The sequence below is a fragment of the Streptomyces sp. NPDC001401 genome, from assembly GCF_042895385.1.
Taxonomy (GTDB): domain Bacteria; phylum Actinomycetota; class Actinomycetes; order Streptomycetales; family Streptomycetaceae; genus Streptomyces.
Genome location: NZ_JBIAWI010000022.1, coordinates 45,023 through 160,365 on the forward strand (window position 1 = coordinate 45,023; position 115,343 = coordinate 160,365).

90 protein-coding genes and 7 pseudogenes (1 of these 97 cut by a window edge) are annotated in these 115,343 nt (G+C 70.1%); 44 read left to right on the forward strand and 53 right to left on the reverse strand.

Translation table 11 applies throughout. From position 1 onward, the window contains the following. Positions 1-167: 167 nt before the first annotated feature. Positions 168-458 (reverse strand): hypothetical protein, encoded by a 291-nt coding sequence (locus ACFY10_RS46250; protein WP_390671397.1) that lies wholly within the window; start codon positions 456-458, stop codon positions 168-170. Positions 459-616: 158 nt separating this feature from the next. Here ACFY10_RS46250 and ACFY10_RS46255 point away from each other — a divergent pair, with 158 nt between their 5' ends. Further along, a complete protein-coding gene (locus ACFY10_RS46255; RefSeq protein WP_390671398.1) occupies positions 617-907 on the forward strand; it encodes a transposase in 291 nt (96 codons plus the stop codon). Here ACFY10_RS46255 and ACFY10_RS46260 read toward each other — a convergent pair. The 6 genes from ACFY10_RS46260 to ACFY10_RS46285 all read right to left on the reverse strand — a co-directional run bounded on the left by ACFY10_RS46260 (position 805) and on the right by ACFY10_RS46285 (position 6,324). Continuing rightward, positions 805-1,578 (reverse strand): ATP-binding cassette domain-containing protein, encoded by a 774-nt coding sequence (locus ACFY10_RS46260; protein WP_388842477.1) that lies wholly within the window; start codon positions 1,576-1,578, stop codon positions 805-807. The genes ACFY10_RS46255 and ACFY10_RS46260 overlap by 103 nt on opposite strands. Further along, a complete protein-coding gene (locus ACFY10_RS46265; RefSeq protein WP_390671399.1) occupies positions 1,575-2,627 on the reverse strand; it encodes an ABC transporter permease in 1,053 nt (350 codons plus the stop codon). The genes ACFY10_RS46260 and ACFY10_RS46265 overlap by 4 nt, the downstream gene beginning before the upstream one ends. Beyond that, positions 2,624-3,763 carry a sugar ABC transporter substrate-binding protein gene (locus tag ACFY10_RS46270; protein ID WP_390671400.1) on the reverse strand — a complete coding sequence of 380 codons (1,140 nt, stop codon included), beginning with the start codon at positions 3,761-3,763 and terminating at the stop codon, positions 2,624-2,626. Before ACFY10_RS46270 ends, ACFY10_RS46265 begins: the two co-directional genes overlap by 4 nt. Positions 3,764-3,980: 217 nt before the next feature. Continuing rightward, positions 3,981-4,217: a nuclear transport factor 2 family protein gene (locus ACFY10_RS46275; protein ID WP_390671507.1), complete on the reverse strand. Its 237-nt coding sequence runs from the start codon at positions 4,215-4,217 to the stop codon at positions 3,981-3,983. Positions 4,218-4,459: 242 nt separating this feature from the next. After that, positions 4,460-5,122: a response regulator gene (locus ACFY10_RS46280; RefSeq protein WP_390671401.1), complete on the reverse strand. Its 663-nt coding sequence runs from the start codon at positions 5,120-5,122 to the stop codon at positions 4,460-4,462. Then, on the reverse strand, positions 5,119-6,324 hold the full coding sequence (locus tag ACFY10_RS46285; protein ID WP_390671402.1) for a sensor histidine kinase: 1,206 nt from the start codon (positions 6,322-6,324) through the stop codon (positions 5,119-5,121). The genes ACFY10_RS46280 and ACFY10_RS46285 overlap by 4 nt, the downstream gene beginning before the upstream one ends. A 194-nt stretch (positions 6,325-6,518) precedes the next feature. Between ACFY10_RS46285 and ACFY10_RS46290 the strand changes: the two genes are divergently transcribed. Together ACFY10_RS46290 and ACFY10_RS46295 are read left to right on the forward strand one after the other, a co-directional pair. Next, entirely contained in the window at positions 6,519-7,115 is a 597-nt protein-coding gene (locus ACFY10_RS46290) for a DUF308 domain-containing protein (protein ID WP_390671403.1), read from the forward strand. Between the two features lie 1,044 nt (positions 7,116-8,159). Beyond that, positions 8,160-8,538, forward strand: a pseudogene (locus tag ACFY10_RS46295) (transposase); the annotation flags it as partial. 139 nt (positions 8,539-8,677) lie between these two features. Here the strand turns inward: ACFY10_RS46295 and ACFY10_RS46300 are convergent. Further along, the gene (locus ACFY10_RS46300; RefSeq protein WP_390671404.1) at positions 8,678-10,039 is read right to left on the reverse strand and encodes a DUF6236 family protein; all 1,362 of its coding nucleotides are present in this window, start codon (positions 10,037-10,039) and stop codon (positions 8,678-8,680) included. 758 nt (positions 10,040-10,797) lie between these two features. Between ACFY10_RS46300 and ACFY10_RS46305 the strand changes: the two are divergent. The 3 genes and pseudogenes from ACFY10_RS46305 to ACFY10_RS46315 all read left to right on the forward strand — a co-directional run bounded on the left by ACFY10_RS46305 (position 10,798) and on the right by ACFY10_RS46315 (position 14,548). Beyond that, positions 10,798-12,041 (forward strand): annotated as a pseudogene (locus ACFY10_RS46305) (IS256 family transposase). Between the two features lie 742 nt (positions 12,042-12,783). Beyond that, the gene (locus ACFY10_RS46310; RefSeq protein WP_390671405.1) at positions 12,784-13,809 is read left to right on the forward strand and encodes an ArsR/SmtB family transcription factor; all 1,026 of its coding nucleotides are present in this window, start codon (positions 12,784-12,786) and stop codon (positions 13,807-13,809) included. 277 nt (positions 13,810-14,086) lie between these two features. Continuing rightward, positions 14,087-14,548, forward strand: coding sequence for a hypothetical protein (locus ACFY10_RS46315; protein ID WP_390671406.1), 462 nt, complete (start codon positions 14,087-14,089; stop codon positions 14,546-14,548). Between the two features lie 386 nt (positions 14,549-14,934). Here ACFY10_RS46315 and ACFY10_RS46320 read toward each other — a convergent pair whose 3' ends face one another. Next, entirely contained in the window at positions 14,935-19,107 is a 4,173-nt protein-coding gene (locus ACFY10_RS46320; RefSeq protein WP_390671407.1) for a beta-galactosidase, read from the reverse strand. 201 nt (positions 19,108-19,308) lie between these two features. Continuing rightward, positions 19,309-22,575, reverse strand: a complete 3,267-nt coding sequence (locus ACFY10_RS46325; RefSeq protein WP_390671408.1) for a GH92 family glycosyl hydrolase — start codon at positions 22,573-22,575, stop codon at positions 19,309-19,311. Between the two features lie 780 nt (positions 22,576-23,355). On the opposite strand from ACFY10_RS46325, the gene ACFY10_RS46330 reads away from it, so the two are divergent. Next, positions 23,356-23,817 (forward strand): hypothetical protein, encoded by a 462-nt coding sequence (locus ACFY10_RS46330; RefSeq protein WP_390671514.1) that lies wholly within the window; start codon positions 23,356-23,358, stop codon positions 23,815-23,817. Positions 23,818-23,972: 155 nt separating this feature from the next. Continuing rightward, positions 23,973-24,848 carry a hypothetical protein gene (locus ACFY10_RS46335; RefSeq protein ID WP_390671409.1) on the forward strand — a complete coding sequence of 292 codons (876 nt, stop codon included), beginning with the start codon at positions 23,973-23,975 and terminating at the stop codon, positions 24,846-24,848. A 221-nt stretch (positions 24,849-25,069) separates the two neighbouring features. On the opposite strand, the gene ACFY10_RS46340 is transcribed toward ACFY10_RS46335, so the two are convergent. Beyond that, positions 25,070-25,717 carry a dihydrofolate reductase family protein gene (locus ACFY10_RS46340; RefSeq protein WP_390671410.1) on the reverse strand — a complete coding sequence of 216 codons (648 nt, stop codon included), beginning with the start codon at positions 25,715-25,717 and terminating at the stop codon, positions 25,070-25,072. 277 nt (positions 25,718-25,994) lie between these two features. Continuing rightward, entirely contained in the window at positions 25,995-26,846 is an 852-nt protein-coding gene (locus tag ACFY10_RS46345) for a helix-turn-helix transcriptional regulator (RefSeq protein WP_390671411.1), read from the reverse strand. Between the two features lie 85 nt (positions 26,847-26,931). Between ACFY10_RS46345 and ACFY10_RS46350 the strand changes: the two genes are divergently transcribed. Both ACFY10_RS46350 and ACFY10_RS46355 read left to right on the forward strand, forming a co-directional pair. Beyond that, the gene (locus ACFY10_RS46350; protein ID WP_390671412.1) at positions 26,932-27,720 is read left to right on the forward strand and encodes an SDR family NAD(P)-dependent oxidoreductase; all 789 of its coding nucleotides are present in this window, start codon (positions 26,932-26,934) and stop codon (positions 27,718-27,720) included. Between the two features lie 324 nt (positions 27,721-28,044). Continuing rightward, entirely contained in the window at positions 28,045-28,476 is a 432-nt protein-coding gene (locus ACFY10_RS46355; RefSeq protein ID WP_390671413.1) for a signal peptidase I, read from the forward strand. Positions 28,477-28,601: 125 nt separating this feature from the next. On the opposite strand, the gene ACFY10_RS46360 is transcribed toward ACFY10_RS46355, so the two are convergent. The 4 genes from ACFY10_RS46360 to ACFY10_RS46375 form a co-directional block, all read right to left on the reverse strand. Next, on the reverse strand, positions 28,602-29,591 hold the full coding sequence (locus ACFY10_RS46360; protein WP_390671414.1) for an aldo/keto reductase: 990 nt from the start codon (positions 29,589-29,591) through the stop codon (positions 28,602-28,604). Positions 29,592-29,768: 177 nt separating this feature from the next. Beyond that, complete coding sequence (locus tag ACFY10_RS46365) at positions 29,769-30,290, reverse strand: SigE family RNA polymerase sigma factor (protein ID WP_390671415.1); 522 nt, start codon at positions 30,288-30,290, stop codon at positions 29,769-29,771. A gap of 96 nt (positions 30,291-30,386) precedes the next feature. Beyond that, entirely contained in the window at positions 30,387-30,869 is a 483-nt protein-coding gene (locus tag ACFY10_RS46370) for a hypothetical protein (protein WP_390671416.1), read from the reverse strand. A 216-nt stretch (positions 30,870-31,085) separates the two neighbouring features. Continuing rightward, the gene (locus ACFY10_RS46375; protein WP_390671417.1) at positions 31,086-31,256 is read right to left on the reverse strand and encodes a hypothetical protein; all 171 of its coding nucleotides are present in this window, start codon (positions 31,254-31,256) and stop codon (positions 31,086-31,088) included. Between the two features lie 1,000 nt (positions 31,257-32,256). Between ACFY10_RS46375 and ACFY10_RS46380 the strand changes: the two genes are divergently transcribed. Both ACFY10_RS46380 and ACFY10_RS46385 read left to right on the forward strand, forming a co-directional pair. Continuing rightward, positions 32,257-32,943 (forward strand): response regulator transcription factor, encoded by a 687-nt coding sequence (locus tag ACFY10_RS46380; RefSeq protein WP_390671418.1) that lies wholly within the window; start codon positions 32,257-32,259, stop codon positions 32,941-32,943. Further along, positions 32,937-34,628 (forward strand): sensor histidine kinase, encoded by a 1,692-nt coding sequence (locus ACFY10_RS46385; protein WP_390671419.1) that lies wholly within the window; start codon positions 32,937-32,939, stop codon positions 34,626-34,628. Before ACFY10_RS46380 ends, ACFY10_RS46385 begins: the two co-directional genes overlap by 7 nt. A 60-nt stretch (positions 34,629-34,688) precedes the next feature. Here ACFY10_RS46385 and ACFY10_RS46390 read toward each other — a convergent pair whose 3' ends face one another. Beyond that, positions 34,689-35,009, reverse strand: a complete 321-nt coding sequence (locus ACFY10_RS46390) for a hypothetical protein (protein ID WP_390671508.1) — start codon at positions 35,007-35,009, stop codon at positions 34,689-34,691. 349 nt (positions 35,010-35,358) lie between these two features. Here ACFY10_RS46390 and ACFY10_RS46395 point away from each other — a divergent pair, with 349 nt between their 5' ends. Further along, the gene (locus ACFY10_RS46395; RefSeq protein WP_390671420.1) at positions 35,359-35,868 is read left to right on the forward strand and encodes a hypothetical protein; all 510 of its coding nucleotides are present in this window, start codon (positions 35,359-35,361) and stop codon (positions 35,866-35,868) included. An 88-nt stretch (positions 35,869-35,956) separates the two neighbouring features. On the opposite strand, the gene ACFY10_RS46400 is transcribed toward ACFY10_RS46395, so the two are convergent. The 4 genes from ACFY10_RS46400 to ACFY10_RS46415 all read right to left on the reverse strand — a co-directional run bounded on the left by ACFY10_RS46400 (position 35,957) and on the right by ACFY10_RS46415 (position 40,794). Then, the gene (locus ACFY10_RS46400) at positions 35,957-38,104 is read right to left on the reverse strand and encodes an MMPL family transporter (protein ID WP_390671421.1); all 2,148 of its coding nucleotides are present in this window, start codon (positions 38,102-38,104) and stop codon (positions 35,957-35,959) included. 169 nt (positions 38,105-38,273) lie between these two features. After that, positions 38,274-38,609 (reverse strand): hypothetical protein, encoded by a 336-nt coding sequence (locus tag ACFY10_RS46405; RefSeq protein ID WP_390671422.1) that lies wholly within the window; start codon positions 38,607-38,609, stop codon positions 38,274-38,276. Next, positions 38,606-39,235 (reverse strand): sigma-70 family RNA polymerase sigma factor, encoded by a 630-nt coding sequence (locus ACFY10_RS46410; RefSeq protein ID WP_390671423.1) that lies wholly within the window; start codon positions 39,233-39,235, stop codon positions 38,606-38,608. The genes ACFY10_RS46405 and ACFY10_RS46410 overlap by 4 nt, the downstream gene beginning before the upstream one ends. Further along, a complete protein-coding gene (locus ACFY10_RS46415; RefSeq protein WP_390671424.1) occupies positions 39,232-40,794 on the reverse strand; it encodes a sodium:solute symporter in 1,563 nt (520 codons plus the stop codon). The genes ACFY10_RS46410 and ACFY10_RS46415 overlap by 4 nt, the downstream gene beginning before the upstream one ends. A gap of 164 nt (positions 40,795-40,958) precedes the next feature. Here ACFY10_RS46415 and ACFY10_RS46420 point away from each other — a divergent pair, with 164 nt between their 5' ends. The 4 genes from ACFY10_RS46420 to ACFY10_RS46435 all read left to right on the forward strand — a co-directional run bounded on the left by ACFY10_RS46420 (position 40,959) and on the right by ACFY10_RS46435 (position 44,086). After that, positions 40,959-41,180, forward strand: coding sequence for a DUF3311 domain-containing protein (locus ACFY10_RS46420; RefSeq protein ID WP_390671425.1), 222 nt, complete (start codon positions 40,959-40,961; stop codon positions 41,178-41,180). Positions 41,181-41,241: 61 nt separating this feature from the next. Continuing rightward, a complete protein-coding gene (locus tag ACFY10_RS46425) occupies positions 41,242-43,404 on the forward strand; it encodes a carbon starvation CstA family protein (RefSeq protein ID WP_390671426.1) in 2,163 nt (720 codons plus the stop codon). Continuing rightward, positions 43,401-43,589: a YbdD/YjiX family protein gene (locus tag ACFY10_RS46430; protein WP_390671427.1), complete on the forward strand. Its 189-nt coding sequence runs from the start codon at positions 43,401-43,403 to the stop codon at positions 43,587-43,589. Before ACFY10_RS46425 ends, ACFY10_RS46430 begins: the two co-directional genes overlap by 4 nt. Before the next feature lie 281 nt (positions 43,590-43,870). Continuing rightward, a complete protein-coding gene (locus ACFY10_RS46435) occupies positions 43,871-44,086 on the forward strand; it encodes a DUF4177 domain-containing protein (RefSeq protein WP_232654759.1) in 216 nt (71 codons plus the stop codon). Between the two features lie 73 nt (positions 44,087-44,159). Here ACFY10_RS46435 and ACFY10_RS46440 read toward each other — a convergent pair whose 3' ends face one another. Continuing rightward, positions 44,160-45,098 (reverse strand): LysR substrate-binding domain-containing protein, encoded by a 939-nt coding sequence (locus tag ACFY10_RS46440; RefSeq protein WP_390671428.1) that lies wholly within the window; start codon positions 45,096-45,098, stop codon positions 44,160-44,162. A gap of 71 nt (positions 45,099-45,169) precedes the next feature. Here ACFY10_RS46440 and ACFY10_RS46445 point away from each other — a divergent pair, with 71 nt between their 5' ends. Further along, positions 45,170-46,057 (forward strand): SDR family NAD(P)-dependent oxidoreductase, encoded by an 888-nt coding sequence (locus tag ACFY10_RS46445; RefSeq protein WP_390671429.1) that lies wholly within the window; start codon positions 45,170-45,172, stop codon positions 46,055-46,057. A gap of 51 nt (positions 46,058-46,108) precedes the next feature. Then, on the forward strand, positions 46,109-47,533 hold the full coding sequence (locus ACFY10_RS46450; RefSeq protein WP_390671430.1) for an FAD-dependent oxidoreductase: 1,425 nt from the start codon (positions 46,109-46,111) through the stop codon (positions 47,531-47,533). Here ACFY10_RS46450 and ACFY10_RS46455 read toward each other — a convergent pair. The 3 genes from ACFY10_RS46455 to ACFY10_RS46465 all read right to left on the reverse strand — a co-directional run bounded on the left by ACFY10_RS46455 (position 47,514) and on the right by ACFY10_RS46465 (position 50,381). Then, positions 47,514-48,737: an amidohydrolase gene (locus ACFY10_RS46455; protein WP_390671431.1), complete on the reverse strand. Its 1,224-nt coding sequence runs from the start codon at positions 48,735-48,737 to the stop codon at positions 47,514-47,516. The genes ACFY10_RS46450 and ACFY10_RS46455 overlap by 20 nt on opposite strands. A 199-nt stretch (positions 48,738-48,936) precedes the next feature. Then, positions 48,937-49,362, reverse strand: a complete 426-nt coding sequence (locus tag ACFY10_RS46460; protein ID WP_390671432.1) for a MerR family transcriptional regulator — start codon at positions 49,360-49,362, stop codon at positions 48,937-48,939. 17 nt (positions 49,363-49,379) lie between these two features. After that, on the reverse strand, positions 49,380-50,381 hold the full coding sequence (locus ACFY10_RS46465) for an MDR family NADP-dependent oxidoreductase (protein WP_390671433.1): 1,002 nt from the start codon (positions 50,379-50,381) through the stop codon (positions 49,380-49,382). Positions 50,382-50,821: 440 nt separating this feature from the next. On the opposite strand from ACFY10_RS46465, the gene ACFY10_RS46470 reads away from it, so the two are divergent. From ACFY10_RS46470 to ACFY10_RS46485, 4 genes and pseudogenes are all read left to right on the forward strand, one after another. Then, on the forward strand, positions 50,822-51,412 hold the full coding sequence (locus tag ACFY10_RS46470) for an SMI1/KNR4 family protein (RefSeq protein WP_390671434.1): 591 nt from the start codon (positions 50,822-50,824) through the stop codon (positions 51,410-51,412). Between the two features lie 149 nt (positions 51,413-51,561). Continuing rightward, positions 51,562-52,999: pseudogene (locus ACFY10_RS46475) on the forward strand (NF041680 family putative transposase). Positions 53,000-53,207: 208 nt separating this feature from the next. Continuing rightward, complete coding sequence (locus ACFY10_RS46480) at positions 53,208-54,263, forward strand: hypothetical protein (protein WP_390671435.1); 1,056 nt, start codon at positions 53,208-53,210, stop codon at positions 54,261-54,263. A 439-nt stretch (positions 54,264-54,702) separates the two neighbouring features. Next, positions 54,703-55,143: a hypothetical protein gene (locus ACFY10_RS46485; RefSeq protein ID WP_390671436.1), complete on the forward strand. Its 441-nt coding sequence runs from the start codon at positions 54,703-54,705 to the stop codon at positions 55,141-55,143. An 8-nt stretch (positions 55,144-55,151) separates the two neighbouring features. Here the strand turns inward: ACFY10_RS46485 and ACFY10_RS46490 are convergent, their stop codons facing one another. The 6 genes and pseudogenes from ACFY10_RS46490 to ACFY10_RS46515 form a co-directional block, all read right to left on the reverse strand. Next, positions 55,152-55,736, reverse strand: a complete 585-nt coding sequence (locus ACFY10_RS46490) for a transposase (protein ID WP_390671437.1) — start codon at positions 55,734-55,736, stop codon at positions 55,152-55,154. Then, on the reverse strand, positions 55,691-55,927 hold the full coding sequence (locus ACFY10_RS46495) for a winged helix-turn-helix domain-containing protein (protein ID WP_390671438.1): 237 nt from the start codon (positions 55,925-55,927) through the stop codon (positions 55,691-55,693). Before ACFY10_RS46495 ends, ACFY10_RS46490 begins: the two co-directional genes overlap by 46 nt. 170 nt (positions 55,928-56,097) lie before the next feature. Next, positions 56,098-56,226: pseudogene (locus tag ACFY10_RS46500) on the reverse strand (transposase); the annotation flags it as partial. Positions 56,227-56,383: 157 nt separating this feature from the next. After that, positions 56,384-57,337 (reverse strand): IS5 family transposase, encoded by a 954-nt coding sequence (locus ACFY10_RS46505; RefSeq protein WP_390671439.1) that lies wholly within the window; start codon positions 57,335-57,337, stop codon positions 56,384-56,386. Beyond that, positions 57,337-57,567, reverse strand: coding sequence for a hypothetical protein (locus ACFY10_RS46510; protein ID WP_390671440.1), 231 nt, complete (start codon positions 57,565-57,567; stop codon positions 57,337-57,339). Before ACFY10_RS46510 ends, ACFY10_RS46505 begins: the two co-directional genes overlap by 1 nt. A 179-nt stretch (positions 57,568-57,746) precedes the next feature. Next, positions 57,747-58,232, reverse strand: a pseudogene (locus ACFY10_RS46515) (DUF6192 family protein); the annotation flags it as partial. Positions 58,233-58,339: 107 nt separating this feature from the next. Here ACFY10_RS46515 and ACFY10_RS46520 point away from each other — a divergent pair. Together ACFY10_RS46520 and ACFY10_RS46525 are read left to right on the forward strand one after the other, a co-directional pair. Then, the gene (locus ACFY10_RS46520) at positions 58,340-59,779 is read left to right on the forward strand and encodes an NF041680 family putative transposase (protein WP_390671441.1); all 1,440 of its coding nucleotides are present in this window, start codon (positions 58,340-58,342) and stop codon (positions 59,777-59,779) included. 22 nt (positions 59,780-59,801) lie between these two features. Further along, a complete protein-coding gene (locus ACFY10_RS46525; protein ID WP_390671442.1) occupies positions 59,802-60,017 on the forward strand; it encodes a hypothetical protein in 216 nt (71 codons plus the stop codon). 5 nt (positions 60,018-60,022) lie between these two features. Here ACFY10_RS46525 and ACFY10_RS46530 read toward each other — a convergent pair whose 3' ends face one another. From ACFY10_RS46530 to ACFY10_RS46565, 8 genes are all read right to left on the reverse strand, one after another. Then, a complete protein-coding gene (locus ACFY10_RS46530) occupies positions 60,023-60,805 on the reverse strand; it encodes an alpha/beta fold hydrolase (RefSeq protein WP_390671443.1) in 783 nt (260 codons plus the stop codon). A 61-nt stretch (positions 60,806-60,866) separates the two neighbouring features. After that, on the reverse strand, positions 60,867-62,006 hold the full coding sequence (locus ACFY10_RS46535; protein ID WP_390671444.1) for an alpha/beta hydrolase: 1,140 nt from the start codon (positions 62,004-62,006) through the stop codon (positions 60,867-60,869). After that, on the reverse strand, positions 62,003-64,411 hold the full coding sequence (locus ACFY10_RS46540) for a thioester reductase domain-containing protein (protein ID WP_390671445.1): 2,409 nt from the start codon (positions 64,409-64,411) through the stop codon (positions 62,003-62,005). Before ACFY10_RS46540 ends, ACFY10_RS46535 begins: the two co-directional genes overlap by 4 nt. A 77-nt stretch (positions 64,412-64,488) precedes the next feature. Next, positions 64,489-78,684 carry an SDR family NAD(P)-dependent oxidoreductase gene (locus ACFY10_RS46545; protein WP_390671446.1) on the reverse strand — a complete coding sequence of 4,732 codons (14,196 nt, stop codon included), beginning with the start codon at positions 78,682-78,684 and terminating at the stop codon, positions 64,489-64,491. Positions 78,685-78,841: 157 nt separating this feature from the next. Further along, positions 78,842-80,572 (reverse strand): fatty acyl-AMP ligase, encoded by a 1,731-nt coding sequence (locus ACFY10_RS46550; protein WP_390671447.1) that lies wholly within the window; start codon positions 80,570-80,572, stop codon positions 78,842-78,844. Between the two features lie 294 nt (positions 80,573-80,866). Beyond that, positions 80,867-81,307 carry an Lrp/AsnC family transcriptional regulator gene (locus ACFY10_RS46555; protein WP_390671448.1) on the reverse strand — a complete coding sequence of 147 codons (441 nt, stop codon included), beginning with the start codon at positions 81,305-81,307 and terminating at the stop codon, positions 80,867-80,869. A gap of 50 nt (positions 81,308-81,357) precedes the next feature. Further along, complete coding sequence (locus ACFY10_RS46560; protein ID WP_390671449.1) at positions 81,358-82,707, reverse strand: transaminase; 1,350 nt, start codon at positions 82,705-82,707, stop codon at positions 81,358-81,360. 129 nt (positions 82,708-82,836) lie between these two features. Next, positions 82,837-83,055: a hypothetical protein gene (locus ACFY10_RS46565; RefSeq protein ID WP_390671450.1), complete on the reverse strand. Its 219-nt coding sequence runs from the start codon at positions 83,053-83,055 to the stop codon at positions 82,837-82,839. A 339-nt stretch (positions 83,056-83,394) separates the two neighbouring features. Here ACFY10_RS46565 and ACFY10_RS46570 point away from each other — a divergent pair, with 339 nt between their 5' ends. Continuing rightward, positions 83,395-84,636 (forward strand): cytochrome P450, encoded by a 1,242-nt coding sequence (locus ACFY10_RS46570; protein ID WP_390671451.1) that lies wholly within the window; start codon positions 83,395-83,397, stop codon positions 84,634-84,636. 119 nt (positions 84,637-84,755) lie between these two features. On the opposite strand, the gene ACFY10_RS46575 is transcribed toward ACFY10_RS46570, so the two are convergent. The 3 genes from ACFY10_RS46575 to ACFY10_RS46585 form a co-directional block, all read right to left on the reverse strand. Continuing rightward, on the reverse strand, positions 84,756-86,291 hold the full coding sequence (locus ACFY10_RS46575) for a helix-turn-helix domain-containing protein (protein ID WP_390671452.1): 1,536 nt from the start codon (positions 86,289-86,291) through the stop codon (positions 84,756-84,758). 114 nt (positions 86,292-86,405) lie between these two features. Next, positions 86,406-87,590: a GDSL-type esterase/lipase family protein gene (locus ACFY10_RS46580; RefSeq protein WP_390671453.1), complete on the reverse strand. Its 1,185-nt coding sequence runs from the start codon at positions 87,588-87,590 to the stop codon at positions 86,406-86,408. 16 nt (positions 87,591-87,606) lie between these two features. Then, a complete protein-coding gene (locus tag ACFY10_RS46585; protein ID WP_390671454.1) occupies positions 87,607-88,185 on the reverse strand; it encodes a TetR/AcrR family transcriptional regulator in 579 nt (192 codons plus the stop codon). 69 nt (positions 88,186-88,254) lie between these two features. On the opposite strand from ACFY10_RS46585, the gene ACFY10_RS46590 reads away from it, so the two are divergent. The 4 genes from ACFY10_RS46590 (at position 88,255) to ACFY10_RS46605 (ending at position 91,667) form a co-directional block, all read left to right on the forward strand. After that, on the forward strand, positions 88,255-88,752 hold the full coding sequence (locus ACFY10_RS46590; RefSeq protein WP_390671455.1) for an FBP domain-containing protein: 498 nt from the start codon (positions 88,255-88,257) through the stop codon (positions 88,750-88,752). Between the two features lie 9 nt (positions 88,753-88,761). Continuing rightward, positions 88,762-89,382, forward strand: a complete 621-nt coding sequence (locus ACFY10_RS46595) for an L-threonylcarbamoyladenylate synthase (protein ID WP_390671456.1) — start codon at positions 88,762-88,764, stop codon at positions 89,380-89,382. 126 nt (positions 89,383-89,508) lie between these two features. Beyond that, complete coding sequence (locus tag ACFY10_RS46600; RefSeq protein ID WP_390671457.1) at positions 89,509-90,264, forward strand: dienelactone hydrolase family protein; 756 nt, start codon at positions 89,509-89,511, stop codon at positions 90,262-90,264. Between the two features lie 203 nt (positions 90,265-90,467). Further along, positions 90,468-91,667, forward strand: a complete 1,200-nt coding sequence (locus ACFY10_RS46605) for a glycoside hydrolase family 64 protein (RefSeq protein ID WP_390671458.1) — start codon at positions 90,468-90,470, stop codon at positions 91,665-91,667. Between the two features lie 55 nt (positions 91,668-91,722). Here ACFY10_RS46605 and ACFY10_RS46610 read toward each other — a convergent pair whose 3' ends face one another. Both ACFY10_RS46610 and ACFY10_RS46615 read right to left on the reverse strand, forming a co-directional pair. Then, positions 91,723-94,116: a M4 family metallopeptidase gene (locus ACFY10_RS46610; RefSeq protein WP_390671459.1), complete on the reverse strand. Its 2,394-nt coding sequence runs from the start codon at positions 94,114-94,116 to the stop codon at positions 91,723-91,725. 266 nt (positions 94,117-94,382) lie between these two features. Then, positions 94,383-94,907, reverse strand: a complete 525-nt coding sequence (locus ACFY10_RS46615; RefSeq protein ID WP_390671460.1) for a hypothetical protein — start codon at positions 94,905-94,907, stop codon at positions 94,383-94,385. Between the two features lie 413 nt (positions 94,908-95,320). Here ACFY10_RS46615 and ACFY10_RS46620 point away from each other — a divergent pair, with 413 nt between their 5' ends. Continuing rightward, entirely contained in the window at positions 95,321-96,235 is a 915-nt protein-coding gene (locus ACFY10_RS46620; protein ID WP_390671461.1) for an MHYT domain-containing protein, read from the forward strand. Positions 96,236-96,247: 12 nt separating this feature from the next. On the opposite strand, the gene ACFY10_RS46625 is transcribed toward ACFY10_RS46620, so the two are convergent. The 5 genes from ACFY10_RS46625 to ACFY10_RS46645 form a co-directional block, all read right to left on the reverse strand. Continuing rightward, positions 96,248-96,772 carry a hypothetical protein gene (locus ACFY10_RS46625; RefSeq protein WP_390671462.1) on the reverse strand — a complete coding sequence of 175 codons (525 nt, stop codon included), beginning with the start codon at positions 96,770-96,772 and terminating at the stop codon, positions 96,248-96,250. Between the two features lie 112 nt (positions 96,773-96,884). Then, positions 96,885-99,101 carry an RICIN domain-containing protein gene (locus ACFY10_RS46630; RefSeq protein WP_390671463.1) on the reverse strand — a complete coding sequence of 739 codons (2,217 nt, stop codon included), beginning with the start codon at positions 99,099-99,101 and terminating at the stop codon, positions 96,885-96,887. Positions 99,102-99,383: 282 nt separating this feature from the next. Then, positions 99,384-99,584 carry a hypothetical protein gene (locus ACFY10_RS46635; protein WP_390671464.1) on the reverse strand — a complete coding sequence of 67 codons (201 nt, stop codon included), beginning with the start codon at positions 99,582-99,584 and terminating at the stop codon, positions 99,384-99,386. Between the two features lie 46 nt (positions 99,585-99,630). Next, positions 99,631-100,020, reverse strand: a complete 390-nt coding sequence (locus tag ACFY10_RS46640; protein ID WP_390671465.1) for a hypothetical protein — start codon at positions 100,018-100,020, stop codon at positions 99,631-99,633. A gap of 228 nt (positions 100,021-100,248) precedes the next feature. Then, the gene (locus ACFY10_RS46645) at positions 100,249-100,665 is read right to left on the reverse strand and encodes a MarR family winged helix-turn-helix transcriptional regulator (protein WP_390671466.1); all 417 of its coding nucleotides are present in this window, start codon (positions 100,663-100,665) and stop codon (positions 100,249-100,251) included. 115 nt (positions 100,666-100,780) lie between these two features. On the opposite strand from ACFY10_RS46645, the gene ACFY10_RS46650 reads away from it, so the two are divergent. The 6 genes and pseudogenes from ACFY10_RS46650 to ACFY10_RS46675 all read left to right on the forward strand — a co-directional run bounded on the left by ACFY10_RS46650 (position 100,781) and on the right by ACFY10_RS46675 (position 105,384). Beyond that, on the forward strand, positions 100,781-102,331 hold the full coding sequence (locus ACFY10_RS46650; RefSeq protein WP_390671467.1) for an MFS transporter: 1,551 nt from the start codon (positions 100,781-100,783) through the stop codon (positions 102,329-102,331). Positions 102,332-102,433: 102 nt separating this feature from the next. Beyond that, complete coding sequence (locus ACFY10_RS46655; protein ID WP_390671509.1) at positions 102,434-102,817, forward strand: PPOX class F420-dependent oxidoreductase; 384 nt, start codon at positions 102,434-102,436, stop codon at positions 102,815-102,817. Between the two features lie 4 nt (positions 102,818-102,821). Then, positions 102,822-103,376: a DUF4832 domain-containing protein gene (locus ACFY10_RS46660; protein WP_390671468.1), complete on the forward strand. Its 555-nt coding sequence runs from the start codon at positions 102,822-102,824 to the stop codon at positions 103,374-103,376. 376 nt (positions 103,377-103,752) lie between these two features. Further along, on the forward strand, positions 103,753-104,457 hold the full coding sequence (locus ACFY10_RS46665; RefSeq protein WP_390671469.1) for a hypothetical protein: 705 nt from the start codon (positions 103,753-103,755) through the stop codon (positions 104,455-104,457). A gap of 60 nt (positions 104,458-104,517) precedes the next feature. Then, positions 104,518-104,619, forward strand: a pseudogene (locus ACFY10_RS46670) (transcriptional regulator); the annotation flags it as partial. A 159-nt stretch (positions 104,620-104,778) separates the two neighbouring features. Then, positions 104,779-105,384 (forward strand): DUF4328 domain-containing protein, encoded by a 606-nt coding sequence (locus ACFY10_RS46675; RefSeq protein WP_390671470.1) that lies wholly within the window; start codon positions 104,779-104,781, stop codon positions 105,382-105,384. Positions 105,385-105,619: 235 nt separating this feature from the next. Here ACFY10_RS46675 and ACFY10_RS46680 read toward each other — a convergent pair whose 3' ends face one another. Next, positions 105,620-105,757 carry a hypothetical protein gene (locus ACFY10_RS46680; protein WP_390671471.1) on the reverse strand — a complete coding sequence of 46 codons (138 nt, stop codon included), beginning with the start codon at positions 105,755-105,757 and terminating at the stop codon, positions 105,620-105,622. Positions 105,758-105,901: 144 nt separating this feature from the next. Then, complete coding sequence (locus ACFY10_RS46685) at positions 105,902-106,036, reverse strand: hypothetical protein (RefSeq protein ID WP_390671472.1); 135 nt, start codon at positions 106,034-106,036, stop codon at positions 105,902-105,904. A gap of 183 nt (positions 106,037-106,219) precedes the next feature. Between ACFY10_RS46685 and ACFY10_RS46690 the strand changes: the two genes are divergently transcribed. The 4 genes from ACFY10_RS46690 to ACFY10_RS46705 all read left to right on the forward strand — a co-directional run bounded on the left by ACFY10_RS46690 (position 106,220) and on the right by ACFY10_RS46705 (position 110,156). Further along, complete coding sequence (locus ACFY10_RS46690; RefSeq protein WP_390671473.1) at positions 106,220-106,654, forward strand: VOC family protein; 435 nt, start codon at positions 106,220-106,222, stop codon at positions 106,652-106,654. Between the two features lie 107 nt (positions 106,655-106,761). Further along, positions 106,762-107,466 carry a Clp protease N-terminal domain-containing protein gene (locus ACFY10_RS46695; protein WP_390671474.1) on the forward strand — a complete coding sequence of 235 codons (705 nt, stop codon included), beginning with the start codon at positions 106,762-106,764 and terminating at the stop codon, positions 107,464-107,466. Between the two features lie 69 nt (positions 107,467-107,535). After that, positions 107,536-109,032, forward strand: coding sequence for a metallophosphoesterase family protein (locus tag ACFY10_RS46700; protein ID WP_390671475.1), 1,497 nt, complete (start codon positions 107,536-107,538; stop codon positions 109,030-109,032). Between the two features lie 80 nt (positions 109,033-109,112). Then, on the forward strand, positions 109,113-110,156 hold the full coding sequence (locus tag ACFY10_RS46705; RefSeq protein ID WP_390671476.1) for an LLM class flavin-dependent oxidoreductase: 1,044 nt from the start codon (positions 109,113-109,115) through the stop codon (positions 110,154-110,156). A 9-nt stretch (positions 110,157-110,165) separates the two neighbouring features. Here ACFY10_RS46705 and ACFY10_RS46710 read toward each other — a convergent pair whose 3' ends face one another. Beyond that, positions 110,166-111,140: a TauD/TfdA dioxygenase family protein gene (locus tag ACFY10_RS46710; RefSeq protein WP_390671477.1), complete on the reverse strand. Its 975-nt coding sequence runs from the start codon at positions 111,138-111,140 to the stop codon at positions 110,166-110,168. Positions 111,141-111,348: 208 nt separating this feature from the next. On the opposite strand from ACFY10_RS46710, the gene ACFY10_RS46715 reads away from it, so the two are divergent. From ACFY10_RS46715 to ACFY10_RS46725, 3 genes and pseudogenes are all read left to right on the forward strand, one after another. Further along, the gene (locus ACFY10_RS46715; RefSeq protein WP_390671478.1) at positions 111,349-112,179 is read left to right on the forward strand and encodes an aldo/keto reductase; all 831 of its coding nucleotides are present in this window, start codon (positions 111,349-111,351) and stop codon (positions 112,177-112,179) included. A 33-nt stretch (positions 112,180-112,212) separates the two neighbouring features. Then, positions 112,213-112,514, forward strand: a pseudogene (locus ACFY10_RS46720) (DNA polymerase ligase N-terminal domain-containing protein); the annotation flags it as partial. Positions 112,515-112,681: 167 nt separating this feature from the next. Beyond that, entirely contained in the window at positions 112,682-113,116 is a 435-nt protein-coding gene (locus ACFY10_RS46725) for a cupin domain-containing protein (RefSeq protein ID WP_390671479.1), read from the forward strand. On the opposite strand, the gene ACFY10_RS46730 is transcribed toward ACFY10_RS46725, so the two are convergent. Then, a protein-coding gene (locus tag ACFY10_RS46730; RefSeq protein WP_390671510.1) for a SpoIIE family protein phosphatase crosses the window boundary here: on the reverse strand, positions 113,117-115,343 show its 3' portion. Its footprint extends 119 nt past the window's final position; only the last 2,227 of its 2,346 coding nucleotides appear in the window; its start codon lies beyond the right edge, outside the window; it ends in the stop codon at positions 113,117-113,119.

Consider the following 115,343-nt stretch of genomic DNA (forward strand, 5'->3'; position numbering starts at 1 on the left):
TCGATAAACGTGCCCATGACCTCAGCGTGTCTCATACGTGCCTCAGCGTGTTCGCCAGCTCTCCGTGAGCGCCGGGCCCGCCCACGTCTCAACAGGACGTCATACTCGCCGTCCGGGCTGATCAGGAACGTCTGGCCCTCCGGTACGCCCAGTCTTCCAACCGCTGATCAAGTCCGGCGAACGCCGCGCAGAACTCCCGCGGAGTCTGCCGTTTCGGTGATCAGGGATCCGCGGATTTCCCGGCGTGAGCGAGGTACCTGTCCGTACGATCCGGGCGGGAGGTGCGTCAGGTGGCCAGGGATGCGGAACCGGACCTTCATGGGCTGGTCACGGCCCGCAGGGCCGAACTGGAACTGCAGGCAGAGAAGTTGAGCCAGCAGCTTCAAGAGGTGCGCGACGAGCTCGAGGAACTCACCGTCGCCGAGCGGGTCGCGCGTCGGCTGGCCGAGCAGCTGCACGCCGAAACGAGGACGACGCCTGGGGGCGCCGACCAGGTCGTGGGCCGCGCGGTGCTGCTGGTGCCGCAGCGCGAGCGCACGGTCTCCGACGCTGCCTCGTGCCCGCTCAACTGGCGGCTGTTCCTGCCCCCGGAGTGGGCGCAGGACACCGGACCGGCGTGCCCAGGGACGTCGGGCACCGGGAGAAGTGGCGGCTGGCCCTGGACGCCCTGGATGAACTGGCCGGGTGGCAACTGCTGCCGCCGGTCGTGGTGGCGGATGCCGGCTACGGCCAGAACGCCGACTTCCGCGCCGCCCTGGCCGAGCTCCGGCGCACTCGCCGCGGCGTGGCTCCGCCCGAAGATACCTATTTGGTACGCGACTTCCGGTACTCCTCGACCACCAGGTCGGTCAGCTCCGCCACCGACGTCTCCGACGTGCGCTTGTCGAAGGTGATCTCGCCGTGCTGAAGCAAGTTGACCCGGTCGCAGACCTCGAAGACCTGGGCGTAGTTGTGGGCGATGATGATCACGGAGACCTCGCCGCGGGCCTTGAGGTCGTTGACCAGGTCGAGAATAAGTGCGCCCTCCTTGGCGCCCATCGCGGCCAGCGGCTCGTCGAGAAGGAGGACCCTGGCCTCGGAATAGACCGAGCGGGCCACGGCGATGGCCTGGCGCTGGCCCCCGGAGAGCTTGGCGACCTCGACATCGACCGACGGGATGTTCACCCCCATCTCGTCCAGGTGCTCCTGGGCAATCTTGCGCATCGCGCGGTTGTGCAGCAGCCGGGTGGGGCGGATCATCTCCCGGTTCAGGAACATGTTGTGGTAGACCGTCAGCTCGTTCACCAGCGCCAGGTCCTGGTACACCGCGTCAATGCCGAGCGAGCGGGCATGGTCGACCGACTTGAGCGTCACCTCTTCGCCGTTCAGGAGGATGCGGCCGGCGTCGGGCCGGTGGAAGCCGCAGAGGATCTTCAACAGGGTTGACTTTCCAGCGCCGTTGTCACCGACCAGGGCGAGCACTTCACCTTTGTTCAGGCGCAGGTTCACGTCCCGTAGTGCCGTGACCGCGCCGAAGCCCTTGGCCATGTGCTCCACGGAGAGCGCCGGTGTCGGTGTCGGCCCGGTCGTCCCGCTCATCGACGGCCTGCCCTTCGCAGTCTGGTCAGGTACACGTTGAGCACCATGGAGAGGATGATCGCCGCACCGAGGATGATGTTGAACGGGTTGGCGTTGATGCCGATGAGGTTGAACCCGTTGCGCAGCTCCGCGAGGACGAGCGCGCCGAGCAGCGCGCCGACGACCGTTCCTGAGCCGCCTGCCAGCGCCGTACCGCCGATGACCGCGGCGGAGACGGCGGTGAACATCGGGGACGCGCCATCCGCACCCGCAGAGGTCGGGTCGATCGAGTCGACGCGGAAGGCCTCGAGGATGCCGGCGAAGGCCCCGAGGGCGCTGGTGGCCATGAAGTTGCCGAACTTGATGCGGCCGGTCCTGATGCCGGCCTCGCTCGCGCCGAGCGGGTTGCCGCCGGTGGCGATCGTGTACAGGCCCCAGCGCGAGCGGGTGAGTACCACGTGGAAGTACGCGACGATGATCAGGCACCAGATCAGTTCCGACCAGTCCGACTGCCCGAACCAGCCGCGCACCCCGTGTGCCGCTTCGGGGATCTGTGCCGGGTACGCGTGCGACGTGGTCAGCATGATGCCGAGGATGAGGAAGAGCATGCCGAGCGTGGCGACGAAGGACGGTACCTTGAGCACGACCACCACGAAGCCGTTGACGAGACCGATGGCGGCGCCGGCCAGTATCGAGCCGATGATCGCGACGATCGGGTAGGTGCCGTAGTAGTCGATCATGTAGTGCATCAGGAACGGCGACAGCGCGAAGACGGCGCCCACCGACAGATCGATCTCCCCGCTGACCAGCAGCAGCACCATGCCCGCCGCGATGATCGCGTACGGTGCCGTCTGCTGGGAGAGGTTGACCAGGTTGTTGCGGGCCAGGAAGTCCGAGTTGTTGGACCAGAAGTACAGCAGCAGGCCCACCGCGACGATGAAGATGGTGGCCTCGCGGCGTATGACGAACGCCTCGAAGGCAAGGCGCAGCGGGCCGTGCCGCCTCACCGGCGGGGTGCCGGCCGTGGTGGTCTTCCCGCCGATCGCGTCCTGCACGGCCCGCTCGCTCATGCGTGTGCGATGGGGCCGGAGCGCTTGACCAACTGCTGCTTCGTGCTGGAGCCCTCGAACCGGGTCTTGGTCTGCAGATAGGGATCGACGTTGTCCTTGGTCACGAAGAGCAGGCCGGTGTCGGTGACACTCGGGATCACCAGTCCGCCGGACAGCTTGTACAGCCACAGGTAGAGCACGCTCAGGAAGCCCTGCAGATAGGGTTGTTGGTCGATGGTGAAGTCGAGGTCACCCGCTTTGATCGCCGTGAGGGTGTTCGGGTTCAGGTCGAAGCCGCCCGCGACCACGCCCTTCTTCTTGAGGCCGTACTTCTTCACGACCTTGCCGACGTTCTCCGTCGAGCCTGCGTCGACCGCGAACAGGCCCTTGAGGTCCTTGTGTCCGCTGACATACGCGTCGATGGTCGACAGCTCCTGAGGAAGCTCTGCGCCGCTCGCGACCGACTTGAAGTCGATCGACTTGCCGGATGCCTTGATCGCGTCGGTGGCCCCGTCGATGCGCGGCTGGATGTTGAGCGCGCCCGGGGTGGCGATGAACCCCACCGCTTGCCCGCCGGAAGGCATCAGCGAGGCGATTCGGCGGCCCAGCTCGACCCCGGACTGGTAGAGGTCCTGCCCGACGTAACAGAGCCGGCTCGTCCCCGGATCCCCTTTCGCCCCGTCCGCGTTGTACGAGAGGGTCGGGATTCCGGCGTCGAGGGCTTTGTCGACGGGCGCCGTGAAGGCGTTCTTGTCGACGACCGCTATGGCGATGCCGTCGGCCTTCGCGGAGACGGCCGAGCTCATGGCGCTGACCATTTCCGGGACGCTCGAGTCCTTTGAGCCGGTCCACTGGAACGAGGCGCCCAGGAGTGCACAGGCGTCCGCTGCGCCGTATTGCGTGGGAGTGAAGAACGGGTTGGTCGTGACGTGGTTGACGAACACGAACCTCCACTTCGGCGTCTTCGGGAAGTCGCCGACACCGTCGCCCGATTTGCTGTCGTCACTCTTGTTGTCGGCTGAGCAGGCGGACAGCAAGGCCGCCGCGGCGGCCGAGGCGCTCACCATTCCGACGCCGCTCAGCAGTCGCCGCCTGGCCAGCCCGTTCAGGCTGAGCGTGTCGACGGCTTTTTCCACCTGCGGATCGATCTTCTTCATGATCACTCCGGCGCGCTCGGCCCATGCCGCCCGGTATTTCGAACGACGTTCGGCACATTTGGTGGGGCTGAACGTAGAACTGGCCTGATAGGCCGTCAAGGCCCCGAGCGGGCTACGGTTTCGTCAACATTTGTACGTGGATCGTCTGCCCCGCCATGCCTACGCCGTCGCCTACCTCGTCATCACCGGCAGCCGCCTGATCATCCGTCGGAAGCGATCAGCTGCTCAGATGCTCATGGAGCATCATCCACACGCTGTCCCGCCGCACGATGACGTTGGTGCCCCGCCCCTGACCGGAACGTGGCTCGCCGTCGACTACGCCGGTCCAGGCGAACCGATAGCGGCACACCGCCACACCGGTGGTGAGCACCGGCCACTCCAGGTCCCGGACCTCATACACCTCGTCGAGGATGGTCGAGAATGTCTTCTCGATCGCGGACCGGATCTCCTCGATGCCCCGAGATCAACGACGGGATCGGAGGGACCCGACGGGTGGGACGGCAGCCGCTGCTGACCGACTCCGAGCTCGTCTGCCGGGCCGTGGCGCAAGCCCTGCTTTTGCAGGTACAGGTCCGGGCACGCCGCTCGCGCAGCGCGACGGTGAGGTCTTCCAGGTACGTGCCCACGCCGCCGCGTCCGCCGCACTGCTCGGCATCACCACGACGGCCACCTGTTTCAAGGTGCTGCCCGGCAGGCTCAGGGGTAGAGGCCGGCCCGAAAGGCGAACGAGACGAGTTGCGCTCGATCACGTGCGCCGACCTTCGTCATGGCCCGCACCGCATGGGTCTTCACGGTGAACGGCGACACGGACATCTGGGCCGCGATCTCGTCGTTGCCGAGACCGCTCGCGACGAGAACGACCACGTCCCGCTCCCTCGGTGTCAGAGCGGCGAAGCGTCGCAGCAGTTCCTGGTCGATCACCGGGGGCGGACTGTCGGTCATGTGACCGATGAGCGCGGCCGTCGCAGCGGCCGACAGCGCACCGCCACCGCCGACGACCTCGGTGATTCCGGCAACGAGTTCAGCGGGGCTCACGGTCTTGCTCAGGAAACCGTTGGCGCCCGCGCGGAGGGCGGCGAGAACGATGTCGTCCTGGTCAAAGGTGGTCAGCACGATCACCCGCATCTTTTCGGATGGGTGCTCTATGCGGATCCGGCGGGTGGCTTCGACACCGTCGATGCCTGGCATCCGGATGTCCATCAGGACCAGGTCGACGGGGTGGTCCCGGAGGTAGGGGACGACCTGGAGTCCATCGGAGAGATCACCCACGACTTCGAGACTTGGGTCGAGCCGAAGCATCGCCCGGATCCCGGCCCTGATCTCGTCCTGGTCGTCGACGATCAGAATCCGCGTCGTCATACGACGGCTCCCAGAGGGCTGAACTCAGCATGGACCCGGAATCGCCCGTCGTCACTGTCGATCGTCAGCCGCCCGTTGGAGGACTCGACGCGTTCGCGCATCCCCACGAGTCCGAGTCCGCTGCCCGCGCCGGAGCCGGAGCCACGCAGTGAGTGACCGACGCGGTTCTCGACGGTGACGCAGATCCTGCCGTCGCACTCGCGCACATCCACCGTTGCCGCCCCCTCTCCATGCCGGTAGGCATTCGTGAGTGCTTCCTGAACGACCCGGTAGACCGTCACGCCGACGCTGGGCTCCACGAAACCGGCGGGGATGTCGATGGAGGGCCGGACGTCAAGGCCGATGCTCTGGAAAGAGGCGACAAGGCCTTCCAGGCCACTGAGCGCCGGGGTCGGCCGGAGCGCCTCGTCGTCGGAGATGTCGTCTTGGAGACGCAGGAGCGCGAGGATGCGTTGCGTTTCGACGACGACGGTGCGGGCGCTGGACCTGGCGGAGACGAGGGCCTGCCGGGCGGACTCGGCGTCTTCGGGCAGCCCGATCTCCGCGGCACCGAGATGCATGCTCAGCATCGCGACCTGGTGGCCGATGACGTCGTGGAGGTCCCGGGCGATGCGGAGTCGTTCCTCGGTCACCCGTCGGGTGGCTTCGATCTCGCGGGTGGCGATGGCGCTTTCGGTCCGTTCCTCCAGAGTGCGCCAGTGCTCTCGATGGATGCGCAGCGCGGCCCCTGTCGCACCTCCTGCCACGGCTGAGAAGAGTGCAGCGGCTCCCACGATCGCACCGCCACGGAATCCTCCCAGCGTCATGAACGCCCCGAGGAAGAACGCCGCCACGATGCCGGTTGCGGCCAGCGGCTGCTTTCCCCTGAAGGTGACCGAGAACAGCACGAGCACCGCCATCATCCACACCGACAGGGGATCGTGGCCCACCGCTGTGACGGCGAAGGACGCCGCGCTCGCCACGACCAGTCCTGCCCACGGCCTCCACCCCGAGAGGGTGACGCCGCCACCGGCGAGGAGCACGGAGAGGGCCGTCGGCCCATCCGATCCTCTGAGGATCACTGCCACGATCTGGCCGGTGAACACCAGCGCGGCCACCGCATAGGCGACCAGGTGCAGCGCCTCGGGGCGGCGGACCCACACGGGTGCGACGGGCCCGTCCTGATGGTTCTGCGCCTTGACCATGGCCTGATTCTCGTCCACGTGTCCCGCGGCCGTGTACTTCGAACGATGTACACGGCGAGCTTCGTCCGAGCGATGGGGACGGCAGAACTCATTCGATTCGAAGCGGATGGCAGAACTACTTCGTTCGAAGTACACGGCCTCTCCCGAAGCCGCCAAGACTCCTCATCGAGGCGACCGTCTCACACCATCACGATCACCAAACGGGACACCCGATGACTCAGACCGCCATGACACCGAACACGACCACAACCGCGACGACGGCCTCCGTGCTCCGATCGCTCTACCTGATCCGCGTCGCCTTCTCTCTGATCTGGGTGGCACTCGTCCACACCACCTCCGCCTCCCTCGTGTCGACGGACAGGCCCACAGTGATCGCGGCCGTGCTGCTCGTCATCTACCCCCTTTGGGACGTCACCGCCACGCTCCTCGAGCGTCGCAAGGCCGGCACCGGCCCCACGGACCGCGTCACCACCACCAACATCGCTCTCGGCCTCACCACCACCGCCGGGATGATCATCGCCGTCTTCTCCACCATCGGGACGGCCCTGCTCGTGTTCGGCATCTGGGCCCTGCTTTCCGGAGCGATCCAGCTCGTCATGGCGATCCGGCGCCGACGCACCGTCGGCGCCCAGTGGCCCATGATCATCAGCGGCGGACTGTCCGTCCTCGCCGGTGCCTCCTTCGCCGCCATGTCCGCCTCCGCGACCAGCAGCCTGTCCACCCTCGCCGGATACTCAGCCTTCGGCGCCTTCTGGTACCTCGCCTCCGCCACCACCCTGACCATCCGCAACCGACACGGACAGCGCTGACCACCACCGCAGCCACCCCCCTCCGGTGCTCGCGGGCGAAGCGCAGCCAGCACGCCTCGCAGCGGCCGCGAGCAGGGCTTGTGCCACGGCACCGCAGACCAGCCCGCAGTCGGTCGCCAGGCGGCGGCCGTCCCACCCGCCGCCTCCCTCCGATCTCGTCATCGAACTTCACCTACAGCGCCGTCACGAGGGTGCTCAGGACGTGCGTCACAACACGATCCCGAGCACCCTCTCGTCAAGCACGCACACCCGCCACGACACCGGACCCCTCCGCCCAGGAGCACAGGGCCAGGCCGCGCAACAGCCCAGGGCCAGACGCGCCCTGCGGACACCACGCCCATCGAGCGACACCCAGAACCCCGCGGCCATGCGGCATCGGATGCCGTGGCCCCTTCCGGACCCGGCCCGACCGCACGGCCAGCGAACCGCGGCTGAGCAGGCCGACTCACCGGTACACGAGTAGGCCGCGAGCGCTACCAACTCGCCGTCGACCCCGTCGAACACACCGCCCTTACCGGCATGTTGAACCAGTGCCCGAACACCCCCGTCACCGTCACCCTCTCCCCCTGACCCGCCGACCCGCTGAGCACAGGGCCGACCCACCGCTACGGGGGAAAGCAACGGGCCGACCAACCCCACCGCGCCACAACCCCCGACACGGCGCAGCCCACCCGGGACACCACGCGCCCTGCCGGGCCTGCCGGGTCCCGGGCCTGCGTCGGCCCGCGAGCTCACGGACAGCGCCGACGCATGGGGCCGCGTGGCGTTGGGGGTGCCGGCCGTGCACCGCGTCAGCTCAGCAAGAGGTCTACGGTGACAGAACGCCCCCACAGGGAGTTGAACCACAGCTGCGACTGCTCGACGAAGGCGGTCTCGCGGCCGCTGCCGCCCGTGCAACACAGCCGGACCCAGCCGAGTCCAGTCAAGTCCCGTCTGCTCGGGCTTGAGCAGGGTCGGGAGCGTCTTCAGACGCGCTCACGCTCGGCCCGCTGCCGCACCAGCTCCTCGACCGCGCTCGGCAGGGTCCGCCGATCCGGGCGGGCCATGGCAATTCATCAGCGGACGATCCCCCAGCCCCATGACCGAGCTGGGGTGGAAGTCGGTGGGCGTGCTGGAACTCACCGCGCTGCCCAGCATCGACGAAGCTTCGCCGAGGCCGACTGCAGGCCTTGCCCAGATCGCGCACGGTGCACCTCCTCGGCCACTCGCTCCCGCTCACTCGCGGTGCTGCCACGGCTGCTGCACGAGATCCAGATGCGCAATCGGCTCGACCAGCAGACCGAGCAGTGGCAACGCCGGTACGCGATCCGCGCCGGCATCGAGGCCACCCTCTCGCAGAACGTCCGAGCGCACGGCCTACGCAGAGCCCGCTATCGAGGCCTGGCCCGCACCCACGTGCAGCACGTTCTGACGGCCATGGCCTGCAGCCTCAGCCGCCTCGCAGACTGGAACGACACCGCCCCATCGGCCCGCCGGGCACCCCGCTTCCGAACTCTCTGCAACACAGCCGGACTCGCGATCACCTGACGCCCGAGATCACCAACAGAGTCACGGCATTGGGCCTAGATGTGAATCCCGAGACCCCGGGCGCCTGCGATCGTCCATCGGTTGATGAAGGACGGCGGGTCGTCCACCTTCTCGGCCTGCAGCAGGTAGGTGACGGGCGAATCGGACCGGATGCGATCGCGTTCCTTAGCCGTGACATGGTGCAGTCCGACCAGGCCGAAGCCGATCGATGCGGCGGTGACGGCCGGCCAATGCGCTGCCGCGCCGCCGATGGCTCCCAGGGCGGGCAGTTGCGTCTGCAGGTTCACCAACCCGAGTCCCGTGCCGAGCTTGAGCCCTTTGATCGCGGCCTTGAGGTCGTTGAGGGGCTGCTCGAAGTGCGTCCGGCGGATGTGCGCCACGTGGAGGGCGACGATCTGCCGATCCTGTTCTTCCAGGAGGGAGCTCGTCAGCTCGGCGGCGGCAGCGTCGAGGGCGTCGACGAAGCGGTCGAACTCGGGTCGGTAGTCGGTGCGCAGCTTGATGATGTCGTCGACGGCTACGTCCGCGATGTTCTGGGGCAGCGGGAGCTGCGTGGTCAGCATGCCGACCACGGATGCCGGGCGCCAGTCGTGGGGGTGGTAGTCGAAGAGTTCAGCGGAGATCCGCGCCTCATCCCAGTCGTGCACACTATGTTGGGAGACAGGGTTGTCGGTGATCGGCGTCAACCCGTGCTGTCGGGCCAGCTCTTCCGTCAGCGCCAACTTGTAGACCCAGGCGAGCTTCGGATCCATCGACATCCAGTCGTACTCCTCATCACCGGACATCAGGGTGGGGCGGCGGGTGTTCAGGCCCAGCTGGGAATCGAGCAGCACCTGGCGCAGGGCAGGCGCGAACTCATCCCAGTGCACCTCGACCAGGGACGTCCGCTCGTCGCGCGGCCGCCAGGTCTCCCCCGGGAGAACGTAGCGGTTCACCGATCGCCACTCCGGATCGCTCGGATCGCCCTCGTCGATGTCCTCAGGGGACACGCCGAAGTAACGGTGCAGATCGGCGTGGCGCCCGCGAATGACGTTGATGAAGTGCGGGGCGACCGCTTCGGCTGCCGGCCCCGGAGACAGCTGCTGAATGAAGTTGAGTCCGTCCGCGAGAGCGCGAACGGTGTCGGAGTCGTGGACCGGATACTCGGCCGCGGCGACACGCGCCAACGCCGGCCAGTACAACGCCGTGGCCTTGAGCCACGCGGCATCTCGGATATGAACGTACGGAAAATACAGGCCGATACGCGGTGCCACCGCTCCCCCTTGGTGTCTTCTGCCGGATCTCCGGCACCGACCGTACTCAGGAACTCTGCCCCAGACACAGCGATGCCACAGCGCGGGCGCGGGAACCCATGCCCTGGGCCGGTCGGCTTTCCTTGAATGGCCGGACCTGGCCACAGCTCCCCCGGCCCGATCTGCCTGCCGGGGAAGCCGCGGCCGTTCAGGACAGGACGCCCTGCTCGCAGACCATGCGAGCAACCTCGCGCAGCGGTGGCGAGTTCAGCAGGCTGATCACTTCCAGATTCCGCTGAAGATCACTTTTGAGGCGTCGTCGACACACGGGCACGAAACGGCCTCGCTTCGGCGGTGTTGGGGACCATCCCCGCGCCCGCGGGGATGGTCCGTGTGTGAGCGGGTCTCATCCGCCAATCCTGCAGTCCTCCCTGCACCCGCGGGGATGTCGGCGACGCGTGAATCCACCCCCGCTCCCCCGCCCTCGCGGCTGCAGGGCGCAAACGGATGGCGTCCCATGAAGTGGTGTAGCCGGGCGGGGGCCCGGAACGCGCGGGTGTCTGCTCAGAGCGTGCATCTGTTGACTGTGCATACTCCCTGAGCAACGGCAGGCCATCGAACAAGTCTCCCTGGTGAACGGGCAGTTCAACCGGAGGAGCACGCGATGGCCCTGTCCCAGTCTGAGCTCATGCGGCTGCTGGAGTCACGACGTCGGCCGACGGAGTTGAGGCAATCAGGGTGGTGTGCGAGCGCATCCTGCAGGAGCTCATCGAAGCTGAGGCCACCGACGTGATCGATGCAGCCCCGGGCGAACCACACCGACAAGCGAACGACCTGGCGCAACGGCCACCGGGACAGGCTGCTCACCACCCAGGCCGGTGACCTGGACCGGGACTGTAAGCCGTTCGGTGTAACTCCCGATCATGGAAGATGCATCGATCACCGGTGAGAACGTGTCCGAGACCGTCGAGCCCACGAAAGCTGCATCGGCGAAGGCCGTGGACGACGAGCTGGTCGGCCGCGCCCAAGCCGAGGGCCTGCAACTGACCGGCGAGGGCGGGCTGCTGCAGCAACTGACCAAACGGCTGCTCGAGTCCGCCCCGGAAGGCGAGATCACCGACCACCTCGGCTATGACAAGCACGATGCGGCCGGGAAGAACGGCGGCAACTCCCCCAACGGCAAACGCTCCAAGACCGTCCTGACCGACGTCGGCCCGGTGGAGATAACCGTGCCCCGCGACCGCGACGGCTCCTTCGAACCGAAGATCGTCAAGAAGCGGCAGAAGCGCCTGACCGGCGTCGACGAGATGGTCATCTCGCTGGCCGCGAAGGGCCTGACCACCGGCGAGGTCCAGGCCCACCTGGCCGAGGTCTACGGCGCCGTAGTCTCCCGCCAGACCATCTCCACCATCACCGACAAGGTCCTCGAGGGCATGGCGGAATGGCAGAGCCGACCACTCGACGCCGTCTATCCGGTCGTCTTCATCGACGCCATCCACGTCAACACCCGCGCCCGCGCGGTCGCCAACCGGCCTATCTATGTGGCTCTGGCCGTCACCACCGAGGGCCGGCGGGAGATCTTGGGGCTGTGGGCCGGCGATGGCGGCGAGGGCGCCAAGCACTGGCTGCACATCCTCACCGAGATCAAGAACCGCGGCGTCAGCGACGTCCTCATGCTGGTTTGCGACGGGCTCAAGGGCCTGCCCGAAGCGGTCGAGACCGTCTGGCCCAGGACGCTCGTGCAGACCTGCGTAGTGCATCTGCTGCGGAACCCCTTCCGCTATGCCGCCCGCCAGGACTGGGACAAGATCGCCAAGCTTCTCAAGCCGGTCTACACCGCCCCGACCGAGGAGGCGGCCCTGGAGCGGTTCGCCGAGTTCGCCGATGCCTGGGGCCGGAAGTATCCGGCGATCGGTTCGACACCGAAATCCGCCGCATCGTCTGCACGACGAATGCGATCGAGTCGGTGAGCGCGCGGATCCGCCGGGCGGTGAAAGCACGCGGACACTTCCCCAACGAGCAAGCCGCGTTGAAATGCGTCTACATGGCGATCATGTCACTCGACGCCACGGGCAAAGGCCAGGCCCGCTGGACCATGCGCTGGAAGACCGCGCTGAACGCCTTCGACATCACCTTCGACGGCCGCCTGTCGGCGGCCCGTCAGTAACCCCAACTACCCAGTTACACCACTCGTTTGACAGTCCCTGGTCTGGCGGATCTTACGGGGTAGAGCAGCTCGCCAAAGACACGCTCGTGATCCATCCCGTCATGGCAACAAAGCGCCCACCCGGTGCCGTGAACCAGTGTTCTCGATCAGCGCGCCCGGGTTCCAGACTCGAAGGGCGAACCGGTCACACGTGAACGGTGCGTGAGCTGTTCGCCCGCTCGGCACACCGACATGATGGTGCGGGAAGCAGCAGGGCGTGCGGTTCAAGTCAAGACCGGCCCGGGTTTCACCAGCGACGACGGTGCCTGCCGAGCCCCTCCTGGGCCGAACGGGACGACGCCCGACCCGTAAGGAAATGAGGCAGCCCAACGTGCGCAAACTCAGCCGCATCACCAGCACCCAGTGCGTGAATGGCCATACGGGTCTGTGCCCGCACGACAGCCCCGAGGATCACCGGCGCGCTCAGTCGTCCAACGGCTCGTCCCACCAGGCGTGGTGACCGAACGCGGCTGACCGCAGGCAAGCCCGCTTCTCCGCCCGAAGCCTCCGGCAGCTCCTGGTGCTCGCCTGCCCCGCAGCCGCCGTCTGCGAAGAGCAGCCGAATACGGCGGCATCCAGCCGATCTCCCCGGGTGTCGGTCTCAACACGCAACCAATCACCGGTACTTGTCGACCATTACCCATGATGACAGTCACCGCTCTTCACCCTCGGTCAACCCCCCACTGTCCGCGAATGAGGCCGCATGCTCCGTATCCACTTCACCACCCACGACTTACAGAACATCCGAATCTCACGTCGGCCCGATCCGCTGTGGGAACTCGTCTGCGCAGCCTGCCGGTTGGTCACGCACCAGGGCCCGCTCGAGTTCGGAGCATGGCGTCGCTCCGTCCGTGAACGGCTCGCGACGGACCCGGTGGCCGGCCGTGCCCTGCACACGCTGCAGACGCTCGTCCCGCCCTTCGGGTACATCCCCGACTTCCTCACCCCGTCCGTCCTGGAAGGAGGGCTGCCCGCGGCCCTGGAGGAGATACAGGCCACTCCTCCCGGCCGACTGCGGCACGAGGTGGGCAGGCTCGCCACCGCGCGCCCCCTCCCCGCGTGGACCACGACGCTCGGCCGACCAGGAGACCGCGGCATGCGATCTCTGGTGAAGGCCCTGGAAATCTCCGCCAGGACGTTGCTCGAACCGCGCTGGACCCACGCCCGCAGAGCCATCCGTGACGAGGTCGACGTGCGTTCTCGCATCCTCCTCGACGGCGGCGTCCTGGCCCTGTTGGAGAGCCTGCGTCCGCTCGCCCGGTGGAGAGCACCCGTCCTGGAAGTGGAGTATCCCACCCACCGCGATCTCCATCTGGAGGGACGCGGGCTGCTTCTCGTCCCCTCCTACTTCTGCTGGCGCAGGCCCACCGCCCTTGCCGATCCCGCCCTCGGCCCGGTCCTGGTCTACCCGGTCACCGCACGGCCGCTCGACTCGATCACCCTCAACGACAACGGACTCGAGCGTCTACTGGGCCGCACCAGGGCCTCGGTCCTCGCCGAGGTGGCCCGCGGCGGTCCCCGGACCACCTCCGAAGTGGCAACTGCTGTCGGCATCGCCCTGCCCAGCGCCAGTTACCAGCTCGCCGTCCTCCGGGACGGGGGGCTGTTGGCAAGTCGGCGCGATGGCCAGTACGTGAGGCACTCGGTGACGCTCATGGGCTACCGACTCCTGGATGGAGACGGAGGAGAGTTGCCGCAGATGGGGCAGACCGTCGGCCGCACTCCGTAGCGGGAGTCGCGAATGTGGCGGCGGCTCCCGCCGAGCCGTCGTGCGCTGTCGTGCCCTCCACCGATGCAACCCTGCACAAATTGCCCGCAATTCGAGCACATTCGAAATGCTTCTCCCCCACCCGGCGCATCGGCGAACATCGACGGCGGGGCATGGCATGACACGAGCCGTGCCGCTGTCCGACGCCCCGGCGTCGTATTGACAGAGGCCTCATTCATGGCCGCGAAGCACTGCGGCGACCGCACAAACCGCACCACTCGACCCAACGGGGGGAAACATGAACCTGGTCCGCAATCACCGCATCCGTCGCGCCGCAACCGCGGGCGTCACCCTTCTAGCGGCGGCCGTCCTCGGAACCGCCGGAGCCACCGCCTCCAATGCCGAGACCGCGGCACCGCAGACACAGCAGACGCAGCAGATCGCCTCGTCCGTCCTCGGCAGCGACTACAAGATCACGCTCACCGCGCTGCGGTCGCCGGAGGACGAGTACGCCGCCTCGGTGCAGCTGAAGGTCTACACGCACGACAGCGGAACCTGGAAGGAGTCCGACCGGGTCACGGTGGGCGATGTCGACGGATGGTTCTGGTACCCGCTGACCGGCAGCCACGCCGTCTGCGATTTCTCGACCGCGAGCACGGAGCCCGCACCCCTCGACGTCAGCTTGATGATCACCCCGTCCATCGGCTGCTCCGAGCCGGCGCACTACGTCGTGAAGCAGGGAAGGGTGTACGCCGGCTGAACCGTGCTATGACCATCGCCATCCGCCAGATCGTCGATCAAGGAGCCGGCAGGTCTCTGCGTAAGCGTGCTGTGACCGCCGTGTTCTCCATGACACCGCCTTCACAGCTCTCGCTCCGCAGGCCATGGTGCCCCCATGCCGTGGGACAGCCGCCAAACACCGTCGAACGCTGGCCGTAGACGCCAAGGGGTGGTCGGCCGGAACGGTCCCCGGCCGAAGACTCGTGATCGATTCGAGGGAGGCCGCCCAGCTTCTACCTGGTAGGAGGCGAGTTGGGTATCCGCGGCAGTCAGGCGCTCGACGACCTCGGGACCGCCGCCCCGTATGAGGCGGCGGTCCGTCCGGCCCCGTTGCTGCTCTGCGCGAGATCCGGTTGAAGACGGGTCCTAGCCGCAGGTCAGTGTCGGCATCGCCCAGTCGCCGTGGTCGTTGCCGTTGCCGTCGCCGGCGTCGCCGACCTTCAGGTCGACCACCTGGGCGCCACTGATGTCGACGTCGATCGGCACCGCGGCCTGCTTGCCGCGGATCGTCGGCGTGGTCACCAAGGTTTTGCCGTCGGCGATCACGGAGAACGTCACCGTTCCCGCACCGCCTGTCTCGTCGTCGACGCCGACGTTGGCCGTCAACCGCGAGCAGTTTCCTGCGAGGTAGAGCTCGACGTCGCTGACCGCGTTGGTGCCCAGACCCTTGGCGTAAGCCGTGCCGGCGATACTGATCGGACGACCGTCCCCGGCCGCCTGTTCGCCGACGCTGCTGTCGCGCTCGACCGGGCCCCATCCGTTGGTGGACGACAGGAACGGCAGGTCGCTCACGGCGCTCTTCCCGGCCGGTGGAGCCGGCGGGATCCCGCCGACGATGCGCTCGTCACGGCCGGCTGCCTGCCGTCCGTTCTGCAGGTAGTGCACTGTGGCGGTGAGCGGCGAGGCGGTTGGCAGTGTCCCGGCCGGTGGCTGGACTTTCCAGGTGAAGGTGGCCGATTGGCCGGGTTCCAGGCGCCCCACCGAGGTGGGGCTCGTGGCGTTCACGCTCCAGCCGTCGGGCGCGGAGAGCGAGGCCGTCAGCTTGGACGCGGACGGCCTGTTCTTGGACACGTGGACCGTTGCCTGGGCCGTGAAGGCCTGTTCCGGCTGTGCGGTGTCCGGGACGTCCAGGGTGACATCCGCTCCCGGACGCTTCGGCATCGCGTACGTCCGGGGGTCGTAGCGGGGGCTGTCGTTCTGCACCACGCGCAGAGACGAGGCATAGCTGCCGTAGTTGGTGAGCGAGACCTTGCCGAGGCCGCCGGTGGTGCCGTCCAGGTTCCACACGGCGATGGCGATGCTGTTGCGGCCGTTCGGGTTCAGGATTCCGTTGGGAACCGGGAAGGTGTGCTGTGGGCCGAGGTAGTTGACGTAGTTGCCGACCTGCCAGCCGTTCACGAAGATCGTCGCGCGGTACTTGCGTGACGGGTCGTCGGTGAGCGTCAGCCCGAGCGAGGTGTCCTGGCCGCGGGGCAGGTCCAGGTTGGCGTCGGTGCGGTACCAGGAGACCCCGGGTCGGGTGTCCGTCGTGGGCAGGGACACCCGGTTCCAGTTGGCGTCCGGGTAGCCCGCCAGGGACCAGCCGGCCCGCTCGCCGTACAGGCCGCCCGTCGAGAGCGGGCCGCGCACCGTGTCCTGCAGGTCCTCGCCGCCCCGTACGCCCTGCAGCCGCCACGTGACCGAAGTCAGCGGCGCCCCGACGAGAGAGGCGCTGGTCAGGCCGCGCGCGGTCTTGTTGCCGTTGGTCGAGTTGTAGTCCTCCTCGTGTCCCATGTTCACGGTGAGCACGGAAATGACGTTGTCGCCCTTCGACTTCACCGCACCGGCCGGGAAGGTGAAGTCGCCGCTGCCCGTGGTCGAACTGCCCAGGAAGGCGCCATTGAGCCAGGCGGAAAACGCCTGCGCATCTCCGCCGGAATCCGAAACCAGATGGACGCCGGTCTCCTTGCCGGTGGCGTGGAAGCGGCCGCGGTACCAGGTGTTGCCGGTGTGGAAGCCGTAGTCGTCCGCGTAGAGCACCGGCAGCGCGTTGACGCCGGAGACGCTGTTGGTGGTCGTCTTGTCGGCCACCTGCCAGCCGGAGTCGTCGAAACCGGCGGCCGCTTCGGGGGACTCCTGGGCATGCTGCCAGTTCGTCAGCGTCGGCAGGTGGATCGGGGCAGCCACCGGGATCTTCCCGGCCAGGCTTCCGGTGTCGGAGGCCTGGGTGTCCAATGCCCTGCCGTTCCAAGTGACTTGGCTGCCGGAGGTGAACACCTCGATGTTCTTGTCATCGGCGTTGTCGCCGGTGAGCGCCACGGTGTGGCCGTCGTCCAGGCTGGTCGCCGTCCGCAGCAGGTGGCTGCCGCGCACGAGCACCGGGCCGCTCGCAGTGTCCTGGCGCCAGAAGGTCTTTGCCGTGGCCTTGTCGCCGACGAGCAGCAGCAGCGGGCGCTGTCCGCCGCCGGTGATGCTGATGCGGATCAGGCCCTTGTGGGTGTAGTTCAGCCTCAGGTCGCCGGTGGCCGCGTCCCAGGTGGTCGTGGCCGTGCCTTCGCTGGTGGTCACGGTGGGCTTGGAGGAGTAGCGAAGGACGGTTTCGCCGTCGCTGCCCGGGTCGCCGTAGAGCACGCCGACATCCCGGTTGCCGATCGTCGCGTTGGTCATGATCTCCGACGTCGAGTACTGCAACTGCGCGTCACCGAGGCGGTAGTTGGCGACGATCACGTGCGAGTCGCGCCCGTCGAGCGTGATCGCCGTGTCCGGCTGCTGCGGCACGACCGGGTAGGTCGGCTCCGCGGCGGCGGCCGTCGGCACGTCGATGGCGTCGATGGACACGTAGTTGTCCGTGGACCCCGAGCTGTGGTTGCCGTCGACGACGATCTTCAGGGTGTGCGCCCCGGGCGTCAGGCCGCTCTTCTGGAAGATCACTGCCTGGTTCTCGCCGCCGGAGTCGTCGACCGTCGCCATCCTGGTGCCGTCGAGGTAGACGTCGGCGTTGCCGTGGTTGCTGGTCTTCGAGCCGATCCAGCGGATCGCTGTGCCGTCGAAGGGGACGGTGAGCGAGTCGCCGGCCTTGTTGGAGAACGATTCGGTGTGCTTGTAGTCGCCGCCGGTGTAGCTCTGGTCGGCCACGTGCGACCACGAACCTGCGTACTGCAGCGCGGAGTCGGGGTCGTCCCAGGTGTAAGTGGTGTCCGCGGACGGCTGGGCGTTGAAGTCCAGCGCGATATGGGTCTTGTCGACCGCCGTGGACGTGGAGTTCCCGTGCCGCAGGACGTGGAACTGCGTCTTGGTGTCGGGGTTCATCCGGGCGGTGTCGACGATCGCGGAGTTGTCCGGCGGTGTGGCCCTGATCGCCTCGGTCTTGGTCAGCGGGGCGACCGACTGCGTGAAGTACCCGATCAGCTTGTCCTCGTCGTACTTGGGATCGAGCTGGCGGTTCTCGCGGATCGCGGCACCGTAGTCGTAGGACGTGTAGTTCTCGGGCATGCCCAGCCAGCCCCAGTTGGTGCCGCCGTAGGTCATGTAGAAGCTCTGCGCGGTGGAGCCGACGGCTATGTTCTGCTTGTAGAACACGTTGGCGAACTGGTCGTTGATCAGCTGGGCGCACTTGTCGTAGCCCGGTCCGCCCCAGGGATCGAAGGCGCCGCCCTGGAACTCCGGCGAGTACAGCGGCTTGCCGGCCGGGTGGTCGTAGCTGATGTCGGGGACGCCGTTCCACTTCGAGGGGTTCGAGCAGTTGAAGCCCTGCGGGTAGGAGTCCGGTCCGTCGACGTCCAGGGCGCCGGTACCGGAGTTGAAGGTGCCGTTGTTGTTGCCGGTCAGCGGCACGGTGATGCCGTCGGCGCGGGCCTTGTCCTCCAGGTGCTTCATGTAGGAGCGGCCGGCGGCCGAGCCGTTGTAGTACTCGTTCTCGACCTGGTAGGCGATGACCGACCCGGTGCCGTTGGTCAGTTGGTGGCGGGCGATGATCCGGTCGATCCGGGTCAGCCACTCGTCGGCGTACTTCAAGAACTGCGGGTCGTCACTGCGGTTGTGCCCGGCCTTGGTGGTCATCCAACCGGGCAGGCCGCCGCTGTCGACCTCCGCGTTGATGTACGGCGCCGGGCGCGCGATGACGTAGAGGCCGGCCTCCTGGGCCATGTCGAGCAGCCTGTCGACATCACGTACACCGCTGAAGTCGTACACGCCCGGCTTCGGCGAGTGGTATCCCCAGTCGAAGTACAGCGAGGTGGAGTTGAACCCGGCGGCCTTCATCTTCTGGAAGATGTCGCGCCACAGGTCCGGACTCGGGAGCCGGAAGTAGTGGAACTCGCCCGACCACAAGTAGGTGCGCTTGCCGTCGACGAGGAACGAGTAGCCGTCGAGACTCACCGTGTGCGCCCCCGGACTGGCGGCAGGCGCGGCGGCGGGTGCCTGCCCGCCGACGTCCTGCGCCACTGCGGGCGTGGTCGTGCCCGTGGCCAGGGCGATGGTCGCGGCCGTCGCGAGGACCGCCCTCCACCACCGACGGCGACCGGGTCTCGTAACCTCTGAATCGAACCGATTACCCCGCACTGCGGCCTCCATACCGCCTGAGCAATCAGAGTCAAACAGACTCAGGCAAAGCCGAACAGTAAAGGGGCACAAGGCGCAACACAATGGTGCGGGAGAACACAGCCGAGATGGCTGGGGCGGGGAAAGCTGCAAGGTCTACGAGGGCCGGTTCCCGGGCGTGGCACGGGAACCGGCCCGGCATCGTCAGTTCCGCAGCGCTCTCTACTGTCCGAATCCGTACGCGAACAAGTGGTCGGCGCCCGTCGAGCCCGTCACCGGCAGCGTGATCGACGCCACCTGCTTGGACGGATCCAGCGGGACCTTCGTGGCGAAGGCGTAGGTCTTGACGTTGTTCCGGCCTCCGCTCCCGGTGTTCCGGTATGCGGTCGTGACGGCCGTCGTGTCCTCCGCGAGCGGCTTGCTGGACCCGCCGTTGAGCGTCCAGTCCGAGAAGCCGATCGTCGCCTTCGAGGAGGTGCCGTCGGTATAGGTGACGGTCACCGTGCCGGAGACCCCGCTGCCGTCGGTCGGCGCGTTGGTCGCCGCGCCCAGCAGGCCCAGCGACGCGCCCGACGTACCGGCCGGCATGCGGATGGTCTGTCCGGCCATCTCCAGGTTGTCCAGCTGCCCGGACGCCACTGTCGGCCAGGTGTACGAGATGCCGTCGGCGGTGACGGTGGAGCCGCTCGTGACGCCGACCGCCGACAGCGCGTTCTGCGAGAACGCCCAGCCGCCGTTGTCGAATCCGCCCGAGAAGCCGGCGCCGTCGGGGTAGATGCCCTCGTTGGTGTTGTACGGCCACAGTGCACCGGCCTTGGCCACGGCCACGCGGAGGCTCGCCCCGGTCAGTGCCGTGCCGGTGCTGTGGTCGGTGAGTGTGAAGGTGACCGGGAACGTCCCCTCGTCCGGGCCCGCCGTCACGTGGACCTTCGCCTCTGCACGGTCCGAGGCGGGCACCGTCAGTGAGCCGGAGGTCGTGTCCAGCGTGATGCCGGAGGGCGCAGTCGCCTTCCAGTCGACGGCGACGGCCTCACTGCCCAGGTTGGTCAGGTCGAGTGTGCCGTCGTCGGACGTGCCCGGCTGAAGTACCAGGCCGTCGCTGGAAGGACCGGTGGCGGCCAGCACCCGGCCGCCGCCCGTGGTGTCCGACGGCGGCACCGCCGACGGGTCGGACGCCCAAGAGGTGTTGGGCTGGGTGCCGAGCGTGAAGTCGATCGTGCCCGCGCCCTTGAACTGCTGGTAGGTCAGCCAGGAGGTGTTCCACTCCTTGCCCTTGACGTGGAGCGACTGCACGTACGGTGCGTCGGGCGCGGCCTGCGGTGCGTTGATCCGCACCGTCTTGCCGCCTCCGAGGGTCACCTGGGCCACCGGGAATGCCGGGCTGCCGAGCGCCAGGGTGTCCGTGCCCGGGGTTTCGGGGTACATGCCGAGTTCGGACCAGACGTACCAGGAGCTCATTGCGCCGAGATCGTCGTTGCCGAACGAGCCGACCGGAGCGTTGAAGTACAGCTTCTGCTGGGCCTCGCGGACGGCCGCCTGGGTCTTCCACGGCTGGCCCGTGTAGTCGTACTCCCAGGGGATCTCCACACTGGGCTCGTTGCTCAGGTCGGCGTCGGTGTTGCCGGGGTTGGTGATGTTGTCGAGCAGGCTGTCCAGGTAGGACGAGTACGCCTTGGCACCGCCGCGTGCCTGGATGAGCTGCTGCAGATTGAACGGGACCATCGGCGTGTACTGGGCGGAGGTGCCCTCCACGAAGCCGTTGGAGGTGCCGGGGGTGAAACCGCCCGCGAACTGGCCGTCCTTGTTCTTGGCCCGCAGGTAGCCGCTCTGCGGGTTGAAGACGTTCATCCAGTCCTGGGCGCGGGTGGCGAACTTCTTGTAGACGTCCGTCTTGCCCAGCGACTTCGCGAAGGCGGCGAGGGCGTAGTCGGCGGAGTCGTACTCCAGTTGCGTGGAGACGGGGCCGTAGAAGTTGCAGCAGCCGTAGTCGTTCTCGTCCAGCGGGAGATAGCCCTTCGCGTCCCGCACCGACTCGCCGGGGCGGTCGTTATTCGGGACGGTGGCCTCGTGCTGGAGGGCGGCGAGCGCCTTGTCCGTATCGAAGTTCGTCGCGCCGAAGGCGTACGCGTCGGCGACGATGCCGGCAGCCGGGTCACCGACCATCACGTAGCTCTCGCCGTTGTTCGAGGCCCACTTGGGCAACAGGCCTGTCTGGTCGTAACCGTTGAGCATCGAGGTGACGACGTCCCCGGCGACCTTGGGCTCGACCATCGCCATCAGCTGGGTCTGGGAACGGTAGGTGTCCCAGCCGGAGTAGTTGGCGTACTGGGCCTTCTGCCCCTTGGCCAGCTTGTGGACCTGGTTGTCCATGCCCATGTACTGGCCGTTGTCGTCCGAGAGGACGTTCGGGTGCAGCAGTGCGTGGTAGAGCGCGGTGTAGAACTGCACCTGCTGGTCCGGGGAACCGCCGCCGATCTGAAGTCTGTTCAGCACCGTGTTCCAGGCGTCGTGGTTGGCCTGCTCGACGGTGGCGATGTTCCAGGTCCTGATCTCGCCGGCAAGGTTGTCCGCCGCGCCTGTGTCGTTCGTGTACGAGATGCCGACCTTCGCGCTCACCGTGGGGTTCGAGGAGGTGTCGAAGGTCAGGTACATGCCGTTCGCGCCGGTCGTGGGGGGCTGGTCGGCCTTGGCCGCGGCGGGCGACCGGGGTGCGGCACTCGCGCTCGGTGCCGGGGATGAGGCGCCGGAGGACTTGTCACCGCTTCCGTGGATCGTCGGGGCCGGCCTCGCCGGGACGGTGAAGTGCTTCTCCTTCAGGGGCGCCGACTTGGACGGCTGCGGGGTCTGCTGGACCTTGCCCGCCTTCAGCGACGTCGCGTCGGGGTTGATGGTGCTGCCGACCCAGGTGCCGCTCGCGGTGAACGGCTGGTCGAACTTGATGTCGAAGTGCAGCGTGTAGCGGTTGCCGGCGCCGCAGAAGTGACCGCTGTCGATCGCGCCGCTGATCTCCTGGTCGTTCACCACCTCGACACGGGTTCCGTCCACCTGCGTGGCACCGCCGCTGAGCTTGAACAGCAGGTTCGCCTGCCGGCCCGTGGGGAAGGTGAAGCGGCCCAGACCGGCGCGGGTGGTGTCGGTCAACTCGGTCGTGACGCCGTTCGCGTCCGTGACCTTGTAAGACCCGATGCCCGCCTGCTCGTCGTGGTGGCTGAAGCCGACGGACGCGTCACCGAGGTTGCCCGACAGGGCGCCGGACACCGGCAGGACGGGCAGGTCACCCGCGACGGGGCAGCCGGGGCCCGAAACGTGGGTGACGCTGAAGCCGGAGATCTTGTTGTCGTTGTACTCGTAGCCGCCACCGTCGGGGCGGTGGGGCGTGGTGTCCGGGCCCCACTGGACCATGCCGGCCGGCATGTCGGGGCCGGGGAAGGTGTCCACGGCACCGGACGTGCCGATGAGGGGGTTGACGAGCGACGCAGGGTCCTTCACAACACCCGGCGTCGCGGTGCTCGCGGCATAGGCGCTCCCCACTGACGGGAGCGGGAGGACGGCCATGCCCAACACGCAGGCCACAGCCAGGCGTTGGCGGAATCTCTTTCGGTCTCGTGGCGCAGCTGAACGTCGGGGTCTCACCATCGGTTGCCTCCGCAGCAGTTCGTGCCTCGCACAACAGGTGCCGACGTGCCGAAGGTCCTGGAACGCCGGCGACAGGCAACAGTCCGGGTCGCCCCCGACGGCCTGACAACGTTGCCATCCACGAGTGTCGAGTGAAACGCCTGTGCTTGGAACATGTCAACGAGGCCAACGAGACTTTCTGAACGCGAAGTTCACAGATTGGCACGTGCGGCGCCAGGTCCCGGGGCCCGTGCGGCTCCGGAAGGGCAACGGCCCCGCACACTGAGGACCAGCCCTCACACGTGCCCGCGAAGCCCAAGGCCGCGAGCCGCTCCCCACGCAACACCAGCCAGGACCGGCTGAACCGTCAGAGAGCTTGCGGGAGTTGCCTTCGCCACGCACGGGGTCCTGCCGCACGACCACGAGTGCGCACCGCCCCCGCGATGCGCCCCCTACACGCCACAAGGATGCGTCATTCACAAGCTCCCACTGCCCTCGCCCGTTCCAGGGTGCGTACTCGTCCGCAAACGCGACGAGCCGGCGGCACCCGCCCGACCCGTAAACAGACAACGAGGAACATGCGCAGGCCCGTGGTGGTATGGGCGGCGCGGATGCGGTACTCGGCGCCGGCGCACCAGCGGTGCCATGGCTCCAATGCGGCGATCGCATCCCGTCAACATCGGTGCAGCGCAACTGAGCGCCGGGATGCAGCCGTTCCCTGCGGACGATCGGCCGCATGCCCTTCGCGAACTGCGCCGCAGTTTGCCCGAGGAGCAACACCGCCCGGAGACCGGCGCCTTGGAGCTGGCCGTGGCCACCGCCCTGTTGGGGCTGCGCCACGTCACCGAGGCCCGCACCCGGGCCGCGGCCGCCGACGACGCCGCTTGGCCGCCATTGGCCCGGTCCACCGCCGCACCGCCGAGGCCCGGGCGCCGCTCGACCGCGTCGACGGCGCTCGTCGGAGTGGAGTCCGCATGGACGAACAGCCATCGGCTGATCTTCGAGGAGTCGAAACCCGAAGGAGATCAGCACGATGACCGCACCCGAAGTCTGCCCTGCACGCCCTCACGGAAGACAACCTCGCCGCGGCGAGTCCCGATCTGCTGCGCCCGATGATCACGACGATGATCACAGGCCCGGACCGGTCGTCGCAGACGCATCAGCCGGCACGAAGCATCTCTGGCGCCGTGGCGAAGGTGTGTTTTCCGTCATGGCCGAAGGGCAACTTCCCCTGGAACCATGGGAGATCGACCAACCGGGGGGACAACGGAATGACAGCGACGCACAGACGGATCCCGTTCATCGCGGAGGGAGGCGGCAAGGCGCCCGACGCCACAGCGACGGTACGTCACCGGTGGCGCGCGGTCGCGCTTGTCGCCGCGGTGCTTTCGACCGCCGGCTGCTCAGGCGGGGGCGACGACGCCACACCCCCTCCGTCCACGACCGCGTCCGGCCCGCCCGCCACTGCCCCCGCCGCCTCGCCCACTCCCGTGGTCAAACCATCGAACGTGTATCCCACGAACGCGGACGGCTGCCACTCGAACACGAAGTGGAGCACGGCGCAGGCGGTGGACTGGGTCAAGTTCGGACAGATCGGCCAGCCCGCCATGGCCCAGGGAGAGGTCAGTTTCGGCAAGTCGACGCCCGGCTTCGACGGGCCCCTGTGTCAACGGATCACCGTCCAGGTCCAGTACTGGAGGATCAACTACCGGCCGGCCGACGCCTCTTCGGCCGCCGCCCCCGATTCGCAGGTGCAGTACAACTACGCCATGAAGTCCCTGAAGCGCAGCGAACTGCACATCGACGGCCGTTCAGCGCAGGACGTGCGCCCGCCGAAGGGCTTCGCCTCGACCGACGCCAGCCCCTGCGACGGCTTCCTGGAGGCCCTCTACGTCGGCGCACCGCTCGGGCCCGGTGAACTTCCCACCAAAATCAGCACCGGCAGTGCTCTCCTCGGCGACGACGTCACCTTCCCCACCGAACGCGTGGCCGACTACCACGTGTTCTCCCCGTCCGCGCCGGGCCTCTGCGACGCCGGCGGCAGACCCACCGCCTCCCCCGCCCCGTCGGCCGGTTACCCCTCCTCCGGCCAGATGCTGCCCACACCGTCCCTGCCCGAGGTCGTCCTCACGCCGAAGACCGGCTGATCCCGCGCGAGAGGAGCCGAGCGAGAACGGACCGGCCGCGGCCCCCGGCGGGAACGGCCAGGTCTCGCCGGTGCCGGGGCTCGACGCGGCCGTGTCACGCACCGCATATGCCGGAGTGGTGCGGTGCGTGGCGTTCAACGTGCCGCACGGTCGGCCGACGGGGCAGGGCGAAGACCTGGCCTCGAGCTCTACCCGCGCTCCGGGGCCTCGCCCCCGCCGGTTCAGAGACCCACACGGGTGAACGTCACATGCGTGACTCCGCTGGGCGAGGAGGCGGCTTCGACCTCGTAGTCCTTCTCGAGGCCCTCCACTCCGTCCCAGAGGCGTACGCCTCGGCCCAGCAGGATCGGGGCCACCACAATGTGCATGTGGTCGATGAGCCCGGCGGCAAGGAAGTCGCGGATCACGGTGGGCCCTCCGCCGATACGTACGTCCTGGTCGCCCGCGGCCTCGCGGGCCGTCTCGAGGGCCTTGGCAGGCGAAGCGTCGAGGAAGTGGAACGTCGTGCCGCCCTCCATCTCGATCGACGAGCGCGGGTGGTGGGTGAGGATGAAGGTCGGTGTGTGGAACGGCGGGTTGGGTCCCCACCACCCCTTCCACTTCGGGTCCTCGTGCCATCCGGGCGGGCCGAACTTCCCGGCGCCCATGATCTCGGCGCCGATCCCGGGCGTGAACTGCCGCGCGAAGGCGTCGTCGAGGCCACCGGTTCCGCCGGGCCGACCGGTCATGTCGTGCCAGAACCGGGTGGCAAACATCCACTCGTGCAGCCTTTCGCCGGCGTGGCCGAACGGTGCGTCATGGCTCTGGCCCTCACCGGTGCCGTAGCCGTCGAGCGAGATGGAGAAGTTGTGGACGCGGGCGAGTGACATGGCTGGGGACTCCTTTCCTTCTGCTGGTCCACTTTCGTCGAATCAGCTCGGTCGTGCAGCGATAACGGCCGGACCACGGGCAGCCGAGGCTGCGCGCGGCCGTGACGTCGGGACCTGTCTCGTCTCGGACGATCCGGCTTGCAGCGACCAGATGCCGTGCCCGGGAACGGCGTGGCTTCGGAGTTGAGCCCGCAGCGGCCCACGTACGGGTCGGTGGATGCGGGTGGCCCGTTCGGGGCCTCTGCGGCGCTGGTGTCGGCCGCGGCCCGCTGCGGCACTACCGCAGATAGTCACTCGCCTGGGCTCCAAGGACATTCAGAAGGGCCAGAGCCTCGGCCCCGGGGGATCCCGGCGGCGCGCTGTAGAGCACGAGGTACTGGTCGCGGTCGGTGAGTGTGAGCGTGTCGCAGTCGACGGTGACCTCACCGACGACCGGGTGACGGAAGGTCTTCGTGAGCATCGGCTCGGCCTGCACGTCGTGCCGGTCCCAGAGTCGGGCGAAGTCGGGACTTGCGTTGCACAGCTCGTCGACGAGGCCGGTCACCGCGGGGTCTGTGGGGTAGCGGGCGAGGGTGGCCTGGAGGCTCATGACCACGTGGTGGCGGAACTCGGTGGCGTCGGAGATCCCGTACAGCGTCGCATCGGTGTGCTCCGGCCCGGCGAATGCCCGGCGCGCGAGATTGCGGTCCTCGGGGGCGAGTTGGTCGAAGTCCTCCATGAGCGCGGCCGCGAGGTCGTTCCACGCGAGCACCTCGAACGCGGCGGACATCACGAAGGCGGCCGTCTGCGGCAGTCGCTCGAGGAGGGCGAGGATGCTCGGGCGGACGTCGCGCCGGTGCAGCCGGGTACGAGCCGGGGCGGTACCCGCGAGGACGTGGAGGTGGTCGGACTCGGCGTCGGTGAGCCGCAGCGCGCCCGCGATCCCGGCGAGAACCTCGGCCGACGGCCTCGGCGCCCGGCCCTGCTCGAGCCGGACGTAGTACTCCGTGGAGATGTGCGCGAGCACCGCGATCTCCTCGCGGCGAAGCCCCGGGGTCCGGCGCCGCGGGCCTGAGGGGAGGCCGACGTCCTGCGGCCTGAGCCGCTCGCGTCGGCTGCGGAGAAATGCCCCGAGCTCGTGCTTGTCCATACCTGAAGTGTGCTCGCTGTCCGGGGGTGGATCGTAGTACTGGCTGTGCCTGTATCCGGTCCCGGACCGAATCGACAGTGGTGGCATGACAGAGAACACCACCACCAGTGCACCCATCGGCCTGCTCACCGGCAAGGTCATCTTCATCACCGGCGCCAGCCGCGGTATCGGCGCGGCCGCAGCCCGGCTCTTCGCCTCCGAGGGCGCCGCCGTCGTGCTCGCCGCCCGCAGCAGGGACGCACTCGACCGCATCGTGACCGAGATCCGCGCCGACGGCGGCACCGCCGACGCCGTCACCCTGGACCTCGCCGACCGCGCGAGCATCCGCGACGCGGTCGACCGCGTCGAAAAGCTGCACGGACGGCTGGATGGCGCCTTCAACAACGGCGCGGTCGTCCAACAGCAGCCGGGCCCGGTCGACACCACCAGCGACGACGACATCGACGAGCAGTTCGCCGTGAACTTCCGCTCGCACTGGACCGCCATGACCGCCGAGGCCGCACTCATGCGGCAGAGCGGCGGGGGGGCGATCGTCAACACCTCCAGCATCGGCAGCCGCCGCGCGAACCCCGCTCTGCCCGCATACGGCGCCATGAAGCGCGCGCTCAACAGCCTCACCGAGACCGCCGCGGTCAACTGGGCCAGCGACAGCATCCGGGTGAACGGCATCACGCCCGGCGGCACCGCCACCAAGATGATCGACGCCTGGGAGGCGGCGACCCCCGGCATCGTCGAGCAGATGATCCAGACGATCCCGCTCGGCAAGATGGCCGAACCCGAGCAGATCGCCGAGGCGGCCGCGTGGCTGCTCAGCGACCGGGCCTCGTACGTGACCGGCGCGATCATCCCGGTCGACGGCGGCGCCGGCGCCTGAGGAGACCGCCCGTCCCTGAACACGTCAGCGCGGGCTCCGTCGCCGCTCAGGAGCGGGGCCGGCGTCTGGCGTCGGATCGTGGCGGTATGGACGTCCAGCGGGCGCCGGTCGTCGTCGGACGCGTCGGCATCAGCGACGACCTCTCACCCGCATACGCCCAACTCGCCACGAGCCAGACCCTTCGACGGCACCGGCAGGCACCCGCTCCGATGCGCATGGCTCAATGCGAAGCTCGACGCCGCCAACGTGCCCGCCGACCGGTTCTGAAACGTCCGTAGTTGCTCCTGTGAGGACCGAAGCGGTCGGTTGCTACCTTCCGGAGCTATGACTGACAGCGTGTATGTGGGCAATGCAGGCAAGGACGCGGCACTGGACCGGGGGTGGCTGCTGGGGCATTTCAAGGACGCCTCCGATCCCCGGCACAGCGAGGCCGTGGAGATCAAATGGGGCGTCCACCCGCAGGGCGATGAGCGGGCTCAGTGGGTGACCGGCGAAGAACGCACTGCCCTGCTTGTCCTCATCAGCGGGCGCTTCCGGGTGGAGCTGCCCGGGCGCAGTGTTCTCCTGGCCCGGCAGGGGGACTACGTCGTGTGGGGCCGAGGCGTCGACCACTCCTGGTTCGCGGAGGAGGAGTCCGTGGTGCTGACGGTCCGCTGGCCCTCGCTCCCCGGCTACAAAGTGACCGACGACGACGATTCCGCTGCCGGTCACAGCCGTCCGTTCAAGACCGCGACCGACCCGGTGCGTTCGCGGTAGTCGGTCACGTCGAACTTCGGCGACCGACTACCGCGAGAACCCCGGCCGTCCCAGGCCGAGCCGGGGAACCCGGATGGCCTCCAGGAACGGCTCGAACTGCCGGGATTCCCCGCGTTGTCCTCCGGTCAGCGATTGACGGCTCGCATCCCCGCCTCGTCGTAGCGCTCACCTGCCGCCTCGGGCAGCTCCGCGTCGATGCGGGCCAGGTCGTCCTTGGTCAGCGCGATGTCGACCGCGGCGGCGTTCTGCTCCAGGTAGGTGCGGCGCTTGGTGCCCGGGATCGGCACCAGGTTCTCGCCCTGGGCCAGTACCCAGGCGATGGCCAGCTGGGCCGGGGTCACGTCCTTCTCGGCGGCGATCTCCTTCACCTTTGCGGCCAGCCGCAGGTTCGCCTCAAGGTTGGAGTCCTTGAAGCGCGGGTTCTGGCGGCGCCAGTCGTTCGCGTCCAGGTCGTCCGGCGAGGTGAACCGCCCGGCGAGGAAGCCACGGCCCAGCGGCGAGTACGGCACGAAGCCGATGCCCAGCTCCCGGCAGGCGGGCAGCACCTCGGCCTCCACGTCCCGCGACCACAGCGAGTACTCGCTCTGCACGGCTGTGACCGGATGCACGGCGTGGGCGCGCCGGATGGTCTCCGCGCTCGCCTCGCTCAGCCCGATGTAGCGCACCTTGCCCTCGGCGACCAGTTCGCCCAGTGCGCCGACCGTCTCCTCGATGGGCACGTTCGGGTCGACCCGGTGCTGGTAGTACAGGTCGATGTGGTCGGTTCCCAGACGCTCCAGGGAGCCATGGACCGAGCTACGGACGTGCTCGGCCGAACCGTCCTGCGGGCCGACCGTGCTGATGTCCCCGGGTACGGCGTTGTCCATCCGGTAGTTGAACTTCGTCGCGAGCACATACTCGTCACGACGCCCCCGGATCGCCTCGCCGACGAGCGACTCGTTGGTGAGCGGCCCGTACATCTGCGCGGTGTCGAGGAAGTTCACGCCGAGGTCGAGGGCGCGCCGGATGGTCGCGATCCCCTCCTCCTGATCGGTGGATCCGTAGAAGGCGGACATGCCCATGCATCCGAGGCCGATGGCCGATACCTGGAGGTCCCGCAGGCTGCGCTTCTGCATGCCGTGTCCCAGCCTTTCCTGCACACTCGTACGTCGTTCGGGCGGCACCGAGCCCCTCATCCATCTGGTGTCGGATTCCGCCGCCCGGCATCCCATGGGGCACATCGGCCGGCGGGGTCTCACGCGCCTTGTCTGCGACGCTACGCCCTGGAGCCCACTCGAACGCAAGCCGGCCGTTCAGGCAGGCCGACAGCTCGGGTCGCGGTACTGCAGCTCCTGGCGCAGCTGGGCGAGTGCTCGGTGGAGTGTGCTCTTGACCGTGCCGGGCGCCATACCGAGGGCGGCAGCTGTCTCCAGCGTGGACATCTGCTCCCAGTGGCGCAGCACGACGACAGCGCGCTGCTGGGGCGCCAGCTTCTTGATGATGTCCATGAGCACCATGCGGTCGGCATGCTGCTCGGTGGAGTCGTCGACGCACGTGTCCGGAAGCTGTGCGGAGGGGAACTCCGGCAGTTTCCGGGCCCGCCACCACTCCGTGCGAGTGTTGATCATGACGCGGCGCAGATAGGCGTCTGCGAGTTGCCTGTCCGCTATGCCGTCCCACCGCCGGTACATGCGTAACAACGCGGTCTGCAGCAGGTCCTGGGCGTCGAGCGGGTCCCCGACCAGACGGCGGGCGCTGCGCAACAGAGCATCGTGCCGCGTCCGGACGTACTCCTCGAAGTCCATCATCTTGGCACGGTGTTCGTGAGGCTTCATGCGTGGAGCTCCATTCGTGCGTGGGCGTGAGCGGTAGGCGTGGGCTGCGGTGTCGGCTGCGGGTCACCGCTCGCAGGAGGCCCGGAGGCGTGTGGGTCAGGGGCGCGAGGCAGTGCACCTGCTCGTGCGGGCGTGATGGCCGCATGCCTGCGCCTCCAGCTGGAAACCGCGGCCGTGAACGACCTTGACGGCTCGGGTGTTCTGACTGCCTCCCGAGTGCACGGTCGCCGAGCAGGCGCCGCTGTCCCGCCAGGAGCCGTGATCGATGTCCCAGTAGAGGGTCACCTTGTCGCCCCGGCCGGCGTGGGTGATCGTGGCCCAGTAGTAGCGCGGTCCCCCGGGTCGGTTGCCGTAGCGCAGCTGTATCCGGGTGTTGCCGATCCACGCCGCGGGGCCGTTGTGCCGCCTGTTGCTTGGGATGTAGCTGTTGGGGTTGACGCTGGGGCCGCACGTGCCGGCCACCGTCTGGCTGCCGGGCGTCCTCTGAGGTGTCGCGGCTGTGACGGCAGGAGTGCCGATCAGCAGGGTGGCTGCGGCTCCCGCCGTAGCGACCAGGCCGGCCTTCAACGTGATCATCATGTTGCCTTCCGGGGTGTCTGTGTGTCGTGGTGCGAACGGTGGGGTGCGATCCTGGCGGGCGAGTCCCGCCACGGACGTGGTGTCAACGTCTGTGAGTTGATTGGCGGCCAGGCCGTCCCACCTGCGGTAGGTACGACGAGGGAGGCGGCGCCGGGCGGCGGCGTGTGGCCGCCCGGCCCGGCGCCGTGTGTTGCTCGCGAGCGCGTCGGCGCGCCCTCAGGTCGAGATGCCGTTGCTGACCGGACGCAGTGGATCTCTGCTGTGCCGGGCAGCCGTGGGCTGCGTGCCACGCGCATCGGCGTGTGCGGGACCTGGCACGGCAACGCTGCCGGCCAGGGCGAGGGCGGTCTCGGCGAGCGCGAGACTGTTGCGTACCGGAGAGGGCATTGCTGTTCTCCTTTCACTGGCGCCGAACTGCACGGCGCATTCGGGTTGTTCATGGCGGCCGAGGGGCCCGCCATTGGGGCGGTCTGTGTCGGTTGGCCTCAGCCCTGCCGTCCGGGCATGCTCATGCCAGAAACCGTCGCCGACACGAAGGCGGCTCCGGCCTGTCGGGCGAGCGGTGGGTCTGGTCCTGGCCGACGGGCCGGGCTGCCGGCCGGTCCCCTCGTGCCGGCCGGCAGCCCGCCCGCGGGATCGACGGCCCGTGATGACGGGCCGCCTGCCCGGGAGGGTGGTCAGTGCGAGCGCGTGTTGGCGGAAAATTCGCACCGGTTGGTGCCTATGGAGACCTGGTCAAGCCTCAGGACGTGGCCTCTGGGCGTTGAGGATCAGGGCCGGCGCGATGCCACAAGCCCCATGGCGCCACAGGCAGTTGGAGGAGCCTGCGACTCCGCCGCCCGAGTTGTTGCGGCCATCGGCGATGCGGAAGTTGCCTGCGTGGGCCGCGCAGCAGCGCCAGGGACCAGGGCGCTGTTCAGGGCGGGGCGGCCGCGCCCGGCGCGGTCGCCTTGCTGATGGTGGTGATCGGCACCAAGTGCTCCTTCAATCGTGGGCTGCTGCCCTCCGGGGCAGCCGCGTGTGTGATGACGACCGGCGAACATCGGTACCTGACGTACAGGTCCGTGCCGTACGACCTCGACCTTTCCCGCCGGAGAATTGAATGGGCAGCCGGTTCTGCCGCTCTGATCAATGGCCGCACTACAGGTCACGGGCATGATCGCCGAGTGGCTGTCGTTCTCCTCGCTGCGCCTTTGGCCTCGTCGGGATGGGCACGGGCTGCGCCTGGCCGTCCCCTGCACGGTCAGGTGCAGCCCGCTCACGGAGATGACTGTGGCAGCCAGGGGCTGTGGGCAAGCTGAGGATTTCTGAAGGGCCGCTGAGTCAACTCCGTGGTGCTGCACGGTTCTTCAGGTTCGCCACAGGAGGCCTGCCGCATCCTGGAGCCATGCGCGTACTCGTGGTTGAGGACGACCGGCGAATGGCGGAACTGCTGCGGCGCGGCCTGGCCGGTGAGGGATGGGCGGTGGACGTCGTGCACGACGGGCCGTCAGGAATCGAGCGGGCAGGCCAGAACCCGTATGACGCGGTCGTGCTCGATGTGATGCTGCCGGGTCTGAACGGCTACGGAGTGTGCGGCCGGCTGCGTGAGGCGGGCATCTGGGCGCCAGTGCTGATGCTGACCGCGATGGACGGGGAGTACGACGAGGCAGAAGGGCTGGACGTCGGGGCGGACGACTACGTGACCAAGCCGTTCTCGTTCGTGACGCTCCTGGCCCGGCTGCGGGCGCTGATGCGGCGCGGACAGCCGCAACGCCCCGCTGTACTGCGCGTCGGTGACCTGGAAGTGGATCCCGCGGCCCGGAACTGCCGACGCGGCACGGTACCGGTGGCCCTCACGGCGCGGGAGTTCTCGGTCCTGGAGTTCCTGGCGCGGCGCGGCGGCCAGACGGTCACCAAGACGGAAATCCTGGAGCACGTGTGGGACGACCGGTTCGACGGAGACGTCAACGTGGTGGAGGTCTACGTCAGCGCCCTGCGCCGGAAGATCGACACCCCCTTCGGGCGGCAGTCCATCCGCACTGTCCGGGGCATCGGCTACCGGCTCGAGGCTGCCCCGGACGCGGCATGCTGAGGGCTCGTCGGGCCGAGCGCACCGAGCGCGGCCTGCGCCCGGGCAGCGTGCGGCTGCGGCTGACACTGGCAGTGACCGCCGTCGCCGCCGTCCTGCTGACCCTGGTCGCCGCTGCCTCCGCCGTCGCGATGCGCGACTCGCTCCTCATCTCGGCGTTCCAGCGGGCCACCGACGGCAGTCACGTCGAGCTGGAGGGCGCGCCCTGGCGCTGCGATCCCAATGGCTGGTCATGCACCGCGACCCCGCGTCACTGGGAGACCAAGCGCGACACACTCCCCCTGATGCGCGGCGAGCACCTGTCCCTGTGGCCGTGGACCGACCCGGCCGATGCGGCATCCGCGCAGTTGATTCCGGCCGACGGCTCCGGCCCCGTCGACATCGACGACGTCAAATTCCCCGATGCCTGGACGGATCAGGAGCATCTGAACACCACTGTGCGGTGGCTGGCCGGCGGCACGCTGGCACTCACCCTGCTGACCGCCGGCGCGACATGGCTGATCGTCAGCCGGGCCCTGAAACCGGTGGACGGGATCCGGACGCAGTTCGCCGCGCTGAGCCTGAGCCGCCTCGACCAGCGCATACCGACGCCGCGCGGCGGCCGAGAGTTCACGCAACTGGTGGCGACAATGAACGACGCCCTGGACCGCCTCGATACGGCGGCCGCCCGGCAACGGCAGTTCACCTCCGATGTCGCCCACGAACTGCGCACCCCGCTCGCCTGCCTGCGCGCGGAACTCGAACTCTCGCTCACCGGCTCCGCAGCACCCCACTGGCCCGACGCTGCCCGCGATGCCCTGCACGACACCCTTCACCTCCAGGACATCACCACAGACCTGCTGCTCCTGGCCCGCCTCGACGCCCAAGCGTCACACCCGAAAACGCTCCTGACCCAGCAGGTCGGCGTGACCGATCTGATCCGCGACGCCGTCGCCCGCCGTGACGCGCCCGATCACCTGAGTCTCGTCGTCACCTCACCTGACGAACCCGCGCCCGTGACCGGCCACCAGGGCCTGCTCGCCCGCGTCCTGACCAACCTTCTCGCCAATGCCGAACGCCACGCGGCCACCACGATCACCGTCACGCTCACCCTGGATCACGAACGGCGACAAGCCGTAATCGATGTGGCCAACGACGGCCCGCCCATCCCGCCCGAACACCAGGAGACCATCTTCGAACGCTTCACTCGGCTCGACGACGCACGCACACGGGACGCCGGGGGCACCGGACTCGGCCTGGCCATCGCCCGCCGCATCACCACACTCCACCACGGCACCCTGACCCTCGCCCCCCAACAGAAAGGCCAGGCGGGAGCCCGTTTCACCGTACGGCTGCCTCTCGCCCATGAGGACGCCCAGCCGCTGGTCACCGAACTCCTGCACGCCTGGGCCCAGCCCGACGACATCCCCGCGCTGCTCACCCACCACGCCGGAGACCAGCCTCTCGAAGACATCGTGCCCGACCTGGCACGCGCACTCATCACGGCCGGTCGCGACCGCCACCTCGACGCACTGCTCCTGCACGTCGCACGGCAGGCACCCGCCTGGGAAGTCAACGGTCTCGCCGACATCCTCCGGGACGAAGGCATGCCTGCAGCCGCCGCCACACTGCTCGCCGCCCGCACCGCACAGCGCAGGCCCATGTTGGCGAAGCCGAGAAAACGTGCCTCCGGCGCGCAGACCCGGTAGCCGGCCGCGCATCTGGGGCGGCGGATCCTGCCCGCGTGATGTGGGAGGCGACGCCGTTTCCTACGCGGTGACGGCGCCGTCGAGGAAACGAAGCAGCACGGCGGCCTCCGCGCGCAGCTGCGCGGCTCGGTCAGCGTGCGCGGGCGCCGTCAGCTGCGCTGCGACTTCCAGTCGCTCGGCGGCCTCGGCGCGCACGACGTCCACCACACTGTGCTCGCTCAGCTCGCGGCGCGCCGCCTCGGTGACGCCGACACCCACCGGCGACTGCTCGAGGGCCGAGCCGCGGAGGTCGGCTTCGTCCACGGGAACCGCCTCAGTGTTGTCCAGCGCGGCAAGTGTTGCGCGCAGGGCGCTCACCGCGGCCTTGTCACGGGCGCGCATCGCTTCCGGCAGTGCTTGACGCATACGACGACGTAAAGACATGCCGGTGACCTTATGGCGCCGGTCCTGGGCCCACAACGCGATATACCTGCCGCGACAGGCTCAACACCAGCTGAGGCACTGCACCTCCGACAAGGTCGCGAAGTCGGACGGGAACACCAGGCAGATCGGCACGGTCGGCGTCCACCGCTTTTCCCGCGCCCGCGCGGCGATCACGTCACCCCTTGCCGACGCCGGACGGCGCCGGGGCGGGCATTACCCTGGCAGCACTGCTCGATCACCACCGGACGCCTGCACAGTTGCCCCGCCCGGTGGCACCGAGGAACGGACGAGAACGGAAGCGGGCGACGTGAGCGACATACAGACCGGCAACCGCATCGGGACCGCGCCACCGGCTCCGGACGCCGCCCTGCTCGAGCGGGTACGCCGGCACCGGCGGCAGACCCTGGAACTGCTGACCGTCTGCGCCGTCGGTCTCATCCCCTGGACCGTCCTGCTGGCAGTGACACTGCCCTCCCGCTACCAGGTCCACCACTGGCGCGCGACATGGGTCGGATTCGACGTCCTCCTCGTGGCCGCCATGGCATCCACCGCAATCCTCGGCTGGCTGCGCCATCGCACCGTCATCATGGCGGCCCTCGCCACGGCCGTGCTGCTGATCTGCGACGCGTGGTTCGACGTGTCCCTCGCCCTCGGCACGTCGGAGATCTGGCCGTCGGCCGCGCTCGCCGTGTTCGCCGAGCTGCCTCTGGCCTTCTACCTGATCCGCCGGGTCATGGGCATGATCTCGCTGGCGCAGTGGCCCTCCGCCAAGACCATGACCGGCCCCCAGGAGCAGCCCGCCTGCCCGGACGTCTGACGGACCGGAGACGCAGGGCACCAGGCACATGCCGGGTGCCGCTCCTCCGTCGGCCGTATCCGTCGGCGGCCGTCCGCCCCAGCACGCTTCAGCTCGTGGGCTGCTGTGGTCCGGCGCGGGCCGGTTCCGGGTGCGGATGCGACGGTGCCACCCGCAGCAGGCGGGCCGCCCAGCCGGGCAGATGCCAGTTCAAGGGGCCGAAGAGCGAGACGAGGGACGGCACCAGCAGCATCCGCACGATGGTTGCATCCAGGAGGATTCCGATGCCCAGGCCCGTCGCCAGGGTCTTGAGGTCGGTGCCGGGGCCGGAGGCGAGCGCGGCGAACGCGAGGAAGAGGATCAGCGCGGCGCTGGTGACGAGACGGCCGGTGCGGCCGATGCCCTCGATCACGGCGGCGTCGGTGGAGCGGCCGGTGTCGTACTCCTCTCTGATGCGGGAGAGGATGAACACCTCGTAGTCCATGGACAGTCCGAAGAGGAACGCGAAGACCATGAGCGGGATCCAGAAGGTGATCGCCCCGGTGGCCGCGATGCCGAAGACCGCGTCGGAGCCGTGACCGTCCTGCCAGAAGATCACCATCAGGCCGAGGGTCGCGGCGAGCGAGATCAGGTTCAGCAGTACCGCCTTGAGCGGCAGGAGCAGGGAGCGGAAGGCGCGGACGAGCAGGACGTACGTCAGCAGCGCGATGATCGTGATCATCAGCGGGAAGTTGCCGTAGACGGCGTGCATGAAGTCGATCTGCGCCGCGCCGATGCCTGCGACGCCGACGACGCCGGGCAGGTTGTCCGCGGCGTTCTTGACCCGCTTGACCACGCCCACGCTCTTGGAGTTCACGGTCTCCTGACCGGGGACGACCACGACGATGCTCTGTCCGCCACGGTTGCCGGCCGGCCCGGAAGGCACGAACACGCTGCTCACACCGTCGATCCTGGCCAGCTGGGCGGCGGCCGTGCGGGCCTGGTCGGTGCGGACCAGGACCTCCATGGGGGTCAGCGCACCGGTCGGCACACCGCCGCGCTCCAGGGTCTGCAGGCTCTCGTAGGCAGGCCCGCTCTTGGCCAGCGATTCGGAAGAGGCGAGGCCGATCTTGACGCCGAGGAAGACTCCGGTCAGGGCGTCGAGTGCGGCCAGCGCGGTGGCGGCCGCGATCCAGCGGTGCCGTACGACGGCGGTGGTCCACCGGGTCCAGAACCGGCTCGCCCGGTTCTCGTGCCGGATCTTCGGCCAGTCGACCTTCGGCCCGATGCCGCCCAGGATCGCCGGGGTGAGGGTGAGCGTCGTCAGCACGCTGGCGAGCGGGATGAGCGCTCCGCCGTAGCCCATGCTCCGCATGAACGGGACCGGCAGGACGACCAGCGCCAGCAGTCCGATCGCCACGGTGACGCCGCTGAACACCACCGCGTGCCCGGCGCGTTCCATGGCGACGACGACCGCGTCGTGGTTGTCCCGGCCGTGATCGCGCTCCTCCCGCCAGCGGGTGACGAACAGCAGTGAGTAGTCGATCGCCACGCCCAGGCCGATGAGAGCGACCAGGAACTGCACGATGAACGACACGTCGGTGGCATAGGTGAGTGGCAGCAGCATCACGAAGGTCGCGAGGATCGACACCGCGGCCACCACCAGTGGCAGCAGCGCCAGGAAGGAGGCGAACACGAAGGCGAGTACGGCCAGAGCGCCGACGGCGCCGAGGAGCGTCTCGCCGAGCACGCCCGGCCCGCCGCCGTTGTCGCCGCCGGAGGCCAGCGTGTCCTCACCCGTGACCCCGATCGCAGCGCCCGCCGGAGCGGCCTTCTCCGCTGCCGACCGGATCGGATCGGTCAGCAGCTTCTGGCTGGGTGACGGGTTGAACCGGTAGAACACCAGGGCATAGGCCGTGCGGTCGTCCTTCGTCCTGAACGCCTTGTCACCGGTGTTCGCCTCGTCGATCACCCGCACGCCCGGGACCGCCGTGCCGACTGCGGTGAACGCCCGCCCGACATCCGTCTCGTGGCCGCTTACGGTCTGCCCTGCCGGGAGGGTGACCGAGACCAGGTAGGGATTCGTGTCGCCGCCGCTGCCGAAGGTGCGCTCGATGCGGTGAGCGGTCACGGTGCCGGGCTGGCCCGGCAGGGAGAAGTCGATCGTCAGCCGGTCCGTTGTCCGGCCGGCCAGCAGGATGCCGGCCACGAGCACCAGTCCCCAGAAGCCGACAACTGCCTTGCGATGCCTCAGTACGAACTCGGCCCACCGTCGCATACCCGGACCTTCCCCACGTCGTAGGTTGCGGGAGTTTAGCGCTATGCACCCTTCCTTCACTATCAGGTGGATCAATGAAGTTTGATCGGATCCGGTGTCCGTGTCGGACCGAGCAGGCGGGCTGGTCGGATCAGTGCTGCCCGGAGATTCCGGCGGCGGCCACGTGACCTCAGCTCCGACCGGCCAGCCCCCCTGCCAGGGCACCGGGGCTGCCCGCTCCGGAGAAGATCACGCCGGGGTGGGTCGGTGTCTGGTTGAGGACCCACAGGCCGATCAGTGTGGCGAGGGTGAAGACGACCGCGATCAGGGCTGCCAGCACGAGGCGGCGGCGCCGTTCGCGGCGCAGCCAGTCGCCGCGGGCCGTGCGGTAGGCGTCGGGGGCGGCCCGCACACCGCCGGCCAGTGCCTCCAGGGCCTCGCGCAGCTCCTGTTCGGTGCCGTCGTGTTCCGTCCGGGGCTGTCCCGTCGGGTCCTGTTCCGTGCGGTCCGGTGAGGTGTCGTTCATCGTCGGGCCTCCATCACCTGGCTCAGCGCGGCGATGCCGCGCGCGGTGTGTGTCTTGACCGAACCGCAGGAGATGCCCATCGCGGCGGCTATCTCGCTCTCCTTCAGGCCGAGCCAGTGGCGCAGGACGAGTGCCTCGCGCTGCCGCGCGGGCAGTTGCTGCAGGGCGTCGATCAGGGCGCGCTGGTCGTCGTGGAGCAGGGCGGTGCTCTCCGCGGAGGCGACCGGTTCGCTCGGCGGCCCTTCGACGTGCTTGCGGGCGACCTGCAGATGACGTATTCGCATCCGGGTCAGATTGCACACCGTGGAGCGCAGATAGGCCTCCGCCGCCCCGGGTTCCCGCAGGCGGCGCCACTTGCGGTAGATCTGGTAGTAGGCCTCGGCGACCACGTTCTCCGGATCGTCGGCGCCGAGGAGCACGGCCAGGCGCAGCATCGACGCGTAGTGCAGTTCGAAGAGACGGGCGAGGGCGGCCTCGCGCTCCAGGTCGGCCGGGTCGCGCAGTGCGGGCGAGAGCGCCTCGGGGACGTCGGGGGGTGCGGCCGTGGGCTGCGGGATGCGTGGCTCGGTGACCGCGGCCGCCATGGCCTGCGGCACCGTCACGCGGGGGTGCTGTCTGCGTCTCACGGGTTGTTCGCTCCCGTCTCGGGGCGCCGCCTGACGGTCAGGCGGGACGGTAGGTGGGTGACGTCGGCGCCGCGCGGGACGCCGAGGCGTTCGAGGGCCGCGGTGCCGGCCACCGCGACGGCCAGGTTGAGCAGCAGCGCCGCGAGCCCGGCGTAGATCTGCAGCGGCCGGTCGCCGAAGCCGAACGGCACGACGGACGAGAACCCCTCCCGCACCACCAGGCAGGTGCCCGCCGCCATGCCCACGGCCCAGCCGGCCAGCAGCGCCCGCGGATGCAGGCGGCCGGTGAACAGGCCGATCGCCACCGCCGGGAAGATCTGCAGGATCCACACCCCGCCGAGCAGTTGGAGATTGATCGCGTCCTGGTCGCGCAGCCCGAACACGAAGGCGACCGCGCCCACCTTCGCGGTGAGCGACACGGCCCGGGCGATGCGTACCTGCCGCTTGGGCGTGGCCGTCGGGTTGACGTACTCGACATACACATTGCGTACGAAGCTGGTCGCGGCGGCGATCGACATCACGGCAGCCGGTACCAGTGCGCCCACGGTGATCGCGGCGAACACGAGCCCGGCCAGCGGGGCCGGCATCAAGCGGTCCACGAGCATCGGTACGGCGGCCTCGGCGCCGCCCTTCGGCGCCCGTACTCCCGCCGCGAGGGCGGCGATGCCGAGGAAGCCGAACAGGGCGAGCAGCCCGGTCCAGGCGGGCAGCGCCACGGAGACCTTGCGCAGGGTGCGCGGGCAGTCGGCGGCGAAAGCGGCGGTCAGGACGTGCGGGTACATCAGCAGGGCCAGCGCGGAGCCCAGGGCGAGCGTGGCGTACGCGGGCTGTTGCTGAGGCGACAGCAGCAGGGCGGAGTGGGCCGCGTCCGTGCCGCCGAGCCGGCGCGCGGCGCCGTCGAAGACCGCGCCGGGCCCGCCGAGCCGCCCGAGGACCAGCCAGCACACGGCGGTGACCGAGACGAAGACCGCGCCGGCCTTGAGCGCCGAGATGACCGTGGGTGCCCGCAGCCCGTGCCGGTAGGTGGCCACCGCGAGCCCCGCGAACAGCGCGACCATCACCAGGTCCCCGCCCACGCCCCGCGGATACACTCCCCCGGCCGTCAACACCGCTCGTATGCCGAGCAGTTGGAGGGCCAGATACGGCATCGTGGCGAGGATTCCGGTCAGCGCGACCACCAGTGCCAGCGGGGGTGAGCCGTAGCGGCCGCGCACGAAGTCGGCGGCGGTGACGTAGCCGTGCCGGCGGGCCACCGTCCACAGGCGGCTCAGCAGCACGAAGGCGATCGGGCAAACGATCACCGTGTACGGCACCGCGAAGAAGGCGGGCGCCCCGTTGCCGTAGGCGAGTCCCGGTACGGCGGTGAAGGTGTACGCGGTGAAGATCGTGCCGCCCAGCAGCAGCCAGGTCCACACGGGGCCCAGGCTCCGGTCGGCCAGCGCCCAGCCCTCCAGGGAGGGCAGCCGGTCGGTGGGGTTCAGGCGCCGTGCGGTGACGGCGAGCAGCGACGCTCCGCCGATCACGGCGAGGAACGTCGCGGTCATGGCGCCATCGGCCATGCGTCACCGTCCTTGGTGTGTGCCCTCGCGGGAGAGTTGCGCGGGCGGCCCGACCGGAGGACACGGAACCGGCGGGAAATTTCCTGGAAATCCTCTGTCAACCGGTCCCGGCGGGAGCGCAACTCTTGCACAGACCCACAGCGATCGGGAGAGGAGCGCAGGTCATGGCACGGACCGGTCGTCACCGGCTACGGCGCGTCGCGATCGCCGTACTGCTCCTCGCACCCGCCGCGGGCCTGCTGTGGGTCCCCTGGTACGCCGGTGCGAGCCCGCGGTGGGCCGGGATGCCGTTCTTCTACTGGTACCAGCTCGCGTGGGTGCCGGGGTGCGGCCTGTGTCTGCTCGCCGCGTATGCGCTGACCAGGCACGACCGCCACGGTCCCTGATCCGCACACCCCGTTCTGCCCCTTGATCGCCCTTTGATCACCCTTGAGGTGAGGAGCCGCCATGCGCACATCAGCCATGCCCGAATCCGGTCTCCCGGCGCCACGACGTCCGGGCCGCGCCCGCATGTCCCCGCGGTCGGTCCTGCTGTGGACCACCGTCGCCCTGCTGGGCGCGGTCGCCTGGGGTGTCCTCGCTCTCGCCCGGGGCGAGAAGATCTCCGCGGTGTGGCTGGTCGTCGCCGCGCTCGGCTCGTATGCCATCGCCTACCGCTTCTACTCCCGCTTCATCGCCCGCCGCGTCCTGCAACCGGACGACCGCCGGGCCACTCCGGCCGAGCGCCTGGAGGACGGCGTCGACTTCCACCCCACCGACCGCCGGGTGCTGCTGGGTCACCACTTCGCCGCGATCGCCGGCGCCGGACCGCTGGTGGGACCGGTCCTCGCGGCACAGATGGGATATCTGCCCGGCACACTGTGGATCGTGGCCGGGGTGATCTTCGCCGGGGCCGTGCAGGACATGGTGGTGCTGTTCCTGTCCATGCGGCGCGACGGCAGGTCGCTGGGGCAGATGGCCCGCGACGAGATCGGCCGGGCGGGCGGAGCCGCGGCCCTGATCGCCGTGCTCGCCATCATGATCATCCTGCTGGGTGTGCTGGCACTGGTGGTCGTCAACGCGCTCGCCCACTCACCTTGGGGCACCTTCTCCGTGGCGATGACCATCCCCATCGCCCTGTTCATGGGTGTCTGGATGCACCGCGTCCGGCCCGGCCGGGTCGTCGAGGCCAGCTTCATCGGGGTGGCGCTGCTGCTCCTCGCGATCGCCGGCGGCAGCTGGATCCAGAACTCCTCCCTCGCCGAAGCCTTCACCCTGAGTCCGACGACGCTCGTGTTCTGTCTCGCCGGATATGGCTTCGTCGCCTCCGTCCTGCCGGTGTGGATGCTGCTCGCGCCGCGCGACTATCTCTCCACCTTCATGAAGATCGGCACCATCGCGCTGCTCGCGGTCGGCGTCGTGGTCGCCGCACCCGTGCTGCACGCCGACGCGGTCAGCAAGTTCGCCTCGTCCGGCGCCGGGCCCGTGTTCGCCGGGGCGCTGTTCCCCTTCCTCTTCATCACCATCGCCTGCGGCGCGCTGTCCGGCTTCCACGCCCTGGTCGCCTCGGGCACGACTCCGAAGCTGATCCAGAAGGAGTCCCAGGTCCGCATGATCGGCTACGGCGCGATGCTGATGGAGTCGTTCGTGGCGATCATGGCGCTGATCGCCGCGGCGACCCTGGAGCCGGGTCTGTACTACGCGATGAACGCACCGGCCGGCCTGCTGGGCACGACGGCCGAGTCCGCCTCGCACGCGGTGGCGGGCCTCGGCTTCACCATCACCCCCGACCAGCTGACCCATGCGGCCAAGGCCGTCGAGGAACAGACCCTGATCGCCCGCTCGGGCGGTGCGCCCACCCTCGCCGTCGGCATGTCCGAGATCTTCTCCGGCGTCTTCGGCGGCACGGCACTGAAGGCCTTCTGGTACCACTTCGCGATCATGTTCGAGGCGCTGTTCATCCTCACCACCGTCGACGCGGGAACCCGGGTCGGCCGCTTCATGCTCCAGGACATGCTCGGCAACGTCTTCAAGCCACTCGGCCGGGTCAACTGGAAGCCGGGCATCTGGCTGTGCAGCGGTCTGGTCGTGACCGCCTGGGGCTACTTCCTCTACACCGGGGCCACGGACCCCCTCGGCGGAATCAACCAGCTGTTCCCGCTCTTCGGCATCGCCAACCAGCTCCTCGCCGCCATCGCCCTCACCGTGTGCACCACGGTCCTGATCAAGTCCGGGCGGCTGCGCTGGGCCTGGGTCACCGCCGCCCCCCTGGCCTGGGTGGTCGCGGTCACCTTCACCGCCGGCTGGCAGAAGATCTTCTCCGACGACCCCAAGGTCGGCTTCTTCGCCCAGCGGGGACGGTACGCCGACGCCATCGACGCCGGCCAGGTCCTGCCGCCCGCCAAGAGCCTGACCGACATGCACACCGTGGTCACCAACTCCACCGTCGACGGCGTCCTCATCACCCTGTTCCTGCTGCTGGTCGCCGTGGTGATCCTCAACGCGGCGGTGGTGTGCGTGCGGGCCGTACGGTCTCCGCATCCGCTGCCGACGACCGAGTCGCCGTACGTCGAGTCACGTATCGACCTGCCCGCACAGGCCGACGAGCCGCTGGTGCGGGCGGGCTCGTGAACACGCGGGGCTGGGCGCGGACCGTGCGCTGGTATCTGCGTGAGCTGACCGGGGAGGCGGAGTACGACCGCTACTGCGAGCGGCACCGACGCCACCACCCGCTGGCTCCGGTACCCACCCGCCGCGAGTATCAGGTGCTCCGTGCTCTTCACCGGGCGGAGCACCCGCACAGCCGCTGCTGCTGACGCCTTCGGCAACCACCGCGCACGCAGACGTGGGCGGTTCTGCACGGCCGGACACGGTATCTGCCGCCCCTTCCCGGATCCTCAACTCCTGTTCAGCGGCCGGCAGTTGTTGCACCGTCAACGCGCCCGGGTGCACTGGCCGGAAGCTCTCCGGGGACAGGTACGACAACACCGCCGGACCGAGCACCCGGGTCACGGGTCCTCCCGCCAATGTGGTCGGTCTCGCACCATGATTGGCTGACCCCGGTCAGTGCACCAACACACCGGAGGACACCGCAGCCATGAGCAACGGCTACACCTACGAGTACAAGGTCGTCACCTTCAGGGAATCGCTGATCGGTGACGCGCTGGACAGCGACAAGCTGGAGAAGGTCCTCAACAAGCATGCCGAGGACGGCTGGGGCCTCAAGGCGATCACCTCCGCCGACGTCAAGGGGCGCATCGGCCCCGGTTCGGTCGAAGGCCTGCTCCTCACCTTCGAACGGCCCCGCGCCTAGCGTTGGCCGTACCACCGCTTACCGCATCGGGTCCGCGCATTGCGCGGACCCGATGCCGTGTCGGCCGTGAGTGTCAGGTGCCTGGCGCGACGCCTGCGTCGGGAGTGTCCAGGGCTGCGGCGCGGAGGGCGGCCGCCACGCGGGTGACCTGTTGGGACGGTGGGTGCGGCAGGCGGGCGAGGAGCAGGCGCCGATGTTCCTGGGGGCCGCCGCGGACCGGGAGGATGCGTACGCCCGGTGGCGCGGCGGGGGCGAGTGTCGCGGGCACCGTGGTGAGGCCGCAGCCGGTGGCGACGAGGTGGAGTTTGGCCAGCCAGTCGCGGGCGGTGTGGGCGATCTCGGGCCGCTCGTCGAGGCCGGGCCACACCCCCATCAGCCGGTCCTCACCAGAGCTTGCGCTCCCGATCCAGCGCTGCCCGCGCAGGTCGGCGACGTCGACGAAGTCACCGCGGGCGAGGGGGTGGGTGGCGGGCACCGCGAGACACAGTGCACGTTCGGTGAGCGTCTGCACGGCCAGCGGCGGTGACTCGGTGTCCGGTGGGCGGAACGGCGGCATCGAGGCCAGAAGGGCAAGGTCCAGGGTGCCGGCCCGCAGGGCGCGCACCAGTGCGGGAGTGGTGCCTTCCCGGCTGACGACGTCGAGCCCTGGGTCCGTGCGGCGCAGCGCGGCCAGGGCCGTGGGCAGCAGGACGGCCCCGGCGCTGGGGAACCAGCCCAGACGGACCGTGCCGGACTGCTCGGGCAGGCCGGACAGTTCGCGGGCGGTCGCATCGATTTCGTCGAGCACCGTCGTTGCGCGGCGCATCACGACGCGGCCGGCCGCGGTCAGGCGTACTCCGTCGCGCCGCCGTTCCAGCAGCTCCGCGCCTGCCACCCGTTCGATCGCGGCCATCTGCCGGGACACCGCCGACTGGGTGTAGCCCAGCGATGCGGCGGCCGCGGTGAAGGTCCCCTGTTCGGCCACCGCGCGGAAGACGCGCAGCGCGGTCAGCGACACATCCGTGAAGTCCATGACGATTACGCATACCAGCTGTGCCCAACTTTCGTTGGACTCATGGGGTCCGGGTTTTTAGCGTGGCAGGCATGAATGCTTCGCGAATCGCCCTTGTCACGGGCGCCAACCAGGGACTGGGCCGCGCACTGACCGACGGGCTGGCGGCCCGCATGAGCCCGGACGACCTGGTCCTGCTCACCGGCCGCAGCCGGCAACGCGTCATGGACGCCGCTCGCACGGTGGCGCAACTGCCCGGCACCCGCAGCCGGGTGGAGGGCCAGGTCCTGGACGTCACCGACACCGACGCCGTCGCCCGGCTCGCCGATGAACTGCGCACCCGCCACGGCGGTGTCGACGTCGTGATCTCCAACGCGGTGGCCCGCGTCCTGCCCGAGGAGTCCCAGGCCGCGCGGGCCGACGAGTTCATCGACGTCTCCAACACCGCCACCCACACGATCCTGCGCTCCTTCGGCCCGATCCTGCGCCCGGGCGGCCGCCTGCTCGTCGTGGCCAGCAGCCTGGGCACACTGGGGCATCTCGATCCGCGGCTGCACCACCTCTTCGACGGCGCGAGCCTCGACCAGGTCGAGTACGCCGTCGAGTCCTGGCGCAGCCGGATCCACAACAAAACCGCCGAGGAGGCGGGCTGGCCCCGCTGGCTGAACGTGCCCTCGAAGGTGGCCCAGGTCGCCGCCGTCCGCGCGATCGCCGCCGAGCGCCGCGAGCACGACCTCGCCACCGGCACCCTGGTCGCCTCCGTGTGCCCCGGCATGGTCGACACCGCCACCTCCCGCCCCTGGTTCAGCGACTACAGCCACGCCCAGTCGCCCGCCCAGGCCGCCCGCGCCGTGCTCGACCTGGTCTTCGCCGAGCACGTCGATCCCGCCCTCTACGGCGAGTTGGTCCGCTTCGGCAAGGCCCTGCCCTGGCACGACGGGACACCTCCGGTGGAGCAGGACCGGCTGCTCACGCCTTGAGCGCCGGGCTTCGCGCATGGGGGGTGTCGCCGTGCGGGGAAGGTGTACAGCATGGCGACCATCCTCGTACTCGGTGCTGCTCTCGGCGGCCTGCAGACGGCCCTGCTGCTCGCCGAGGACGGTCACGACGTGACGGTCCTGGAGCGCGATGCGGATCCGGCGCCGGCGGACGCGGAATCGGCCTGGTCGCGATGGCGGCGTCCCGGGATCCCGCAGTTGCGGCTCACCCATCTCCCGCTGGCTCGCTGGCTTCAGCTGGCCGAGGCCCATCTGGCGGGCCTGGTGGGGCAGTTGACGGCGGCCGGGGCCGTCCGGATGAACGTCCTGGCGCCCGAACCGGGCCTACGGGGTGCGCTGCGCGCCGGCGACGAGCGGTTCGACACCCTCGCCGCCCGGCGCTCGCTCCTCGAATCGGTCGCCACCCGCGCCGCCGAGGCGGCCGGCATCCGCATCCGGCGGAGCATCGTCTGCCGAGGACTGCACAGCCCGCGCAGCGGGCAGCTGCCCGGCGGCTCCCGGTCCCGCCCGGTGCACGTCAACGGGGTGGACACGAGCGAGGGCACGCTGACGGCCGATCTGGTCGTCGACTGCACCGGGCGGCGCTCTCAACTCCCCGCCTGGCTGCGGAACATCGGCCTGCGGGAGGCAGCCGAGGAATCCGGCGGGCGCGGATTCACCTACTACAGCCGCTACTTCCGCTCGGCCGACGGCACCCTGCCGACCGACACCTTCCCCCTGGTGGTGGAGCACGGATCGCTCGGTCTGCTGCGCATTCCGGCCGACCACGGCACCTATTCGCTCTGCCTCATCAGCCGCAGCGACGACCATGAACTGCGTCGTCTGCTCCGCCACGAGCGCACCTGGTCCGCCGCCGTACGCCTGTTTCCCGGCGCGGATCCCTGGCTCGACGGGCAGCCGGTGACCGACGGCATCCAGATCATGGCCGGTCTCACCGACCGGAAGAGAAACCTCTACGACACCCCGCGCGCTCTCGTCACGGGGGTGGTGGCGATCGGTGACGCCTGGGCCGTCACGGTTCCGACGGTGGGTCGCGGGCTGGCAATGAGCCTGCAGCACGGCCTGGCGCTGCGCGACGCCCTGCGGCAGACGGGGAGCGGCGAACCCGTCGATCTGGTGACCGCGTTCGGCAAGGCGACCAACGACGGCCTCGCACGGGTCTACCGGCAGACCACCGCCTACACCCGCCACCGCCTGGCCGAGATGGACGCCCACGCGGCCGGCCTCCCCTACCGGCACCCCGACTGGAGCCGCGTCAGGGCACTGGCGCTGCTGGCCCAGCGCGACCCGGACGCCCTGCGGGCCGAGCGGGCCGCGGCCCATCTCCTTCCCGGCGCTCAGCAGGCGCTGCGTGCTCCGGGCATCGACGACGCCGTGTCCCGCCTCGTCCCCGAGGTCGAGCAGCAGATGCCGGCCGGCCCCGCACGAGAGGACCTCCTCAACACCCTGACGGGATGACGGGTTGTCGCCGGGCCGCGACGGGGACTCTGCTCCCGTGCTCGCGCCACGCCTGCTCTCGCAGCTGTGCGGACAGCAGCAGTTCCACCGCCGTGCAGGCCAGTGCCTCGGTCGCCGCCAGCATCACGTTGCGGCCGCGATGGGAGGCTGCCGCGGCCGCGAACTCGGGGGTGTGGTCGCAGCCGTCGGGTTCCATGATCGCGACGTAGGGGTGGATCGCGGGCACGCGTCCACTGACGTTGCCGATGTCGGAGGAGCCCAGGTACACGCCGGGCGCCGGCGGTGTGAGGTCGATGCCCGCGCGGGCCAGGTGGCGGGCGAAGCGTGCGGACAGGGCCCCGCTGTCGCGGAAGTGCTCGTAACGCGGCGTGGCCCGCCCGAACGTGACCGCCGTGCCCATGGCGCGGGCCACGCCGTGTGCGCAGGTCAGCACTTCCCCTGCCAGGTCCTCCAGAGCGGTGGTCGTCGCGGCGCGCAGGCCGAACAGGCCTTCCGCGTACTCGGGGACGATGTTCGTCGCCAGGCCGCCGTCGGTGACGATGCCCTGGACGTGCGAGCCCTCCGGGAGGCGCCGGCCGACGGCGGCGAGAGCGTTGAACAGCTGGATGAGGGCCGCGAGGGCGTCTACGCCCTCGGTGGGGTTCCCGGTGGGGTGCGCGGCGCGGCCGTGGAAGCCGATGCGGTACTGCGTCTGGGCGGTCAGCGGCGCCCATTGCCAGCTGTGGACCCCGGGATGGAACATCAGCGCGGCGTCGACGTCGTCGAAGACGCCCGCCTCGGTCTCGGTGACCTTGCCGCCGCCGCCCTCCTCCGCCGGTGTTCCCACGGCCCATACGGCTCCTGCGCCCTCCCCCAGTGCGGCCCGTGCCGCGAGTGCGGCGCCGAGGCCGGCCGCGGCGATCAGGTTGTGGCCGCACGCGTGCCCGAGGCCGGGCAGGGCGTCGTACTCCAGGAGGAGGGCCACCGCCGGGCGCCGGACGGTTCCCGCCCGCGCGGCGAAGGCGGTGGGCAGTCCCGCGACGTCCCGCCGCACGGTGAAGCCCTCGCGTTCGAGCTCGCCGCTCAACAGCCTTGCCGCCCGGTGTTCTTCGAATGCGTACTCGGGATCGGCGTGCAGGGCCAGGGCGACCTCCCACAGCCGCTCCGCGCGGACGGCCACCTCCTTGACCACCCGTCCGAGCGCCTCGTGCACCGCGTCTGCCACACCGGCCTCCCGAACTCTGCCAGATACGTCCGTGTCATCTGGGCGAGTTCCAACAAGGCGGCATTCCACACCGTTGAGCTTGAGTTTGACCTTCGGGGTTCCAACGCGTGGCGGCATGGCCCTTGAAGGGCGTCCGCATCCGACGTCGCGCATGCGAGGCAGACTGAAGACCACGAGCGCCAGCCCGACCGGTCGGAGATCAACACTCAAGCTCAGGCGCGGGAACGCTGCCGCTGCGGGCGGTCGGCGAGCCCGGCTCACTCTGCGGCGCGCCTGCGGCTGCGGCGAGGCCCTGCCGTATGTGTGTGAGGCGTACGATCTCCGCGTCCAGGGTGGCCAGGCGATCGGCCACGACGTCGTTGAACTCGCCGGGGCGGCTGCCACAGGATGCCGACGGGTCCTGGACGAGGAGGTCCAGGCGGTGGGCGCGACGGCGGAGGTCCTCCAGGGTGAGGCCCAGAGCCAGAAGGTTGCGGATGACGCGGACGCGCGCCACCTCGGCGGGGCCGTACTCACGTTGGCCGGACGGGGTACGTGGCGGGGGCTGGAGCAGGCCGCGGGCCTCGTACAGGCGCAGAGCGCGCGGTGTGGTGCCGGCTGCTGCCGCTGCCTCACCGATCCGCATGCCCGCTCCGCCCTGTCCTACAGCTCCACGATTGCCGCCCCGAAGGAGCGGCCGGCGATCAGTTGGGGCAACGCCCCCGGGGCGCGCTCCATTCCGCGGACCGAGGTGTATGGGAAACGGATTTCGCCCGCCCGCAGCCAGTCCCCGAACCGGGCCTCCCACTCCGCCCCGACATCCGGGTGGTCCACGCCGCTGTAGCCGGCGATCGTGATGCCCTTGGTCAGCAACCGGTACGTGTCGAGCACAGTCGGCGCGCTGCCGCCCGCTCGGTCTGGGGACAGCTGACCGTCCAGCGCGCCCACCAGGGCGAACCGGGCGCCCCGGTTCGCTGCATGGACGGCGGCCGTCAGCTGTTCGCCGCCCACGGTGTCCAGGACGACGTCGATGCCGTCCGGTGCTGCCTCGGCGAGTTGCATGTCGATCGGGGCCGCTTCGCGCAGCACGGTGGCGTCGTAGCCGAGTTCCCGCTCCAGCCGCCGAGCCTTGTCCGGTGAGCCGGTGCTGCCTACCACCCGGGCGGCACCCAACAGCCGGGCGATCTGGCCCGCCAGGGTGCCCACAGCGCCGGCGGCGCCGGTCACGAACACGGTGTCGCCCTCTTGGACCTCGGCCAGCCGGGTCAGCGCGCCGTACGCTGCGGAGCCCTGGGCGAGGTGGGCCACCGGGTCGGGCAGGGTGCCGTCCAGCGGCCTGCACTCGGCAGCGGCGGGCGTCGCGTAGTCCCGCCAGCCCTGAAGGTGCAGCACCGGCTGCCCCTTCTCCAGCGGCCCATCGATCACCTCGCCGATCGCGGGGCCGAACAGGGTGTCGCCGGGGTGCAGCGGCGGCAGCGGGACATCGCGGGTCTCGCCTCCGATGAGAGTGCGCAGGCCCGGGAAGACGAGGAAATGGGTGTTGCGGACGAGCACCTGGCCGGCCTCGGGACGGGGAATGGGGGCCTGTGCCAGGGTGAAGTCGTCCGGGGTCGGCAATCCAGCGGGGCGGCGGACCAGGCGTACAAGGCGATGAGTCGCATTCATGGCCGGACGCTAAGCCTTGACCCGTGGGTCAGAGGAAAGGCTCAGCTTGAGTATTGACTTTGATCCAGTCGGGCCGGCCGGCGTGATTTTTCAGTCTGCCGTTCGTGCGCGCCGTCGGATGGGGCCGCCCTTCGTGCGGTCGTGCCGGGTGCGGTACCGGTGCTGGCGGCAGTCCAGGAAGCTGACATCCTGATGGGCAGGCCCGCCCCACCGGGGAGGCTTCCGCACATCGGCTGGACGGCCCTCGTGTCGGCCTGTGTGCCGAAACCCCCATGCACCGGCGAAGGCAATGCGCAGCGGCCGCGCGCCCAAAGGCACACGGGTCTTCTCACCGTGCGTTCGAACCCCGAAGGTTAAATCTCAAGTTGAGCTTGTCTTTTAACCCGCTGCGTGCAGTGGTCCGAGGCCAGAGTGTCAGTGCCCGGTGATACCTGTAGGACGTGGAGGATACGATTTCGGGTGCGATAGCCGTCCTGCGTGAAGCCTTTCCGGCAGAGGTCCGTCACCGGCCTTTGGACAGGGAAGAGCTTCGGGTGTGGGAGCGCAGGCACGGGGTGGTGTTGCCGGAGCCGTATCGCACTTTCGTGACCGAGATCGCGAACGGTACCGACGATGGTCCGCCTGACGAAGGTGGTCTGCTGCCCCTGGGAGAGAAACCGGACAGCTGGGCCGTCTGGGAAGCGGACTGCTGGATGAGCCCGGAGCCGTTCGATGGCGCCGCCGTACGCGTGCCCGGCCAGCCCTTCCCTCTTGAGGAGGAGTGGCAGTGGGAGTACGACTATTACGACCACACCCGCCACTCGTCTCTGTTGCACCAGACCTACCAGCACGGCTCCGTGCTGCTGGGCAGCGACAGACCCGGTGAGTACTGGACGCTAGTGGTGACCGGGCCGCAACGCGGCCGGGTGTGGTGGCTCAGAGACGGATGCGCCGCACCCTATGTCGACCGCCCGTCCGATCAGCCGGGGGGCGATTTCCTGCACTGGGTGAGGGACTGGCATGTCGGACAGGGCTGGTGGCGGGCCGAGTAGCGCCTCCACACCCAGCTCGCGGACTCGACCGCTCGAACGCTCCCTCGAACTTGATCTCAAAACCGGATCTGCGCGACAGCGCGGCGGCCGTCGCTTGATGCTGAACTCCGGCGCAGAGACGCAGGACAGGCGAAGGCCGCGGGGTGGGTTTGCATCAAGATGTAGAGGGAGAGCCGTTCCTGGTGGCGTCACGCTACCGGGACGACCTATTCGACTGCCTGACCTCACGCGGGGACGAACTGTTCTAGCTGGTGGACGCGTTGCTGTGCGCGGACGGGCCGGTGACGGCGCCGGTGGACCCTGACGCTGGTGGCTGAACATCGGCGTGGGCACGGTGCCATGTACGACGCGCTGAACCGCGGGAACGTCGACGTGCCCCGGCTGCGCCAGGTGCTGGCCGGCCTGCCCATGCCGCAGGCCGCCGACGGCCGCCTGGTCCTCGCGGTCGACATCAGCCACTGGCTCCGCCCGGACGGACCCACCAGCGCCGACCGCCTGTTCTGCCACGTCTACGGCCGCAGCGGCCGGTCCTCGGACCAGTTCATACCCGGCTGGCCCTACTCGTTCGTCGCCGCCCTGGAATCTGGCCGGACGTCCTGGTGTCAGCTCCTGGACGCCGTCCGCCTCGGTCCGGACGACGACGTCGCCGAGGTCACTGCCGCCCAGGTCCGCCGGGTGGTCGTGGACCTGATCGAGATGGGCCGGTGGCACGTCGGCGACCGCGACATCCTGGTCGTGTTCGACGCCGGCTACGACGCCCCGCGCATGGCGCACCTCCTGGCCGGGCTGCCGGTGGAGGTCCTTGGACGAATGCGCACGGACCGGGTGATGCGCAAGCCGGTCCCGGTGCGCTGGATCTCCCCGCCGCAGGGCGGACGGCCGCCGAAACACGGCAAGGAGTTCCGCTTCGCCAAGCCGGAGACCTGGGGCGAACCCGACGCTGCAACGACACAGGTCACCGACCGGTACGGCACCGCCCGAGCAATGGCCTGGGACCGAATCCACCCCCGGCTGACCACTCGCTCCGCCTGGATCGACCACACCGGTGAACTTCCCATCATCGAGGGCACCTTGATCCGCCTCCAGGTCGATCGCCTGCCCGGTGGCGGGGACCCACTCCCTGTCTGATTGTGGTCCTCTGCCACTGGCCTGACCGGCGAGGGCATCGATGTGCGCTGGCAGGCATTCCTGAGGAGATTCGATCTGGAGCACACCTTCCGACTGATGAAGCAGACCCTCGGATGGACCCGGCCGAAGCTCCGCACCCCCGAGGCTGGCGACCGCTGGACGTGGCTCGTGATCGCCGCCTACACCCAACTCCGGCTCAGCCGCGAAGCCGCGGCGGATCTCCGCCGGCCCTGGGAGAGGCCAGCTGAGCCCGCACGACTCACCCCGGCCCGGGTCCGCCGAGGGTTTCGGAACCTCCGCCCGCACCTGGCCTGTCCGGCCCGTGCACCGAAACCATCAACACCCGGACCTGGAAGGCCGCTTGGCTCCAAGAATCGCCGCCCTGCACCCCGCTATGACGTCGGGAAGACGACCAGACGACCCGAGAGCGTCATCGAGCGCGACAGCCTCAGAGGTTAAGAGACAAGTTGAGAAGCTGTGTCAGATCCGGCGATCAGTGACGTTCCGTAACTGGTGGGCTGTAGTGCGGTGCCGCCGCACGCTAGGCGAGGGCTTGATCCCGTCGGCTCCAAACGGCTGAGCATCATCCCGGCTTGACTCTGACGCCGCTGGAGACTTGACGATCTCGCTGTAGGCAACACGCGGATTGTTATCGGAGGCGCAAGGCATGCGAAGCAAAGGCATCCACTACGACACCGGCACCTTTCCCAACGGCGACACCTCCCGCCCCGTCTTCGACGCCGACGTCGTCGCGCGGGACATACGGGTCATCGCCGACGATCTGCACTGCACCGCGATCCGCATCACGGGCGGTGACCCGGAGCGGATCGAGACCACCGCACGGCATGCGGCGGCCGCTGGGCTGGAGGTCTGGTTCTCGCCGTTCCCGTGCGAGATGACCGACGAACAGATGCTTCCGTACTTCGCCGACTGCGCCGAGCGAGCCGAACGACTGCGCCAGGACGGCACCGACGTCGTTCTGGTCACCGGCTGCGAACTGAGCCTGTTCGCCCGCGGGTACCTGCCCGGCGACACCTTCAACGAGCGCATCCCGGTGCTGGCCGGCCCCGACCGCGAGGCCGCGCTCCGGCCCCTCCCCGAGAAGGTCAACGCCTTCCTCGGCGAGGTCGTCCGAACCGTCCGCCCGCTCTTCGGCGGACCGGTCAGTTACGCGTCGTGCCCCCTGGACGGCGTGGACTGGAGCCCGTTCGACATCGTCGGCCTGGACGCCTTCCGGGGCCTGCGCAACGCCGCCACCTACCGCGACGACCTGCGCAAAGAATTCACCCACGGCAAGCCGGTCGCCATCATGGAAGTCGGCTGCTGCACCTTCCACGGGGCGGGTGACTACGGCGGCTCAGGCTGGTACGTGGCCATGGAGCCGGACGGTGTCACCCCCAAGCCAGACCTGGTGCGCGACGAGAGCGAGCAGGTCCGCTACCTCGACAACCTCATGCCCATCTTCGAAGACGAAGGCGTCGACTCCGTCTTCTGGTTCAGCTTCGCCGGCTACGGCACCCCCCACCGTCTGTCCGGCCCGGACCCCGACCTCGCCTCCTACGGCATCGTCAAGATCCTCGACGAACACAGCGACTACCCAGCGGACTCGCGTACGTACCCCGACATGCCCTGGGAACCGAAGGAAGCGTTCCACGCCCTAGCGAACCACTACCAGGCTCTCAAGCAACCTGGAACCTCCCACCAGCACCTGGATAACCGGTAGGGCCGCTCAAGATCGGAATGGGCCGCGGAAGTGAACGGGATGCTCGGCAGCTGGCGGAAGTCATTCGTATCGCACCCCTCGGAGACGACTAGAGATCTTTAACGGCTGGGGTTACCAAGGAGCACATCCCCTTGGACAGGCCGTGGGCGCCGCGCGGAGCCATCGGTCTGGCAAGGTCGACCGTCAAGATCGGCGGCAGGCTGCTGATCGCTGCGACCGTCGCCTACGACGTCTACGATGTGACGGCCGCACCAAGCGGACCCAGACAGCCTCCACGACGGTGTCAGCCCGGCGGGCGGCCTCGCGGGCGTGGGTTACGGTGGCGCGTTCGGGCGGATCTCGGGTCTGTCGGGCCCGTGGTCGACGGGGTCTTGGGATGTGGCGTGGTCGGCACCGCATCGGCGAGGGCATTGTGGACGGGATCGAGGATCTGTTGTAGATGAGGACTTGGCTGGAGGGGCTGTTCAGAAAGGGGCGGCCCCGCACCGCGGATGAGACCTTGCTGGAGAGCCGGGCGGTGACCGCACCCCAGGATGCGGCCATGAGCCGGGCGGAGATCTCGCCTGAGGAACGTGCGGCTCTGCTCGTCGGAATCCTCGACGACCCCGCGGCGCGCGAGGACGAGAAGTACGACGCTGCGATGGACCTGGAGGACTTCTCCGGCCCGCTCGTCGAGACGTGCCTGATCCGGATCATTCGGGCCGAGGACTTCACCAGCGTGCTGGCCCAGCATTGTGCCGAATCCCTCGGCGGGATCTGGGCCAGGACCGGCCGTGTGGACCCCGCCTTCATGGCGCAGCTTCGAGGTCCGGCGAAGGACGAGGTCTTCGGGATCCTCGGCATCCGCGCCCCGCGCCTGCTGCCCCCTAGCACCCTTTAGAAGATCTTTCACGGCTGAGGTGGCGGAGGTTGGAGGCCGAGCCCGGTTTTGGCGATGAGGCCCTCGATGAGGCGGGGGCGGTACTGCATCCGTTTCAGCCGTGTCTTCACCAACGCGGTGAGCTGGTCGAGGCTGTGTTTTGTGAGGTTGGCCAGCGATCTCTTCAGGTGCAACCACACGCCCTCGACCGGGTTGAGCTCGGGAGCGTACGGCGGCAGCTGGTAGACGGTCAGCCATAACCGGGCGGCGATCAGCTCGCGCATGGTGCGGCTGACGTGCGTGTTCAGATTGTCCCAGACCAGAATGACGGGGCCGCCGAGCTGCTGGTGCGCGGCATCCAGCAGGCGGGCGTAGTCGCTCTCGGTGAAGCCCTTGCGACGGCCCTTGGCTGGACCACGGTCAAGGTGGACGCGGTAGATCAGCCGCGGCCGGTGGCCGGGCTTGGTACAGATCAGCGCCGCCATGGACACTCGTTTGGTGCCCTGGGCGGTGACCCGCACGACCGGGGTGTGGCCACGGCGGGCCCAAGTGCGGCCCTTGGGCGGCCTCAGGCCCTGGCCGGCTTCGTCCTCGAAGCAGACCCAGGCGCCCAAGTCCGCCGCCCTCTTTTTATGACGGGCCACTGCTCGTCCTTCCAGGCGGCGATCTTCGCCTCGTCCCGCTCGGTGGCCTTGCGGGACGGGACCTGCACGCTCCAGCCGATTCGGTGCAGCAGCAGGTCCAACCCGGCCAGGGTGTACTCGACGCCGAACCGGCGGCGCACGATCTCAGCGATCCTGGCCAACGTCCAGCACTGGTCGGACCAGCGGCCGGGCCGGCGTCCAACACGACTTCCAGATGACGGAGTTGTTCCGCATCGAGCTTGCAGCGGGGACCGCCGGGGCCCTTGGAGACCAGAGCCTGCCGACCGCCCGCAGCCAACGCCCGCCGCCACCGGTTCGCCGACATCCGGGTCACCCTGAACCGTCGGGCTACCTCCCGGTCACTGGCCCCGGCCTCGATCAGATCGGCGGCTGCGAGCCGGACTTGCTCACGCCGAGACCGCTCCTCGGCCGCCAGTCCACCGCCGTCGGGATACCTCATCCTCCCGGCGTAGCGCGGCCCACGACAGCCGTCACGACCCGACGTTAACCCGCACCGTTATAGATCTCTAGCTGCTGCAGTTTCGCCTGTCCGACGCGACCGGTGTCGGGCAGGGCGGCGGGAAGCGCGTGCGCCAGGGTGTCGGGAACGTCCGAGATCAGCGCAAGGTGGTGGGGGACAGCCGGATCGTCTGTTGCTCTTGCATCCGGAGGCGTATGGGCTTGGGCTTGACGGCCGCTTCCACTGGCTCGACGGGGTGCGGTGACGTGCGCGGTGGTCGGGGAGGGCGGGGAAGGCGGCGGACCATGAGGGTGATGAAGGTCCAGGCGATGTGGGCCTCGCTGTGGGAGACGAGCCGCTCGTAGTCGCGCACGTTTCTGCGTGCTCTCATGATCCACGAGATGGCCCGCTCGACACGCCATCTCTTAGCGAGGACGGCGAAGCCGTCCTGGTCTTTGCGGCGGGGCACCGTCTTGAGGGTGATGCCGAGGAAGGTGTGGGACCAGTCGACGAGGGTTCCGCCGTAGGCGGAGTCCGCCCAGGCGACGGCGAGTTCGGGATGGGGCAGGCGCAGGCGGAACAGCTGGTCGCGGGCAGGGAGACTGTCGTGCGGCGAGGCCTTGGTGACCATGACGGCCAGAGCCATGCCGCGCATGTCGACCGCCAGATGCCGCTTCCGCCCGTTGATCAGCTTCCCGCCGTCGAAGCCACGGGAGGCCTGGCCCACCGTCTCCGCGCCCTTGACGGACTGGGAGTCCAGGATCACTGCCACTGTGCGGGCATTGAGGCCGTCGTGAACACGGACTTGCTCGTGCAGCTCAGCATGGATGCGGGCCAGGTCCCCGCTCACCCGCCACCTTTGAAAAAAGCCATAGACCGTGCGCCAAGGGATCCCGAAGTCGACTGGAACGGCCCGCCACTTGCACCCATTGTCGTTGACATACCGTATGGCATCCACGACGTTGCGGGGCGGATGCTTCTCCGGGCGTCCGCCCGTGGGCAACTCGCAGGCCGGGACGGGCAGCAAAGGTTCGAGGACGGCCCATTCGGCGTCCATGGTGTCACTCGGGTAGCACCGCTCGCGCACGGCCGGCGGTCGGGTCTCGTTCATCAGCGTTCCATGCGTGTGAGGACTTCCAGGGTGGCTTTGACGCCGCCGAGCTGGTCCAGGACCAGGCAGATCCATTCGTCGTCCGGGGCCTTCTTGGCGTGCGGAGCGATGATCCCCGTGATGAAGTTGGTGACCCGGTGCAGTTCCGCCTGGAAGATCGCCCGCTCGTAGGAGATCCAGACCTCGCTCTCCTCCGACATCTGAAAGCCGTTCCGTCTGCTGTAGGTCACCGGCGGGAGTCCTTCCTTGACCGCGACCTTCCGCAGGAACCTCAAACCCGCCCAGACCTGCGGCGTGCGCTTGGTCGCTCGGCACAACTGGGGAAGCGTCAGCCCAGCCGGCCGCGCCGCCTGCAGAGCCTTGCGTACCGCTTGACCGTGGACGTGGGCGGGCAGCCCCGCCCCCATGACTACTGGCCCCGCAGCAGCTGGGCGAGCTGTTCGTCCAGATCAACCTGACCGGTTGCGGCCGCGGTCTCGATCCAGTCGGCCGTCGCGCGGATCTTCTCCAAGTTGTTTTCCAACACCTTCGTCTGCGTGTCGGTGAACTCGTGTCCGCGCAGCTTCGGGACCAGCCGGGCGGCCCCGGCGATGAACCCTTGGCAGATGGCGATCAGGTCGGAGAACTCCATCGACTTCCGCCAACTGTGGACGATGCGGGCCGGGTCGTCGAACGGCTCGCCCTGTTCGCCGAAGGCTTCCTCGTACTCCTCGTCGAACTCGTCGTCGTCGAGCCCGGCCTGCTCGAGCTGGACCTCGTTCACGTTCTCCCGGACCTCGGCATCGCGCATGGCCTTGAACGCCACCTCCGGCCGGCGCAGCAAGTCGGTGGCCACCTGCGCCGCCACCGCCTCGTCATCGCGCGCCAGCTCACGGATCGCCGCGACCTTCTCCTGGGCGGTGACCGGGACCTGGACCTAGTGTTCGCAGGGTATGCGAGCGGCCTTCCCCGTGATCCTGAACTCTGCGACGAGGTACGGGAGTTCACAAGGAAGGCCGTGTGATGAGTGTGCTGACACAGGCCGTCGAGCGGGATGCATTCGCGGAACTGTCACGCTTTCGGACGGCCTTCTATGGGTGTCTGTCTGCGCGGGCGGACGCGTTCTTCGAGCTCACGGACGCGCTGTTGTGTGCGGATGGGCCGGTGAGGACGCCGGTGGAGCTGTCGCTGACCGCCGAGCACCGGCGCGGCTATGGCTCGCTGTACGGCGCGCTCAACCACGGCTGCCTGGACGTGAACCGGCTGCGTGACCTGCTGGTTTCGCTGCCACTGCCGCGTTTCGGTGGGCGGATCGTGCTCGGCGTGGACGTCTCCCCGTGGCTGCGCTCGGACGCTGCGTGCTCGCCGGAGCGGCTGTTCTGCCACGTTCACGGCCGTTCCAAGGCCGCTGCGCAGATCATTCCGGGATGGCCGTACTCCTTCGTGGCCGCGCTGACGCCAGACCGCACCTCGTGGACCGCGGTGTTGGACGCGGTCCCCCTGGGGCCCGCCGACGACGCAGCGGCCGTCACGGCCGGCCAGCTCCGGCGGGTGACCGAGCGGCTGATCGCGGCCGGGCAGTGGCGGCCTGGGGACCAGGACATGCTGATCGTGATGGACGCCGGTTACGACGTGATGCACCTGGCCTGGCTGCTGCGGGACCTTCCCGTCGAGCTGGTCGGACGCCTGCGCTCGGACCGCGCCCTGCGGCTGCCCGCTCCACCCCGCGTCTACCAGCCCAAGGGTGGCCGGCCGCCCAAGCACAGCAAGGAGTTCAGCCTCGCCAGGCCGCAGACCTGCGCGGAGCCGTCGGTGGTGACGGTGAACGACACGCCCCGCTATGGCAAGGCCGAGGCCCGGGCATGGGACCGGCTCCACCCGGAACTTCAGCAGCGTTCCGCCTGGATCGACCACGACGGTGAACTACCCATCATCGAGGGCACATTGATCCGGCTCAAGGTCGAACACTTGCCCGGCGACCGCGACGCGCCACCGGTCTGGCTGTGGTCCTCGGCCACCGGCGCCGACCCGGCTGACGTCGACTTCGTCTGGTCGTGCTACCTGCGAAGATTCGATTTGGAGCACACGTTTCGCCCGTTCAAGCAGTCCCTGGGCTGGACCCGGCCGCGGCTACGTGAGCCGGAGGCGGCGGACCGTTGGACCTGGCTCGTGATCGTCGCGCACACCCAACTCCGTCTCGCTGCCCCGCTCGCCACCGACCGGCGCAAGCCCTGGGAGAAGACCACCCGTATCGGCGTCGCTCTCACCCCGACACGCGTCCGGCGCGGGTTCCGACACCTCCGACCTCACCTGGCTTGTCCGGCCCGCGTGCCCAAACCTGGCCGTCCCGGCCCCGGACGCCCGCCCGGCTCCAAGAACCGGCACCCCGCCACCCGTCACGACGTGGGCAAAACCGTCAAACGCCCGAGCACCCTCTACGAACGAGACCAGGCCAGACTTTAAGGATCAAGCTGACCCGCCAGGGGTGCGCTCGGGGGCTCTGGAGAGACATGCCCGCTTCCGGTCCGGTGACGAGCCCGTCGTCCAGCCGGTCACCGAGCGGGGCGGTTCCCTGCCACACCGCACCGAGCCGGTCGTACGGCTCAACGGGGCCGTGCAGGTGGTGGCGGGTCTGCTGCTGGGCAGCGGTCGTCTGCCGGCCGCGGCGGTCGGCGGTGTCAGGGCCAGGCCGGCCCGCTGATCACCTCACCCGCGGGCGGGGATCAGGAACCGGTCGAGGGCCGTGGTCAGTTCTGCCGGTTTCTCCACCGGCAGTTCGTGGCCGGCGTCGATGATGCGGACCTCGGCGTCCGGGTAGGCCTTGGCCATGCGCAGCATCTGCTGCAACGGCAGCTGGATGTCGTGGTAGCCGTGGATCATGAGGGTGGGTACGCGGATCTCGCCGACGCGGTCCAGGACGTCGAAGGCGCGCATGGCGCCGTAGAGCGTCATGACGACCTCGCGCGGGGTGGCGGCGGAGGCCTTGATGCAGGCGCGGACCTCCTCGCGGGGGTAGCCGGGGGCGAAGGCGCGCTGGATGTTGGTGGCGACGAACAGCTTGTAGGGGACGAGTGTCGAGGCCGCCATCAGCAGGCCCCTGCCGCGGCTGTAGGTCATGCGGGCGATGGAGTCGACCAGTACGAGGCGCTCGACGCGCTCGGGGTGGTCGAGGGTGATGGTCTGCGCGATCATGCCGCCCATCGAGTGGCCCACGAGGACGGCCCGTTCGACCTCGAGGTGGTCGAGGAGGGCAAGGACGTCGGCGGCCAGTTCCGCGACGGTGCGCACCCCCGCGCCGCTGCTCTCGCCGTGGCCGCGCAGATCGAGGCGGATCACCCGCCGCTGCTCGGCGAAGTGCGCCATCTGGTGGTCCCAGCGGTGCCGGTTGGCCGTCCAGCCGTGGATGAACACCAGGGGTACGCCCTCACCGTCGCGGGGGCCCTCGTCGTCGTACGTCAGCGCTGCGCCGTCGACTTCGAGCTGCGGCATGGGTGCCTCCTGGATGCGATCCGGTTACTGGCGAGTACGGTAGCGGTCGCCGGGGCCCCCGTCACCGGCGATCGCCGAGGAAGTCCAGGATGTGCCCGAAGACGTCGAGGGCGGCGCCCCGGCCGAGGAATGTGTCCAGGTGGCCGTAGCCGGGGATCTCGGTGTAGGTCACGTCCAGGTGGGGGTGGCGGTGGGCGAGGACGTCGTGGCAGAGCTGCTGGGAGTCCAGCCAGAGGCCGTTGTCGCTGCCCGCCAGGAGCAGGAGGGGGGTGTCGATGCGGCCGGCCGCGTCGAGGGCGTTGGGGGGCAGGGCCGCGTAGCGGTGGTCGGTGTCGTGCCAGCGGACCACGGTGCGGGCCAGTTCGATGCGGCGCAGGTGGGGCAGGATCCACAGCGGTGCGGGGCCGAGGAGTTCGGCCAGCCGGTTGTGAGTGGTCTCGGTCAGGTGCTCGTGGACGAAGAGCGAGGCGCCGGTGCCCCATGCCGAGTGGTGCAGGATCTGGCAGGTGGGGTCCGGGCAGCTCGCCTTGCGGGAGGCCAGGGCGAACAGGGGCGTGTACTTGGACCACAGGCCCACCGTGCGGAAGTCGACGGGGATGTGGTCGATGCGGGACTTGAGCAGTTCCCCGGCCAGGGACATGCGCAGCGAGGTGCGGCCGGCGAGTTTCGGCGTCAGGAACACTCCCTGCGCCACCACCCCCGCAAGGCCCGGGACCAGGCCCGCCGTCATGCTCAGCGACAGGGTGAGGGCGCCGATGCAGTGGGCCACGGCGAACAGCGGGCGGTCGTCGCCGATGCGGGAGCGGATGTGGGAGACGGCCGCGGGGATGTCGTACAGGGCGACGTCGTCGTAAGTGTATTTCTGGCCGGTGGCGTTGTACGGCAGCCGGCAGCTGCCGCGCCAGTCCAGCAGCCAGGGCTCGTAGCCGTCGTCGAGCAGGACGTCGACGAGGTTGCGGATCTCGGGCAGCAGGAACATGTCGGCGGAGGCCGTGTGTCCGTGGAGCAGGAGCACGGCGGGGCGGTCGGGCTCGCCGGTGTCGATGCGGGTCAGGCCGAGCCGGACGCCGTCCGGCGCGTGGAAGGGGATCTCCTCGACGGTCTGCGGGTCGAGACGGTGGTGCAGGGGGCGCAGGGTCGTGGTGGTTCTGACCTTGCGGAGGGCCGGCCTGGTGGTGCGGTTCGTCGTCTTGAAGATCATCGGTTGTGCTCCGTGGGGTTCTGGGTCCGGCGCAGGTCGAGGAGGTCGGCGGCGGCCCGGGTGAAGGGGCCGAGCAGCCCGCGGCCCATCTCGAGGCCGAACCAGGCGAGCCAGGTCAGCTTGGCGGCTCGCTTCTCCCGGCCGGTCAATCGGGGGTCGACCTTGATGCCGTCGATCTGGTCGCGTACGTAGCTGTCCGCGGGCACGACCAACTCGCCCGTCAGGGAGGCGGGTTCGCCCTCGCGTCCGATCTCGACGGTCAGGGCGCGGGTCTGGCGCCAGACGTCGCGGCGGGCGCGCGCGTGCTTGCGGCCCTCCAGCCACCAGCTGCCGCCGTCCGCGTCGCGCAACAGCAGCCGGTAGCGCAGGAGTTGGTGGGTCAGGCCGTGGCGTTCGGGGATGCCGTCCTCGGGGCGGATCCACACGTCGCCGCGGTCCACGGTGAGGGGGTCGGGGTGTGCGGCCGGGCAGGCGAGTTGTCCGCGTACGTCGATGCGGCGCTCGGTGACCAGCTGGTGCATGCTCGCGATGGAGAGGGTGAGGTTCATCGAGCTGGGGGTGTCGGCGGGGGCTCCGACCGGGCCGACCTGCCCTTCGGTGGTCTCGGTGAACCAGAGGTAGGGCTGGTCGTCCTTGTGCGGCAGGCGGGCCAGGCCGTCGCCCGCCAGTCGCTCGAAGGTCTTCAGCTGTGCGCGGGCGTCGTAGCGTGAGGCGGGTGGCAGGCCGAGGGCCTCGACGAGGTGGGCGGTGCGTTCGCCGGTGGCCGCCGGTCCCTTCAGTGTCGCCTCGCACAGCTTCAGCGCGGTGGGGCTCTGCAACACCCGGGACAGGAAGGTCAGTTCGGGTATCGGTTCGGCCTGCAGGCGGGCCAGAGTGTCGGTGCGCCACTCGTCCCAGTCCTTGACGCGCACGTGCATGCCGCCCAGGGCCATGTCCTGTACGACGTCGTCGAGCGTGTTGGGTACGCCGGTCAGGTTGTAGTCGTAGCCCCAGGCGTCGGGTTCGCAGATGACGCCGACCGCGACCCGGCTGACCCAGTCCACCGGGGCGGAGTTGAGGTAGCGGAAGGCGGGAACGGTGCGGAAGCGGCCGAAGGCCGAGACGAGGCCGCTGGAGAGGTCCTGGGGGTTGTAGGCGCCGGTCTTGGTGTGGCCGCCGATGCCGCCCGGGCGCAGCGCGGTGACGATCAGGCCGTGGTCGCGGGCGCGGCGCAGCGCGACCTCCGCGGCCCATTTCGTCTGGTCGTAGCCCGCGATGAGGCGGTCGGCGTGCGCCAGGGGGTCGTCCTCGCCCATGGAGGTGATGCCGACCTCGTTGAAGACGGCGATGGAGGAGATGTGGTGCAGGGGTTTGGGGCGCCCGGCCGCCGCCAGTTCGGCCAGGGCGAGGGTGCCCAGGACGTTGCTCGCGCGCAGTGACTGATAGCCGCGCAGGAAGTCCACGGCCGCGGCCACGCCGACGATGCTGTCCAGTTCGTGGGCGAGCCGGTTCCACAGTTCCTCGCTCAGGCCCAGGCGCGGGCGGCGGATGTCGCCGGGCAGCACGGTGATGCGGCGGCGGACCTCCGACGACCAGGGCAGCCGGTAGCTGCGCAGGGCCTCGCCGAGCCGGGCATCGGCCGCTTCGTCGTCGGCGGATCGCACCAGGCAGTACACATGGGCGTCGCTGTGGCGCAGCAGGTCCAGGAGCATGTGACTGCCGAGGAAGCCGGTCGCGCCGGTGAGCAGGATCCGGCGGGGCGGCAGGGGCTCGGGTGCGGCGATGAAGGGGAGGCGGTCGGCGAGGGCGAGGTCGGCGAGGATCTGGTCGAGGTCTTCGCGGCGGGCGGTGGTGTGCGGCGCGTGCGTGCGCTCGGCGGACGGTGCGGCCGGGGACGGTGGCTTGCGCGGGGATGGGACGGGCAGGGCGCGCGGGGCGGGAGTGGTCGCGGTCCTCGCGGCCGCCGGTCGTGCGACCGCGATGGCCGTCAGGGAGGCGGCCCTGATCCCGGGGATACGCGCCCAGCTGTGGGCGAGGCTGCTGGGGCGGGCGTCGGCGAACACCTCGTCCAGGTCGACCTCGATGCCCAGTTCCTCCTCCAGCTCCGCCACGAGTTCCACCGCGTTCACGGAACTGCCGCCGGCGTCGAAGAAGTCGGTGTCGGGTGAGAGGTGTCCGTCGGGCAGATGGCGGCCGGCCGCTGCGGCGATGGCGGCGGCCAGCACGTCGACGTCCGGGGACGGGGACGGGGACGGAGCCGTGTCGGGCGGCCCGTCCGCGGCTGTGGCGGAGGGCGCGGGCACCTCGGCCGGCATGACCTTCGCCAGCAGGTCGCTCACGCCGAGTCCGCCTCCGCCGCGCTCGATCGACTCCGCCGTCGCCCGCTGACCGGCGTATGCCGACGCGTCCTCGTTCATCTCACGCATGAGTGCCTTTCGCCATGTCCGCCACCATGTCGGCGGCCCCGTTCCTCTTGCTCACGTGCCTCTTGCTCACTGCTTCGTCACTGCTGCCAGGAGCGGAACGCCCGCAGGTGTTCCGGGGTGACCACGCACTCCAGGTGCTCGTCGTCCTGTTCTCCCCCGCCCAGGGCGGCCAGCAGTCGGCGGGCCGGTACGTTGCGCTCGGTGCGCTGCGCGGTCAGCCCGACCTTGGTGCAGCCCAGCTCCTCGGCGCGGTCGGCGAGCCACTGCAGCAGGCGTTCCTCGACGCCCCGGCCGAGTGCGCGGCAGCTCATCAGCCAGGCCGGTACGTCGAGTCGGTCGCCGTCTGCGCGCAGGGCGAGGACGGCGATCTGGCCGTAGTCGCCGAAGCGGTCCCGGGCCGCGGCCGTCCACACTTCGCCGTGCTCGCGCCAGCGGGCGACGTCGAGGCCGTCGTCGGAGCGCGGGTGGAGGGTGAACTGGTTGGTACGGCGCACCAGTTGCTCGGCCCGTGGGACGTCGGTGGCGGTCAGGGCCCGGATGTCGACCTGCAGTTCCAGCCCGTCCAGGAACTCCTCGAAGCCGGCCTGCTCGCGGGCGGTGTCCCGTTCCCGTTCCTGTTCGTAGAACCGGGCGCGCAGCGCGTCCTCGGACGTCGCCGCGGCAGGCACCAGCGGCCACAACCGGCCCAGGAACGCCTCGAGTTCGGGCGTCGGCGGGCAGGTGACCGAGAGGACCTGCGGCAGTGTCGAGCGGACCTTGGCGATCTCGGCGGGGTTGTCGTCGAGGAACAGGAAGCTGTCCAGGCCGAGGTTGAGGGTGCGCGCCGCCTCGGCGAGGCGGCCCGGCTTGGGGCCCCAGGCGGCGGAGAGGACAGCGAAGTGTTCCGGCTTCAGCAGGCTGTCCGGGCGGTCCAGGACCGCTCGTACCGTGTCCTCGTCGTTGTTGCTGACCAGCACCAGCAGGACGCCGGCCGCACGCCACTCGAGCAGCCTGCGTGCCAGCAGGGCCCGGGGACCGGTCAGGTCCACCGTCCCGGGGCCGATCTCCCCGGCCACCCCGGCCCACAGTGTCTCGTCGCCGTCGACGGCGATCACCTTCGGCGCGGGGCGGCGCACGGCCTGCACGACTTCGGCGAGGCGTAGGGCGATCGCCGCCTGGAAGTGGGGGGTGAAGGGGAGGTGGGCCAGGCGCTCGGTGCGCTCGTCGAAGAGTTCCTCGACGGGGTGGCGGCCGGTCCAGTCGTCGGGGCCCAGTACCGCGGTTGCGGGCAACTCGGCGAGCTCGGCGGCCAGTTCGTGCTCCCAGCGGCGCAGGCGGTCCGGGGTGTGTGCGGCGGGCAGGAAGCCGACGACCAGCGGTTTGCGGGTGCGTTCGGCCAGGGCGCGCAGTGCGGCGGGGTAGGCGGTGCGCAGTTCGGCGAGCAGCGCGTCGTCCACCGGCCCGAACCGCTCCAGGTCCACCGCCCGCAGCAGCACCACGCCCACTGCCGTGGCCGGGTCGGCGAAGACGCCGGACGGGTCGCGCAGACCGGCCAGCACGTGGTGGTACGGGGCTTCCGCGATGGTCGTCGCGGTGCCGGCCGGTGCCCCGTCGTTGAGGGCCGCCTCGCACATCAGGGGCAGGTTGCCGAGGGCGAAGGTTGCGGCGAGGGCGAGTGCGGGGCGCGGGGCGGCCGGCGGTTCGGCTGCCGTGGTGAACTCCTCGCCGGGGACCGGCAGTTCGGCGGCCGGCGTGGCACGAACCGTTCGCGAGGCGTCCTCGGCCGTCTCCGCGAGCAGCCGCAGCAGCTCCTCACCCAGCCCGGTGGCCGTGGCGGTGTCCAGGATGTCGAGGTTGTGGTCGAGCCGGATGCGGCCCGCCTCCGGTGTCACGGTGATCATGAGGTCGAGGTCGGAGTGGCCCGTCCCCACCGGCAGCACGTCCAGGCCGTTGAGGCTGCCCGCGGCACGGACGTAGTTGAAGTACACCTCAACCAGGGGCGCGTCGGCCCGGTACAGGCCCTGCTTGGCCAGCACCGGAAGGACGTCCGAGAACATCGCGCCCTTGGTGAGGATCTTCTCCAGGCGGCTGTCGGTGCGGCGCAGTACCTCTTCGATGCGCTCCTGCGCCCTCGCCTCGGCCGGGAAGGGCACCGGTACGCCGAAGAAGCCCACCGCGTCGTACGCGTCGGCGTGGATGCGGGTGTCGACCGGCACGGCGAGGACGAAGCGTTCCCGCTCCCGCAGCCTGGCCAGCAGCACGGTCAGGGTGCCCAGGCAGAACGCGGCGGGTGTGACGGCGAGGCTGCTCGCGGCCGCCGACACCCGTTCCATGAGGCCGTCGGGGATCGCCACGCTCACGCTGCCGGCACGGTACGAGCGTGCGGCCGGACGGGGGTGGGTGAGCGTGAGGTCGAGGCGCTCACTGCCGTGGAAGGCCTCGCGCCACTCGGCCGCACCGGTTCCGGGTCCCTCCCCCGGCTGCTGGGCCTCGATCAGGAGGTCCAGGTCGCGGTTGGTGACCGCATCGGGGAGGGAGGTGCCGGACAGTTCGGTGTCGATCTCGGCGGCCACCAGCAGCAGGGACTGCAGGTCGCTGACCGCATGGTGGGCGCCGTAGAGCAGGATCTGGCCGCGCTCACCGCCGTCGAGGAGTTCGAACCGCCACAGCGGGGGCTGCGCGAGGTCGAAGGGCGGCTCGAGCAGGTGGCGCAGCCCGTCGGCGGCGTCGAGTTCTTCGGCTGCGGGGACGGGCGTCCAGCGCAGCAGCGGCTGTGCGGGCTCCCGCTCCACCCGCAGCTGCCTGCCTGTCTGGGTGCCGGTGACGATCGCGGTACGCAGGGCCGCGTGCCGGGCGGCCAGGCGGGTGAGGATGCCGGTGAGCGCGGCACGGCTGGTCGGGGTGGTGAGCCGTACCGCGAGGCCGACGGCGTGGGCCGCGGCCGGCATGCCGGGCCGGGCGCTGCGCAGCAGGCGTACGACGTCGCGGGTTGCCGGGCGCTGTTCGCTCTCGGAGGCCTCGGCGGCCGCTTCGGTCTCTCGCGCTACTGTGCCGCGTTCGGGCAGGGCTGTGGCCAGGGCTGCTGCGAGGCTTCGGATGTCGGTGGCCGAGAAGAGTGCGGCGGACGGGAGTTCGGCGCCCAGCTCGCGGGCGAAGGCGTTGCGCAGCCGCACGAGCATGAGGGAGTCCAGGCCCAGTTCCTTCAGGGCCGTGGTCGCGGACGCGTCGACGGTGCCGCCGGAGACCTGGCCGACCCTGGCGCGTACGTACGCCTCGAGCCGCCCGGTCCGCTGTTCGTCGGTCGTCGCCGTGAACACCTGCTTGACCAGGTCGTCGGAGCCGCCGGTGCCCGTCGGGACGGTGGCCAGGTCGGCCAGGAGGGGGCGGGTGCGTGCGGCGTCGGGGTCGAGGGCGAGCAGCTCCCAGTCGAGGGCGAGGGGGGCGAGTTGGCGGCGTTCGGTGGCAAGGACACGGTCGAACAGTTCGCCGCCCTCGGCGGGAGTGAAGGCGACGAGGCCCGACCGGCTGGTTTCTGCGGCCCGGATGGCGTCGTCGGCGACCATGCCGACGCCCGTCCACGCGCCCCAGTCCAGGCTCAGCGCCCGCCTGTCGGCGAGGCTGAGGTGGTGGGCCCAGGCGTCGAGGAAGGCGTTCGCCGCCGAGTAGGGGCTCTGGCCGGCCGAGCCGAGCAGGCCGGCCGCCGAGGCGAACAGGACGAGGTTGTCGGCCTCGGGGACGAGTTCGGTGAGCAGGGTGGTGCCCAGCACCTTGGGGGCCAGGACGTTCAGGACGCGTTCGTCCGTCAGGTTCGCCACCGTGGCGTCGTCCAGGACGCCGGCGGTGTGGACGATCGTGGTGATCGGTCCTGCCTCCCGTCGTACGGCGTCCAGGGCGGCCGTCAGGCTGTCGCGGTCGGCCACGTCGGCGCGGGCGACGTGCACGGTGACGCCGCGCTCCTCCAGGCCCTTGATCCAGGCCGCCGCCTGGGGGTCCGGGGCGCTGCGGCCCAGCAGGGCCAGCTGCCGGGCGCCGCGCCGTGTCAGCCGCTCGGCGACGACGCGGCCGAGGCCGCCCAGACCGCCGGTGATCAGGTGGACGCCGTCCGCGGCGGTGCCGCGGCGGGCGCCGTCGTCCGGGCGGGTGCGGGCCAGACGCGGCACCATGCGGCCCGCTCCGCGCAACGCGACGAGCCGTTCGTCGTCGGCGCGGTGCAGTTGCGTCCACAGGGCGTCGATGCCGTCCGTGGGCGGCAGGTCGATGAGGGTGGTCCTCAGCTCCGGGTGCTCCTGGGCGAGGGCGAGTCCGAAGCCCCAGGCCAGGGCCTGTTCGGGGCGGGTCACCTGCGTGCTGTCGCCGGCGGCCTGGCTGCCCCGGACGACCGTGAACAGGCGGGGGGCCGGACCCTGCGCCCGCTCGGCGAGCGTCCGCACCAGGTGCAGGGTGCTCAGGCAGCACAGCCGCGCCGCCTCCTGGGCGGTGTGCGGATCGCCGATCGCCGGAGCGTCGAGCGGGGACAGCTGGACGATGCGCTCGGGCGCGGCGTCCGCGAAGGCGTCGTCGAACAGGCGGGTCAGGTGCTGCGGATCGGCCGGGTTCAGCAGGTAGCGGCCGGGGCCCTGGACATCGTATGTCTCGCCCCTGCAGGCGATCACATGCCCCACCGAAGCGGCGTCGAGTCGGTCGGCGAGCTCGGCGGCGACGCCCGTCTCGTCCGCCAGGATCAGCCAACTGCCCTGAGCGGGGGCCTGTTTGGCGGGCGGGCGCGGCTGCCAGCGGGTCTCGAACAGCGCGCCGTCCAGCGGGGAGAGCGCGGCGAGCTCCAACTCCTCGACGGCGAGGACGAGTTGCTCGTGTTCGTCGTACAGCCGCAGGTCGAGGCTGGCCCTGTCGCCGTCCACGGAGTGCAGTCGGCACGTCGTCCAGACGGGCGTCGTCCCGCGTCCGGTGAAGTGCAGCCGTCCGGCTCCGGCGGGTACGAAGGCCCGGCCCTCGGGCGCGTCGTGCGGCAGGGCGGCCGTATGGAAGGCGGCGTCGAGGAGGGCCGGGTGCAGCAGATGACCGGCGGCGGGCCTCGGGGCAAGCCTTCCGCACGCGGCCGAGTCCGCGAATCGGCCTTGCTCCAGACCGCGGAAGGCCGGGCCGTATTCGATGCCGAGGGCGGCGAGTCGGGTGTAGACGGCGGGCATGTCGGCCTCCCGGCCGCACTGTTCGCGCAGGAGGGCCGGCGATGGGCCCGCGTCCGGCGCGGGGGCGCCGCTCGCGGGGGTGACGCGCCCGGTGACATGCCGCTCCCAGCGCGCGGAGGCCGCGGCCGAGGCGATGGTGAAGTGACGCGAGCCGTCCTCGGCAGGCCGCAGGACCAGTTGCAGCCGCACCGGCCGCTGCGCGTCCAGCCGCAGCGGCCGGTCGAACCGGACGTCGGCCAGTGCCACTTGGCCGCCGCCCTGCACGGCGGATGCGGCCTCGATCGCCATGTCCAGGAAGGCGGCGCCGGGCAGCCAGACCTCGCCGGTGACGCGGTGGTCGGTGAGATAGGCGAAGCGGCTGTCGCGCAGGTCGATCTCGGTCTGGAAGAGGTGGCGGTCCGCCTCGTCGCTGGCCTCGATGTGGGTGCCCAGCAGCGGCGAGGTGCCGCCCGTCGGGGCGGCCGGTGTGCGCCAGTGGCGTTCGCGGGCGAAGGCGTAGGTGGGCAGGTCGACGCGGCGGCCGGCTGGGAAGAGGACCGGCCAGTCGAGGGTGTGCCCCGCCGTGTACAACTCCCCCACCCTGCACAGCAGGTCGTCGAGACCGCCCTCTTCGCGGCGGAGCGAGGCGATGCTCACGGCGTCGATGCCGGCTTCGGCGGCGACCGCCTCGATCGAGGAGCCGAGCGAGGGGTGCGGGCTGAGCTCCACGAAGTACCGGTATCCGTCGTCCAGCATCCGCCGGATCGTGTCGCCGAAGCGGACCGGCTCACTGAGGTTGCGGTACCAGTACCCGGCATCCAGCCGGTCTCCCGGCACGGGCTCCGCGGACACGGTCGAGTACAGGGGGGTCGCGGCCGGCTCGCCGCGGACGGTGCGGATGCGGTCGAGCAGTTCGTCGCGCAGCGGTGCCATGAAGGGGGTGTGCGAGGCGAACGGGGTGGACAGCCGCCGGGCGGGGATCTGCTGCTCCTGGCATCGCCGGAGCAGGTCGGTCAGCGCGTCCGCGTCGCCGGAGACGGCCGTGGACTGCCCGCTGTTGACCGCCGCGACGAACAGCCGCCCCGCATAGGGCTCCAGTAGTTCTTCCGCCCGGGTGTGCGGGAGCTCCAGGGCGAGCATGCCGCCCCTGCCCACCAGCGGGACGACCGCCTGGGCACGGCCGCACACCACCGCCACGGCGTCTTCCAGCGTCAGGGCGCCCGCGCTGTATGCGGCGGTGATCTCGCCCAGGCTGTGTCCGACCACGGCGTCCGGTGCGACGCCCAGTGCGCGCCAGGCGGCGGCCAGCGCCGCGTTGACGGCGAACAGGGTCGGCTGCAGATACTCGGTCCGGCCCAGCGGGGCGATGTCCTCCGGGGCGCGCAGGACGTCGAGGACCGACCAGCCCGTGTGCCGGCGGACCGCCTCGTCCACGCGGATCAGCTCCTGGCGGAAGGGCTCGGAGCCGGTCATCAACTGCACGCCCATGCCGGGCCATTGGCCGCCGTGCCCGGCGAACACGAAGGCCGTCTTGCCGGACGGCTCTTCGCGGGGCGCCGCCAGGTGCCTTCGCCCGCTGGCCAACTCGTCGAGTTCTGAGAGCAGTTCGTCGCGGTCGCCCGCGACCAGCGCCGCACGGTGCTCGAAGTGGCTGCGGTGCCGCGCCAGGGTGTGGGCCACGTCCGGCAGTGCTGCGTCGCCCTTCAGGTGGTCGGCGAGCCGTGCGGCCTGCCCGCGCATCGCTTCCTCGGTGCGCGCGGACAGCACGAACAGCCGCTTCAGCGGCGCGGGTTCGTCCTGCGCGGCAGGCGTGTCGACGGGCGGAGCCTCCTCCACGATCACGTGTGCGTTGGTTCCGCTGATGCCGAAGGCGCTCACTCCGGCACGCCGAAGCCGCTCGCCGGCCGGCCAGGCCACCTCCTGCCGCAGCACGTGCAGCCCGCTGTCGGCCCACTCCACGTGGCGGCTGGGGGTGTCGGCATGCAGCGTGCGCGGCAGCATCCCGTGCCGCAGCGACTGGATCACCTTGATCAGTCCGGCCACGCCCGAAGCCGCCTGCGCATGGCCGATGTTGGACTTGAGCGAGCCCAGGTACAGCGGCCGGCCGGCGGGGCGCGAGGCGCCGAAGACCTCCGCGAGGGCGTTCGCCTCGATCGGGTCGCCGAGTGTGGTGCCGGTGCCGTGTGCCTCCACGTAGTCGATGTCGGCCGGGCCGAGTCCGGACTGCTCCAACGCCCGCCGGATCACCTGTTCCTGCGCGGGACCGTTCGGCGCGGACAGCCCCTGGCTGCGGCCGTCCTGGTTCACGGCGGTGCCGCGCAGCACGGCCAGTACCTCGTCCCCGTCGCGGCGGGCATCGCTCAGCCGCTTCAGTACGACCATGCCCGCGCCCTCGGCCCAGACCGCGCCGTCGGCGGCGTCCGAGAAGGAGCGGCACCGGCCGGTCGGGGACAGGCCGCGCAGGCGGCTGAACTCCACGAAGGTCTGCGGGGTGACCATGAGCGTCGCCCCGCCCGCCAGGGCCAGGTCGCACTCGCCGGCGCGCAGCGCCTGCGCCGCCAGGTGCACCGCCACCAGGGAGGACGAGCAGGCCGTGTCCACCGTCAGGGCAGGGCCGTTCAGCCCGAGCGTGTAGGCGAGCCGGCCCGAGGCCACGCTCAGGGCCGAGCCGGTGCCGACGTAGCCGTCCAGCTCATCGAGCCTCGACCCGGCGAGATAGTCGCCGGCGAACATGCCGACGTACACGCCGGTGGTGCTGCCCGCCAGTTCGGCGGGCACGATCCCGGCGCGTTCCACGGACTCCCAGGCCGTCTCCAGCAGCAGCCGCTGCTGCGGGTCCATGGCCGCGGCCTCCTTCGGTGTGATGCCGAAGAACGCCGCGTCGAAGGCGTCGATGTCGTCGAGGAAGCCGCCTTCGCGGGCATACGACTTGCCCGGCGCCTCCGGGTCGGGGTCGTAGAGCGACTCCACGTCCCAGCGCCCCGCGGGGAACGGGCCCACCGCGTCGCGGCCCTCCGCCACCAGCCGCCACAGCTCCTGCGGGGAGTCGACTGCGCCCGGCAGGCGGCAGGCCGTGGCGATGACGGCCACGGGCTCGTCGGACGCGGGCGCAGCCGTGCGGGCCTGCTGCGTGTCCGGAGCGGTCCGGCGGAGCTTGCCGCCGCCCGGTGCGAGCGCGGTGGCGAGCAGGTGATCGGCGAGGCGGGCGGGGGTGGGGTGGTCGAAGAGCAGGGTGGCGGGCAGCCGGGCGCCGATGCGGGTGCCGAGGCGGTTGCGCAGGTCGACGGCCGTCACCGAGTCCATGCCCAGGTCGCGCAGCGGCTGATCCGGGCGGACTGATTGGGCCGAGGGCAGGCCCAGGGCGTGGGAGGCCTCCTCGCACACCAGCTCCAGGACCCGCGCGGCGCGTTCGGTCTCGGTCAGCCGGGCCAGCCGGTCCGCGAGGCTGCGGGCGGCCTGCCGGTCGGGGCGGGGTGAGGACAGCAGGGAGCTCCACAGTGCGCCGGTGGCTGCCGCGCTCTCGCGCAGGCGGGGCAGGTCCAGCTGCCAGGCGAGCAGGTGCGGGGTGCCGCGGCGCAGGGAGAGTTCCACGAGGGCGCGGCCCTGCTCGGGGGTGAGGGCGCGATGGCCGAGGCGGGCCATGCGCTCCAGGTCGGCGTGTTCGGCGGCAAGTCCCTCGCCGGCCCAGGCGCCGAAGGAGATCGAGGCGGCGGGCAGGCCCAGCGCCCTGCGGTGGTGGGCCAGTTGGTCGAGGTAGACGTTGGCGGCCGCGTAGTTGGCCTGACCGGGGTTGCCGACGATGCCTGCGGCCGACGAGATCAGCAGGAACAGCTCCAGCGGCAGCCCGGCGGTCAGCCGGTGCAGGTGGGCGGCGCCGTCGACCTTGGGGCGCAGCACCTGCGCGAGGCGTTCGGGAGTCAGCTCGGCGATCACGCCGTCGGCCAGGACTCCGGCGCAGTGCACCACACCGCGCAGCGGCAACGCGTCGCCGACGCCGGCGAGCACACCGGCCAGGGCGGTCGCGTCCGCGACGTCGCAGGCGGCCACCTCGGCCTCGGTACCGAGTGCGGCCAGCTCCGCGACGGCCTCGGCGGCCCGCGGGTCGCCCTTTCCCTGGCGAGACGTCAGCAGCAGCCGAGGAACGCCTTGTTCTGCCAGCAGGCGGGCGATCTGCCGGCCGACCGCGCCCAGGCCGCCGGTGATGAGCACCGTGCCGTCGGTGGGCACCAGGGCGGGGCGGCCGGCGAGGTCCAGGACGACGGGGCGGCCGGACGCCGTCCGGCGGCGTACCGCCTCCCGCGCGGCGGTGACCGGGAAGACCTGTGGATGCAGGGGCTCTTCCACGGCCGCGTGCAGAGCCTCGGCCGGAGCTTCGCCGTCGGCCGTGAAAGACACGGCGGCCGCGATCGTGAACGGCAGGTCGTCCGGAAGCACCGCGACCAGCCGCGCGTCCGTGACCATCTCGGATCCGGGCGCGGCGCCGGCACGCACGACGACCCGCATGCCGCAGGCGAGGCCCTCGACCTCGGGGCCGATCTCGGTGAGCACACCGGAGCAGGGGATGCGCGTGGGGTGCAGGCCGACGGCGTGGACCTCGATCCGCACCTGGGCGGGGCCGAGCGTCGGACGCGCCGTCGCGCGCAGGCTGACGTCGGCCGGGAGGCCGGTCAGTTCGTAGCAGTCCCCGGCCGGGATCCGCAGCACGTCGGCCGGGCGGGCGCGCACCAGCCGTGGGGCGAGCAACCTGCCCTGCCGCAGGCCGAGTTCGGGCTCGTCGGCGTGCGCGACGGCGGCCGCCACCGCGGTCGCGGCATCGTCGCCGTCGAGGCCGAGGTCGAGGTCGAGCAGGGTCAGTGCGAGGTCCGGGTGCTCGCTGCGGGTGCTGCGGGCCAGGCCCCACAGGACCGACTGGGCCAGGCCGGGCACCGTGTCGCCGTCGCCGGCCGCCACCGCACCGCGGGTCACCCAGACGGTCCGCGCGGGCGCGCCGGAGGGCGCCAGGTCGATGAGTTCCTGCACCTCCGTAAGAGCCGCGGCCGCCAACTCGCCCGCCGCAGCGGCCGGTTCGGTGTCCGCCGCCGGGCTCGGCCAGAGCCGTACGACGACGTCGGCACCCGATTCGCACACCTCGACACCGGCTGCCGTGAGGCCCCCTACGATCGCCTCGACCTGCGGGTCCGAGCGGTCACCGATCACGGTCCAGGCCGCCCGCTCGCCCGCGGCCGGCGCTTCGGGCAGTTCCGTCCACGCCACTTCGTACAGATGCCGGGCGTGCTCCGAGCCCGCGCTCAGGTCCGCCGGGTCGGCGGCCCGCAGCCGTACGCCCTCCAGGCGGCCCGCCGGGACACCGTCCGCATCCCACAGCGTCACGTCCAGGACGAGGTCCGTCCCGGAGCCGCCGGTGCGCCGCACGAGCGCGGTCAGCTCGCTCGCCCCGCCCGGCGGGAGGACGCAGCGGCCCACCGCCACCGGCAGCAGCGCCTGCCCGGCGGACGTGTCGAACGCGGCGGCCGCCTGCAATGCGGCATCCAGCAGCGCCGGATGCACCGGATACGCCCCGGCCGCCTCCCCGGTCACGGGTGGCAGCGCGAGCCGCGCCAGCAGCTCGCCCTCGCCGGTCGCGGCCACCGACCGCACGCCCCGGAAGGCCGGGCCGTAGGCAAGCCCGAGCGCGGCCAGTCGCTCGTACGTCTCCTCGCTCCAGGCCTCCTCGGCCGCGTGCGGCCACACCGGTGGCGACACGCTCGCCCCGGGGCCCGGTCCGGCCGCCGACGCGGTGGCGTGCAGGGTCCAGCCCGCCGCCTCCTGGCCGCGCGGGCGGCTGTACACGGAGATCTCCACTGCGGGCGCGGCGGTGTCCACCTCGACCGACACCTCGACCGTGCCGGCGGCGGGCAGGGTCAGGGGCGCGAGCAGCAGCAGGTCGGCCAGGTCGTCGGGGGCGTCGGGGCGGGCGACGGCGAGCGCGGCGCGGCACAGCTCCATCAGGGTGGTGCCCGACACCACCGTCTGCCCGAACACGGTGTGGTCCGGCAGCCAGGCGGCGGTGGCCGGGGACCACTCGTTGCGGAAGGTCCAGCGGGATGCGTCGGCGGACTGCAGCTGGATGCCGAGGAACGGATGGGCGGCGCGGTCGAAGAGAGCGGGGCCGGCCGCGGCGGTCTCGGGCTCGGTCCAGTGGCGCTGTGCGTCCCAGGCGTACGTCGGCAGGTCGGCGGCCGCGGTGTCGGGAACGAGGCGTCGCCAGTCGATCGGGCGGCCCTGGACGTGGAGTTCGGCGGCCGCCCGGTCCAGGCAGGCGGACGCGGGTTCGTCGCGGCGCAGTGATCCGACGGCGACCAGGTCGTGGCCGTGGTCCTCGCCGACGGTGGTGACGGCGGTGAGCAGGGAGGGGTGGGGGCTCAGTTCGACGAAGCAGCGGTAGCCGTCGGCCGCCATGCGCTGCACGGTCGGCCCGAAGCGGACCGGTTCGCGCAGGTTGGTGTACCAGTAGCCGGCCTCGAGCTCTTCGGTGACCGGTTCGCCGGTGACTGTCGAGTACCAGGCGACGGGCGTCGGATACGTGGTGACGCCGTCGAGTTCGTCGAGGATCGTCGCGCGCACCGGGTCCACGTGGGCGCTGTGGGAGGCGTAGTCGACGTCGAGGCGGCGGGCGAAGACCTGGCGCCGGTCGAGGTCGGCGAGGAGGGTCTCGAGGGGTTCGACGTCGCCGGCGATCACCGTGGAGCGGCCGCTGTTCAGGGCGGCGACCGATACCCGGCCGTCCAGTTCGGCGAGGAGTGGTTCGACCTCGGTGTGCGGGAGGGCGACGACCGCCATGGTTCCGGTGCCGGACAGCCGGGTAAGGGCCTGGCTGCGCAGGGCGACCACGGCGGCGGCGTCGTTGAGGCTGAGCGCCCCGGCGACGCAGGCTGCGGCGACCTCGCCCTGGCTGTGGCCGATCACCGCGTCCGGCCGTATGCCGCGTGCCCGCCACACGGCGGCCAGGGACACCATCACGGCGAACAGGACCGGCTGGACGACATCCACCCGCTCCAGCGAGGGGGCGGCGGCATCGCCCCGCAGGACCGACGTGACCGACCAGGTGGTGAACGGGCGCAGGGCCGCGTCGCAGCGGTCGAGTTCGTCGGCGAACACCGGGTCGCTGTCGAGCAGATCGCGGGCCATGCCCGCCCACTGGGCGCCCTGGCCGGGGAAGACGAAGGCCAACTTCCCGGCGGGGAGCGCCTGTTGGGGGCCGACCGTCAGGTCCGGGTCCGGTTCTGCCGCGGCAAGTCCGCGCAGGGCGTCGAGCAGTTCGTCGCGACGGGCGGCCTGGACGACGGCCCGGTGCTCGAAGTGCGTGCGGTGGTGGGTGAGTGTCGACGCCACGGCGGACAGCGGCAGCTTCGGTTGCCGGTTGAGCGTCTGCCGGAGGAGTTCCGCCTGTCCGCGCAGGGCCTCGGGGCTGCGGGCGGAGAGCGGGAAGAGCATCTGCCCCGTGGGCGCTTCGGCGCCGGGCTGCGCCGGGTCCTGCGGTGTCTCCTCCAGGACCACGTGCGCGTTCGTCCCGCTGATGCCGAACGCGCTCACGCCGGCCCGCCGCACCCGTTCCCCGTCCCGGGGCCACGCCCGGGGGCCGGTGAGCACGCGCAGGCCGCTGTCCGCCCAGTCGACGTGCCCGGTCGGGGTCGCGGCGTGCAGGGAGGCGGGGAGCACGCCGTGCTGGAGCGCCAGCACGGTCTTGATGATGCCGCCGATGCCCGCCGCGGCCTGGGCGTGGCCGATGTTGGACTTGAGCGAGCCGATGTCGAGGGGCCGGTTCGCGGGGCGGTCCGGCCCGAAGACGGCGGCCAGCGCCCGGAGTTCGATGGGGTCGCCGAGGGGTGTGCCGGTGCCGTGGGTCTCGACGTGGTCCAGGTCGCCGGGGTGCAGTCCGGCCGCGTCCAGGGCTGCGCGCAGCACCCGCTCCTGCGCCGGGCCGTTCGGGGCGCTCAACCCCTGGCTGCGCCCGTCCTGGTTGATCGCGGAACCCTTGATCACGGCGAGGATGCGGTCGCCGTCGCGGCGCGCGTCCGCGAGCCGCTTGAGCAGCACCAGACCGCAGCCCTCGGCCCACACCACCCCGTCCGCCTCGGCGGAGAACGGACTGCACCGCCCGGACGGCGACAGCCCGCGCAGCCTGCTGAACTCGACATGCGCGCGCGGGGTCACCAGCAGCGACGCACCACCCGCCAACGCCAGGTCGCACTCGCCTCCCGCCAGTGCCCGCGCCGCCAGATGCAGGGCGACGAGCGAGGAGGAGCAGGCGGTGTCGACGGTGACCGCCGGGCCCTGCAGGCCGAGGGAGTAGGCGATGCGTCCGGAGGCCACGCTGGCGGCCGAGCCCGTGCCGACGTGGCCGTCGAGCTGCCCCAGCGAGGCCGAGGCGAGGTATCCGCTGTCGTACAGGCCGACGTAGACCCCGGTGGAGCTGCCGTTCAGCGTCCCCGGCACGATCCCGGCGCGCTCGATGGCCTCCCAGGCGGTCTGCAGCAGCAGCCGCTGCTGCGGGTCCATGGCCGCGGCCTCGCGCGGGGAGATCCCGAAGAAGGCCGCGTCGAAACGGTCGATGCCGGTCAGGTAGCCGCCGCGCAGCGAATACGCCGTGCCGGTGGCCTCCGGGTCGGGGTCGTGCAGTCCCCGGGTGTTCCAACGGCCCGGCGGCACTTCGGTGATGGCGTCCTCACCCGAGGCCAGCAGCCGCCACAGGGCCTCGGGGTCGTCGGCGCCGCCCGGGAAGCGGCAGGCCATGGAGATGATCGCAATGTCGTCGTCCGCCCGTGCGGACAGGTCGGAGCGCGCCGGGCCGGCTGTCCCTGTCGCGATGGGCGGGTCACCGAGCACCGCCTCGGCCAGCGCCGCGACGGTCGGGTGGTCGAAGACGAGCGACGGGCTCAGCGTCCGGCCGATCCGGTCGGACAGCTGCGCCGCCAGCATCACCAACTGGCGTGATCCCAGGCCGAATTCTGCGATCGGCCGGTGCGGGTCGACGCTCAGCGGGTCGAGCCCGGCCGCCTCGGCGACCGAGGACACCAGCCAGGCTCGCACGCTCTGCGGTGTGGTGAGGGACGGCTCGGCGGGCTGCTTCACGGACTCGTTCGCAGGCATGTGGGCAGGTGTCCTCGTGAACTCGGGCTCGGTGAGTTTTTCCGTACGCGCGATACGGCCGGCGTAGAGGCGTGACGGCGCGGTGGGCGACGTACAGCCGAACGGGCGGACGGCGTACGGGAGTTGTGCCGCAGGGCGGCGCAGACAGGCGGCGGTGTCAGCGCGCGGCGGGTGTGGTGACCACCGAGAGGGCGCCGGCCAGATGGGCCGTCCGGGTCGCCTGGCGCTGGATCTTCCCGCTGGACGTCTTGGGAATCGTGCCGGGATGGACCAGGACGACGTCACGCACGGACAGGCCATGAGCCTCGCCGAGCGCGCTGCGGATCAGGTCGATGATCTTCTCCGAGTCGCCGGAGGCGTCCGGGGCCACCTCGGCGACGAGGACGACCTGCTCTCCTTCGACTCCTTCGTCGACGGGGACGGAGAAGGCGGCGGTGCAGCCGGGGCGCAGGGCCGGGTGGCACATCTCGGCGGACAGTTCCAGGTCCTGCGGGTAGTGGTTGCGTCCGTCGATGACGATCAGGTCCTTGAGGCGGCCGGTGACGAAGAGTTCGCCGTCGCGCAGGAATCCGAGGTCGCCCGTGCGCAGGAAGCGGCCTTCGCGGCCGGTCAGGGTGGCGCGGAAGGTTTCGCGGGTGGCCAGGGTGTTGCGCCAGTAGCCCTTGGCGACGCTCGCGCCGCTCACCCAGATCTCGCCGACCTGGCCCTCGGGGAGTTCCGTGGCCTGTTCCGGGTCCGCGATCGTCACCGTGAGGCCGGGGCCGGGGCGCCCGCAGCCGACCGCGGCCGCATCCGCCTCGCCGGCGTGCGGGCCGAGGTCCGTGGCGGCGAGGAGCGTTGGCGGGGTGTCCACGGAGGCGCCGGTGACCATCAGTGTCGCCTCGGCGAGGCCGTAGCAGGGGTAGTGGGCCTCGCGGCGGAAGCCGGCCGGGGCGAAGGTCTCGGTGAAGCGGCGCAGAGTGGCGGCGCGTATCGGTTCGGCGCCGTTGAAGGCCACCTTCCACGAACTCAGGTCGAGGCCGTCGACGAGTTCGTCGGTGGCGTGCTTCAGGCTCAGTTCGTAGGCGAAGTTGGGGCCGCCGCTGGTGTGCGGGCGGTAGCGGCTGATGGCCTTCAGCCAGCGGTCGGGCTGCTGCAGGAAGTGCAGCGGGGAGAAGAGGGTGGTGGTGATGCCGAGGTGGACCGTGTTCAGAACCGGGCCGATGAGGCCCATGTCGTGGTACATGGGCAGCCAGCTGACGAAAAGTTCGCGGCCGTACTCCTCGATGACCTCCGGTGTGTGGCCCATCCGTTCGGTGATGATCCGCTCGTTGTCGAGCAGGTTGCCGTGGGTGACGGCCACGCCCTTGGGGGCGGAGGTGGAGCCGGAGGTGTACTGGAGGAAGGCGACCGAGTCGGGGGTGAGGTCGGGGGCGCGCCAGGCGTCGGCGGCCTCGTCGGGGATGTCCTCGGTGGCGACGCAGGTGATGTCGGCCAGTTCCGGCAGGTGCTCCGCCATGCCGGCCAGGGCAGCGATCACTTCACGGCCGCCGAGGATCGCCTTGGCGTCCGCGTCGGCCAGCAGGCGCTTCATCCGGGTCAGGGCGCGGTGGTTGTGTGCGCTGCCCTGCGGGGGCACGCCGGGAACGGCGACGACGCCGGCCGCGAGGCAGCCCAGGTATCCGCTGATGAACTCCAGGCCGGGCGGGTGCAGCAGCATGGCGCGAGAGCCGGTCAGCCCGCGCTCCTGCAGCCAGGCGGCGACGGCGTGGGAACGGCGAGCGAGCCCGGCGTAAGTGATCTCCTGGATCTCTCCGTCGCAGTCACCGGTGACGAGGTAGCGGTAGGCGGTCCGATCGGGCTGTTGCGTGGCGTGCTCGGTCAGTAAGTCGACCAGGGAACGAGCCATGGGAAGAGTCTCACCTGTCTGAATCGATGGGCAGGGAACTGGAGTTCGATGGCTGCGCGACATGGGTGCGCAGCAGCCGCTGCCGGTCCGGCCCCCTTGCCGGACCGGTCGACTCGACCAGTCGTCCGGGGAGCCGCGGTACGCCGGCTCCCCCTGCCCCGTGCAGCTTGCTACCGGTGAGTAGCACTGTAGCAACTCCCCCTGGCCTGTCGATCCAACCCCTGTAAACGCTGGGTATCAAACGGGAGTTGGGGCATGCGCGTTGCGCACGTCTCCAGGCGCCGCACCAGGCAATCAGCCGACGTCCCAGAGGAAGCGGTGCGTGTGGATGCCGAAGTACGGGAACGACTGGATCTGCCGGACCCCTTCGATCGGCCGTACGACGTCGTTGACGAAGTCCAGCAGCTCGCGCGGGCCCGCCGCGACCACCTCGGCGAACAGGTCGAAGCCGCCGGAGGTCAGCACCGAGTAGACGACCTCGGAGCGAGCGGCCAGTTCGTCGGCGACCGCGCGCGGGTCACCGTCGACACCGATGCCGAGCAGGGCCATGGCCTGTCCGCCCATGGACATCGGGTCGGTGACTCCGACGACCTGGACGGCCTTGGAGTCCATCAGCCGCTGCAGGCGCTGGCGGGCCGCCGACGCCGAGAGGCCGACCTTGGGGCCGAGGTCGGCATAGGCGATGCGACCGTCGGTCTGCAGTTCGCGCAGGATGGCCCGGTCGATGTCGTCCACGTGCGTCGTTCTCCTGTTCCCGCCGACCTGCCCGGTCCCGTCGGTGCTGCTCAGCCCGCCAGGGCGGCCAGGGCTGCGGCGAAGACCTCGGTGTGGGTGTCGACGTCCTGGTCGGTGGTGTCCGGGCACATGAGTGCCATGTTGTGGAACGGGGTCAGCAGGATGCCCCGGTTGGCCAGATAGAGGTGGAGGAAGTCCTCCAGTTCAGGGTCGCCGGCGGCCGCGGACTCGGTGCCGGTGCGGGGCGCCGGGGAGGCGAAGCGGTACTCGGTGCGGGCGCCGAGCCGACTGACCGACCAGGGCAGGGCGTGGGCGTCGATGGCCGCGCGTGCGCCCGCTTCGAAGCGTTCGGACAGTTTGGCCATGCGGGCGAACGCCTCGTCGGTCAGAACGTGTTCCAGCGTGGCGCGCATGGCGGCGACCGAGAGGGCGTTGCCGGCCAGGGTGCCACCGACACCGCCCATGTCGACCAGGTCGAGGTCGGCGCGGTCGAGGAGACGGTCCGCGAGCTCGGCGGACAGGCCGTAGGCGCCGGCCGGGATGCCGCCGCCGATCGCCTTGCCGATGGTGAGCAGATCGGGCTCCAGGTCCCAGGCGGCGGTGCAGCCGCCCGGCCCGGCGGAGAAGGTGTGGGTCTCGTCGTTGATGAGCAGGGTGCCGTGGCGGCGGGTCAGCTCACGGACGCCCCCGAGGTAGCCGGGTTCGGGCAGCACGATGCCGATGTTGGTGAGGGCGGGTTCCATCAGGACGGCGGCCACGTCGCCGTGGGCGAGTTCGCGCTCCAGCTGCTCCAGGTCGTTGAATTCCGCGACGCGGCTGGTCAGCGTGACGTCGCAGGGGGCGCCGACGTTTCCGGGGCGGGCCACTCCCCTGCCGTCCGGTCCGACGACGATGAGCGACTCGTCGACGCTGCCGTGGTAGCTGTAACTGTTCACCAGGATCTTGGAGCGGCCGGTGACGGCCCGGGCGAGCCGGATCGCCCACCGGTTGGCGTCGGTCGCCGTCAGCGAAAAGCTCCAGCGGGCCAGGCCGAAGCGGCGGGTCAGCTCGGCGCCGACCCACTCGGCGTCCTCGGTGGGCAGCATCGCAGTGGCACCGCCCAGGCCGGCGAACCGGCGCTGGACCGCGTCGGCCACGACCGCCGGGGAGTGACCGGCCATCGCTCCGGTGTCCCCGAGGCAGAAGTCGACGTACTCGTGCCCGTCGATGTCCGTGACACGGGCGCCGCGGGCGGTCGCCAGGTATCGGGGGAAGGCACCCGCCGTCTTGTTCATCCACGTCATCGGCACGCGCCCGAAGAGATGGTCGGCCCGCGCGTAGGCGTCCCTCGAACGCGGGCAGCGGTGCGCGGCCTGCTCCTTCTCGCGGGCGAGCAGGAGCTGCAAACGGGCGCGGTCCATGGAATCCCCGAACTCTGGGCACGACGGAACCCTTGGAGGCTACGACAGAAAACATTGCCGCATCAAGCATCGATAGCAGAATCACTTGTCTTGGCAGTCGTATCGCGCGCTGGCCGCTTGAGGGAGTGGCTAGCCTCGTCGGCCGTCGTCCGGGAGGGCGGCGAAGGAGACCCACTGCACTTCCGGTCGGTCCGGCACTTCGCGGCCTCGCGCCCGCCATTCGGCGACGAGCTGGGCGTAGATCGGCGGGAGGGAACCGGAGCCGGACCCATGGGTCGGCTCGGCGCGAGAATCGGGATCGGGCTGGCCTGCGAGCGGGCGACACGGCTCCAGTGCGGTTCGGTTCATGCCGGGGCAACGTGGGGGCGGCGGCGGTGATACGCGTGGCGGCCGGCGCTCACCTGGTCGGGTGAGCACACCCCCCGAATGGGCCAATCGATGATCCGACAACCATGCCGAGCGGCCGGCATCACCGGAAGGCACGGCGCCGACGGTGCGCGTCAACTCGCCTTTCCCGTACGGACATTCAGACACTTGGCGCAGAAGGAATCAAAGGTCGGGGATCAGGTGGCCGAGTTTCGCTCAACCGTGCGAGAGTGATCGGTGACGGTGTGTACTGTGCTGCGAGTGTCGGCCCCAGGGGCCGCGGACTGTGCCCTGCCCGGCTTCTGTTCTGGGAGATCCGTCGTGACCGTCACCGACCGCATCGACCGCTTTGTCATCGACCCGCTCGGCGCCGACATCCCCGGCGAGAGCGCCCGCCTGCGCGCCCTCGGGCCGATCGTGCCCGTCGAGCTGCCGGGCGGCATCCCCGCCTGGGCGCCCACCGGCTACGACACCCTCAAGGGCCTGATCCTCGACCCGCAGGTCAGCAGGGACCCCCGGCTGCACTGGAAGCTGTGGCCCGAGATCGATGAACACCCGTCCTGGGGCTGGATATTGGGCTGGGTGGGCGTGGTCAACATGCTCTCCACGTACGGCGGCGACCACGCGCGGCTGCGCAAGCTGGTGGCGCCGAGCTTCACGCACCGGCGTACCGAGAAGATGCGGGCGCGGGTGGAGGCGATCACCGCGGAGCTGCTCGACGGGCTGGCGGCGGCAGGCGCCGACGGCCGGGTGGTCGACGCCAAGGCGGCGCTCGCGCAGCCCCTGCCCATGCGGATCATCTGTGAACTGTTCGGAGTGCCGGACGAGTTGGTGGACGACACCCGCCGCCTGATCGCGGCCATCATGGACACCTCCGACCCGAGCCCACAGCACGCCGCGTTGGTGCAGCAGCAGATCCAGACGGTGCTGCCGGCACTGATCGCCCACCGCAGCGAGCAGCCCGGGGACGATCTGACCACCGAGCTGATCCGGGTACGGGACGAGGACGGCGACCGGCTCAGCGACGAGGAACTGCTGTACACGCTGCTGCTGGTGATCGGGGCCGGGTTCGAGACCACCGTCAACCTCATCGGCAACGCGGTCGTCGCGCTGCTCCGGCACCCCGAGCAGCTGGCCGCCGTACGGGCCGGGAAGATCGGCTGGGAGGCGGTCGTCGACGAGACGCTGCGGGTGCACCCGTCGATCGCCTCGCTGCCGCTGCGGTTCGCCGTCCGCGACATCGTGGTCGGCGACGTCACGATCCCGGCGGGTGACGCCATCGTCACGACGTATGCCGCCGCGGGGCTGGATCCCGCGCATTATGGGGCGGACGCGGACGCCTTCGACGCGGCGCGCGGGGCCGACGACCATCTGGCGTTCGGGATCGGCGTGCACCGGTGCATCGGCGCTCCGCTGGCCCGGGCGGAGGCGCTGACCGCGCTGCCGGCTCTGTTCGAGCGCTTCCCCGAGCTGCGGCTGGCCGTCGGCGGGGACGAGTTGCGGCAGGTGCCGTCGCTCATCGCGTTCGGCTGGCAGGAGGTGCCGGTGCGGCTGCACGCGTAGAACCGCAAGGGGGCCCGACCGGTCCCCCGTTCCGGTCGTGCCCCCGCGGTCCGTCGAACCTACGTCCAGGGCGGATCGGTTGTGAACCGCGTCGGTGCCCGCTGCGGTGTCCGCACGGCTCACTCGTGCACAGGTGAGTCCGGATGGTCCCGGTTCGCCCGGCGGAGATCGGGCTGGTCGAGGTCGCCGAGGGCCAGGTGGGCAAGGACGACTTCGTAGAGGTCGCTGCCGGCGGCGAGCAGCTGGCGTTCGAGGACGGGTTCCGCGCTGCGCACGTGCTCACGCACCGTCTGCGCATGGACGCCCAGGATCTGCGCGGCGCGTTCGGCGTTGCCGCCGGCGGCGATCCAGGTGCGCAGGGTACGGCGCAGATCGCGGGCGTCGGTGTCGAGGCGGGCGAGCAGGTCGCTCGCCCAGGTGCGCAGGGCAGGGCCGGCCAGCAGCTCGCCGAGCCGGGGATGGGGCGCCCCGGCGGGGCCGGTCTCGCGCGGCTGTGCCGACAGGCCGATCCAGGTGTTGAGCGCGAGGTGGACGACGGCGCGGGCGGTGAGATCGGAGAAGTCCGCGTGCAGCAGGGCCTCCACGCGCTCCATGCGGGCGCGGACGGTGTTGCGGCTGACGCCGAGCACCTTGGCGGCGTTCACGGCGGTGAACTCCAGGCCCAGCCGGGTGGTGGCGAGGAGTTCGGCGCGGGTGTGGTGCGCCAGGGTGTCGAGCGGGCGCAGCACTTGGGTCGTCCAGCCGTGCAGCTCGGCCGGGTCCATCAGGCGTTCGGGGTGGGTGCGTTCGGCGTATACGGCCTGCTTGTCGGGCCGGAAGCGGGCGACGGCCAGCGCGCTCACGGCCTGTCCGTAGGCGGTGGCCGTGCGGGCGAGGCTCTGCGGGGCGCTGCCGCCGAGGAAGGTGCCCGGCCGTCGGCCGATCAGGGAGCGCAGTTCCCCTGCGGACGCGTCACCGGGAGCGACCACGATGACGTGCGCATCGACGGCGGGACAGCGCACGACCAGCACCTGCTCCTCCGTCGCGCTGAGGCACTCCTCGGCGAGGCGGTCGCGGTCCTCGGCGCAGCCCTCGAGCACATAGACGCAGGCGGTGTCTGTGTCGAGCAGACCGGGCCACAGACCTGCGGCGACGCGGCGGGCAGAGACGGTGTCCTCGACCATCAGCAGTTGCAGGATCGCCAGGCGCAGATCGGAGGCGGCGCGTTGGAGACGGCGTCCGGCGGTGGTCGACTCGCGTGCCCTGAGCAGGAGTTCGACCACCTGGGCGGTGTGGGTCACGATGTCGGAGGTCCGGCGGTCGAAGGGGGCCGGGCGGGACACCGCCAGGACACCGGCCGCGGCGGGCTGCGGCTGCTCCACCCTGACGAGCCGCAGATGGCGTCCGGTGTCGTCCCAGGCCGCGGAGGCGATCCGGCCGGAGACGAGGTCCGCGGCAAGGTTCTCGTCCAGCGGTGTCGGTGTTCCGGCGAGGAGCCGGCCGGTGCCGTCCTGCAGACAGGCCGTCCCCTGCACGGCGTCGGCGAGCCAGGCGACGAGCCGGCGGATGTCCCGCCCCGTGGGCCGCAGGTGATCGAGCAGTTCCTGCGCCCACGTATCGCCGCCTCCGGCGTCCGTCACCTGTGCAGGGCGGGCCCCGTCCTTTCGGCCAGCCATGTCGGCCTTCTCCTCGTCCATCGCATCGACCTCGGCATTTCGGTCGGGGACGTTACCTCACGTGTGCCCGTTGGTTGAGTACCTACGGGTTGCGTGCGGCGGGGAGCGGACGTTTCAGCTGGTGCGGCCGGCGAAGACGCGGCCCGGGGTGAAGGCCAGTGCGGCGAAGCGTTCGCCGATGCGGAGGTGGGTGGCGGCGTCCGGGTGGAGCTCGTCGGGCAGCGGCAGTTCGGCGAAGTCGGCCTCGCCGTAGAGTTCGCGGCCGTCAAGGTAGTTCAGGTTCGGATCCTCGGCGGCCCGCTGGGCCACGATGCGGGCCAGCTCGTCCCGGATGACGCCGAGGGCCAGTTTCCCGCTCGCGCGTTCCGCGGGATCGCCCATGGCGTGGAACTGCAGTTGACCGCCGCTCAGGGAAGTCACGTCCAGGACGCTGGGTCCGGGCGTGTCCTCGTGCATCGGGCACAGGATGGGCGAGACGACCAGCAGCGGGGTCGTGGGGTGGCCCTCGCGGACGGTGTCGAGGAAGCCGTGGACCGCGGGGGTGAAGGCGCGCAGGCGCATCAGGTCGGTGTTGACCAGGTTGATGCCGATCTTGACGCTGATCAGGTCGGCGGGGGTGTCGCGCAGGGTGCGCGCGGTGAACGGGTCGAGCAGGGCGCTGCCGCCCAGACCCAGGTTGATCAGGTCGACGCCGCCCAGGGAGGCGGCGAGTGCGGGCCAGGTGGTGGTGGGGCTCGCCGCGTCGGAGCCGTGGCTGATCGAACTGCCGTGGTGCAGCCACACCTTGCGGCCGCTGGGCGGGGTGGGCGCCACGGGGGCGTCGGTGCGCAGGGCGACCAGCTCGGTGGTCTCGTTGTGCGGGAGCCAGATCTCGACGTCCTTGACCCCGTCGGGCAGGTCGGTGAAGCGGAGTGTGCCCACGGGGCCGGGCCGAAGTTCGGCCGTGCCGGCGATCATGTCGATGGTCATGGTGTTGCCGCCCGTGACACTCCCCCGGCCGGCCGGGCGGCCGTCGACGAGGAGGTCGTACACGCCGTCGGGACGGGGCGGGGCGCCGACGTAGACGCGCTTGGTGGGCAGGGTGTCGAGTTCGACGGCCGTCGCGCGCGTGCGGAAGGCCAGCCGTACGCCCGAGGGCTGGGACTCGGCGCTCGCCAGCTGCGGGTCGGTGCACTGGGCGCGGGCCCGGGCGGGCAGCCGGTGCGGCAGCACGCCGCGCTCGGTGCGCTCCACGTCGAGGGCGCCGCGCAGCAGGTCGGCGGTGACGGGCGTGGTGATCCAGTCGTGCTCGGTGGGCATGTCCTCAGCCTGTCGATCAAGTGGTGGGTGGGGCGGGCCAGTTGCGCAGCAGGGCGTCGAGGGCGTCCAGGATCCGCGTCCAGGTCTCCTGCGAGTCGGGGGCGCTGTGGCTGAAGCCGCCCGCCGTCTCCAGACTCGAGAAGCCGTGGAAGACGCTGCCCAGCAGCCGTACGGCGTGCGTCTCGTCCGGCTCCGTCAGGTCGTAGCCGCGCAGGATCGCGCGGGTCATCTGGGCGTGTCTGACGCCCGCGCTGGCGGCCGCGGTCTCGGGGTCCAGCCGCAGCCGGGCGGCGGCCGCGCGGCCGGGGTGGTCCCGGCCGTAGTCGCGGTAGGCGTCGGCGAAGGCGATCAGGGCGTCCTTGCCGGCGCGGCCCGCGAGGGCGTCGGCGGCCCGGTCGGCGAGCTCCTCCAGGGCGTACAGGGCGATCCGCGTCTTGAGGTCCTGGGAGCTCTTCACGTGCGAGTACAGGCTCGCGACCTTGACGTCGAACCGGCGGGCCAGCTCGGAGACGGTCACCTGGTCGAAGCCGACCTCGTCCGCCAGCTCGGCACCTGCCCGGACCACACGTTCCGTGGTCAGCCCTACGCGCGCCATGTCCGCCCTCCCTCTCGCCATGTCGATTATGCATTTGCCTAAAGTGTTTAGGCAAATTAGCGTGAGCTTATGGAACCGCTGACCGAGCAAGAGATCCGCGCCGCCTTCGTGAACTGCACCAAGGGCGAGGCGAAGCGCCTTTCCGTCCCGCGCGACCTGGCCGACCGCCCCTGGGACGACCTGGACTACCTCGGCTGGCGCGATCCCCAGGCCCCCGACCGCGCCTACCTGGTCACCGAGTGGAGCGACGGCCGGCCCAGGGCCGTCGCCCTGCGCAGCTCCGCCCCCGCCTTCGGGCAGACGCGGCGCAGCATGTGCACGATGTGCCTGACCACGCACTCCGGCGGCGTCTCCCTGATGGTCGCACCCAAGGCGGGCAAGGCCGGGCAGCAGGGCAACTCGGTGGGCGCCTACATATGCAGCGACCTCGCCTGTTCGCTGTACGTGCGGGGCAAACGGGACGCGGGCATCGGGGCGCGGCTGCACGAGACGATCACCCTGGAGGAGAAGATCCGGCGCACCGTGGCGAACGTCGCCGCGTTCGTCGCCAAGGTCAGCACGGCATAAGCTCGGCGGATGGCGAAGTACTTCGACGTGCACCCCGAAAACCCCCAGCCGCGCACCATCGCCCAGGTCGCCGACAGCATCCGTGCGGACGCGCTCATCGCGTATCCGACGGACTCCTGCTACGCGCTGGGCTGCCGGCTGGGCAGCCGCGACGGCATCGAGCGGATCCGGACCATCCGCCACCTGGACGACCGGCACCACTTCACCCTCGTCTGCCAGGACTTCTCGCAGCTCGGCCAGTTCGTACGGGTCGACAACGACGTGTTCCGCGCGATCAAGGCGTCGACGCCCGGCAGTTACACCTTCATCCTGCCGGCGACGAAGGAGGTGCCGCGCATGCTGCAGCACCCGAAGAAGAAGACGGTCGGCGTGCGCATCCCCGACCACGTCGTCACCCAGGCCCTGCTCACCGAGCTGGGCGAGCCGCTGCTGTCCAGCACGCTGCTCCTGCCCGACGAGGACGAGCCGATGACCCAGGGCTGGGAGATCAAGGACCGCCTCGACCACGTACTGGACGCGGTGGTCGACTCCGGGGACTGCGGGACCGAGCCGACGACGGTCATCGACTTCTCGGGCGGCGAGGCGGAGATCGTGCGGCGGGGCGCCGGGGACACCACAAGGTTCGAGTGAACTCGCAGGTCGTACGAGGAAGGGGGCGCCCCGGGCGACATGGGTGGCACGTGCAACGATGACCGTACCCGGCCCGTCGGGCCGCGGAGTTGGCCGTCGCCGAGCGCGCAGAGAGGTAGTACCCCCATGACCTCCGTTCAGGGAACAGCCGTCGACATCACCACCGAGGACGGTGTCGCCGACGCCTATGTGGCACACGCCGCCGACGGCAGCCCTCGACCCGGTGTTCTGCTCTACATGGACGCGTTCGGGATCCGTCCCCATCTGACGGGGATGGCCGACCGCATCGCCGAGGCCGGTTACACGGTGCTGGTACCGAACACGTTCTACCGCCACGGGCGCACGCCGGTCGTGGAGTTGCCCGAGTTCATCGACCCCGCGGCGCGTCCGGAGATCTGGGGCAAGGTCGGTCCGCTGATCATGTCGCTGACGCCCGACCTGGCCATGCGGGACGCGGCCGCGTACCTGCAGTGGCTGGCCGACTCCCCCCTCGTCGCCGACGGCCCGGTCGCACTGACCGGCTACTGCATGGGCGCGCGGTTGTCCCTGCTGACCGCCGGCACCTATCCGGACCGCGTCGCGGCGGCGGCCGGCTTCCACGGCGGTCAGCTGGCGACGGATGCGCCGGACAGCCCGCACCTGGTGGCCGAACACATCACCGCCGAGCTGTACTTCGGCCACGCCGACCAGGACCCGTCGCTGCCGCCCGAGCAGATCCAGCGCCTGGAGGACGCGCTCACCGCGGCGGGCGTACGGCACCGCTGCGAGGTCTACCCGGGCGCGCAGCACGGGTACACGCAGGCGGACACTTCCTCGTATCAGAAGGAGGGCGCCGAGCGGCACTGGGCGGCGCTGCTCGACCTCCTCGATCGCACTTTCTGACGCTCGCTTTCTGATGCTCTCCTTCTGAACACACGGCGGCGCCCGCGGAGTTCGTTCCGCGGGCGCCTTCTGTCGTCTTCCGTTCAACTCATTGACATGCATGCAGCCCGATGCCAGGTTGAGAGCGCTCTCAAAGAGGTCCGGACCAACCCCCTCAGGTGATCCCCCCACAACAAGTGACCCCCCCCCCACGGAGGTGGAGCGTGCTCAGAAGGCTCACTCACCGGCTCCTGGCCCCGGCTGCGGCGGCCGCGCTGCTCGCCGCGGTCCTCGCGGTCCACTCGTCCTCGTCCGCGGACGCGGCGGTGCCCGACACGATCCCCCTGAAGCTGACCAACAACTCCGGTCGCAGCGAGCCGGTCTACGTCTACACGCTCGGCACCCTGCTCTCGACGGGCCAGCAGGGCTGGGCGGACGCGAACGGCACCTTCCACGCATGGCCGGCCGGCGGCAATCCGCCGACCCCCGCGCCCGACGCGTCCATTGCCGGTCCCGCCGCCGGGCAGTCGACGACGATCCGCATCCCCAAGTTCTCCGGCCGGATCTACTTCTCCTACGGGCAGAAGCTGGTGTTCAAGCTGACCACGGGCGGCCTGGTGCAGCCCGCCGTGCAGAACCCGAGCGACCCGAACCGCGACATCCTGTTCAACTGGTCCGAGTACACGCTGAACGACTCCGGTCTGTGGCTCAACAGCACGCAGGTGGACATGTTCTCGGCCCCCTACGCGGTCGGCGTGCAGCGCGGCGACGGCAGCACGGCCAGCACCGGGCATCTCAAGTCGGGCGGCTACAACGGGTTCTTCAACGCCCTGCGCGGACAGTCGGGCGGGTGGGCGAACCTGATCCAGACGCGCTCCGACGGCACCGTACTGAGGGCGCTCGCGCCCGGGTACGGCCTGGAGAACGGAGCCCTGCCGGCGTCCGTCATGGACGACTACGTCAACCGTGTCTGGCAGAAGTACGCGACGTCGACGCTGACGGTCACGCCGTTCGCCGACCAGCCGAACACGAAGTACTTCGGCAAGGTCTCGGGCAACGTCATGAACTTCACCAACAGCTCGGGCGCGGTCGTCACCAGCTTCCAGAAGCCGGATGCGGACAGCATCTTCGGCTGCCACAAACTGCTCGACGCGCCCAACGACCAGGTGCGCGGGCCGATTTCGCGCACTCTGTGCGCGGGCTTCAACCGCTCCACACTCCTGGTCAACGCGAACCAGCCGGACACCACGACGGCCAACTTCTACCAGGACGCGGTGACCAACCAGTACGCCCGGAACATCCACGCGCAGATGGCCGACGGCAAGGCCTACGCGTTCGCCTTCGACGACGTCGGCAACCAGGAGTCGCTGGTGCACGACTCCAGCCCGCAGCAGGCGTATCTCACGCTCGATCCCTTCAACTGACACGACACCGAAGGGCCTCACCCCGTGCGGGGTGAGGCCCTGTTCGCGCGTGTGGTCAGCTGGTCGTCACAGCCGTGTCGTCGACGACGAAGCTGGTCTGCAGGGAGGAGTCCTCGACACCGCTGAACTTGAGGGTGACGGTCGAGCCTGCCAGGGACGACAGGTCGAAGGACTTCAGGGTGTAGCCCGAGGCGGCGTTGAGGTTCGAGTACGTCGCCAGGGTCGTCGATCCGGCGGTGACCGTCAGCTTGTCGTAGGCGGTGCTGGTGGTGGTCTCCGAGGTGTCGATGTGCAAGTAGAAGGTGAGCGTCGCCTTGCAGCCGCTCGGGATGGTCACCGACTGGGACAGCGTGTCGGTGTGGGTGGAGCCGTAGCCGTCCAGCCAGGCGTAGTACGAGCCGCCGTGCGCCGACTCACCGCTGTCGTTGGTGATGACGCCGCTGGTCGCGGTCCAGGTGGTGTTGCCCGACTCGAAGCCCTGGTTTCCGAGGAGTTGGGCCGAGGTGCAGCTGCCGCCTCCGCTGGAACTGACCGTCCAGGTGAAGGAGGCCGTGCCGGTGGCGCCGGTCGAGTCGGTCACCGTGACGGTCGTGCTGTAGGTGCCGGCCGTCGTCGGAGTCCCGGAGATGACGCCCGTGGAGCTGTTGATCGACAGGCCGGTGGGCAGTCCGGACGCGGCGTACGTCAGGGAGCCGCTGTTGGTGGAGCCGGCCGAGATCTGCAGGCTCACCGCCGTGCCAACCGTGGAGGACTGGCTGCCCGGGTTGGTGACCGTGACGCCGCTGGTCGGCGGGGTGATGTGACTGCCGACGTTGATGCCGGCGAAGGCGTTGCCCACTCCGGCGTACTGGGTGGAGCCGGTGCCGTACAGCGCGGCGGCGGCGTTGAGGGCGGCGGTGCGGGCTGCGGCGTAGTCGGTGCTGGACGTCATGTACGTGGTCAGCGCCTTGTACCAGATCTGCAGGGCCGCGGCCCGGCCGATGCCGGCGACGGCGACGCCGTCGGAGGTCGGGCTGTTGTAGGTGACGCCGTTGATGGTCTTGGTGCCGCTGCCCTCGGAGAGCAGGTAGAACATGTGGTTCGCCGGGCCCGAGGAGTAGTGCACGTCGAGGTTGCCGACACCGGAGTACCAACTGTCCGCGGAGCCGCCGTCCTTGCTCGGCTCGTCCATGTAACGCAGCGGCGTGCCGTCGCCGTTGATGTCGATCTTCTCGCCGATGAGGTAGTCGCCCACGTCACTGCTGTTGTTGGCGTAGAACTCCACACCGGTGCCGAAGATGTCGGAGGTGGCTTCGTTGAGGCCGCCGGACTCACCGCTGTACTCGAGTCCGGCCGTGTTGGACGTGACGCCGTGGCTCATCTCGTGGCCGGCCACGTCCAGCGAGGTCAGCGCGTGGGTGCCGCCGGAGCCGTCGCCGTAGGTCATGCAGAAGCAGTCGTCGTCCCAGAAGGCGTTGACGTACGCCGTGCTGTAGTGGACGCGGGAGTAGGCGGCGACGCCGTCGTTCTTGATGCCGCTGCGGCCGAAGGTGTTCTTGTAGAAGTCCCAGGTCTCCTGGGCGCCGTAGGCCGCGTCCGCGCCGGCGGTCTGGGTGTTGGACCCGGATCCGGTGCCCCAGACGTCGTCGGAGTCGGTCATCAGGGTGCCGGTGCCCGAGGTGGCGTTGTTGAGGCTGTACGTCTTGTGGCCGCCACGCGTGGTGTCGTACAGCTGGTACGTCGAGCCGGACAGCGTGGTGTTCAGCGTGACCGTGCCGCTGTACTGGGTGTTGCCGGTGCCCGTCTTGATGCCCTGGTACCGGTAGAGCTCCTTGCCGGTGGTGGCGTCGGTGATGACGTGCAGCTGGCTGGGTGTGCCGTCGTCCTGCAGGCCGCCGACCACCGTCTCCCAGGCGAGCTTCGGGGTGCCGGTGCCCGCCCAGATGACCTTGCGGGCGCTGTCGGTGGTGGGCTGCTGGGCGTCGAGGGACCTGGCGGCCTTGAGGGCCTTGGTCTGCACGGCTGCCTTGGTGAAGGCCGCGGTGGTGGAGGCGACCTTGACGGTGTGCCTGTTGTTGAAGGTCGTGCTCACCGTGCCGGCGGCCAGGGAGGCCGGCGGAGTGTGCACGACGAGGTCGCCGCCGAGGACGGGGAGGCCGGCGTAGGTCCGCTCGTAGCGGGTGTGGAGGGTGCCGTCGACGTCCTTGACGACGTCCTTGACGACCAGCTTCTCCTTGGCGCCGAGGCCGATCGTGCGGGCGGTCGCGGTCGTCTTCTGCTTCGCGCTCTTGATGAGCGCGGTGTGCTGCGCCCGGGTCAGTTTCGCCTCCAGTCCCCCGGCGCGGAGGGGGCTGAGATGGGGGGCGGCGGGCTTCGCGTTCGCCGGGACCGACTGGATGCCGACGGCGAGGAAGGCGGCGGTGGAGACCAGGGCTCCGACCGCGGTCCGCTTGCGGGAGATGCGTCTCACTCGTTCTCCTACTGCTGCGGCCGCGTGGGGCGACCGGTGACAGACCGGGCAGACGGGTGTACTGACCGGGACGAGCCGAGCTGTGCGGGACCGTCACTGCGTGATGAGAACGTGGGGGGTGGGCGCGGCAGTTGGGGAGGAGGATGACAGTATTGACCCGGACATGTCAGCAAGGTGCCGGTCAATCGAGGGTTATCCCTCTGTACGACAAGGCGGCCTGCCCGCCGGGGATGCGGGCAGACCGCCTGACGGTGTCGCCGAAGGGGTCAGCTGAGGCCGAGGGAGGACAGGGCGGTGGTCCAGTCACTGGCGATGGCGCTGCGCGCGTCGTCGAGGGTGACCGTGCCGTTGCAGACGGCCTTCTTGAGCTTGTTCTCCACCGAGTCCTTGCTGTAGGCGGTCTCGTCGCCGTACCGCGGCTCCGGCCACAGGTTCTCCGCGTCCTTGGGGGCGCCGCCGAGCTCGAGCGGGACGAGGTGGTCCTCCTCGTAGTCGGCGGTGCTGGTGTCCGAGTAGCCGTACTCGGCTATCTGCTTGATCTTCAGGGCGTTGGTGTACGAGGTGGAGGGACGCACGGTGGCGGTCCAGCCCGACACACAGATCGTCGTGTCGATCGTGGACTGGGTGACGTCCGGGTTGTAGGCGCCGGGCTGGCAGGTCGGGTCCGGCAGCGGCAGGTAGGACTGCGAGCAGCTGGCCGCGTGTGCGGCCGAGCCGGTGCCGATGATGAGACCGGCGACGGAGAGCGTGAGGGATGCCGTGGTGGCGGTGAGGCGGCGCGTGGCACGCATGGGGGTTCTCCCGCGATGGGCCCGGGGTTTCCGGGCGGGTGTGTGCATGACAGCACCACCGGGTCTATGCGGGTAGAAATACAAAGTGAAGAATCAGTGACCTCACTGAATCCTTGCCACCCCTTGGCTGTTGGCTGCCCAACAGCTGGGATGCGCTTGGGTGTTCGATAACATGGCGGAAACTCGCGCCCCAGTCGTCCGGTACATCACATATGGCGATGCCGAGGCGTTTTGCCCCACTGGCATTGACGGGCGACATCGGCGGATGGCCGGAACTCGCCCAACAGTGACCGGAGTCAACCGCTGATAGTTGAGAGTTATTCAGTTACCAAAGGTAATCCCTTGCACTTACGCGGCCCTTACCCGTAGACCTTGCTCCACGATCTGCCGCTGCTCTGGGGGGAGTTGGGCACATGCAAGGCACGATTGACGGGTTCCGATACGGTGCGGTGACGCCGGTGGCGGCTTATCTGATGGCCTGCCTGGGAGGGGCGCTGGGACTGCGCTGCATCGTCCGGTCCCTGCTTGACGAAGAGTCCTGGAAGCCCGGTTGGCTGGCGCTCGGCGCCGCCTCGATCGGCTGCGGGATCTGGACGATGCACTTCATCGCCATGCTCGGGTTCCAGGTCGAGGAGACCGGCATCCGCTACGACACCGGGCTCACTCTGCTGAGCCTGGCCGTGGCGATCGTGGTGGTCGGCGTCGGCGTGTTCATCGTCGGCTACCGCGGCGCCGGCAGGATCACGCTGGGTGTCGCGGGCGTGGTCACCGGTCTCGGTGTCGCCGTGATGCACTACCTCGGCATGGCGGCGGTGGAGGTGAACGGTGACGTCCGATACGACACTCTCACCGTCGCCCTGTCCGTCGCCATCGCGATCGTCGCCGCGACCGCCGCACTGTGGGCGGCCGTCACCGTCCGGGGCTTCATGACGAGTCTCGGGGCCAGTCTGGTCATGGGCGTGGCGGTCTCCGGCATGCACTACACGGCCATGGCCGCCGTCAGCGTCCATGTGCACGGCAACAGCAGCGAGGCCTGGGCGGGCGAGTCACCCACCTCGCTGCTGCTGCCCATGCTCCTGGGGCCGGCCGTCTTCCTGCTGCTGGCCGGTGTGGTGGTCATGTTCGACCCGCTTCTGGTGCTGGGCGACGGCGAGTGGAACAAGTCGACCCCGTCCCGGCGAACCTCCGCCGTCGATCGGGCGGCAGAGCCCGCGCCGCAGCACGGCATCGCCCAGCCCGGCGGACCGGTCGCTCCCGCCCGGCCCCGGCAGGACCAGTACGGTGCCACCGCGCCGCACTGGGCCCCGCCGGCCGGCAATGACTGGTGAGCGCGGTCGGGTTCAGCCCGCCTGCGGCACCTCCGGCGCCGTGCGGTGGGTGAGCGGTTCACGCGGTCCCAGGTGGTCGCGCAGGGTCGTACCGGTGTACTCGGTGCGGTAGACGCCACGCTCCTGGAGTTCGGGGACGAGCAGGTCGACGATGTCGTCGAGGCCGTCGAGGCCGTCGAGGCCGTCGAGGCCGTCGAGGCCGTCGAGGCCGTCGAGGCCGTCGAGGCCGTCGAGGCCGTCGAGGCCGTCGAGGATGAGGTACGGCGTGACGTTGAAGCTGTCGACGGCGCCGTGCCGGACGTAGTGGGCGAACTTGTCGGCGAGGCCCGACGGGGTGCCGACGTGTCCGCGCTGCGGCCCAAGCGCGATCACGGTCTCGCGCAGCGACCAGCGGTTCGCGTCCGCCTTCTCGCGCCACTCGGCGACGACCTTGTGCGGGTCGGCGATGCGGCGGGCGCCGAAGGAGCCGCCCGCGAGCGTTCGGCGGGCGCCGGCTCGGGTGGGCTCGACGCCTCCCTCGCCGGCTCTCGGCCGCACACTGCGAGCCGCACGAACGGGGCCGAGCCCTCTCTTGCCCGACGCCCGGTATCCGCGCGCGGAGGAGTCCGACCTGCCAGACCCCGGCCTGTATCTGTCCGTGCGAGGAGTGTCAGACGATCGCCCAGTGCTGGAGGGAGGAGTTCGTGTTCGTCTCCTGCGTCACCGGGGATTTGTCGGACGACGAGGCGGTGGTGAGCAGCAGCCCCCCGTTCGCCGAGGCGACGGTGTAGGCACCGCTCGGCAGCCTGGTCACGATCCAGCGCTGGTTGGCGCCTCCGTTGCAGGTCCACTGGATGACCTTCGCTCCGGCCTCGGTGGAGGCGCCGCTGACGTCGGCGCACAGTCCCGATGCGACGTTGACGAGCTGATAGGAGCCGTCGGGCTGCAGGGTGAACCGCCACTTCTGGTTGGCTCCGCCGTTGCCGGTGTAGGTGATGAGCTGGGTGCCGGGCTCTTTGCTGTAGTCCGGGACGTCCAGCGCCTGGCCCCCGGTGATGAGGGTGTGCGTGCCGTCGAGGCCGCCGGGGGTCGAGCCGACCGGAGTCATCGTCAGTGCTTGCTCGGCGGCGGTGCGTGAGCCGCCGACCGGGTTGCCCGTGGTGTTGCTCCAGTGGCGGGCGGGTGTGGTCTCGGTGAGGCGGCCGGAGTCGGCAGACATTCCGATCACCAGGCCGCTGTAGCGGTTGACCAGACGGTACGTCCCGTCCTGCCCGCCACCGGCGGACGTGCCGGGGATGATGAACCACTGCTGCCCCAGGGTGGGGCCGCCGGTTCCGACCGCGGTCACGGTCGGTTTGGTTCCCCAGGCTCGGGTCGTGGTGGAGGTGTTGGCGACGCCCAGGAGCTGTCCCGTGGCGGCGTTGGTGATCCGGTACGAGCCGTCGCCGTTGCCCGCGAAGGACCACGCTTCCAGGTCGGATCCGGTGGCGGATGCCAGCGAGGTGGTGGCCGAGTTGCCGGACACCTGGGCCAGCAGCCGGCCGTTCCCGCCGGTGATGCGGTAGGTCCGGGCCGGGTCGAAGGGGGCCTTGGCGGGCTCGCTGGAGTCGATGGTGACGTTGGCGTACTCGCCGCCGGAGGTGGCGCAGGCGATGGCGCAGTACGACCGGAAGGTCTTGCCGACGACGGTGGAGTTCGTCTTGTTGGCGCCGTCGAGGAACCAGCGGTACCAGGAGCTGGACGTGTAACTGCCGGAGTCACCGGCCAGGCGCCACTTCTGGGTCGCCAGGTTGTCCGTCACGTAGTACTGCTGCGGGCCGGGCTGCTTCACGACCTCGGGCGTGCCGATGTACAGGCCGAGGTAGGCGTCGTAGGCGATGTTCATGACGAACAGCGGGGACGTCGGGGGGAGTTCACCGGCCTCGATCTGCTCCGCCGCGGTGCCGGGGTTGGCGGGGTCGTAATCGTGCTCGACCGGGGTGTAACCAGTCGGGTTCGACGACGTCACCGGCTCCATGTTGCTCTCCAAGCCGCCCACCCCCGGCTGCGACCAGGAACCGTTGTGCCACTTCCGCCAGGAACCCGGGGCCATCTTCGCCGAGATCGGCGCGCGGGCGACGTGGGCCTGGAACGCCTTCCAGGTGCCGCCCTTCTCCACGACCCGCGAGCCGTAGTAGACGTAGAAATAGCCCGAGGCGGTGTCGACGAACAGCCGCTGGTCACCATCGCCGTAGTAGTACGTCTCGTGCGGGAACTGCTGGTTGTCGCCGCGCTTGGTGCTGTACGGGGAGGTGATGGCGTGGCCTTTGATGCTCCACGTCCTGCCCTGGTCCTTCGACACCGCGTAGTCGATGCCGTCGTAGTGGATACCGTCGCCGAAGGGCTGCGGGGTGAACTCGTTGTGCACCAGGCCGTACCAGTCCCCGGTGTCCGGATCGACCCACACACCGGACAGGTCGCAGTAGTTGCGCTGCGAGTAGCGCGAGCCGGCGGGCGCGTTTGTGGCCTCCACGCCGGTGGGGCTGTTGTTGCACCGCCAGGTCGTGTCCCTGTTCTTGTCGTTGGGGTTGGCGGGGTTCACCGCGTCGCTGATCGCGGACGAGCGCTTGGCATCCTCGAAGTTCGTGCCGGTGAAGAAGTCCCAGTAGCGGGGCTCCGACGTCCCGTACAGCGCGGCGGACTGCTGGAAGTAGAACGTGCCGTCCTTGTCGATGTAGGTGCTCGCCGGGGTGTCCGTCGGGTGCGCGTACGTGCCCTTCGAGCCGATGGAGATCGTGTATGTGGCCTCGGACGGGGACGCCGATGCGGTCGTCGTCCCTACGGTGCCGCCGATGAGCGCCACAACCATGGCGATGACGGCAGCGGCGAGTCTGCGGGGAACCAACATGGTTGCTCCGTCTTCTTGTCAGGAGTGTGCCGCCGATCGGCCCTGGAAGGGGTGAGGATCCGGAGCCGGAACACCGGCCTTCTTCGGAGTCGCATCGCCGCTTGGAAGGAGGTCACGCACAGGGCCCTGTCGGGCCCACGATCGGACCCCACGAATAATGCAAGCTTCAATGAGATCAAACAGATTCACTCGCGCTGCTGTGAGATGGTGTGCGGGATTCAGGGGACATGTCAATAACACCGCACAAATGTCCAAGTGGGTGAGCCTGAAAGTCCTGGTGATTCAAAGGGGAGGTGAGCAGTGCCGCCCAGAGAAAGCCCGCTGAGCAGGACGCCTGCTCAACTCCTCGATCCTGTCCCGCAGTTCGGCGACCTCCTCCCGCGCGGCGGCCTCCCGATCGACCTCCTCCAGCCACGACACCATCGCCGCCTCCAAGACCGCGCCCTGGGACACGACGACCCGCCGTCCGACCACGAACAGCAACGGCGCACGGCATCCCCGGCTCACTGAAGAAGAGACACACCCGATCTCAACTCTGGGAGGTTTGCTCCTCCTGCCAGCGGCGGTGCACCGAGAGGACGTTCGTCCACAGTCGCTCACGCGTCTCAGCGGTCAGGGTGTGCAACCGCAGGTCGAACCACTCGGCGCGGCGAGTGACGGGCTCATCGGTGTGTGCACCGTCGCCGATCCGGCTCAGCACCAGGCCACGGATGACGTCCGCTCCGGTCGCATCACGGCGTTCAGCCATCGCCACCTGGACGAACCCCGACTCCGGCGATGTCGACAACCACTGATGCCTGGCCTCGAAGTCGGCCGGGTGGGCATGAGCCATGGTCCAGGTCATTCCGGTGAATCCGCCGCCCGGGTCATGGGTCAGGTGCCACTGCGACCGCTCGGCGGCCTGATCCAGATGGAGCACGAACGGTGGCTGATCATGCCGCCCAGCGACCGGCGGCCACGCCCGGCGAGCCGGCACTGGACCTCGGCCGTGAACGGTCCGGTGCAGGCACCCGGTTCCACCACGACGGGCTCGCCACGTTCGGGCACCGAGGCGCAGACCGCCTCGGCCAGGTGCCGCGAGCCGGGCGCGATGGCCCCATGCGGGCGGGTGAGCCCACCCACTTTCGGCAGAACAGCACCGCGCACGTCAGCGCGGGAAGACGACCGTCAGCAGGCGGAAGAGCTCGGCGCGCTCGTCGTCGGACAGGTTGTCCAAGCCCGTCTGCGTCTGTTCCATCCGCTCGCGGATCGTGTCGATCACCTTCTCGCCCGCCTCGGTGAGGGCGACGTTCTTCACACGGCGGTCGGTGATGCTGACTTCGCGACGGACCAGGTCGCGCTTTTCGAGTCGGTCGATGATCCCGGTCATGTTCGACGCGTCGCAGGCGAGGGTGTGCGCGAGGGAGCGCATCGAGGCGGGCGCGCTTCGCAGTACCGAGAGGGTCTTTGCCTGACTGGTGGTGAGGCCCGTGTCGGCGGCGGAGGCGGTGAAGTCGGCGTAGTGCGTGGTGACCGAATGGGCGAGCAGCTCCATGAGCTGCGCCTTGGAGGGGATGGGCGACATGCGTCGAGAGTACCGCGGAAAGCTTGAGTATCCCAACCTTTGACATTCACCAGCTATATATTGTTTGATGTCCTCAAGCATCGAGGACCTCAATGGTTTGACTCATCGAGCATCGATGCGTCCATCCTTCGGGCAACCTTCCACCGGAAAGAAGACCGTGAAGTCCTCCCTTGCCACCGCGCCGGAGCGCCGCACCGGCAGCCTCAGCCTCGTCCTGGTGCTGGGCCTCGCCGCCATGGTCGTGTCGATGATGCAGACCCTGGTCATCCCGATCCTCGGCATCATCCAGAACGATCTCGGCGCCACCACGGCCCAGGTCAGCTGGGTCACCACGGCCACGCTGCTGTCGGCTGCGGTCTTCACGCCACTGCTGGGCCGCCTCGGCGACCAGCGCGGCACGAAGCCGACCCTGCTCGGGGTGCTGGTGGTCATGGTCGCCGGATCCGTGCTCGCCGCGACCACGAGCTCCATGCTGCTGCTCATCGCGGCTCGCGTGATGCAGGGCGCCGCCACCGCGATCTTCCCGCTCGCGCTGTCCGTGCTGCGCCAAGAGGTCGAGCCCGCGCGGCTGCCCGGCGCCATGGCCCTGGTCAGCGGCACGCTCGGGGTCGGCAGCGGCCTCGCCCTGGTGAGCGCCGGACTTCTGACCCAGGGTGCGCACCCCGACTACCACCAGGTCTTCTGGCTGGCCGCCGCACTCGCCGCCGTCGCCCTCGTCGCGGTTGCCCTCGCCGTGCCCGCGCCCCGCACCCGGACGGGCGGACGCACCGACTGGCTCGGCGCCGCCGGCCTCGCCCTGCTGCTCGTCCTGCTCCTGCTGCCCATCTCGCAGGGCCACTCCTGGGGCTGGACCTCACCCCGCACGCTCGCCCTCTTCGCCGGCGCCGCCGTCACCACGGTCCTCTGGGTCGTGGTCGAGCGCACGGTCCGCGACCCCTTGGTCGACATGAAGATGTTCGTCCACCGCCCGGTCCTGTTCACCAACATTGCCGGACTGCTCGTCGGATTCGCCATGTTCGCTCAGTTCATCGGCGTCTCCTACCTAGTCCAGACACCCGCTGAGATCGCCGGATACGGCTTCGGCGCCTCCGTCCTGCGCGCCTCCGTCCTCTACCTGCTGCCCTCCGCCCTCGTCTCGCTCGTGGCCGCCCAGTTCGGAGGCGTGCTGGTGCGCCGCATCGGCGCGCGTCTCACCCTCGCCGCCGGTGCCGCCTTCGGCGTCGTCGGTTTCGCCTGGCTGACCCTCGCCCACGACACCACCGCGTCGGTGATCCTGGCCGGCATGGTCGTCGGCGTTGCCATCAGCTTCGGCTACGCCGCGATGCCCGCCCTGATCGTGGCCGGCGTTCCCCACCACCAGACCGGCATCGCCAACGGCATCAACTCCATCTCCCGCTCCACCGGCAGTGCGATCGGCAGCGCGGTCATCACCTCGCTACTCGCCTCCAAGACGCTCCACAACCTGCCCGCCGGGGTCCCCGCGCTGCCCGCCGAAAGCCAGTACACCCTGAGCTTCGCCCTCGCCGGCATGGCGTTCCTCCTCGTCATCGGTGTGGCCATGGTCGGCCTGGCGATCCGCCGCAGGTCCCCCTCGCCCGCCACCGACACGGCCGCCCCTTCGGGCGACGGCGAGACCACGCCCGCCCCCGCGGCCCTCACTGCCTGACCGAGCACCACCTGCACCGCCGCGACCTTCCTCCTGACATCGCAGTACGCCGCTCAAGTGGCCGACGACCTCGAACGCAAGAGCAAGGAACAGAAACGCATCATGGACGACACGCTGCTGGAGCAGCTCGGCGCCGGCAAGTACATGCTGATCACCAGCTACCGCAAGGACGGCACCCCGGTCGCCACCCCGGTGTGGGTGGTGCGCGACGGAGACACGCTGGGCGTGCGGACCCCCGCCGACTCCTGGAAGGTCAAGCGGATCCGGGCCCGCGGCGACATCCTGGTCGGCCCCTGCGACCTGCGCGGCAACCCGACGGGCGACCCGGTCCCGGCCACCGCCGAGATCACCGACGCGGCGACCGGCGCCCGCTACCGCTCACTCATCGCCCGCAAGTACGGCATCGTCGGCCGCCTCATGATCTTCGACAGCTGGCTGCGGGGAGCGAACCGGACGCTGGGCATCCGCGTGCGGCTCACCCCGTAACAGGTTGACGCTCCCCGCCTGGAAGACGACCACCCTCACCAAGACCCAGGCGACTGCGGCCAAGCTGCCCGTCTCCGACGGCTACTTCACCGACTCCCACGGCAACTCGGTCGCCCGGACCCACTTCGACTACATCCGCGACCACCTCGGCTACCGCATCGAGATCCGGCAAGCCCGCTACGCCAAGGTCTCGTCCGGCCTGTCCGTCCAAGTCGACCTGGTCAACTGGGGCTTCGCCGCACCCAAGCACCCCAGACCCGCGCTGCTGACCCTGCTCAACGCGAACGGCCAGACGGTCAGCAAGGTCGACACCGGCGCCGACTGGCGCACCTGGCTTCCCGGCCCCCGCTCGGAGACGAGCGAGCCCGCAGCCGAACCGGCGACCCAGACCATCACCGGCACCCTCCCCCTGCCGGCCGCCCCGGGCACGTACTTCCTCGGTCTGCTGCTGCCCCACCCGACCACCTCCGCCGGGGCCTACACGGTCCGCTGCGCCAACACCGGCGTCTGGTTCCCGCCGAACCCCGGCGTGAACATCCTGGCCGCCGTCACCCTGTGATCCACGCGAGGTCGGTCCGGTCCGGTGACCGGAGCGCCTTTGCCCTCGGCAAGTCTGCGTCGGTGGCTGGAAACTTCACCGCCGCCGTGCCCCTTTATCCCTGCCGTGCTCTGTCCGCGCGACCCGGCCGGGCGAGGTAGTGCCCGACCGAGGGCGAAGGATGTGACGGCGGCTGTCCCGGCCGCTGAGCTGCGCGAGCGGACCGTGGTGGTGCGTTGCCGACTCGGCGGGAACAGCAGCTCGGCGTCGGAGAGCGATTCCAGCATGCCCGCCGCCGGAACGACCGTGCGGGGCTGCAGGCTTGAGCCTCCATCAGCCCCGGAGCGGTTCACATGGCACAGACAGACATCACCCGCCGCTGACCAAACGTGCCCAAGTGATCTTCTGGCCGGAGGGCGCGTGCTACGGCGCTGCCTCAGCGGCCTGGCGCGTGATGCCCTCGCGCACCGGGTATCGCAACCACATGCAGGCATGGGCGCAGGCCCTGCGGACGGGCCCCCGGTGGGAGTCTTGTCTGCGCAGCGTGGTGCGGCGGGTGCTGGCGGGAGATGAGCCCCAGCCGTGGTGGCTGCCGCGTCGTGTACTGACCGTGGTATCGGCCGATGTCGACACCACCACCGGTGCCGGGGCGATCTGGATCGTGGTACGTCCGAAGTCACCGCGGACACGGGAACACATTGCGTTCCTGGAGTGGTACGACAAGCAATGGCGCCACGTAGGAGGCGGCAGCGGCCCCCCAGACGATCCTGTCGACGTCGAAGTGCTCGACGTTCACCACGGCGGGGGCGTCCTCAGCCTCACCCGCACCATCGACCCTCCGCGCTCCTTCACCGCCGCCCCATGGATCAGTTGCGTCAAAGTGCGCCTCGGGCGGGACGTGGGGCACGTCCTGATCGGTGGCCGCCGGATCGAGAACCCCGAGCAGTGCAGACTCATCGCGGTTTGGACATCCCCCTACGACAGACGCGCAGCCCGTCCCCTCATCGTGGCCGTGGGACGCGACGGCGCCGAACTCTCCCGCCTCGGCCCCCATGACAGCCTTGATACCCATACCTGGGCGCGCTTGAGAGGGGAGTTGTAGCCGGCCTGCCTCCCGGGTCTGCGTCGTACCGGCCGTCGGCGCCTCCCGGGACACGCCGGCCAGGTCTGGCAGGCGCGTCCGGTTCACGCCCCCGCTCATCGCACCAAGACCTTCGACCACCCACAGGCGGGCGCGCTGCGGCTGAACAGCGACGTCCTGCTCGCGGGGCGCCACGGCTCGGCGGGCGGGCCGTGACTTCCGCATCCCCGTGAGGTTAAGATCCCCCGCCGACCTGCAGGAAGTTCCCAACAGGTGGCTTCCAGGAGGTGTGGAGTGGGCACGGCTGGGGCGCCGGGTGGGCTGACCCGATGGACGTGCGGTGTGCTCGCCGCGTACGCGATGCTGACGGCGGCGGCCGGGGTAGCGGCGTGGCACAGGTACCAAGTGCTGCAAGCACCGCCACTGCCGGCTCAGCCGGACGGCAGCGAGGCGCTGCCGCTGCTCAACGCCGACATGTGGTTCGGAAATCTGAGGGGCTGGTGGAGCGGTGCCACCCTGTTGACGGTGCTGGTCTTCAGCGTCTGGATGTCCCGTATGCGCAACCTCGCGGAGCTGGTCTGGCCTGAGGGGCAGCGTCGCAACCGTGCCTGGTTGTTCTTCGGCTGGGTGGTGCCCATTGCTGATCTGTTCGTGCTGAAGATGTTCGTCAACGACCTGTGGGCAGCCGCCCGCCCGGCGGCGCAGCGCAAGCGCGGCCATCCCTTGCTCACCTCCTGGTGGCTCTCCGTCCTCGCCGCCGGCGCCACAGGCGCCGACGCCCTGTCCGCACTGAAGCACGCACACACTCCCGGCCAGACGAGCCAGGCGCTGGAGCGGGTCATGGAAAGCGATCTCCTGTACGTCTGCGCGACGGCCCTTTCCGCCGCCGTCGTCTGGCGGCTCAGCGGCCGGCTGAAACAAGCGATGCAGGTGACCCTGGCGTCGTAGGCACCTGCACGTAACACCGTGGTGCAGCGCGCCGCATGCATCGCCATCTGATCCGAAATAGAAATCCTGTGCTCAAAGGTGGCCCTCCAGCAGAAGGCGGACGACTGCCGGTGTCTCGCGTGCCTGACGTGGGCGGGGTTCCGTCCTTGGCGACGGAGGCCAGGCGGGATCGCCGGGTCGACCTCGAAGACGATCGGGGCGCAGCCGGCGCCGGCGCGGAAGCGGGGCTGCACCTTCACCTGCGTGTCGCGTACGCCGACGTGGCCGTGATCGGCGTAACCGACGCCGTAGCCACCGAGTTGGGGTGGAAGCGACGTACGGGCATGGGGTCGGCGGGCAGCCTGATCAGGTTGAGCTGCTGGACGACGGTCACGGCGCGCGGGTCGGCGGCGACCGACCGACCGCCGCGCCGCGGCCGGGTCCGTGGAAGGTCAGCAGTGCAGGCAGCCTGGTGCCGGCCGGTCCCGTGCGGCTGTCCGCGACGAGCGGCAGGCTGCGTTCCTCGTCGACGGTGTACTCACCCCGCGCGCACCGCGGCCGGGTCGCCGGAGGTGCGGAAGTGCTTGTTCCGTACGACGAACAGGACCCGGTCACCGTCCCGTTTGAACTCCGCCGCCCTCGCCTTGCCCGCCCTCCCCCGGTCCAGCCACAACTCGCTCGAGCCCAGGCCCTGGGAGAGGGAGATGGTGAGGAGGAATCGAAGTGCCGGATGCCCACGAGGTCGATGAAGTCGGCGGGCATGCGTGGCCTTTCGGGCGGCGGTCCTCAGGCCGTGATCCTCTCAGGCGCAACCGTGCGGCGCCTGGCGACAGAGTCCCCCTGCTAGGGTGCGCCGATGTCATTGATCAAGAAGTTCCAAGTCACCTTCGACTGCGCGGACCCTGAGCGGGTCGCTCGTTTTTGGTGCGAGGTGCTGGGGTACGTCGTACCGCCGCCACCGGAGGGGTTCGCCACTTGGGACGATTTCAATCGCTCGCTGCCGCCTGAGGATCAGGGTTCGTGGTTCGTGTGCATGGATCCCTCAGGTGTGAGCCCGCGGATGTACTTCCAGCGCGTTCCCGAAGGCAAGGTCGTCAAGAATCGGGTGCATCTCGACGTGCGGGTCGGCACCGGGCTCGTGGGTGAAGAGCGCCTGGCCACGCTCGAGGCCGAGTGCGCACGACTCGTTGCGCTCGGCGCGGTACGCGTGCAACTGCTGCCTGCCGATGAAGAGAACGAGTCGTGCATCGTGATGCAGGACATCGAGGGCAACGAGTTCTGTCTCGACTGAGCATCCTCCGAGAGGGCGAGAAGGGGAGCCGTCTCCGCTGGGAGCACACCCGAAACGAGCGTCAATTACAGGTTGACGCTGAGGGGTCGTCAACTTACGATTGACGCATGAGTCCACTCGACATCAGCCTCGCCGACCTGATCGCCCGTCTCGACGAGGAATTCCCCGACGTCAACGAACTGGCCCGCGTCAGCGAGGCGCGACTGCGGGCCCAGACCCTGTCCGATCTCGGTGACCAGCTCATCGACCACTACGTCAGCAAGGCCAAGCAGACCGGCGCGTCGTGGACCGAGATCGGCGACGCGATCGGCGTGTCCAAACAGGCCGCCCAGCAACGCCACACGCCCGCCGCGTTCGAGCGGTTCACCAACCTCAACCGGCACAGCATCGTGCTGGCGCAGGAGGCCGCCCGTACGCACAAGCACGACTTCATCGGCACCGAACACATCCTGCTCGGCCTGCTCGGCGAACCGCAGGGCCTGGCGTACAAGGTGCTGGTGGCGAAAACCGAGTCGGAGCAACGCATCCGCGACGCGATCGAGGAAGCGCTGCCGCCGGCCGGGAAGAAGGCGCTTCGGGGTCACATCGCGTTCCGGCCGGAGAGCAAGGAGGCCATCGAGCAGGCACACCGCGCCTCGGCCGACCTCGGCCACGACTGGGTCGGCACGGAACACACGCTGCTGGGCCTGATCCGCGCCGAGGAGAGCCCGGCCGCGCAGATCCTGCGCAACCTCGGCTTCACGTCGGACGAGCTGCACGAGACGGTCAAGACCGAGATCACCGAACGGCTCGCCGCGCGCGACAAGCAGTAACGACGCGCTCGTCGTGCTGCACTCCACCCCTCCAAGGGCGCAGGAAGCCGACGTTGTTACGGTTCACCGGTGTCTGACTCTTCACGCGATACCGCCCAAGGCGCCGGCTGGGGCACCGCAGAACGCGGCGACTACAAGCGGCTGATGCCGCAGCACGTCGAGAAGCTCTCCTGGCTCAATCCCAAGACGCTGTGGGCCGCCCGCAACGGCGTACTGGCCTCCTGGTTCGGGGACCCGACGGGCGGTACCCGCAGCAGATGGGTGGCGCAGCGCGAGGCGGCCGGCGCGCCCGCCGACAAGGTGATCCGGCGCGCGGATCCGGACCGGTTCTCCTTCATGGTCATCGGCGACACCGGGGAGGGTGACGATCCCCAATACGCCGTCGTGCCGGGCTTTCTGAAGGTCAGTCAGGGTACGAACTTCGCCGTCATCACCAGCGACGTGATCTACCCCGTCGGCAGCGCCGACGACTACGCAACGAAGTTCTTCCGCCCCTACCAGGACTACCAGGCGCCGATCTACGCGATACCGGGCAACCACGACTGGTACGAGGACCTCGGCGCGTTCATGCGCGTGTTCTGCGCGGACGCCCCGCCTCTCACCCCCGAGCCCGCACCGCGCCCACTGAGCCGGGCCTGGCTGCGCTCGCTCCTGTGGCACCGACCGCGCGCCACCGACGGTCAACACCTGGACGATGCACGCAAGTTGAGGTCCGCGCAGGCCCAACAGGCCGTCCAGCCGGGCCCGTACTGGGCCGTCGACGCCGGACCGGTGCGGATCATAGGCATCGACACCGGCCTGCTCGGCACGATCGACGCCGAACAGGGCGCCTGGCTGCGCGAGGTGTCCAAGGGCCCCCGCCCCAAGATCCTCATCACCGGATCGCCCCTGTTCGTCGACGGTGAGCACCATCCCTGCACCATCGAGGGCGGCAACGGCACCGTCGACGACATCGTCCGCGATCCCGACCACCACTATGTGGCGGCGATCGGCGGAGACATCCACAACTACCAGCGCTATCCGGTCCAGGTGGGCGGCCGCACCATCCAGTACGTCGTTTCGGGCGGCGGCGGGGCGTTCATGCACGCCACGCACACCATCCCCCGTATCGACATCGCGGACGTCACCGAGAAGGACTTCCGCTGCTATCCGCTGCGCGGCGATTCCCTCGCGTTCTACAGCAGGCTCTACGGGCGGCGGCTGCGTCTGGGCCGCTTCTTCACCCTCACCGAGGACGAGGCGATGGCCGTGATCGCCGAGCGGCTCGGCATCCCGCCGACCCGCACCCCGGGCGGGCCGGTTCGCGTCACCCGCCGTACCCGTATCGTGGCCGGTCTGCTCGGTGCCGGTGGACGCACGTCACGCTTCCGTCTCCCAGTGCGCAAGATCTACACGCAGTGGTTCTCGCCGGGTTCGGCGACGTACAGCCCGCCGTTCTTCAAGCAGTTCCTGCGTCTGGACGTCACCCCGGAGGCGATCCGGCTGCGCTGCTACGCGGCCACCGGCAACCGCGCGCAGGAGATCGAACCCCCGGTCGAGGACGAGGTCACCATCCCGCTGGTCTGACCCGCGGCGCGGGAACACCGGCGGCCGCGGCGCCGTTGGCACTGCCGTACGACGTGGAACGATCAATGACGGAGGGGCTCATGCCGCCGACCTCACGCCCCCTGCGCAAGCTGGGCTTCCTCACCATCGGGCTGTTCGACGAGGCGGATCCGCGCCGGGGCCATGAGTCCACTCTGGAGATCATCGAGCTGGGCGAGCGGCTCGGTTTCGACAGTGCGTGGCTGCGCCACCGTCATCTCCAGTACGGCATCTCGTCGCCCGTCGCGGTCATGGCGGCGGCCTCGCAGCGCACCCGCCGCATCGAACTCGGCACCGCGGTCATCCCGCTCGGCTGGGAGAACCCGTTGCGGCTGGCCGAGGACCTGGCGACGGTCGACATCCTGTCCGGGGGCCGCATCAACCCGGGCGTCAGCGTCGGCCCGCCGATGCACTACGACCAGGTCAAGGAGGCGCTGTACCCGGACACGGCTCAGGCCGAGGACTTCTCCTACGAGCGGGTGCGGCGGCTGCTGGACTTTGTGCGTGGCAAGAGCGCCACGGACTTCAGCGGTGTCGAGGGCTTCGAGGTGTTCAGCGACCGGGTGCAGCCGCATTCCCCCGGCCTGGGCCGCCGGATGTGGTACGGCGGCGGCAGCCTGGGTTCGGCGCGCTGGGCCGGCGAGCAGGGCATGAACTTCCTCACCAGCAGTGTCGTTAAGGCGGAGAGCCCGCAGGGAGCGGACGGGGAGACAGGCTTCGACTTCGCGGAGATCCAGCTGGGCCTCATTCGTGCCTTCCGCGCCCATCACCCCGACGGTGAGAACGCCCGGGTCTCGCAGGGCCTGGTCGTCATCCCCACCGACTCCGCCTCGCCCGAACAGCGCGCGAAATACGAGGAGTTCGCCGCCAGGCGCACTCCTCGCACGGCCTCGCCGCAGGGCCCGGCCCGGCTGCTGTTCGCGCCGGACATCGTCGGCAGCTCCGAAGAGATCGCCGAACGCCTCCGCGCCCACGCCGCGTTCCGTGAGGTGGACGAGGTGGCGTTCGCGCTGCCGTTCACGTTCGAGCACGAGGACTATGTGCAGATCCTCACCGACATGGCCACGAAGCTCGGCCCGGCGCTGGGCTGGCGGCCCGCTGCCTGAGGGCCTGTGTCACCAGCGGCCGGGTTCGGTCCCGACAACCGGCTGCGACGGCTTGCCGTCCACGCCGACGGGGACGTCGCCCGTGAGCATCACACGGTGCATGATCCGGGGGAAGCCGAGGTGGGCGTTGTCGCTGGGAGCGAGGTGGATGGTGGCCCGGTTGTCCCAGAAGGCCACGCTGCCCGGCTCCCAGCGGAAGCGCACCGTGTACTCGGGCCGGACCGCCTGCTCCAGCAGCATGTCCAGGAGCGCCCGGCTCTCCGGGCGGGAGACGTCGGTGATCTGCTCGAGGTAGTAGCCGTTGACGAACAGCACCCGCTCCCCCGTCTCCGGGTGCACCCGCACGAGCGGGTGCACGGAGGCGATCTGATGGTCCAGCAAGTGGCGCAGGTAGGTGTCGTCGCCCGGCCTCGGCTGGTAGCCGACGCCGAGCCGGTGTTCGGCCCGGAGCCCGTCGACGAACTCCCGTACCGGGCCGGACAGTCCGGCGTACGTCGCCGCCAGGTTCGACCACGTCGTGTCGCCTCCGTACGGCGGGACGGACTCGGCGCGGAGGATGGTCGCGGCCGGCGGGTCGATGCGGGCGCCGTGGTCGCAGTGCCAGCCGCGCAGCAGCGTGTGCCGGCGGCGCTGCAGCCACTCGTCGTGTTCCATGCCGAACTTCCCGCCCAGCTCCAGCCGGTCGGCGGTGGTCTCCACCTCGGGGAAGTCCGGCGGCGAGGCGCTGCCCCGCTTGCGCAGCACGACGGGCTCGCCGAAGCGGCGCGCGAACCTTACGTGCCCGGCATGGTCCAGCCGCTGCCCGCGGAAGAACACCACCTTCCAGCGCAGCACCGCCGCCCGGATCGCGGCGACCGCGGTGTCCTCCAGGTCGCCGGCCAGATCGACGCCCGTGATCTCGGCTCCGATGTGCCCGGCGACCGGTTTCACCTCGATGCCCGCGGCCTGTGCCGTCCCGTCCGCCGTGGCCCTGTCCGTCGTCATGCGTGCTCCGAAGGTCGTCCCGCACCGGCTCCGCTCGGGCCGGCTCATGAAGATCGTGACAGTTCTTCCGGGCGTGGCGACAGGGTCTGATCGTGGAGGAGACGGCGGTCTGCGACACACCGGCGGGTCGGGCGGCCCGTCCGGTTGATCGCAGCTCGCACCATCCGTGACGCTGGAGGTACGGCACAGTCGACGGAAAGGTCGCACGGTGATCAGCATCCCCACGCACACACTCAACGACGGCACGGCGCTGCCCGCCCTCGGCCTGGGCACCTGGCCGATGTCCGACGCGGAGGCGGAACGGGCCGTGTCCGCGGCACTGGGCATGGGCTACCGCCTGGTCGACACGGCCACCAACTATCGCAACGAGTCGGGAGTCGGCCGCGGCCTCTCCCGCAGCGGTGTCGCCCGGGAGGAGGTCGTGGTGACCACGAAGCTCCCGGGCCGGCACCACGGCTACGAGGAGACCCTGGCCTCCTTCGAGGAGTCCCGCAGCCGGCTCGGCGTGGAATACGTCGACCTGTATCTGATCCACTGGCCGCTCCCCCGGGTCGGAAAGTACGTCGACTCGTGGCGGGCCATGATCAAGCTGCGCGAGGACGGCCTGGTCCGCTCCATCGGCGTCTCCAACTTCACCGTCGAGCACATCGAGCGGCTGGAGAAGGAGACCGGAGTCCTGCCGTCCGTCAACCAGATCGAACTGCATCCGATGTTCCCGCAGGACGAGCTGCGCGCCTTCCACACCGCCAAAGGCATCCTCACCGAGAGCTGGCGCCCCCTCGGTCGCGGCACGAGCCTGCTCGACGACCCCGCCGTCGTCAGCGTCGCCGAGGCCTTCGGCGTGACGCCCGGCCAGGTCGTCCTGCGCTGGCACCTGCAGCTGGGCGCGGTGCCCATCCCGAAGTCGTCGCACCCCGAGCGGCAGCGGGCGAACCTCGACGTCCTCGGCTTCGAACTGGGCCCCGCCCAGCTCGACGCGATCACCGACCGGGCCCATCGGCGCCTCGGCGGGGACCCTGAGGTGCACGAGGAGTTCTGAGCCGCCCACGGGGTACTCGGGGGCCTGCGGCCGATCCCGAAGGGCCCCTCAGACGATCCGCAGGACAAGCGGCTCGCCGTGCCCACGGAGGACCATCCGCTGGAGTACGAGGAGTTCGAGGGCGTGATTCCGGAGGGCGAGTACGGCGGCGGCACCGTGATCGTGCGGGACCACGGCAGCTACGAGTCCCTCAGCCACGACCGCAAGGGGGCGAAGCTGCGTGGCGAGTACGCCCTCGGGGCCACGGGCACGGGACGCCGGATCCGCGCCGGGCCCGCTCGGTCAGCAGTGGCCGTACGCTCGCCCAGGTCGCGGCGGCTGCCGGGGAGCAGTGAGCGGCGGTGTCCGGCCTGCCGGATCGTCTGAGAGCCCGGGCTCCGGCCAACTCACGGCGTTCCGAGGCGGATTGGCTCGTTCCGGCCCCAACAGGCCTCCCGGGCCTCTATGTTCGCGGCGATACCCGATCTTCGTCCTTGGTTCGTCCTCCGAGAGGTCTCTCCGCATGCGCAATGCGCTCCGTACCGCCGTCGTCGGCGCAGTTGTCACCGGCAGCGTCCTGACTTGCGGCACCGCCGGTGCCACGCCTCCGGGTCCGGGGGTGACCGCCAAGCTGATCAGCCAGACCACGGTCGGGAACACCGACTACGTGGTGCGGGAGATCACGGTTCCGCCCGGCCAGAGCACCGGCTGGCACTACCACGACGGCCCGGTCTACGGCTTCGTCCAGCAGGGCACCCTCACCCACTACCACTCGGACTGTGCCGAGGACGGGGTGTATCCGAAGGGCACCACGGTGCGCGAGCCGGGCGGGCCGAGCGACATCCACCTCGGGCGCAACGAGGGCGACACCCCGCTGGTCCTCGATGTGCTGTACGTCCTTCCGCACGGCTCGCCGTACTCGGAGGACGCACCGAACCCGGGCTGCTCCTTCCAGTGATCAGACGGGGGGCAGCGGCTGTTCGGCCCAGATGGTCTTGCCGCGGCCCGTCTGCCGGCTGCCCCAGCGCTGGGTGAGCTGGGCGACCAGCAGCAGTCCGCGGCCGCCCTCGTCGAAGGCGTGGGCCCGGCGCAGATGCGGTGAGGTGGAACTGCCGTCGGAGACCTCGCAGATGAGGGTGCGGTCGCGGATGAGCCGCAGCTGGACGGGGGGTGCGCCGTAGCGGATCGCGTTGGTGACCAGTTCGCTGACGACCAGTTCGGTGACGAAGGCGGCCTCGTCCAGGCCCCAGGCGGTCAGCTGCTCGGTGGCGGCCTGCCGGGCCGCGGCCACGCGCTCCGGATCGGGGGTGATGTCCCAGGTGGCGACCCGGTCCTCGCCCAGCGCCCGGGTGCGCGCCAGCAGCAGGGCCACGTCGTCACTGGGCTCCTCCGGCAGCACGGCCTTGAGGACCGTGTCGCACAGGGTGTCGAGGGTGTCGGCGCGGGCGGCCAGTGCGCGGCACAGTTCGGCGGTGGCGTGGTCGACGTCGCGGTCGCGGTCCTCGATCAGGCCGTCCGTGTACAGGGCGACGACGGCGCCCTCGGGCAGTTCCAGCTCCGTGGCCTCGAAGGGCAGCCCGCCGACGCCGAGCGGGGGTCCGGCCGTCATGGGGACAAGGCTCGCGGTGCCGTCGGGCAGCAGCAGGGCAGGCGGTGGATGGCCGGCCGCGGCGAGGTCGAGGCGGCGCGAGACGGGGTCGTAGACGGCGTAGAGGCAGGTGGCGCCGAACTCCGCGACCTCGTCGCCGGTGTCGTCCGACGCCAGGTGGGTGACCAGGTCGTCGAGGTGGGTGAGGAGTTCGTCCGGCGGCAGGTCCACATCCGCGAGGGTGCGTACGGCGGTACAGAGGCGGCCCATGGTCGCCGAGGAGGGGATGCCGTGTCCCACGACGTCCCCGACGACCAGGGCGACGCGGCTGCCGGACAGCGGGATCACGTCGAACCAGTCGCCTCCGATGCCGACCAGCGAATCGGAGGGCAGATAGCGGTGGGCCACCTCGACCGCCGCCTGTCCGGGCAGCCCCCTCGGCAGCAGGCTGTGCTGCAGGGCCAGTGCGGTGGTGCGTTCGCGGCAGAAGCGGCGGGCGTTGTCGATGCAGACGGCGGCGCGGCTGGCGAGTTCCTCGGCGACGACGGCGTCGTCGCCGCCGTAGTCGTCCGGATTCGCGATGCGGACGGCGACCGCGACGCCCAGGGTGGTGCCGCGGGCCCGCAGCGGTACCGCGAGCATCGAGTGCACGCCCCTGCGGTGGGAGCGGCCCGCGGGGGCCCGTGTGTTGCGCTCGGCGACCCAGCGCATGAAGTCCGGCTCGCCCGCGTGGCCGAGGACGGCCCGTCCGGTGCGCAGCGCCTTCGCCGGCGGCGAGAACGACGGGTAGACGTCGGTGTCGCCCAGACGCACGGCTGCTTCGGGCGTGCCCTCGGTGACCGAGCCGTGGGCGACGCGGCGCAGCACGATGTCCGTCTCCGGCAACGCGGGATGCTCCTCCGCACCGAGGACCCATTCGAGCAGGTCGACGCTGGCGAAGTCGGCATAGCGGGGCACCAGCAGTTCGGTGAGCTCCTCGGCGGTGCGGACCACGTCCAGTGTCGTGCCGATGGAGGCCGCCGCCTCGTTCAGCAGCGCCAGACGCTCGCGGGCCCAGTACTGCTCGCTGCTGTCGAACGCGGCCAGGGCGACCGCGCTCACCTCGCCGGAGGCGTCCCGCAGGGGCCACATCTCGGTGGTCCAGGCATGCTCGCGGTTCAGCGCGGGGGCGCCCGTGTAGCTCTCGTACCGGGCGGGCCGGCCCGTCTCGGCCACCTGGCGCAGATGGGCCAGGAAGCCGCGGCTGTGCACGGCGTCCTCCACGGTGTCCGAGAAGAAACGCCCCAGGAGGACGTCCTCCGGTACTCCCATCACCCGGCAGGCCACGCCGTTGAGGCGCAGATAGCGCTGGCGGGTGTCGAAGACGGACATCGACATGGAGGCCTGTTGGAAGGCGTGGCCGGCCAGGGTCGACTCGCCGGGGGGCTCGGCCGTGATCAGGTAACCGTTCGGTTCGCCGTCCTCGCCGAGCACGGCGGACGCCGTGAGCGCGAGGGCGACGGGCGATCCGTCATGGTGACGCAGTACGACCGTGCCGTTCAGCGCGGCCACGGCCTCGGACGGCGGCTCCTCGGCGAGCAGGTCCTGCACCGCGCGG

Coding starts and splice junctions, on each gene's coding strand:
- ACFY10_RS46260 (WP_388842477.1), bottom strand. CDS start 1,578: ATGAGCGGGACGACCGGGCCGACACCGACACCGGCGCTCTCCGTGGAG.
- ACFY10_RS46265 (WP_390671399.1), bottom strand. CDS start 2,627: ATGAGCGAGCGGGCCGTGCAGGACGCGATCGGCGGGAAGACCACCACG.
- ACFY10_RS46270 (WP_390671400.1), bottom strand. CDS start 3,763: ATGAAGAAGATCGATCCGCAGGTGGAAAAAGCCGTCGACACGCTCAGC.
- ACFY10_RS46280 (WP_390671401.1), bottom strand. CDS start 5,122: ATGACGACGCGGATTCTGATCGTCGACGACCAGGACGAGATCAGGGCC.
- ACFY10_RS46290 (WP_390671403.1), top strand. CDS start 6,519: ATGACTCAGACCGCCATGACACCGAACACGACCACAACCGCGACGACG.
- ACFY10_RS46310 (WP_390671405.1), top strand. CDS start 12,784: ATGCTCCGTATCCACTTCACCACCCACGACTTACAGAACATCCGAATC.
- ACFY10_RS46315 (WP_390671406.1), top strand. CDS start 14,087: ATGAACCTGGTCCGCAATCACCGCATCCGTCGCGCCGCAACCGCGGGC.
- ACFY10_RS46330 (WP_390671514.1), top strand. CDS start 23,356: ATGCGGCGATCGCATCCCGTCAACATCGGTGCAGCGCAACTGAGCGCC.
- ACFY10_RS46335 (WP_390671409.1), top strand. CDS start 23,973: ATGACAGCGACGCACAGACGGATCCCGTTCATCGCGGAGGGAGGCGGC.
- ACFY10_RS46340 (WP_390671410.1), bottom strand. CDS start 25,717: ATGTCACTCGCCCGCGTCCACAACTTCTCCATCTCGCTCGACGGCTAC.
- ACFY10_RS46345 (WP_390671411.1), bottom strand. CDS start 26,846: ATGGACAAGCACGAGCTCGGGGCATTTCTCCGCAGCCGACGCGAGCGG.
- ACFY10_RS46350 (WP_390671412.1), top strand. CDS start 26,932: ATGACAGAGAACACCACCACCAGTGCACCCATCGGCCTGCTCACCGGC.
- ACFY10_RS46355 (WP_390671413.1), top strand. CDS start 28,045: ATGACTGACAGCGTGTATGTGGGCAATGCAGGCAAGGACGCGGCACTG.
- ACFY10_RS46360 (WP_390671414.1), bottom strand. CDS start 29,591: ATGCAGAAGCGCAGCCTGCGGGACCTCCAGGTATCGGCCATCGGCCTC.
- ACFY10_RS46365 (WP_390671415.1), bottom strand. CDS start 30,290: ATGAAGCCTCACGAACACCGTGCCAAGATGATGGACTTCGAGGAGTAC.
- ACFY10_RS46370 (WP_390671416.1), bottom strand. CDS start 30,869: ATGATGATCACGTTGAAGGCCGGCCTGGTCGCTACGGCGGGAGCCGCA.
- ACFY10_RS46375 (WP_390671417.1), bottom strand. CDS start 31,256: ATGCCCTCTCCGGTACGCAACAGTCTCGCGCTCGCCGAGACCGCCCTC.
- ACFY10_RS46380 (WP_390671418.1), top strand. CDS start 32,257: ATGCGCGTACTCGTGGTTGAGGACGACCGGCGAATGGCGGAACTGCTG.
- ACFY10_RS46385 (WP_390671419.1), top strand. CDS start 32,937: ATGCTGAGGGCTCGTCGGGCCGAGCGCACCGAGCGCGGCCTGCGCCCG.
- ACFY10_RS46390 (WP_390671508.1), bottom strand. CDS start 35,009: ATGCGCGCCCGTGACAAGGCCGCGGTGAGCGCCCTGCGCGCAACACTT.
- ACFY10_RS46400 (WP_390671421.1), bottom strand. CDS start 38,104: ATGCGACGGTGGGCCGAGTTCGTACTGAGGCATCGCAAGGCAGTTGTC.
- ACFY10_RS46405 (WP_390671422.1), bottom strand. CDS start 38,609: ATGAACGACACCTCACCGGACCGCACGGAACAGGACCCGACGGGACAG.
- ACFY10_RS46415 (WP_390671424.1), bottom strand. CDS start 40,794: ATGGCCGATGGCGCCATGACCGCGACGTTCCTCGCCGTGATCGGCGGA.
- ACFY10_RS46420 (WP_390671425.1), top strand. CDS start 40,959: ATGGCACGGACCGGTCGTCACCGGCTACGGCGCGTCGCGATCGCCGTA.
- ACFY10_RS46425 (WP_390671426.1), top strand. CDS start 41,242: ATGCGCACATCAGCCATGCCCGAATCCGGTCTCCCGGCGCCACGACGT.
- ACFY10_RS46435 (WP_232654759.1), top strand. CDS start 43,871: ATGAGCAACGGCTACACCTACGAGTACAAGGTCGTCACCTTCAGGGAA.
- ACFY10_RS46440 (WP_390671428.1), bottom strand. CDS start 45,098: ATGGACTTCACGGATGTGTCGCTGACCGCGCTGCGCGTCTTCCGCGCG.
- ACFY10_RS46445 (WP_390671429.1), top strand. CDS start 45,170: ATGAATGCTTCGCGAATCGCCCTTGTCACGGGCGCCAACCAGGGACTG.
- ACFY10_RS46450 (WP_390671430.1), top strand. CDS start 46,109: ATGGCGACCATCCTCGTACTCGGTGCTGCTCTCGGCGGCCTGCAGACG.
- ACFY10_RS46460 (WP_390671432.1), bottom strand. CDS start 49,362: ATGCGGATCGGTGAGGCAGCGGCAGCAGCCGGCACCACACCGCGCGCT.
- ACFY10_RS46465 (WP_390671433.1), bottom strand. CDS start 50,381: ATGAATGCGACTCATCGCCTTGTACGCCTGGTCCGCCGCCCCGCTGGA.
- ACFY10_RS46480 (WP_390671435.1), top strand. CDS start 53,208: ATGCGAAGCAAAGGCATCCACTACGACACCGGCACCTTTCCCAACGGC.
- ACFY10_RS46485 (WP_390671436.1), top strand. CDS start 54,703: ATGAGGACTTGGCTGGAGGGGCTGTTCAGAAAGGGGCGGCCCCGCACC.
- ACFY10_RS46505 (WP_390671439.1), bottom strand. CDS start 57,337: ATGAACGAGACCCGACCGCCGGCCGTGCGCGAGCGGTGCTACCCGAGT.
- ACFY10_RS46520 (WP_390671441.1), top strand. CDS start 58,340: ATGAGTGTGCTGACACAGGCCGTCGAGCGGGATGCATTCGCGGAACTG.
- ACFY10_RS46530 (WP_390671443.1), bottom strand. CDS start 60,805: ATGCCGCAGCTCGAAGTCGACGGCGCAGCGCTGACGTACGACGACGAG.
- ACFY10_RS46535 (WP_390671444.1), bottom strand. CDS start 62,006: ATGATCTTCAAGACGACGAACCGCACCACCAGGCCGGCCCTCCGCAAG.
- ACFY10_RS46540 (WP_390671445.1), bottom strand. CDS start 64,411: ATGCGTGAGATGAACGAGGACGCGTCGGCATACGCCGGTCAGCGGGCG.
- ACFY10_RS46545 (WP_390671446.1), bottom strand. CDS start 78,684: ATGCCTGCGAACGAGTCCGTGAAGCAGCCCGCCGAGCCGTCCCTCACC.
- ACFY10_RS46550 (WP_390671447.1), bottom strand. CDS start 80,572: ATGGCTCGTTCCCTGGTCGACTTACTGACCGAGCACGCCACGCAACAG.
- ACFY10_RS46560 (WP_390671449.1), bottom strand. CDS start 82,707: ATGGACCGCGCCCGTTTGCAGCTCCTGCTCGCCCGCGAGAAGGAGCAG.
- ACFY10_RS46565 (WP_390671450.1), bottom strand. CDS start 83,055: ATGAACCGAACCGCACTGGAGCCGTGTCGCCCGCTCGCAGGCCAGCCC.
- ACFY10_RS46575 (WP_390671452.1), bottom strand. CDS start 86,291: ATGGCTGGCCGAAAGGACGGGGCCCGCCCTGCACAGGTGACGGACGCC.
- ACFY10_RS46580 (WP_390671453.1), bottom strand. CDS start 87,590: ATGCCCACCGAGCACGACTGGATCACCACGCCCGTCACCGCCGACCTG.
- ACFY10_RS46585 (WP_390671454.1), bottom strand. CDS start 88,185: ATGGCGCGCGTAGGGCTGACCACGGAACGTGTGGTCCGGGCAGGTGCC.
- ACFY10_RS46590 (WP_390671455.1), top strand. CDS start 88,255: ATGGAACCGCTGACCGAGCAAGAGATCCGCGCCGCCTTCGTGAACTGC.
- ACFY10_RS46595 (WP_390671456.1), top strand. CDS start 88,762: ATGGCGAAGTACTTCGACGTGCACCCCGAAAACCCCCAGCCGCGCACC.
- ACFY10_RS46600 (WP_390671457.1), top strand. CDS start 89,509: ATGACCTCCGTTCAGGGAACAGCCGTCGACATCACCACCGAGGACGGT.
- ACFY10_RS46615 (WP_390671460.1), bottom strand. CDS start 94,907: ATGCGTGCCACGCGCCGCCTCACCGCCACCACGGCATCCCTCACGCTC.
- ACFY10_RS46620 (WP_390671461.1), top strand. CDS start 95,321: ATGCAAGGCACGATTGACGGGTTCCGATACGGTGCGGTGACGCCGGTG.
- ACFY10_RS46630 (WP_390671463.1), bottom strand. CDS start 99,101: ATGTTGGTTCCCCGCAGACTCGCCGCTGCCGTCATCGCCATGGTTGTG.
- ACFY10_RS46645 (WP_390671466.1), bottom strand. CDS start 100,665: ATGTCGCCCATCCCCTCCAAGGCGCAGCTCATGGAGCTGCTCGCCCAT.
- ACFY10_RS46650 (WP_390671467.1), top strand. CDS start 100,781: ATGCGTCCATCCTTCGGGCAACCTTCCACCGGAAAGAAGACCGTGAAG.
- ACFY10_RS46655 (WP_390671509.1), top strand. CDS start 102,434: ATGGACGACACGCTGCTGGAGCAGCTCGGCGCCGGCAAGTACATGCTG.
- ACFY10_RS46690 (WP_390671473.1), top strand. CDS start 106,220: ATGTCATTGATCAAGAAGTTCCAAGTCACCTTCGACTGCGCGGACCCT.
- ACFY10_RS46695 (WP_390671474.1), top strand. CDS start 106,762: ATGAGTCCACTCGACATCAGCCTCGCCGACCTGATCGCCCGTCTCGAC.
- ACFY10_RS46705 (WP_390671476.1), top strand. CDS start 109,113: ATGCCGCCGACCTCACGCCCCCTGCGCAAGCTGGGCTTCCTCACCATC.
- ACFY10_RS46710 (WP_390671477.1), bottom strand. CDS start 111,140: ATGACGACGGACAGGGCCACGGCGGACGGGACGGCACAGGCCGCGGGC.
- ACFY10_RS46725 (WP_390671479.1), top strand. CDS start 112,682: ATGCGCAATGCGCTCCGTACCGCCGTCGTCGGCGCAGTTGTCACCGGC.